The sequence below is a fragment of the Kitasatospora sp. NBC_00374 genome (assembly GCF_041434935.1).
Taxonomy (GTDB): domain Bacteria; phylum Actinomycetota; class Actinomycetes; order Streptomycetales; family Streptomycetaceae; genus Kitasatospora.
In genome coordinates this window covers 3,839,080-3,950,490 of the sequence record NZ_CP107964.1, presented here as the reverse complement: position 1 = coordinate 3,950,490, position 111,411 = coordinate 3,839,080, and the positions used below count along the sequence as shown (strand labels likewise).

Below are 111,411 nucleotides of genomic sequence, written 5' to 3'. Positions count from 1 at the left end.
ACAGGCTGCGGCCGGGGAGGAAGGCGTACTCCAGCGAGGCCCGGGCCGGCCCGGCCCACCCGGTTCAGCCCCGCAGGAAGTCCTCCAGGGCGGTGGCGAAGGCGACCGGGAGCTCGTACATCGGGTAGTGGCCGGAGTTGGCCAGCACCTCCAGCGAGGCGTCCGGGTAGTGGCTCAGCCAGGTGGCCTGCATGACCGGCTCGGTGAGGGCCAGGTCGTGCTCGCCGATGAAGACCCTGACCGGGAGGCGGCTGCCGGCGATCTTGGCGGCGAAGTCCTGGGTGGTCCAGTCGGTCAGGTAGGCCTCGACGGCCTCCGGGCGGGACTGCGCGACGGACTGGGCGGTCATCCGGTCCAGCCAGCCGGCGTTGGCCCGCCGCCCGGTGACCAGGTCGAGGATGGCGCGGCGGTTGGCGGGCCGCTCGGCCGCGCCGTGGAAGAGGGCGTGGGCGTCGGCGTCCAGGGGGTAGGCGGAGGCCGGTACGGGGGCGATCCCGGCGAGCCTGCGGATCCGGTGCGGGGCCTCCGCCAGGACCCGCTGGGCGGCCTTCGCGCCCATCGAGTGGCCGACCAGCGAGAACCGCTCCCAGCCGAGCCGGTCGGCCAGCGCCAGCACGTCCTGGGCGATCTCGGCGAGGGTGTAGTCGCCGGGCACGTCCGCCCGCTCGCCGTAGCCGCGGTAGTCGAGCGTCGCGTAGGTGAAGGTGTCGCCGTCCAGGTAGTCGAGGAACGGCCCCCAGCCGAGCGTGGTGCCGAACCAGTCGTGCAGCACCACGACCCGGTTCCCGCCGGTACCGATGAGTCGGTGACTGATCGTCATATGGTCGTCCTCCGAGCAGAGATGAGGTCCCCGTCCGATGGGAATTCATCCCCGTCCGGATGCCGGTCAACCATCGGGTCCGGGCCCGGTCCCGGCCCGCTCCGCACAATCGGCCCGCACAATCGGGCAGGTGAACGGGCCGGATCGCGTAGCGTGGAGCGTTATGCGACTCGGTGTGCTCGACGTAGGTTCCAACACCGTCCACTTCCTCGTGGTGGACGCCCACCCCGGTGCTGCCCCGCTGCCCGCGTACTCGCACAAGGCCGAGCTGCGGCTGGCCGAGCTGCTGGACGCGGACGGGGCGATCAGCGAGGCCGGCGTCGAGCGCCTGACCTCGATGGTCGCCTCCTCGCTCGCGGTGGCCGAGGACAAGGGCGTGGTGGACCTGCTGCCGTTCGCCACCTCCGCCGTCCGCGAGGCCGCCAACGGCGAGGCCGTGCTGGCCAGGGTCGCCGCGGAGACCGGCGTCGAGCTGCAGGTGCTGTCCGGCCAGGACGAGGCCCGGCTGACCTTCCTGGCGGTCCGCCGCTGGTTCGGCTGGTCCTCCGGCCGGCTGCTCAACCTGGACATCGGCGGCGGCTCGCTGGAGATCGCCTGCGGCATCGACGAGCAGCCCGACGTCGCCTGCTCACTGCCGCTCGGCGCCGGCCGGCTGACCGCCCGGCTGCCCGGGGACGTCGCCGACCCGGACGACCTGCGCGAGCTGCGCCGCCACATCCGTACCGAGATCGCCCGGGTGGTCGGCGAGTTCGCCCGGATCGGCTCGCCGGACCACGCCGTCGCCACCTCCAAGACCTTCAAGCAGCTCGCCCGGATGACCGGCGCCGCCCCCGCGGACGCCGGCGTCCGGGTGCCCCGGCGGCTCACCCGGACCGGCCTGTCGGCCTGGCTGCCCCGGCTCGCCGCCATGACGGTCGCCGAGCGGGCCCAGATCCCCGGCGTCTCCGAGGGCCGGGCGAGACAGCTGCTGGCCGGCGCCCTGGTCGCCGACGCCGCGATGGACCTGTTCGGGCTGGACGCGCTGGACATCTGTCCGTGGGCCCTGCGGGAGGGCATCATCCTGCGCCGTCTGGACGCCATGGACGGCTCCGGCTACCGCAGGGCCGCACTGACGGCGTGACGCCCACCACGGCGTGACCCCGGCACCCCCCATTCCGCCGCCCGGCCGCTTACGCTGTTGCCCGTGGCGGAACCAGCGGACCAGGACGGGGCCCGGCCGGACCGCGCTGCCGGAGAGCGGCAGCCGGGGTCGGGCCGGCCGCGCCGCGCGAGGGCCGCGGCCGAACCGGTCCCCGAACGCCGGCGCACCCCCCGCACCGGCGCCGAACCCGCCACCGGAGCGGCCGGGGACACCCGGGCCAGGGCCGCCCGGGCCGCGAAGGCCGTCAAGGCGGTGAAGGTCGCCAAGGCCGCCCAGGTGGCCAAGGCCACGAAGGCCGTCAAGGCGGCCCGGGCCGCGAAGGCCGCCCGCCGGGCCCCGCTGCTGCGCACCACCGACCGCCTGGTGCTCCCGCCGCACCCGGGCCTGCACATCCCGGACACCAAGGTCGCCCTGTCCACCGCCTCGGTCTACCCGGCCAACACCGTCACCGCCTTCGAACTGGCCGCCAAGCTCGGCTACGACGGGGTCGAGGTGATGGTCTGGAACGACCCGATCAGCCAGGACGTCGAGGCGCTGCGCCGCCTCTCCGACGCCCACCGGATGCCGATCCTGGCCGTGCACGCCCCCTGCCTGCTGATCACCCAGCGGGTGTGGACCTCCGACCCGTGGACCAAGCTGGTGCGGGCCCGCGCGGCCGCCGAGAAGCTCGGCGCGGACACCGTGGTGGTGCACCCGCCGTTCCGCTGGCAGCGGCAGTACGCGCGGGAGTTCGTCGCGGGCATCGACCGGATGGCGGGCGAGACCCACGTCCGGTTCGCCGTCGAGAACATGTACCCGTGGCGCTACCGGGACCGCGAGATGCTCGCCTACGCCCCCGGCTGGGACGTCACCGAGGAGGAGTACCGGCACTTCACCATCGACCTCTCGCACGCCGCCACCTCCAGGATCGACGCCCTGGAGATGTCCGCCCGGATGGGGGACCGCCTGGCCCACGTCCACCTGGCCGACGGCGCCGGCTCCGGCAAGGACGAGCACCTGATCCCCGGCCGGGGCAAGCAGCCCTGCGCCGAGCTGCTGGAACAGCTCGCCCGGACCGGCTTCGACGGCCACGTGGTGCTGGAGGTCAACACCCGCCGCTCCGCCTCCCCGGCCGAGCGCGAGGCCGACCTGGCCGAGGCGCTCGCCTTCACCCGCCTCCACCTGGCCACCCCGGCCCGGCTGCGCTGACCGCGGCATCTCCCCTTCGGCGCGGCGCCGTCCGACGTAGGCTGGTCGCACACGGAGGGGGATGTTCATGACCGATCTTCAACACCGCGACTACGCCATGTCGTTCGGCCCGGTGGCGGCCCAGTACGAGGCCTCCAGGCCCTCGTACCCGCCGGAGCTGTTCGACGAGGTGGAACGGCTGGCCGGGCGCCCGCTCAAGGGCGCCGAGGTACTGGACGTCGGCGCCGGCACGGGGATCGCGACCCGGCTGCTGCGGGCCCGCGGGGCCCGGGTGACGGCCGTCGAACCGAGCGACGGGATGGCCCGCCAGCTGCTCCTCTCCTGCCCGGGCACCACCGTCCTCAAGGCCGGCGGCGAGGAACTGCCGTTCCACGACGCCACCGCGGACCTGGTCACCTACGCGCAGGCCTTCCACTGGACCGATCCCGAGCGCTCCATCCCGGAGGCGATCCGGGTGCTGCGCCCCGGCGGCGCGCTGGCCGTCTGGTGGAACCGCCCGGACAGCGGCGTCCCGTGGCTGGCGGCCTCGCGCGACCGGATGGTGGCCGCGCTGACCCCGTACCACCCGAACGTCCGGTCGGACAGTACCGCCGACTCGCTGGCCGGGTACGGACTGCGGGTGACCGACGTCGAGCTGACCTGGGAGCGGCCGACCACCGTCGACTCCCTGATCGCCGAGCTCGGCTCCCGCTCCTACCTCGCGGTGCTGCCGGCCGGGGTCCGGGACGAGGTGCTGGCCGCCGAGCGGGCGGCGCTGCTCGCCGAGTTCCCGGACGGCTCGCTCCTGCAACCCTGGCGCCTGGACCTCTCCGTGGGCCTGACCGGCGACTGATCCGTGGGCCTGGCCGGCGACTGACCGGATCGCGGACGGTCCGTCCGCCGGCTGGACCAGGGGCGTACGCTCGATAGCTACAGCGGCCCTGCACCCTTCCACCAGACCAGCGGCCGCCAGCAGCCTCCGAAGGAGTGGAGCACAGTGCCCGAGCTGAAGTCCCGTACGGTCACCCACGGTCGCAACATGGCAGGCGCCCGGGCGCTTCTGAGGGCGGCCGGCGTAGCCCGCGAGGACTTCGGGAAGCCGATCATCGCGGTGGCCAACTCCTTCACCGAGTTCGTCCCGGGCCACACCCACCTCCAGCCGGTCGGCCGGATCGTCTCCGAGGCGATCAAGGAGGCCGGCGGCATCCCCCGCGAGTTCAACACCATCGCGGTGGACGACGGCATCGCCATGGGCCACCACGGCATGCTCTACTCGCTGCCCTCGCGCGACCTGATCGCCGACTCGGTCGAGTACATGGTCAGCGCGCACTGCGCCGACGCGCTGATCTGCATCTCCAACTGCGACAAGATCACCCCCGGCATGCTGATGGCCGCGCTGCGCCTCAACATCCCGACGGTCTTCGTCTCCGGCGGCCCGATGGAGGCCGGCCAGGCCGTCCTGGTCGACGGCACGGTGCGCAAGCTCGACCTGGTCAACGCGATCTCGGACGCCGTGAACGAGAACGTCTCGGACGAGGACATCGCGATCATCGAGGAGAACGCCTGCCCGACCTGCGGGTCCTGCTCGGGCATGTTCACCGCCAACTCGATGAACTGCCTCGCCGAGGCGATCGGCCTGGCCCTGCCCGGCAACGGCTCGGTGCTGGCCACCCACACCGCCCGCAAGGCGCTGTACGAGGACGCCGGCCGGACCATCGTCGACATCACCAAGCGGCACTACCACGAGGACGACTACTCCGTCCTGCCGCGCAACATCGCCACCCGCCCCGCGTTCGAGAACGCGATGGCGCTGGACATCGCGATGGGCGGCTCGACCAACACGATCCTGCACCTGCTCGCCGCCGCCCAGGAGGCCGAGCTGGACTTCGACATGCGGGCCATCGACGCGATCTCGCGCCGGGTGCCGTGCCTGTCCAAGGTCGCGCCGAACGGCAACTACTACATGGAGGACGTCCACCGCGCCGGTGGCATCCCCGCCATCCTCGGCGAGCTGTACCGCGGCGGCCTGCTCAACGAGGACGTCCACACCGTGCACTCCGCCTCGCTCGCCGACTGGCTGAAGACCTGGGACATCCGCGGCGGCTCGCCGTCCCCGACCGCGGTCGAGCTGTTCCACGCCGCCCCCGGCTGCGTCCGCTCCGCCACCGCCTTCTCGCAGTCCGAGCGCTGGGACACCCTGGACACCGACGCCGCGGGCGGCTGCATCCGCAGCGTCGAGCACGCCTACTCGGTCGAGGGCGGCCTGGCCGTGCTGTACGGCAACCTCGCCGAGGATGGCTGCATCGTGAAGACCGCCGGCGTCGACGAGTCGATCTGGACCTTCAGCGGGCCGGCCGTCGTGCTGGAGTCGCAGGAGGACGCGGTCGACGCGATCCTCACCAAGCGGGTCAAGGAGGGCGACGTGGTCGTCATCCGCTACGAGGGCCCCAAGGGCGGCCCCGGCATGCAGGAGATGCTCTACCCGACCTCCTTCCTCAAGGGCCGGGGCCTGGGCAAGGCCTGCGCGCTGATCACCGACGGCCGGTTCTCCGGCGGCACCTCGGGTCTGTCCATCGGCCACGCCTCACCCGAGGCGGCCTCCGGCGGCACCATCGCGCTGGTCGAGGACGGCGACGTCATCGCCATCGACATCCCCGGCCGCTCGGTCGAGCTGAAGGTCTCCTTCGAGGAGCTGCACGAGCGCCGGCTCAAGCTGGAGGCCGACGGCGGCTACCGCCCGAAGAACCGGGTCCGCCCGGTCAGCGCCGCCCTCAGGGCGTACGCGGCGATGGCGACCTCGGCCGACAAGGGCGCCGTCCGCGACGTCGGCCGGCTCGGCTGACACCCGCCCGCCGCAGGCCGTGACGGAGCCGTCCCCGCATCGGGGGCGGCTCCGTTCGTGGTCCGGGCCGGTGGTCGGGCCATAATCGGATCCGTGGACGACGAGCAGCGCACCCCAGGCACCGACGGCCCCCGGCCCGAACCGATCCGCTGGTTCGGCACGAGCTGGGTCGAGCGCGGCGCCGGCTACTGGGCACGCCGGGTGCTGGTCCCGCTCGGCGCGCTGGCCGCCGCCGCGGCCGGCGCCCTTCTGCTCCGCTTCGCGGTCGCCGGGGTGACCATGTCCGAGGCCGGCGGCTTCGTGAACATCCTGCTGCTCGGCGCGATCGCGATCTGCTCCTGCCTGGCCGCGGTCCGCACCTGGAAGGTGCTGACCGAGGGCCGCGACTCGCTGACCGGCTGGATGGCCGAGGACAAGTCCCTCGGCGCGGTCTGGATCATCGGCGGCGTCGGCGCGCTGGTCGCGTACTTCTTCCGCAGCCTGGTCGAGGCGCCCGGCGAGGGCGTCCGGCGGGCCGCCCACGACCAGGCCGTCGCGCGGCACCTGCGGCGCCGGGACGGCGGGGCCGGGCGCCCCAGCGGGAAGCCCGGCCGCAAGCGGCGCTGACGGATCAGGTCCGGGAGACCGTCCCGCAGCCCTCGTGCCGCTCCAGGGGCTTGGAACGGTCGTACGGGTCGCTCTCGGGCCCGGTCGGACCCGGCGACTCGCTGCTCGGCGCGGACAGATCGAACGGGGGCTCCAGGAACCCGCTGGTCAGGTCGCAGATGTTGTTGCCGAAGTCGCTGTTGCCCTTGCCCGGCCGGAGCTTGCCCGGCTGCACCTTGAACCTGGCGGGGTTGTAGAAGCGGAAGTCGAGGACACGGCGGATGATCTCCCGCTGGACCTCCGGGCCCGCGCCGCCCTCCGACCAGGCGACCGGCTTGGCGGATCCGGCGGCTCCGGTGGCATCGGGGCGCTTCTTCCCGGCGTCCGGTCCCGGGCGCAGCGCGTACACATAGGTGACGTCGGTGTGCACCACGACGCCCTGCTCACCGTCGCTCTCGAAGCTGAACCGGCCCTGCACCTTGATCTGATCGGTCGCCAGCACGGTCCGCAGGGGGTCGAAGCGGCTCAGGTACGTGGTCGGGTCGTGCTCCGCGTCCGGGTGGGCGACCGAGGCCGCCAGCCAGCTGCCGCTCTCCCGGTCGAGCAGGGAGACCGCCGCGTCCGGACTGCCGCCCCGCACCTGCGCGGGGTCCAGGTTGGCCGCGACCATGAACTGCTTCACCAGGGCGAGCTGCGCCGCCACCTCGTCCGCCCCGAACACCCCGACGGCGGTGGCCTGAGGCAGCACCAGGGCGTCCGGTCCGGCCGGCCACTGCTCGGCGGGGGAGCCCGCCCAGGGCCGGTCCACGGTCGGCGTGTCGGGGTCGGCGGCCGGGGGCGCGGCGGTGGGGGCGGCCGTCTCCGGCGGCAGGGTCGGCAGCGGGGCCCGGTTCGGGGTGCCGGCCGCCGAGCTGTCCTGGCGGTTCTGGTACCACTCGCGCAGCCGGTCGACGTTGAGCGCCGCCAGCGTCACGGCGGCGGCCAGCGCGATGAACAGCGGCGCCTGCCAGGTGCGGGAGCGCCGCTTCGAACGGCCCCAGGAGTCCACCCGGGTGGCCCGGCGGCCGAACCTGCGGCGCCGGATCTGCGGCGTCCGGTCGGCCTCCGCACGCCACGGGACGTCCTGCGGCGGCTGCCGCTTCCACTTCGCGCCGAGCATCCGCGCGCGGCCCGAAGCCTCCTTCACGCTGGCCCCCCTGACGAATTCCTCGTCGAGTACCAGACCGTCGAACGGGTCGTCAGGGGAGTCGTCGGCGGGGCGGGGGCTGGGGTCTTCGGCTATCGGCACGCGGTCAGTATGCCGACGTCCTCGGACACCCGTGCGCGGGGGTGGGGACGATCCTGGGGAGCGGTGATCGTTCGGTGCCGGTTTCCTCCGTTTCGCCCACCCCGACCGCCTCGGCCGGTGTCAGCCCCGCTTGCGGGCCTGCTTCACCGACCCGACCACGCCAGCCACCAGCAACAGCATCCCGGCCGGCAGCAGCGAGGTGAACAGCGCCCCGAACAGGCCCGCACTGCCCAGCAGCATCAGTGCCAGCGTGTTCAGCACCAGCAGCGCGCCCGCCGCCGGCAGCGTCGACCGCCACGGGTGCTCGTCCGCCCAGCGGCGCAGCCGCCGGTCGCCGGTGTCCCGCCGCAGCTTGCCGCCGACGGTGCCGACCAGAAAGAAGAAGAACAGGCCCAGCCCGACCGGACCGGCCAGGATGTCCATCGACCAGCTCCCGGTGATCAGATCCACCGCGAGCGCCCCACCGGCGACCACCACGCCGACGGCCGAGGCCGTCCGCCATGGCCCGAGCGTCGCCGAGGCTACAGCGACCTGGCGGCTCTCCCGCCGCGACAATTCCTCGTGTCCCATAACCCCACGGTGCGCCCGGGACCGCCCGGAAGCCATAGGGGCGGCCCCTGAGTTTCCCCCTACGGGACGCGCCGGCGTCCCTCGTCCGCGAAGCGGAGGACGTACCGCTGCTGCCACGGTGTCTCGACCGCCCGGGCGTCGTAGTGCCGCCGGACGTACGCCACCGCCTCGGCCGGGGGCACCCCGTCGAGGACGGCCAGGCACGCCAGCGCCGTACCCGTCCGGCCGCGGCCGCCGCCGCAGGCCACCTCGACCCGCTCGGCCGCGGCCCGGACCCAGGCCTCGCCGAGGACGGCCCGCGCGGCCGCCCGGTCGGCCGGCAGCCGGAAGTCCGGCCAGCGCAGCCACCGGGCCTCCCAGGGCACGGCCGCCGGCGGCCGGCCGAGCAGGTGGACCGCGAACTCCGGCACCGGGCCCGACGGCACCGGCCGGCGCAGCGCCCGCCCCCGCACCAGCCTCCCAGAGGGCAGCCGCAGGACACCTGCGGCGGTCGGATCCCAGGTCGCGGTCATCCGCCCACGGTAGCCGTCGGCGCGAGCGGCCGCCGTGCGTACCGGCGGGAGGCCCGACACGGCATCAGGTCCCGTGCTCGACCGTGGTGCTGTGGAGGCAGAGTGCCCGAGATGACGACTTCTCTGACCCTGCTGCGCGAGGTGCTCGCCGCCGGTGCCGTCGGGATCAACCTGGAGGACTCGCTCCGCACCGGCCCGGAGCCCCTGCGCACGGCGGCCGGGCGGGCGGCTTCACGGGCGGGCTACACGGCCACGTACTGGGTCAGGACGGCCTGCACCTCGTAGATGTCGACGCCCTTGGTGAAGGTCTTCTGGATCGGCAGCGGGTTGCCGGACACCCAGATCTTCAGCTCGGCGTCGAGGTCGAAGTTGCCGGCCGTCTCGACGGCGAAGTGCGTGATGCTCTTGTACGGGATCGAGTGGTACTCGGTCTTCTTGCCGGTTATGCCCTGCTTGTCGATCAGGATCAGCCGGCGGTCGGTGAACATGAACGTGTCGCGGATCAGCTGGTACGCCGCGTGCACCTGCTCGCCGTTCCCGAACAGCTTGGCGAACTCCTTCTGAGCCGCCGCCGGGTCCACCTTGTGCGCGTTGCCGAAGAGCGCCACGTCTCGTCCTCTCGTCGTGCTCCCGACCCCGGAGGCCGGGAAGCGAAGATCGAGAGTCTGTCACGGGCCCTGCCCCGCTTGGCATGATGGCCCGATGCAGGATCACGAACGCACCCCGCCCCCACTGACCGCCGACGAGCGCGCCACGCTCACCGGCCTGCTCCAGTTCCAGCGCGACACCCTGGCCATGAAGTGCGCCGGGCTGACCGCCGATCAGCTCAGGGAGCAGGCCGTCGCGCCGTCGACGCTGTCGCTGCTGGGCCTGGTCCGGCACCTCGCCACGGTCGAGCGGGGCTGGTTCCGCAACGTGATCGCCGCCGAACGGGCCGCGCTGCTCTGGCCGGGAGCGGCCGCCGGCGAGTCCGCCGAGTGGGAGGTCGGATCGGCCGACCCCGACGAGGCCTTCCGCGTCTGGAACGAGGAGTGCGAGCACTCCCGGGCGATCGTGGACGCGGCCGAGAGCCTCGACCTCACCGGCCGTCACGGCGACGAGGCCTTCTCCCTGCGCTACGTCCTCGGCCACATGGTCGAGGAGTACGCGCGCCACAACGGCCACGCGGACCTGCTGCGGGAGCGCCTCGACGGCGTCACGGGGGAGTAGCGGCCGGTCGCTCGCGGTGCCCCGGCCCCGCCCGGCGCACGAGGCACCGCGCGGAGCCGGGACCGGGACCGCCACGATCAACCGCCGTGATCAACCGCCGTGATCAACCGCCTCGACTACCCGGCGGTCGGCGCCGACCGGGCCTGGACGTCCTGGAGCGCGGCCACCAGGGTGTTCACGTCCTCGACGGTGTTGTACAGGGCGAGTGAGGCCCGCACCGCCGCCTGCAGCCCGAACGCGGCGAGCGCCGGCTGTGCGCAGTGGTGGCCGGCGCGTACGGCGATGCCCTGCTGGTCGAGGGCCCCGGCGAGGGCCATCGGGTCCGCTCCGGCGAGCAGGAAGGTCAGCACTCCGATCTTCCCCGGGGCGGTGCCGATCAGCCGCAGTCCGGGGACGGTGGCCAGCATGCCCATCGCGTACGCGGTGAGCTGTTCCTCGTAGGCGGTGGCGGCCTCGCGGTCCAGCGCCGCGAGGTACTGCAGGGCGGCCCGCAGCCCGGCCACGCCCGCGATGTGGCCGGTGCCGGCTTCGAGCCGGTGCGGGATCGGGGCGTACGTGGTCTCCTCGAACCCGACCGAGTCGATCATGTTGCCGCCGCCCTGCCACGGGGGCATGGCCTCCAGCAGCTCGCGTTTGCCGAAGAGCACGCCGATACCGGTCGGGGCGAAGATCTTGTGCCCCGAGAAGGCGTAGAAGTCGGCGTCCAGCGCGGTGACGTCGACCGGGAAGTGGCTCACCGCCTGCGCGCCGTCCACCATGACCTTCGCGCCGTACCGGTGGGCGAGCGCCGTCATCTCGGCCACCGGCGGGACGGTGCCCAGCACGTTGGAGGCATGGGTCAGCGCGACCATCCTGGTCCGGGAGCCGAGCAGGTCCCGGTAGGCGTCCTGGTCCAGCTGGCCGTCGGGGAGCAGCGGGATCGGACGGATCCTCGCCCGGCGCTCGGCGGCGATCAGCTGCCAGGGCACCAGGTTGGAGTGGTGCTCGGCCGCCGAGACCAGGATCTCGTCGCCGACCCCCAGGTTGGACCGGCCCCAGCTCTGCGCCACCAGGTTGACGGCCTCGGTGGTGCCCCGGACGAAGACGATCTCGCCCTGGTCCGGGGTGCCGAGCAGCTCGGCGGCGGCCTGCCGCCCCTCCTCGTAGACCTGGGTGGCCTGCTTGGCCAGGGTGTGCGCGCCGCGGTGGACGTTGGAGCTGCCCATCGCGTAGTGCTCGCCGACGGCCTCGACCACCTGGCGGGGCTTGAGGGTGGTGGCCCCGTTGTCGAGCCAGACCAGCGGGCGGCCGTTCACCTCCCGGTGCAGCTGCGGGAAGTCCCGCCGGACGGCCTCGACGTCGAAACCGCTCGGCGGCGAGGTCGGCGGGGCCGTCGGGGCAGTCGGAGCAGTCGGCGGCGTGACGGCGGGAGGTGCGGTGGCAGGGGACACGGCCGCGGGGGCCACGGCGGCGGTCGCCTGGTCCGGCTGCTCGGGCAGCCAGTACCGGGGGCCGCCCGCCAGGTGGGCCAGCGCGGCCGGCAGCGGGAGCGTCTCCGGCATCGGGAGCGCGCCCGACTGCGGGAAACCCCAGGGCGGTTGGGCGGTCGCGGCGTCGGCGCCGAAGCCGTCAGGAGTAGTCATAGTAGTTCGACACCTCGACGTTCTGGAGCACCGCGACGGCGTCGTCCACCAGCGCGGCGGTCGAGAAGTAGCTGGTCACCAGGTACGAGGTGATGGCGCGGCGGTCGACGCCCATCGGCCGCACGGACAGCCCCGGCTCCACCTCGTCCGGGACGCTCGACGGCCGCAGGCCCACCACGCCCTGCTCGGCCTCGCCGACCCGCATCAGGAGGATGTTGGTGGTGCCGGGCGCCGAGTTGCTGGAGCCCTTGAGGTCCAGCTTGTCGGAGGGCAGCAGCGGCACCCCGCGCCAGGTCAGGAACGGGCTGCCGAAGAGCTCCACGATCTGCGGCGGCACCCCGCGCCGGGTGCACTCGCGCCCGAACGCGGCGATCGCCCGGGGGTGGGCCAGGAAGAACGCGGGCTGCTTCCAGACCCGGGTGAGCAGCTCGTCCATGTCGTCCGGGGTCGGCGAGCCCTTGCGGGTGTGCACCCGCTGGTTGGGCACGACGTTGTTGAGCAGCCCGTACTCGGGGTGGTTGAGCATCTCCCACTCCTGGCGCTCGCGCAGCGCCTCGGTGGTCAGCCGCAGCTGTGCCTGGACCTGGTCGATCGAGGAGTTGTAGATGTCCGAGACCCGGGTGTGCACCTTCAGCACGGTCTGCGCGATGCTCAGCTCGTACTCGCGGGGGGCCTCCTCGTAGTCCACGAAGGTCTGCGGCAGCTCCGGCTCGCCGCTGTGCCCCGAGGTCAGGTCGATCGGGTGCTCGCGGTCGGCCGAGCCCTGGCCGTTGGCGGTGTACGCGTCCAGCCGGGCCCGCAACGCGGGCTCCCGGTCGGCCAGTTCGGCGAGCATCCGGTGGTCGAGGGAGAGCACGGTGCACGGGGTGAGGGCCCGGACCTGGTACGGCGTCGGCTCGCCGCGCACCCAGGCGCCGTCGTCGAAGTAGTCGCCGTCGCCGAGGACGGAGAGCAGGGCGTCCTCGCCGTACTGGCCGGTGGCGCGCTTCTCGGCGCGGCCGAACGTGATGATGTGCAGCCGCCCCGGCGGGGTCTCGGCGCCGGCGATGATCTCACCGGGCTCGACCTCGTGCTGCACGAAGCCGTTGGCGAGGGTGCTCAGCATCGAGCTGTCCAGCTCGCGGAGGAGGACGATCTCGCGCAGGTCCTCGGCGACCACCCGGGCCCCGCCGCTGCCGTCGGTGTACGTGCCGATCAGCCCGTCGCCGAGGATGAAGCCCCGGCGGCGGTTGACCCGGTAGACGCCGGCCTCCAGATCCACCCAGGGCAGCACCCGCAGCAGGTAGCGCGGGGTGATGCCGAGCATCTGCGGCGCGGTCTTGGTGGTGGTGGCCAGGTTCCTTGCGGCGGAGGTGCTGAGGCTCCGCTGGTTCTGCGGAACGGTCTCGGTGGTCATGGCGCGTCCTTGTCCGTGAGTCAGGGATATCTGATGACACGTCAGATTGCTTGCCGCGAACGTGAGATGTGGTCTCTGTCCGGGCTTCACGGAGATTGTTGCGGGACGATTGCGCCGCTGCGTGCGTGTTCGATCGCACCCGATTGGTTCTGGTACGCAGCAGTGGGCGTGCACTCTGTCAAACTCACTCGAAGGAGTGAACTTGGGCCATAAGGAGCGGTGAGATGTTCGAAAGCACCGCTTGGAAGTGGGTCGTCGGCGGACCGTTCGCCGAGGCCCGGCGGCAGTGCCGGCGCCGCGCCGTCACCGGACGGACGGGGGCGTACGGACGGGGGCGGACGGGCGGGGACGTGGACGGGCGGGCGTGATCTCCTCGACCGCGCCCGCCCGCCCGGGACCCGACCAGCGGGTCGGAACCGTCAGAACAGGCCGTGCCACATCTGGTCGACGATGACGTTCCACCAGGTGGAGTCCTTGTGGAAGGCGTCGGGGTCGATCTCGGCGAGGCCGCTCTGCAGCGCCGTCACGGCGGCGCCGGCGGCCAGGGGGTCCATGCCCGGCATGGCGGCGCGGCTGGTGACGAGCAGCTCCAGGCTGAGCAGGAAGGCCGAGACCGAGCTGTTGACGTACCGTCCGCTGCCGGTGCGCGGGTGGACGGCCCACACCGAGCCGAGGCCGCGTTCGTCGCCGGTGCACTGGACGGCGATCACGCAGAAGCCGTCCGTGCCGATCCTGGTCCAGCCCGCGAGCACGTCGAGGACCGGCTCCTCGATCCCGCTGCCCGCGGCGCGCAGATGGGTGCGCAGGTCGGCGAGGACTCCGCCGGCCGGCGGGGCGTCGGGGCGGTCGGCGGAGAAGAACAGCGGGAGGTCCGCGGGGAGGCCGGCCCAGGTGAGGGTGGACCGGGCGGCATCCGGGAGCGCGCAGGCGGCCAGGTCGTCGGCATCGTGGCGGATCAGCTCGCCGAGGGTCTGCGGCAGCCGGCGGCGACGGCGGCCAGCCGCCCCAGAAGAGGGGCAAGCGCAAGGTCCAGAACGTGCTGGGCGGCGACTTCCGGTGGCACCTGAAGAGAACCGCCTCGCTGTGGATGGACGTCAGCATCGACCGGCAGCAGCACGCTGCGCCGAGAGGTCCCGGGGAGACGAGGTGACGGAGTCGGCGGCATACAGTGAGGCCATGGCCGACCAAGACGTGAGGGACGACCCTGTGATCCTCGACTGCACCGGGCTCAGCCTGGAGGCGGTGTTCGCCACGGCGCTCCGACGGGTCCGCGACGGCGGGGCGGTCAGCGAGGGTGTCGTGCTGGAGGCGGTCGAGTCGGCCGGGCCGTTGATCAGCTCTGACGAGCAGGCCAGGATCGTCGAGTGGGTGCGGTACGACGGCGAGGACGCGTTGGGCGTACCCGTGACGATCCGTCGGGCAGCCGAGCCGCAGCCGGTCGATGTCGATGCCGACGGGGGCGACGCCGTGCTGCTGGCGGCCGCCGGCGCGTTGGAGCTCCGGTGTTCGCCGGTGGTGGTCTGGACGGCGGTCGCACAGGCGCTGACGGGAGTCGGCCCCGATGGCCCGGTGGACCGGCTGTCGGCGCGGCAGTCGGTTCTGGTGCGGGACGGCGACCGGGTCGGCTTCGTCGACGAGCACACCCACCGGGAGGTGCGGCGCCGGTTTCCGCTGTCGCTGGAGCAGCACCGGACGGTGCACGGTGCGCTGTTGTCGTTGCGGGGCCGGGAGGTGCCCGGCGTCGCCGACTACCTGCACTCGGCGTGGCCGGTCCACGCTGCACTCGCGGGAGAGCTGGAGTCGTGCCTGGAGGATCCGGACTTCCTGGTGGAGTGCGGATGGTACGGCGTGGGGCTGGCCCTGACCCTTGCGTATCCCGACGGCGTGCCGCTGGGTGGTGTCGCGGGAGACCTGCACTGCCTGCTGACCCAGGCGTTGGCTGCGCCGGCTAGCCACGAGGAGTGGCTGAGCTGGGTGCACCACTCGCTCGTCGCCCGAGGGCTTGCGGACACGGCGGACGCGGTTGCGTCCCGCGTGCGGCTGCCGTGGCGGACGGTGTGGTCACACTGGCGGTGGCCCGGCGCGGCAGCACCGGCCGCGGCCGGTGCGGCCGGCGTCGGCGGGGAGCTGTACCTTGTGCAGGGGCCGGAGGGCCTGGCGGTCGCCGGCCGCTGCGACGACATCGACCCGGACCGCCCGACGGAGCAGGTCCTGGACTTCACAACGGGTGAACTGCTGGTCGGCGAAGGGCCGGTGCGGCACGAGGTTCTCCCGTTCGACGGCGGCACCTCGGTGGGCCGCCGCGCCACACACAAGGGCGGAACCTGGCAGTCCGCGAACGGTCCCGACGGCCGGGTGACCGGCCTGCCGTGGACCGTCGACGCCGTGCAGCACGCCGTGCAGTGCACGCCGGCGGGTCCCGGAGGAACGTTGTGGGCGTACTCCGGGTGGTGCGGGATGTACGCCGCACTGGTGGACGAGGAGGCGGTGGCCGCGCTGCCCGAGGTGCCGCACGGCCGTCCGTTCTTCCAGATCACGGTGGACGCCCGCTGGTCCCGGCCCGCGCGGGTGCCGCTGTCCGGCGAGGTGGACCGTGAACTGATCGAACAGGACTGGGCGTTCGGCCCTGAGAGCTGCCGGGCACTGGCCCCGGATGCGGTGCCGGCCGGGATCGTGGACGGGCCGGCTCGGCACGTCCTGACGGAGATCGGGTGGCCGGTCGGCCGGACGATCGTCGGCTTCCGCCCGTACGACCTGACCGAGGGCGGTCTCAGCCCGGTAGAGGACCAACCCGGCCTGTACGCAGGGCTGGGCACGCTCGGCGGCCGGCCGCTACTGCTCGACGGCGCCTCGGGCAAGGTGATCCTCGGGAGGCGGAGCCCGTCGTGCGGGCCGCCCGTCCTGGTGGCGAGCAGCCCCGCCCGGCTGCTGCTGCTGGTCCTGCTGCAACACACGGTGCTCTCGGTTCCCATGATCCTCGATGAGGGGAACGCGGAGAACCTTGAGGAGGACGCCGTGGCCTGGGTGCGGGAGCTCGATGCCGAGTCCGCTGAAGCAGAGTTCTGGCCGAGCCGGTACAGCGGACTGTACGAGCAATGGTCCGACTATCCGGACACCGACTTCTGGATCTACTGACCGGCCAGCACCGAGCACACCGGGTGCCGAACCCTGCCCACCATCTCCTTGGAGTTCGAGAAGTGACCGACCGGATCCCCCACCGGCCCCCCCGCACATCGGTGGATGCGGACGCGCCCGGACGCGGTGGCCGGTCAGAAGGCCGACGCCCGCTGGTACATGCGGAACATCGAGGTGCTCTGGATGCGGATGGGAATCCGCGCCGTCGGCCAGGCCGATACCTAGGATGACGACGTGACCAGCGACGAACTGCACCCGGGTGAGCCCTCGATCGTCGTCGACTGCGCGGGCCTGAGCCTGGAGGCGGTGATCGGAGCGGCCGTCCGGGCGGCCGCCACGGCGGCACCCGGACGCGCACCGCTGCTGCTGGACCGGGTCGACCTGGCGGGGCCGCTCGCCAGCTCCACCGACCACGGGCGGATCACGGCGTGGGCGAGTCGCGCCGCCGCCGGGGTGGTCGGCCGGCCGGTGCTGACCCGCACGGCCGCAGCCGCCACCGGCCGGCCCGCCGGCGACCCGCCGGGTGGCCCGGAGCTCCCCGGCCCCCGTGAGGTGCTGTTTCTCGCCGCGGCCGGAGCGCTGGAGCCGGAGCGCTCACCGCTGGAGGTGTGGCGCGCCTTCGCGCAGGCCCTGACGGCGGCGCCGGTGACGGCGGCGGAGTTGACGCGGTTCGCCGGAGCCCGGCCGGACCTCCTGCTCGACGCCGAAGGCCTGGGCTTCGCGAGCCGCGCGGCCCGGCGGGAGGTCAGGGAGCGGTTTCCGCTGACGGCGGGCCAGCAGGTCGCGGTGCACCGGGCGCTGCTGGGGCTGGGAGCGGAGGGCGCGGTGGCGGCCTACCGCCGGGCGGCACGGCCCGTGCACGCCGCCCTCGCGGGCGAGTTGGAGCAGTGGATCGAGGAACCCGGTTTCCTGGTGGAGTCGGACTGGTACGGGCTCGGCGTCGGGCTGGCCCTGGCCTGTCCGGACGGGGTCCCGCTGGGCGGGACGGCCGGCGATCTCCACTGCCTGCTGATGCAGGGCGTGGCAGCGCCGGCCGGCCGGGAGGAGTGGCTGAGCTGGGTGCACCACTCCCTCGTCGGCCGGGGTCTGACGTCGGCGGCGGACGAGGTGGCCGCCCGGGTCCGCCTGCCCTGGCGGACGGTGTGGTCGCGCTGGCAGTGGCCGAGCGGTCTCGCGCCCAGGGCCGCCGAAGAGCTGCTCGGCGAGGACCTGCGTGCCGTGAGGTGGCAGGACACTCTCGCGGTCGCCACCCGCCGGGAGGACGAGGACGACTACGACGTCCTGATCGAGCAGGTCTGGGACGTCGACACGGGCGAACTGCTCAGCGGCGACAGCACGTCGCTCCAGGACGAGGTGTCCGTGACGGCCGACGACTGGACCGGACGGACGGCCAGGCACGTCCAGGGGGCCTGGAGCACCAGCGCGCTGAGCCGCGAGAGCCGGCCCGTGCCCGAACTGCCCTGGGCGGTCGAGGCCGTGGAACGTGCCGTGCAGTGCACGCCGTCGGGCGGCCCGGACGGCACGCTCTGGGTGTTCCACGGCACCTGCGGTCTGTTCGCCGCCGTGGTGGACGACCGCGCGGTGGCGGCGCTGCCGCAGGTGCCGCGCGGGTGGGTCGGCCACGGCGTCACCCCGAAGGCCGAGTGGCCGCCGCCGGCCCTGTCGCTCACCGGCGAGGCCACCCGGGAGGAACTCGAGCAGGACTGGGCGTTCGGCGCCGGGGCGTGCCGTCCGCAGGCTCCCGGGCGTCTTCCCGGCGAGGTGCGGGACCCCGGCCACCCGGGCGTTCCTGGAACAGGTCGGGTGGCCGGTGGCGGAGGACCTCCGGGGGCTCTCGACGGCCGATCTGTCGGTGGAGGGGCTCTCCCCGGCGCCGGGTGGACCAGGTCTGCTGGAAGGCCTCGGCGAGCTCTGGGGCGTGCCGATCCTGCTCGACGGGCGCACCGGTGAGGTCCGGTACGGCGATCCGGGTCCGGACGGCGGGGCCGGCCCGGTGGTGGCGGGCAGCCTGGCGCAGTTCCTGCGGATCGTGCTGCTGCACCACGCCGCGCTGTCCGCGCCGGTGCTGCTCGGGCCGTACGACGCGGATGACCTGGAGAACGACGTCGAACGCTGGCTCACGGCCGTCGACCGGCCGGCCGTCGAGAGCGGCTTCTGGGAACACCGCTTCTTCGTCCCGTCGCTGATCGAGGCCCGGGAGGGCTGGGACGAGTAGCGCCCGTTCCCACGATCCAGCAGCCGACCGTCCAGCGCAAAGGAGCCTTGAGAGATGACATCCCAGCCAGCCCATCAGCCGCACCCCTACCTGGGCGGTCGGACCGACGTCCTCAGGGCCCTGGCCGCATGGCGCTCGGGAGCGGCGGACGCCCCTGGAACAGTGCTCCTGACCGGTCGTCCGGGCAGCGGCCGATCCCATCTGCTCACCGGGTTCCTGATGCTGTGCGACCCGGAGCACCGCGCCCGGATCGATCTCACCGTGCTCGACCCGGCCACCGTGCCGCCCGCCGAGCTGCCGCCCCCACCGGTGTTCGGTGCCGCCGGCCTGACGGCGGCCCAGCTGCTGTGGCTGGTGGCCGACGAGCTGGGGCTGGGGGCCACCCGGTCGCAGGACGTCTACACGCTGCTGGCGCATCCGCAGGAGCAGCCCGTGCCGGTCGTGGTGGCCGATGTGGACCGGGCCGGCGTGCTGCGCTCCCTCGACGAGCGGGCACGGGTGGCGGCGGAGGTGCTGCTGCCGCTCGCCCAGGCACCCGGCATACGGCTGCTGGCCGACGTACCGCAGGAACAGGCCCGGTGGCTGGCCGAGCGGCTGTCCCCCGGCGACGTGCTGATCCTGGACCTCGACCAGGAGCCCTGGGCCGACCCGGCCGCGTTGCTGCTCCAGGCCCGGGCCACCGTCGAGAATCCGGGTCTGGCCGCCGAGACGGCCCGGCGCGCGGACGGCCCGCTGGTGGTGCAGCTCGTCGCCCGGTCGCTGCTGGCCGTACCGGAGGGCGTGTGGGAGCCGGCGCCGACGACCGTCGGCGAGATCCTCGACCTGCACGCCGAACGCTGCGGGGCGGACGAGCTGACGCTGCGCAGGCTCCTGGCGCCGCTCGCCCTCGCGGGGGAGGGCGCCGAGCTGCCGTTCTCCCTCTGGGAACCGCTCGCCTCGGCGATCGCGGGGCGGGACCTGTCCCGGACGTTCGCCCGGGCGCAACACCTGCTGACCCCGTTCTTCGACGTGGTCGAACCGGGCGGGAGCGGTGAGGAACCGGCCGTACGGCTCGCACATCCGGCGATCGCCGACGAGTTGCGCGAACGGTTCGGCGGCGCCGTCCGCGAGACGCAGCGTCGCATCGCCACCGCCCTGACGGCCGGCCTTCCGGCCGCCCCGGACCGCTGGGCGGCCGCCTCCCCGTACACGCGCGCCCAGCTGGTCGGGCACGCGCTGGAGGGCGGGCTGCTCCCGGAGCTGCTGGCGGAGCCGGGCTTCCTGCTGCACGCCGGGCAGGTGCCCCTGCGGGCGGCCGTCGAACACCTGGCCGCCACCGGCACCGACCTGCCGGCACTCGCCCGGACCTGGCTGCGCCTCGCGCCCCTGTTCACCCGCACCGAGGCCGACCCGGTGCTGCGGGCCGCCCTGCTGGAGCACGCCTGCCACCAGGATGCTCTGCCCGCACCAGAGTTCGGCATCGACCTGCCGTGGCAAACGCTCTGGGCGCACCCGCTGCCCGGAGTCGGTTCGGTCGCGGCCGCCGTCGCTCCGGACGGCACCCCGGCACTGGTCGCCCGGATCCAGGAGGAGGATCCACGGCTCGTCGCGTACGACGCCCGCACCGGTGCGCTGCTGGAGGCGGAGGCCGCCGAGTTCCTCCGCCCGTCGCAGGAGCAGCGTGCGGCCTGCCCGCTGCGGCTGAGTGTCGGCGGCGACTACGTGCGGATCTGGGAGGCGGACGGCCGCCAGGCCGCCGTGTTCGTCTCACCCGGGCCGCTCGGCGGCGCCGACACCACCCCGGACGGCCTGGTGCTGCTCGCCGACTCCCACGGCGTCAGCGCCCTGCGGCCGACCGTGACGGCAGCCTGAGGTCAGACGCCGCCGAACTCGCCCCGGGCGGCGGCGGTGACGAAGGCCTGCCAGGCGGCGGGGGCGAAGGCGAGGCGCGGGCCGTCGGGGTCCTTGGAGTCGCGGACGGTACCGGGCGCGGCGTCGTCCACCTCGACGCACTCGCCGCCGTCGGCGTTGCTGTAGCTGCTCCTCCGCCACTCGGCGGGTCGCTCGTCAGGTCGCATGACCGAAGCCCTCCATTGCCGCGTTCATCATCGCCGCAGAGTCTCGGGGCGACAGGGCCTGCGCCCTGAGGAGATCGTAGAGCGCCCGGCGCTTGCTGACGTCCTCCTGAGCCTCGATCAGGGAACCGGATCTGCTGCCCTCCTCATAGGCCACAACGGATTGGCCCGGGAGGGTCAGCAGCGTCAGCGACCCTCCCATCTCGGAGTGCTCCTGGGCCGCATACGGCAGCACCTGAATCGTCACGTGCGGGACCTTGCCGACAGTCAGCAGCACGTTGAGCTGCTCCCGCATGGCACGCGCCCCGCCGACCGGCCGCCGTAGCGCGGATTCGTCCAGGATGAACCAGAAGCGTGGCGGATTGGGACCGTGGAGGCGGTCCTGGCGTCGCAGCCGAGCCGCAACCCTGTGCGCGATCTCGTCCTCCGTCGCGAAGGGATCCCCCGCGCGCAGGACCGCCTCGGCGATCGTCGGCGTCTGGAGCAAGCGAGCCGCACCGCACCGAGCCGCCGCCGGGCGGCTGACGCTGCCCGCACCGTGGACGGGTCCCGCAGGGCCGCCCGGGCCGGTGCGAGGATGGGTCGCAGCACCGTACGAAGGAGCAGCGGCCATGACCAGCAGTGCGACCGGACAGAAGATCGCCTTCCTCGGCACCGGCAAGATCGGAGAGGCTCTGCTCTCCGGCCTGCTGCGGGCCGGCAAGGATCCGGCGGACGTCCTGGTGACCGCCCGCCGCCCGGAGCGCGCGGAGGAGCTGGCCTCGGACTACGGCGTCACCGCCGTCTCCAACGCGGACGCCGCCAAGCTGGCCGACACCCTGATCCTGGCCGTGAAGCCGCAGGACATGGGGGTGCTGCTGCACGAGCTGGCCCCGCACGTCGCCACCGACCGGCTGGTCGTCTCGGCCGCCGCCGGTATCCCGACGACCTGGTTCGAGGACCGGCTGGCCGCCGGTACGCCGGTGGTCCGGGTGATGCCCAACACGCCCGTTCTGGTGGACGAGGGGATGAGCGTGATCTCCGGCGGCTCGCACGCCACCGAGGCGCACCTGGTCCGCACCGAGGAGATCTTCCGCTCGGTCGGCAAGGCGCTGCGCGTGCCGGAGTCCCAGCAGGACGCGGCGACCGCGCTCTCCGGCTCCGGGCCGGCCTACTTCTACTTCCTGGTCGAGGCGATGATCGACGCCGGCATCCTGCTGGGCCTGCCCCGGACGGTGGCGCACGACCTGATCGTGCAGTCCGCGATCGGCGCCTCGATCATGCTGCGGGACTCCGGCGAGCACCCGGTGAAGCTGCGCGAGGCCGTCACCTCCCCGGCGGGTACCACCATCGCCGCCATCCGCGAGCTGGAGAACCACGGGGTGAGGGCCGCCATGCTCGGTGCGCTGGAGGCCGCGCGGGACCGCTCCCGCGAGCTGGCCGGCGGCGGCAAGTAGGGTCGACCGGGTGAGTTACGACCTGGTGATCTTCGACAACGACGGCGTCCTGGTGGACAGCGAGCCGATCTCCAACCGGGTGCTGGCCGAGTTCCTGACCGAACTCGGCTTTCCCACCACGGTCGAGGACTCGTATCGGGACTACATGGGCTGCGCCGCGCACAAGGTGCACGACGTGATCGGCGAGCGCCACGGCGCCTCCCTGCCCGAGGGCTTCGACGACCTGTTCCACGCCCGGGTGTTCGCCGCGTTCGCCGAGGAGCTGGCCCCGGTCCGTGGTGCCGAGCGGCTGCTGAAGTCCCTTCAGCAGCGCGGTGTGCCGTACTGCCTGGCCTCCTCCGCCCACCACTCCTGGATCCGGACCGCGCTCGACCTCACCGGTCTGCGCGGGCTGCACGAGGAGGAGCGGATCTTCAGCGCGCAGGACGTCGGCGTCGGCAAGCCCGCCCCGGACCTCTTCCTGCACGCCGCCCGCACCCTGGGCGTGCCGCCGGACCGCTGCCTGGTGATCGAGGACAGCCCGAACGGCGTGCTCGCCGCCCGCGCGGCCGGTATGGACGTGTACGGCCATGCGGCGCTCACCGACCCCGCCAGGCTCACCGCCGCCGGGGCGACCGGACTGCTCGCCGACCTGGACGAGGTTCTGGACCTCTTGGCCTACTAACCGATCCCTCCGCCCCCCTCCCGCAAAGCCTCCACAGCCCCTACGCTCACGCCAACATCGTCGTACCGGCCGGTAGCGCCGGGGTGAGCGAGGTCGGCAGATGCGGGAAACGGGCACCACCGGACCGGTCGTCACCGAGCGACTGAGGCAGGCCCGTGCGGCCCTCGCCGTCGGCTTCCTCCTGCAGGGCGTGACCTTCGCGCTGCTGGTCACCTGCATCCCGGAGATCCAGGACCGCTACGGGCTGACCGACGGCCTGCTGCCGGTCTTCCTGGCGGCCGTGCCGGTGCTCGCCGGGGTCGGCTCGATCACCTCGGAGCGGCTGGTCAAGCGGACCAGCGCCCGGTCCGTCCTGCGGGTCGTCCAGCCCGCCGTCTGTCTGACCCTCGGCCTGACCGGCTTCGGCGACCGGCTGTGGGAACTCGGCCTCGCGCTCGGCGTGTTCGGCCTGCTGATCGGCGCGCTCGACGCCTCGATGAACATGCTCGGCGTCGGCCTCCAGCGCCGGTACGGCCGCAGCATCATGATCGGCTTCCATGCGGCGTTCAGCCTCGGTGCCATCGTCGGGGCCGCCGTCGCGGCGCTCGGCGCGCACGACGACCTGGGGCTGCCCACCCTGTTCGGTGGCGCGGCCGTCGTCCTGATCCCGCTCGCCCTGCTGGCCGGCACCCGGTTCGCCGGCCGGGCCGAACTCGGCGACGCCGTCCGGGAGGCCGCCGAGGCCGCCGCCCGCTCGATCCCGTGGAAGCCGCTGCTCCCGCTCTGCCTGGCCATGGCGGTCGCGTGCATCGCCGACGCCACGGCCTCCAACTACAGCGTCAAGTACCTCACCGACGGTCTGGACAGCCCGGACGACGTCGCCAAGCTCTCCTACCTCGGCTACATGGTCGCGATGCTGGTCGGCCGCACCCTCGGCGACCGTGCCGTGCAGCACCTGGGCGCCGTCGCCGTGGTCCGGGCGGGGGCCGCGCTGGCCGCGCTTGGGTTCCTGCTGGCCGCCCTGGCGCCCGGGCCGTGGGCCGCGATCGCCGGGTTCACCGTGCTGGGATTCGGCATCTGCGCGATCATCCCGCAGGTCTTCGCGGCCGGCGGCCGGCTCTTCCCGGACGACTCGGCCGCGGGGGTGGCCCGGGTCAACCTGTTCAACTACGTGGGCTTCCTGGTCGGCTCCCCGCTGGTCGGCGCGATCGCCGGCGCCAGTTCGTACCGCTGGGCGCTGCTCGCCCCGACGGCCCTGGTGCTCGTGATCATCCCGCTCTCCGACCACTTCGCCCCGGCGCCGGCCACGACACCGGCACCGGCGCCCGCCACGCCTTAGGCACCCCGCAGTCTCAGGCACCCCGCACCGCACACGCCGCCCCGGGGCCGGTCCGGCCGTCCGGGCCGCACCCACTACCGTGGGAGCCATGCCCGAAGCCGAGCGCGAGAGCCCCTGCGGCCTGCAGTTGTACTGGGACGAGGCCGAGACCGGCTACGACTTCGGCCCCGGACACCCGATGGACCCCACCCGCCTGGCGCTCACCATGCGGCTGGTCGAGGCCTTCGGGCTGACCGCGGGGCCAGGCGTCACCGTCCGCGCCGCCCCGGCCGCCGGGGACTCCACCCTGCGCCTGGTGCACACCGCCGAGTACGTGCAGGCCGTCCGCCGGGTGGCCGCCGACCCGGCGCTGAGCGATGCCCGGCACGGTCTGGGCACCGACGACAACTGGGCCTTCCCCGGCCTGCACTCGGCGTCCGCGCTGATCGCCGGCCAGTCGGTGGCCGCCGCCGAGGCCCTGTGGCGCGGCGAGACCCGGCACGCGGTGAACTTCGCCGGCGGCCTGCACCACGCGATGCCCGCCAAGGCCGCCGGCTTCTGCATCTACAACGACCCGGCCCTCGCCATCGCCCGCCTGCTGGAGCTCGGCGCCGAGCGGGTCGCGTACGTGGACGTGGACGTGCACCACGGCGACGGCGTCCAGGCGGCCTTCTGGAACGACCCGCGGGTGCTCACCGTCTCGCTGCACGAGTCCCCGGCGACGCTCTTCCCGGAGACCGGCTGGTCCACCGAGACCGGCGGCCCCGACGCCCCCGGCTCCGCCGCCAACCTGCCGCTCCCGGCCGGCACCGGCGACGCGGGCTGGCTGCGCGCCTTCCACGCCCTGGTGCCGGAGCTGCTGGCCGCCTTCCGCCCGCAGGTCCTGGTGAGCCAGCACGGCGCGGACACCCACGTCGAGGACCCGCTGGCCCATCTCGCGGTCTCGCTGGACGCCCAGCGGATGGTCACCGAGGCGATGCACGGGCTGGCCCACGAGCACGCCGACGGCCGCTGGCTGGCGCTCGGCGGCGGCGGGTACGCGGTGGTCGACGTGGTGCCGCGGGCCTGGACGCACCTGGTGGCCACCGCCGCCGGCCGCCCGGTCGACCCGGCCGCCGAGACCCCCGCCGACTGGCGCGCCGAGGTCTACCGGCGGACCAGACAGCAGGCCCCGCTGCGGATGACCGACGGCGTCAAGCCCGACTGGCGGGACTTCCACGACCACGGCTACGACCCCGGCGACCGCCTCGACCAGGCGATCCTGGCGGCCCGCCGGGCGGTCTTCCCGCACCACGGACTGCTGCCGTGACCGCCGCCCGGGCCGCCCTGCGCGAGCACCTGGTCCGGCGCCGGCTGGCCGGGCCGGACATCCCGACCACCCGTCAGCGCAACCTCCGCAGCTACCGCCTGTTCGGCCAGGGCGACCCGACGGCCCTGATGGGCCTCGCCCCTGAGGGCCGGTGGGGCCCGGGCGCCGTCCTCGGGCTGATGGCCGACCGGGTCGGCGTCGACCCCGACTTCGGCCGCGGCCAGGGCACCGACACCATCGACCCCGACCGCACGCTGGACGCCCTGGACCGGCTCGCCGACCTGCTGCGCGCCGCCGCCCGCCGACGTGCCACCGTCCTCGCCGGCACCGGGCACCCGACCCGGCTGACGGAGTTTCACACCTCCCTCGCCAGGGCGCTCGAAGCAGCCGGCTGCACCCTGCTCACTCCTGCGCGCGGTACGCGCTTCCGTGAGCCCACCCCCGACGGAGAGCGCAACTGCGCACTCGACTACCGCGGCCCGGTCGCCGTGGTCCGAGCCCTTGACGGGGGAGCGGCGCGTGGTGGCAGACTCGACCGGAGCCAGGGAGGACTGCTGCACACCCACTCCGCGCAGCCGGTCCGCCTGGCCCTGGCCGAGCTCACCCACGCCGGACAGCCCCTGCCGGGCCTGGTGTTGGGCGACCACGGCTGGCTCTGCGGCGCCGGCCGCCTGGGTGTCCCGGCCGGCGGGATCGCCGACTCCAACGACCCGGCGCCGTTCGTCGGGGAGGCGGAGGGCGAGGTCGCCGTCGTGGTCCCGGTGGACGACGGCTCTCCCCCCGAGTGCTACAGACCGCTGAGCGACTACGTACTGCAACGGGCGGATCTCGCACCGTACAAGGAGTGAGCTTCTCCCTCTTCCCACTGGTACCACCCATAACTACTCTGGGGATACACGTGTGCCGGTGGAGTCACCGGAGGGGAAGCCGGTGCCTTGCACACGGGTAAGGGTCGGGTGAGGTCATGAGTTCCGGCGAACGCCCCCTCCAGGATGTCGTCTTCCTGACCGTGGCCGAGGTGGCCTCGGTCATGCGGGTCTCGAAGATGACGGTGTACCGCCTGGTGCACAGTGGAGAACTTCCGGCCATCAGGGTCGGCCGCTCCTTCCGGGTCCCCGAGAAGGAGGTCCACGACTATCTCAAGGAGTCCTACGTGCGGTTGCAGAGCGCGTAGGAAGGACACGGCGCGGCGCCCGATCGGGGCCGATTACGGCTTACGCGAAGCGAGGGGTAGGCTAGGCCCTCCGTCAGTCGTATGGACTCCCGTCTCTCACGGGCGCGGGTCCGAGTGAGCGAGGGTTGTTCCGTGGGCTCTGTCATCAAGAAGCGTCGCAAGCGTATGGCCAAGAAGAAGCACCGCAAGCTTCTGAAGAGGACTCGCGTTCAGCGTCGCAACAAGAAGTAACACCTCGGCTGGCGCTTGCCCCGTTTCGCGCGGGAGTCAGCCCGCCCACGGTCGCTCTCGCGTACCAGGTGTGCGCACTGCCCGCCCCGGCATTCCGCCGGGGCGGGCAGTCGTGTTTCCACCCCTGGGCGTGTTTGCGTCGCGGAAATGCCCGCGCGGTACGGTTCAGGCAGGGATGGGACTGAGGAGGACACGGACACGTGGGCAAGGTCGTGCTCGTCACCGGAGTGGCCCGCCACCTGGGCGCCCGGTTCGCCGCCGAGATCGCCGCGAGGCCCGGCATCGACCGGGTGATCGGGGTCGACGTCCAACCGCCGCCCGGCGAGCTCCCGGCCGATGTCGCCTTCACCCGGGTCGACCTGCGCCGCCCGGCCGTCGCCCGGGTGATCGCCGAGCACGAGGTCGACACGGTGGTCCACCTCAACGTCAGCGCGACCGGCTCCGGCGGCCGCAGCGCCGTCAAGGAGACCAACGTCATCGGCACCATGCAGCTGCTCGGTGCCTGCCAGAAGGCCCCGGGCCTGCGCCGCCTGGTGGTCAAGTCCACCACCGCCGTGTACGGCTCCGCCCCTCGCGACCCCGCCGTCTTCGCCGAGCGGATGCAGCCCAAGGCGCTCCCGCCGGGGGGCTTCGCGAAGGACGCCGCCGAGGTCGAGGGGTACGTCCGGGGCTTCTCGCGGCGCCGCCCCGACGTCGCCGTCACCGTGCTGCGGTTCGCCAACATCGTCGGTCCGGCCGGCGACACCCCGCTCAGCGCCTACTTCGCCCTGCCACTGCTGCCCACCGTGCTCGGCCGCGACCCCCGGCTGCAGTTCGTCCACGAGGACGACGCGGTCGAGGTGCTCCGGCTGGCGGCGGAGGAACCCGCGGCCGGCACCACCAACACCGGCACCTTCAACGTCGCCGGCGACGGCGTGCTGCTGCTCTCCCAGTGCGCCCGCCGGCTCGGCCGGCCGACCGTGCCGCTGCTGCTGCCCGCGCTCAACCTGGTGGCCGGGCTGGTCCGGCAGACCCGGCTGGCCGACATGTCGCCCGAACAGATCCAGCTGCTCAGCCACGGCCGGGTGGTCGACACCTCCCGGCTGCGCGAGACCTTCGGCTTCACCCCCCGGTACACCACCCTGCAGGCCTTCGCCGACTTCGCCGCCGCCCAGTCCGCAGGCCTGCTCCCGCCGGAGCGTCTGACCGCCGTCACCGACCGGCTGGCCGGCCTGCTCGGCCCGGACGGCCACCACCCCACCACCGGTCACCACACCGAGGAGCCGATGCCGCGATGACTGCCGCCAGGGACCATGCCATGGGCGAGGCCAAGGTCATCCCGATCGAGTCCGCCCCCAGCTGGCAGGGCAAGCAGGGCGACCTCGCCGACCGGCTCGCCGAGGCCGTCGGCGGCGCGCTCGCCGGGCGGCTCGGCGACACCGCGACCAGGGTGCTCGGCAAGGGCTGGGAGGCGCGCGCCGCCGACGGCCTCGCCTTCCTGCGCCGCCGGATCACCGGCGACTACGAGGTGGACGACTTCGGCTTCGACCAGGAGCTGACCGAGGAGGTCTTCCTCTCGCTGCTGCGCCCGCTCGCCGAGAAGTACTTCCGGGTCGAGGTGCGGGGCATCGAGAACATCCCGGCCGAGGGCGGCGTCCTGATCGTCGCCAACCACTCGGGGACGGTGCCGCTGGACGCGCTGATGACCCAGGTCGCCGTGCACGACCACCACCCGGCCCGCCGCCACCTGCGGATGCTCGCGGCCGACCTGGTCTTCGTCCTGCCGGTGGTCGGCGAGCTCGCCCGCAAGGCCGGGCACACGCTGGCCTGCAACGAGGACGCCCAGGCACTGCTGGAGCGCGGCGAGGTGGTCGGGGTCTGGCCGGAGGGGTTCAAGGGCATCGGCAAGCCGTTCGCGGACCGGTACAAGCTGCAGCGGTTCGGCCGGGGCGGCTTCGTGGCCTCCGCGCTCCGGGCCCAGGTGCCGATCGTGCCGTGCTCGATCGTCGGGGCGGAGGAGACCTACCCGATGATCGGCAACTTCAAGACGCTGGCGCGGCTGCTCGGCCTGCCGTACCTGCCGGTCACGCCGACCTTCCCCTGGCTCGGCCCGCTCGGCGCCGTCCCGCTGCCGACCAAGTGGACCATCCAGTTCGGTGAGCCGATCCCGACCGACGGCTACCCGAAGGACGCGGCGGACGACCCGATGCTGGTCTTCGACCTCACCGACCGGGTCCGGGAGACCATCCAGCACACCCTGTACAAGCTGCTGGTGCAGCGGCGCTCGGTGTTCTTCTGACCGGTTCCGGGGGAGGACCGCCGATCCCGGCCGGGACCGGCCGGTAGCTCCGGCCACGGCGGAGAGCGTCGCGAGCACGGTGGAATCCGGATCGCAGGACGGCGGCCGCAGGCGAGTGCCTGCGGCCGCCGTCCCGTTGTCGGTCGTACCCGGCCGGTCAGTGCAGGGTGAGACCTGGGAGCAGGCCGGGGAGCAGGGGCGGGATGGTGAGGCCCTGGCCCTCCGGGGTGGGTGTGCCGGACGGCGCGGGGGACGCGCCGGTGCTTCCCTGCTGGCCCGCTGCCGGGGAACTCCCGGGGGCGCCGCCGGTCAGGCCGTTGGTGAGGCCGTTGACCAGGTTGCCGACACCGTTCGGTGCGCTGCTCGGGGTCGTGCCGCCGGTCGCGCCGCCACCCGTGGTGCCGTTCCTGCCGCGCGCGTCGGGCGTGCCGGCCGGTGCCTGCGGCCGGCCGCCGAAGGTGGCGGGCTCGTTGTCGGTCGAGCCCGGGGACTGGTCGCCGTCCGCTCCCGACCCGGGAGCCGAGCCGCCCGCGGCGGTCGGCTGCTCCAGGTGCAGGGGCGCGACGTCCTCGCTTATGTCGTCGAAGAGCCGGTCGACCTTGCCGGCCTGGCTGGTCAGCTGGTCGGGGAGCCGGCTCTGCAGCGTGCTCCAGCGGTCGTCCTCGCCGTCGGCGAAGGTGGCGAGCTTGCGCATCGGCGCGAGCGAGCCGTTGCTGCGGTAGACCGCGCGGAGCAGGTCGCGGCCGCGGACGGCCTCGGTGTGCATGTCGTCCAGCGCGCGCCGGACCTGCTCGACCGTGTCGGGGCTCAGGGTGTCCGGCGAACCGGCCCGCTGCAGCAGCGACTGCGCCTCGTCGAGGCGGGTGGAGGCCTGCTCCAGGAGCAGGGCGCCGCGCTCGGCGTCGGAGTCCGCCCAGTCCAGCTGGAGACCCTCCAGGCCGCGCTTCATGCCGTAGAGCGTGTCCCCCGGGAGCGCGTTGGTGCTGGCCGTGGCCGCACCGGTGAAGCCGCCGACCGCCACTCCGGCGACCAGCCCGCCGATCACCAGCCGCCGGCCCCAGCGGCTGCGCGAGACGGCCCGGACCGCCCGGTGCCTGCGCTGCCTGGGCACCGCGGCCGCGGTCCGGCCACCGGCCCACTCCTGCTCGAACGCGGCCATCAGCTGCGCCCGCTGGACCGCGCGGGCCTGTGCGTCCAGCTCCGGCGCGGGCATCGCGCCCAGGGCACCCGCCATCGCCAGCAGCTCGGCCATCGCGGCCGATCCACCCCCGGCCGGGCCCTCGTGGGCCGCGCCGCCGGTGTCGGCCCTCTCTGTCCGGTGGGCCTCCAGCGCCTCGGCGAAGGCCTTTGCCCGCCGGTGCTCCAGCACGTTTGCCGTCACGGGCCACACCTCCCTTCGTCGTTTTCGACACCCAGGCCGGCCGGACGGTTGCCTCGGCGGGCCGAAACCACACCATCGGGTGACATGCCTGGATCGGGCTTGACTGAAGCCCCGATGACGGATTGCACGCTGGCCAACGAGCGGTGCCGGGAGTCGGTTACGCACGGCTGATCATGTGACCGCCCATTCACCCGCACGTGTGCGGACCGGGGCGGAGCTGACAGGGGGTCGGATATCTCGCCCTGGTCCGGGTCTGCCGCGCCCGGGTCTTCCGCGCCCGGGTCTTCCGCGCCCGGGTCTGCCGCGGTCACCGGGCGTCGGGCGGGAGCAGCCGGGCCAGCGTCCGCACCGCGCGGTACTGGAGGGTCTTGATGGCGCCCTCGTTCTTGCCCATGATCCGAGCCGTCTCGGCCACCGAGAGCCCCTGCAGGAAGCGCAGCGTGACGCACTCCTGCTGCTGCGGGTTGAGCCGCCGCACGGCGTCCAGCAGGGCCGCGTTGGAGAGCGACTCCAGGACCGAGTCCTCGGGGCTGCGCTCGCACTCGTTGGAGTCCAGCATCTCGCCGGTGGTGACCTCCAGCCGGAACCGGCTGGACTTGAAGTGGTCGGCCACCAGGTTGCGCGCGATGGTCACCAGCCAGGCGCCGAAGTCCCGGCCCTGCCAGGTGAAGGTGCCGATCCGGCGCAGCGCGCGCAGGAACGTCTCGCTGGTCAGGTCCTCGGCCGTGGCCCGGCTGCCGACCCGGTAGTAGATGTAGCGGTACACGGTGTCGGCGTAGTGGTCGTAGAGCCGGCCGAACGCCTCGCTCTCGCCGTTCTGGGCGCGTTCGACGAGGTCGACGATCGGGTTGTGCTCGGTCTCGAAGCCGGTGTTCGGGGTGGAGCGGGCCCGGCCGCGGCCGGCGCCGCCGACCGCCGTCCGGCCGCGCGAGCCGGTGCCCGTCCCGCTGCCGGCGCCCGTGCTGGTGCCGGGGCCGCTGGTGGCGGTGGAGCGCAGCAGGGCGCCGACCGGGGGGCGGGGCGGGCGTCCGTGGCCGCCGCTGAGGGTGGCGCCGGCCACGGCGGGCTGCGGCACGAGCAGCTCGAAGTCTCTGATCGCGGCCCACAGCTGGTCCAGGCGCGTACCGGGACGCGGGGCGGTGGTCGACGGGCGGGGGGAGGTAGGCGCGTCGTTCCGGACGGGTGGGTACACGGGACTCCCAGAGGCAGAACTGTGGACGGGTCACCTCCGCCTGCGCGGAGAGCACACTGCCTGACCCCCCGTCACCGGGGACGCGTGGTGGCGTGCATCCCAGAGAGGATAACGCTTTGTGCAATGACAGCTACACCCTGTGGTCGAAGTGGTCGTTTGAGGTCCACTTGTCGCGCATATTCAGCTGGTAATGACCGGAGTTGCCGCCATCCGTCTGGCGCAACGTGAGCGCTCGTAAGCACGGTGTGACCAATTTGAGGGAGAGAGGGGCCGTTTCCCCGTCCTGGGGCCCGGCAACCCCCGACTTTCCCAAGTCGACGAACGATCAGATCTGGTCAGCCGCGATCCCGTTCGGTCGGCCCGCCGGGCGGGTGGCGATTCCCTCGTTAGCGTGAGGCGAAGCCCATCCAAGGAGTGGTCGGTAAAACGCCAGGTTGACGGCCCGTCAAGGGCCGGGCGGGGCTCACTCCGACCGGCTCACGCGGGGCGGCGGCGCCGCCGCATCGCGATCGCGGTGGCCGTCGCCCCGGCCACCACCCCGAGCCCGGCGGCCGCCGGCACCCCGATCCGGGCCGCCTTGCGGCCGGTCCGGAAGTCCCGCACCCGCCACCCCATCGCCCGGGCGTGCCGCCGCAGCGCGGCATCCGGGTTGATCACGTACGGGTGGCCGACCAGGGCCAGCATCGGGATGTCGTTGGCGGAGTCGCTGAACGCCGCGCAGCGGCTGAGGTCCAGGTTCTCCCGGCGGGCCAGCGCCTGGACGGCGGCCGCCTTGGCCTGGCCGTGCAACAGCCCCCCGACCAGCCGGCCGGTGTACTCGCCGTCGACGGTCTCCGCCACGGTGCCCAGGGCTCCGGTCATGCCCAGCTGCCGGGCGATGATCCGGGCCACCTCCTGCGGCGCCGCGGTGACCAGCCAGGTCCGCTGGCCGGCGTCCAGGTGCATCTGGACCAGGGCGCGGGTGCCGGGCCAGATCTTGCGGGTGATGACGTCCTCGAAGATCTCCTCGCAGATCGCCTCCAGCTCGGCCGTCCGCTTCCCGGCGACCAGGCCGAGCGCCCGGTCCTGGACGTCCGCGATGTGCGCCGGGTCCTCCGAGCCGTACAGCCGGAACCAGGCCTGCTGCCAGGCGAACCTGGCCACGTCCCGGCGGGAGAAGAACCGGCGGCGGTACAGCCCGATGCCGAGGTAGAAGATCGCCGCGCCGCGCAGGATGGTGTTGTCGCAGTCGAAGAACGCGGCCGCCCGCGGGTCGTCCGGGGTGGGGGTGTGGTCCTCGGCCGGGGCCTTCGGCGGCTTGGCGGCCGGACGCCCGTCCGGCGCCTGCCCGGTCGCGGCCGGAGTGGCCTCCAGGGCCAGCAGATCCGCCTCGGCGGCCTCGGCGGCGGCCTCGCCCGCCAGGGCGGTCCGCTCGGTCGGGGAACGCCTTGCCTGGGTGAGCCTTCGCAGCGCGACCATGCGACCGAGCATAGCCAGCACCGGTGTCGGATCCCGTGACCGTGATGTGCAGCCACCGTTAACAGCCCGCATCGAGGCTGTGGCGGTGCCCGGACCGGGAGCTGTCCGGCGAGGCACAATGGGCCGGTGAGCCTGCTGCGACGCGACAAGAAGAACCCGGCCGACCGGACCGTCACCCTGGTCGGCAAGCCCGACTGCCACCTGTGCGAGGACGCCCGCGCGGTGATCGTCAGGGTCACCGGGGACCTGGGCGCGGTCTTCGAGGAGAAGGACATCACCCAGGACGAGGAGCTGTACGAGAAGTACTGGGAGCAGATCCCGGTCACCCTGATCGACGGCCGTCAGCACGACTTCTGGCGGGTCGACGAGCGCCGGCTGCGCACCGCGCTGGGCGGCTGAGCGGGGCGCTGCGGCCGCCGCGCACCCCCGCCGATCGGCGGGGGTGGTACGCCGAATCGTTGCCTCCGAGATGAAGATCTCCTTGAAAAAGGGCTCGTTCGTCGGCTTACCATCGTGGGGCTCTGTGTCCGCCGGGGGTTGCCGACAGAAGGAGAGCAGGACGATGCTGCTCGGTCGCCTCCCCGCCCCGTCCGTGCCGGGCGGGTTCGCCGTCGTCGACGTCGAGGCCACCGGCCGGAGCCCGTGGCGGCACCGGGTGGTCGAGGTGGCCGTCGTCCTGCTGGACCGGGGGCTCGCCGTGGAGGGCGAGTTCGCCACCCTGATCGATCCGGCCGGGCCGGTCGGCCCCACTCACGTGCACCGGATAACCCAGGAGCAGGTGGTCGGCGCCCCCCGGTTCCGCGAGGTCGCCCCGGCCCTGCTCGACCTGCTGGCCGGCCGGGTCCTGGTGGGCCACCACGTCAGCTGCGACCGGGCCTTCCTGGAGCGCGAGTTCGCCCGGATCGGAGTGGCCCTGCCGGCCGTCCCGGAGCTCTGCACCATGCGGCTGGCCCGCAGCCGGCTCGCCGAGGCGGGCGGCTACGGGCTGGCGGCCTGCGTGGCCGCGGCCGGCCTCGGCTGGTACCCGGCGCACACCGCGCTCGGCGACGCCCGGGCCGCCGCCGACCTGCTGCGCCACTGCGTTGCCGGCCTCGCGGACGGCGGCGCTGCCGGCGACGGTGCCGCGGGCGACGGTGCTGCGGGCGGCACCGTGGGTGGCCCCGCCGACTGGGTCGTGCCGCCGCACGGGAACGCGTCGGTGCCCTGGCCGCGGCTGCCCCGACCCCGCGGCGGCGAGGCCGGGGAGGGTGTCGCGCTGGTCCGCCGCGAGGTGCCGTTCGGCCCGATGCCACCGGGTACGGACTGTCCGCATGCGGCCCTGTCGGCCTCCGGTGGCGAGTGATGCGCATCACTGTGCGGGGACAAATCGGACACCATCTTTGTGCACACGTTCACAAACGCATAGCCTGGCTGCCTAAGCCCAGCTTCACCTACGGGAGCACCGTGGCAATCGGCCGACCCACCCAGAGCAGTTCGCAGACGCCCGACGCAGGCGCCGCGCGCCGACCCAGCCGTGCCCGGGGCATCCCGGAGGCGACCGTCGCCCGCCTGCCGCTCTACCTGCGCGCGCTCACCGCGCTGTCCGAGCGCTCGGTGCCCACCGTCTCATCCGAGGAACTGGCCACCGCCGCCGGGGTCAACTCCGCCAAGCTGCGCAAGGACTTCTCCTACCTCGGGTCGTACGGCACCCGCGGCGTCGGCTACGACGTCGAGTACCTCGTCTACCAGATCTCCCGCGAGCTGGGCCTCACCCAGGACTGGCCGGTCGTCATCGTCGGCATCGGGAACCTGGGGCACGCCCTCGCCAACTACGGCGGCTTCGCCTCCCGCGGCTTCCGGGTGGCGGCCCTGCTGGACGCCGATCCGACCGTGGTCGGCAGCACCGCGGCCGGCCTGCCGGTGCGGCACATGGACGAGCTGGAGGCCATCGTGGCCGCCCAGCAGGTGTCCATCGGCGTGATCACCACCCCGCCGGTCGCCGCCCAGCAGGTCTGCGACCGCCTGGTCGAGGCCGGCGTCACCAGCATCCTCAACTTCGCGCCGACCGTGCTGACCGTCCCGGACGGCGTCGACGTGCGCAAGGTCGACCTGTCCATAGAGCTGCAGATCCTGGCCTTCCACGAGCAGCGCAAGGCCGGCGAGGAACCCACCCCCGACAACGGCATGCTGGACCGCGCCCCCGGCCCGGTCCGCGCCGCCGCCGCCAAGCTCCGCCGGGCCGCGGGCGGCACCGCCAAGGCCGAACCGGCCAAGGGCAAGCAGGGCAAGGGCACCGACGGCGACCGGTCCGCGGTGATGCCGGCGTGAACAGGAACCACTGTCTGTACGGGGGTCGGGTATGAGCCTGCTCGTGGTCGGCCTGAGCCACCGCACCGCCCCCGTCGGCGTTCTCGAACGCGCCGCGCTGACCGGTGACGTCCCCACCCGGCTGCTGCACGACGCCGCCGCCACGGCGACCGTCGGCGAGGCCGCGCTGGTCAACACCTGCAACCGGATCGAGCTCTACGCGGACGTGGACAAGTTCCACGCCGGCGTCGCCGAGCTGTCGCTGCTGCTGGCCCACCACAGCGGCGTCGACCTGGAGGAGCTCACCTCCCACCTGTACGTCCACTACGAGGACCGCGCCGTCCACCACCTCTTCTCGGTGGCCTGCGGCCTGGACTCGATGGTCGTCGGCGAGGGCCAGATCCTCGGCCAGCTGCGCGACGCGCTGGCCCGCGCCCAGGAGGAGCACACCGCCGGGCGCGGCCTCAACGAGCTCTTCCAGCAGGCCCTGCGGGTCGGCAAGCGGGCCCACAGCGAGACCGGCATCGACAAGGCGGGCCAGTCGCTGGTCACCTTCGGCCTGGAGCAGATCGCCGCGCGGACCGGGGAGATCGCGGGCAAGCGGGCCCTGGTGGTCGGCGCGGGTTCGATGAGCTCGCTGGCCGCCGCCACCCTGGTCCGCTCCGGCGTCACCGACCTGCTGGTCGCCAACCGCACCGCCGCCCGGGCCGAGCGCCTGGTGGAGATCCTCGGCGGCGCCGCCCGGACGGTCGACTTCGCCAAGGTGCCGGAGGCACTGGCCGACGTCGACCTGGTGATCTCCTGCACCGGCGCGGCCGGGGTGGTGATCGGCGCGGCCGAGGTGACCGCCGCGGTCGCCGCCCGGACCTCCCGCACCCCGCTGGCCTTCCTCGACCTCGCCATGCCCCGCGACGTCGACCACGACGTGCACGGCCTGCCCGGCGCCCTACTGGTCGACCTGGAGAGCCTGTCCCACGCGCACGCGGCCACCCCCGGCGCCGGGGACGTCGACGCGGTCACCACGATCGTCGCCGACGAGGTGGCCGCGTTCGCCGCCGCCCAGCGCGCGGCCCGGATCGCGCCCACCGTCGTCGCCCTGCGGTCGATGGCCTCCGACCTGGTGAGCAGCGAGCTCGCCCGGCTGGAGAGCCGCCTGCCCGACCTGGACGACCGCTCCCGGGCCGAGATCACCCAGACCGTCCGGCGGGTCGTCGACAAGCTGCTGCACGCGCCGACCGTGCGGGTGAAGCAGCTCGCGGCCGAACCCGGCGGCGCGTCCTACGCGGACGCGTTGCGCGAACTGTTCGACCTGGACCCGGCGGCAGTGCACGCTGTCTCCGGTACACCGATCGGAGCCCCGATCGGCAGCCAGCCCACGCACCCCGACAGCCAGTCGGCCGGAGCATCCAGATGAACCACCAGTCAGCCACCCAGCACGACCAGGACGAACCCATGCATGGTCAACCGAGCAGCCCCCAGGGCGAGCCGCGACCGCTCCGCCTCGGCACCCGCCGAAGCGCCCTCGCGATGGCCCAGTCGGGCATGATCGCCCGTGAGGTGTCCCGGGTCACCGGTCGCCCCGTCGAGCTGGTGGAGATCACCACCTACGGCGACACCTCCCGCGAGGCACTCGCCCAGATCGGCGGCACCGGAGTCTTCGTCTCCGCCCTGCGCGACGCTCTGCTGGAAGGGCGGATCGACCTCGCCGTGCACTCCCTCAAGGACCTGCCCACCGCGGCACCCGAGGGCCTGCGGCTGGCCGCCGTCCCCGAGCGTGAGGACGCCCGGGACGCCCTGGTCGCCCGCGACGGCCTCGGCCTGGAGCACCTGATCGAGAAGCTGGCCGGGCGCCCGGCCCGGATCGGCACCGGCTCCCCGCGCCGGATGGCCCAGCTCAACGCCTGGGCCGCCGCCCGCGGCGTGAGCCTGGAGACGGTGGCGATCCGCGGCAACGTGGACACCCGGATCGGCTACGTCGGCAAGGGCGAGCTGGATGCCGTGCTGCTGGCCGCCGCCGGCCTCAACCGGCTCGGCCGCGCCGAGGAGATCACCGAGCACCTCGACCCCGAGCTGATGCTGCCGGCCCCCGGCCAGGGCGCACTCGCCGTCGAGTGCGTCGACCCGGACCTGGCCGGGCGGCTGTCCGCGCTGGACCACCTCCCGACCCGGGCCGCCGTCATAGCCGAGCGCGCGCTGCTGGCCGCGCTGGAAGCCGGCTGCTCCGCCCCCGTCGCGGCTCTCGCGACCTGGGAAGGAACCGAACTGCGGCTGGAGGGCGTGGTCGGCACCGTCGACGGCGCCACCCTGCTGAAGATGACCGCCAACGGCCCGATCGTCCTGGACGAGGACGCCGAGCAGCAGGCGGCGGCCCTGGGCCGCGCGCTGGCTGCCCGGCTGCTCGCCGAGGGCGCGGCCGACCTGATGGGGGAGCGAGCCCGATGAGCCCCACCACCACTGCCACCGCTGCCGGACCGGTCCCCACGACCGGCCGCTGCACCTTCCTGGGGGCCGGCCCGGGTGACCCCGGTCTGCTCACCCTGCGCGCCGTCGACGTGCTGGCCTCGGCAGACGTCCTGGTCGCCGATCCGCTCACCGCGGCCGCCGTGCGCACCCACTGCCCGAGCGGCGTCCAGGTGCACAGCCCGGCCGAGGACACCGGCCTCGACGTGGCCAAGCTGGTCGCGGACGCCGTCCGGGCCGGCAAGCACGTGGTCCGCACCGTCGACGGCGACCCCGGCCTCGACGGCTGCGCCGCCGAGGAGATGCTGGTCTGCGCCCGCTCGGCGATCCCCTTCGAGGTGATCCCCGGCGTCGCCCAGTCGGTCGGCGTCCCGGCGTACGCGGGTGTCCCGCTGCGCGGCAGCCACGGCGCCGACGTGCGCTTCGTGGACGGCCCCGCGCTGCTGGCCGGCCACGTGCCGGACCTCGGCGCGCCGGAGACCACCCTGGTGGTCCGCACCACCCTCGGTCAGCTGCCGGCCACCGCCAACGCGCTGGTGGCCAACGGCCGCAAGCCCGAGGCCGCGCTCTGCGCCACGCTCTCCGGCACCACGACCCGCCAGCGCACCTTCACCTCCACGCTGGCCGCGATCGCCGCCGACCTGAAGGCGGCCCGCGTGCTGCCCTCCCCGGTGTCGGCCCCGGTCGACCCGGCCACCTCGGTGATAGCCGTGGTGGGCGAGCAGGTCGCGTACCGCTCGTCCCACTCCTGGTTCGAGACCAAGCCGCTGTTCGGCTGGAACGTGCTGGTGCCGCGCACCAAGGAGCAGGCCCACGGCCTCTCCGACCAGCTGCGCTCGTACGGCGCGGTGCCGCAGGAGGTGCCCACCATCGCGGTGGAGCCGCCGCGCACCCCGCAGCAGATGGAGCGCGCCATCAAGGGCCTGGTGACGGGCCGCTACGAGTGGATCGCCTTCACCTCGGTCAACGCCGTCAAGGCCGTCCGGGAGAAGTTCGAGGAGTACGGGCTGGACGCCCGCGCCTTCGCCGGCATCAAGGTCGCGGCGGTCGGCGAGACCACCGCGCAGGCGCTGGTGGACTTCGGCGTCAAGCCGGATCTCGTCCCCTCCGGCGAGCAGTCGGCGGCCGGGCTGCTGGAGGACTGGCCGCCGTACGACCCGGTCTTCGACCCGATCGACCGGGTGCTGCTGCCGCGTGCCGACATCGCCACCGAGACCCTGGTGGCCGGTCTGGTCGAACTCGGCTGGGAGGTGGACGACGTGACGGCCTACCGCACCGTCCGCGCCTCGCCGCCGCCGGCCGAGACCCGGGAGGCGATCAAGGGCGGCGGCTTCGACGCGGTGCTCTTCACCTCGTCCTCCACCGTGCGCAACCTGGTCGGCATCGCCGGCAAGCCGCACAACGTCACGATCATCGCCTGTATCGGCCCGGCGACCGCCAAGACCGCGGAGGAGCACGGCCTGCGGGTCGACGTGATGGCGCCCGCGCCGTCCGCCGGCGCCCTGGCCCAGGCCCTCGCGGAGTTCGGCGCCAACCGCCGGGACACCGCGACGGCCGCCGGTGAGCCGGTCTACCGGCCCAGCGAGCGCCGTCCCGGCTCGCGCCGCAAGGCCGCGCGCTGACCACCCGCCCGGGGAGGCCCCACCGCCTCCCCGGGCCTGCCACTGTTCGGAGTCGCCCTGTGTCCGCCCAGTTCCCGTCCATCCGCCCGCGCCGACTGCGCACCACGCCGGCGATGCGCCGGCTGGTGGCGCAGACCAGGCTGCATCCGGCCGAGCTGATCCTCCCGGCCTTCGTCCGCGAGGGGATCAGCGAGCCGCGGCCGATCGGCTCGATGCCCGGGGTCGTCCAGCACACCCGGGACACCCTGCGCAGGACGGCCGTCGAGGCGGCCGAGGCGGGTCTGGGCGGCATCATGCTGTTCGGCGTCCCGGAGGTGCAGGACGCGACCGGCAGCGAGGGCACCAACCCGGACGGCATCCTGCAGCAGGCGATCCGGGACGTGGTCGCCGAGGTCGGCGACACCCTGGTGGTGATGTCCGACCTGTGCCTGGACGAGTACACCGACCACGGGCACTGCGGTGTCCTCGCCGAGGACGGCAGCGTCGACAACGACGCCACGCTGGCGCGGTACGCGGACATGGCCGTGGTGCAGGCCGACGCGGGTGTCCACCTGGTCGGTCCGTCCGGGATGATGGACGGTCAGGTCGGCGTGGTCCGGCGGGCCCTGGACGAGGCGGGCCACCAGGAGGTGGGCATCCTCGCCTACACCGCCAAGTACGCCTCGGCGTTCTTCGGCCCGTTCCGCGAGGCCGTCGGCTCCTCGCTCCAGGGCGACCGCAAGAGCTACCAGCAGGACCCGGCCAACGCCCGCGAGTCGCTGCGCGAGCTGGAGCAGGACCTCGCCGAAGGCGCGGACCTGGTGATGGTCAAGCCGGCCATGGCGTACCTGGACGTCCTGCGGCAGATCGCCGACGCCTCGCCGGTGCCGGTGGCGGCGTACCAGGTGTCCGGCGAGTACTCGATGATCGAGGCCGCCGCGGCGAACGGCTGGGTGGACCGGGAGCGGATCATCCTGGAGACGCTCACCTCGATCCGCCGGGCCGGTGCGGAGCAGATCCTGACCTACTGGGCCCTGGAGGCCGCCCGGATGATCCGGTAGCCGGCGCGGGACACCGGGAACGGAAACCCGGAGGCCGGGCCGCGGCGAACCGCGACCCGGCCTCCGTGCGTCCGGCCCCGGTCAGTCGATGACGGCGATGCCGTCCTGGCCGCCGCCGACCGCGGTGTCGGTCGCCCAGCCCCACTGGTACCCGGCCGCGAAGATGTGGCTGGTGACCGCCCAGCCGTGCTGCTCGCCGGCCAGGAAGGGCTCGTGCGCGGACGCCACGAACTCGCTGCCGCCACCGGCGGCGACCTCCGCGTAGGCGGGGGCGGCGACACCGGCGACGGCGACGGCGGCGACCGTGGTCAGCAGCGCCTTGCCCAGCATGCTCTTCATGAGATGTCCTCTCTCTGCGTGCCCTCGGCACCCTGCGGACAGAGCCGACGGAACGTGTGACGGGGGGTCACTACACGTGATCACAATGGTGCGTCGGGCGACAGTCGGTACGCGCCCGAACTGACGCGCTGTCACCCGGACGCACCGCAGCCGAACGGGTGAGCACCGCTGGGGACAAACGGCGACCGCCGGGTCGGGAGAGTGGATCCCCCGGCCCGGCGGTCGCTGTTACCCGACTGATCAGCCGATCAGGTGGCTGACGCCACCGTCGCCGCTGCCCTGGGTGCTCTGGCCCACGGTGCAGGTCTGCTGCGGGTTGTTGTTCAGCGCCTTGACCTCGATCGGCACCGCGACACCGAGCACGCCGGCGGCGATGTTGTGGATCTCCGGCAGGCAGATGTTCGGGTTGTCCAGGGTGTGGAAGTTGGGGCTGTGGTTGCCCTCGGTGCCGGTGTGGTTGGTGCCACCGTTGCCCTGGCCGGAGACGGCGGCGCCGTCCGCGTCGCCGATGGCCATCGCGGGGGCGGTGGCCATGGTGAAGCCGGCGGCGGCGATACCGGCGATGGCGAGAGCCTTCTTGATCATTTCTGAGGTTCCTTTTCGGATCTGATGGAGTGGAGCGGGTGCCCAACCGGTGGCTCAGGTTGGGCCGGTGGAGCGAGCCCGGCCGGGGGAGCGGGCCGGGCCCCGGACCAGTGCGGTACGTACGGGTCCCGGACTGGGGGGTGGTGGTGCCGGGCCGGCGGCGCGGGGGCCGACCGGCCCGGCCTCAGCCGGAGACGGCCTCAGCCCACCAGGTGGGACACACCGCCGTCGCCGTTGCCCTGGGTGGTCTGGCCGACGACGCAGGTCTGCTTCGGCTGGTTGTTCAGCGCGGCGACCTCGACCGGGACCGCGACACCTGCCACACCGACGGCGATGTTGTGGATCTCCGGCAGGCAGATGTTCGGGTTGTCGAGGAAGTGGAAGTTGGGGCTGTGGTTGCCCCAGGTGCCGGTGGAGTTGGTGCCACCGTTGCCCTGGATCGAGGCTGCGGAGCCGTCCGCGTTGCCGATCGCGGCGGCGGGGGAGGCTACGGCGGCCAGCGCGGCGGCAGCCAGGCCGGCGGAGGCGAAGGTCTTCTTGAGCATGAGCTGAGATACCTCTCTGAATGCTTGGGACGGTCGTCTCGGCGGGCTTGACCGCTGATTCGTGCAAAGCGTTCAACGAGCGACCTGGTCTGCGGTTGCTAGCCCGTCAGGGGGATTTCGGAATGCGACCGATCCTCGAAGACCAAGGGCTTCAAGCCGATCCGCGATCCGACTCCTGCCCGCCGTCCTGGCTGCGACAACCAGCTCAAAGAATCAGCGGCGGGAAAGTTACGCAGATTCTGCGGGACGGCCCGGGGATCGCTCGGAGGAGTGTCAGACGGTCGGATTAATAGGCCGTACCGGTTAATCTCGCAATCGCGGGCGGGCGTGGCTCGTTTGGACAGAGTGCTTTCCGCTGCACGGCGGCTATCGATCCGAAGCACATAAAACGATCATGGACAGAACGGTGAACAGCATGAAGCTCTCCAAGCGGGCGACCGGGGCCCTGCTCCTGGCGGTCGGCGCCGGCGTCGTCGCCACCCAGGGCGCGGCCGCGGCAGCCCCCATGTCGTCCCAGGACGTCGCCGCGCTGGAGGACGGCCTGTCCACCGGGACGGTGCCCTTCACCGTCCCGCTGAGCGCCCCGACCAGCCGGCTGCCCGTGCTGGCCGAGGGCGGCGAGATCTCCGGGGCGATCCCGACCTCCCCGCTGATGCCGCCGGTGCCGCAGGACAAGCCCACGCTGCTGCCCGAGCAGGTCGTGCCCGCCCTCTCCTCCGGCAGCGTCGGCCCCGCCCTCAAGACCACCCTGCCGCTGCCCGCCGCCGCCGAGGGGATCACCCCCGGCACCCTCGGCCTGGACGCCCCCTCGGCGCCGCTGCACGCGACCGGCCCGGCCCTCGAACTCGGTCAGCCGGTCAAGTACCTCAACGACCACAGCGGAGAGCTCGCGGACGGCGCGCTGTCCTTCGGGGAGCTCGACCCCCGGGTGGTGAGTGCGGGCGTGCAGGCCGTGCCGGGCGCCAGCGCCTCGCTCGGCGGCGACGACCGGCCGGTGTCCGCGGTCGACACGGTCCGCACCCTCTCCGCCGCGGCGACCACGAGCATCGACGGGGTGCTCAACCACGGCACCGGGGAGTGATCCGGGAGCCGGTCGGCTGACGGCCGGCCCGCGCGCCGGAGAACGGCCGGGAGCCCGGCACCGCCCCGTGGGAGGTGCCGGGCTCCTGCGTGCGTCCGTCGGGCCGGGGCGGTGTCCTCAGCCCGGCAGGACGCCCAGCAGCGGGCCGACGGCGGGCAGGTCCTTGGCACCGCCGCCGGAGGTCAGCGGGCCGGTCAGCGTCCCGGTGCCGACGGCCGGCAGGCCGTTGTCGGGCTGGACGCCCACGCCGTTGTTGAGGAAGTCCGCGGAGGACTGCGCCCAGGGGTCCAGCCGCAGGGTCTTGACCGGCGCGACGGCGTAGCCGAGGCCGGTGGTGGTGCCCTCCATGGCCTGGCCGACGTCGGTCGGCGCGAGCTTGGGCATCGGGATCTCCGGGGCGGGCAGGCCCTGGGCGAGCTGGGCCGGAGCGGCGTGTGCCGCGGGGGCGGCGCCGCCCAGCAGCATCGCCGCGCCGAGTACGGCGAGGGCGCCGGTGCCACTCGTCTTGAGTGCCATGCGGGACCAATCCTTCGGTGTGATCGGGTGGTTGGGCCATCGGGCCGCCCGGTCGGCGGGCCCGATGCGAACTGCCCCCCGGCTCAGGGCCGGGGGGCAGTCGACGCGATGCGGAGCCGGATCAGCGGGTGATCAGCAGTCGTCGTCCACCACGGGGGTCTCGTGCACGTGCGGGGCGTCCACGTTGGCGCAGGAGTTGCCGAACGCCGGGTTCAGCGCGCCGATCACGTTGATCGAGTTGCCGCAGAGGTTGACCGGGACGTGCACCGGGATCTGGATCGAGTTGCCGGACACCACGCCGGGCGAGTTGGTGACGACCGCCTCGGCGCTGGAGCTGGCGGAGGCACCGCCGGCCGCACCGAGCACCAGGCCGGCAGCGGTGGCCGAGAGCAGGGCGGCCTTCTTCACGTTCTGCATGGGAGTTGATCTCCTAGATCACACACGGGGAGGGGTGCGCCGCACCGCCACGGGGCGGTGCGACGCGGTCGACGCGAGTGCAGCCGCGTCAGCGCCGGCTGAGTCAGCCGACGTTGGCGCAGGAGTTGCCGAACGCCGGGTTGAGGATCGAGATGACGCCGATCGAGTTGCCGCAGATGTTGACCGGGATGTGCACCGGGATCTGGATGTTGTTGCCGGAGAGCACGCCGGGGGAGTTGGCGACGACGGCCTCGGCGCTGGAGCTGGCGGAGGCACCGCCGGCCGCACCGAGCACCAGGCCGGCCGCGGCGAGCGAGAGGGCGGCAGCCTTCTTGATGTTGCGCATAGAGTTCTTCCTCCGTTTTCTGCCCGACTGTTGGAGGTCGGGTGCCGGGCGAATCAGCATCATCGCCCGATGGCTTCGGGATGGGCCGTGATTGTCACTCACGCGGCTCAGGGATTGCGTGTCGCCCGTGGCTGGGGCGGGTGCGGCCGCGCTCTCTCAGGTGCACCCGCGGTCATTTCTCGCACGGCCGAGAAACATCCGCACTCCGGTGCGGCCAGGAGAGTGCCTCGAAGAACTGGGGTTCGAGGACAAATTGACGCACCGTCGGGCCGTGCCGTGATTCCGGTCGGCCGGGCGGGCGGTCCGGTGCTCTCCTGGGGGGTCGATCGGCTCCTGGTGGGGCCATGGCTGGAGCCGGCCCGTCCGGTGGGAGCCGAACGGGCCCGTCGGCCTCAGGCGTTGAGGCAGGAGTTGCCGAACGCCGGGTTGAGCAGGCCGATGATGTCGACGGTGTTGCCGCACAGGTTGATCGGCACGTGCACCGGGACCTGGAGCTGGTTGCCCGACAGCACGCCGGGGGAGCCGGCGGTGACACCCTCGGCCGACGCGCCACCGGCGGCGGCGATGCCGGGGGAGCCGGCGGTGACACCCTCGGCCGACGCGCCACCGGCGGCGGCGATGCCGGCGGAGCCGAGCAGCAGGGCCGCGGCCGCGGCAGAACCGAACGCGCCGTAGGCGAGCTTGCGCATGGTGAGGTCTCATTTCTTCGCCCGAGGGCGAGCACCGGGTGGAGCTGGTTTCGCCAGGGAGAACGAGCCGGCACGCGCGGGGAAACGGGTGGGCCACGTGATCACCCGAATGCCTTCATTAATGCAACCGGGTGAATGTCGCCCTGGCGCCGGAACCGCCTTCCCAGGGCTTCGTTGGGGGTGGTGCACGCCCTGTGCGCTTCCGTGCCGAGCCAACGGTGCCTGGCAAACGGAAGATCTGATTTTTCGAGGAGACTCATATGAGCGTCAAGAAGGTTGCCGCTGTCGGCGCCGCCGTCGTCGGCATCGTTGCGGCTGGTGCGGGCTCCGCCATGGCGAGCTCCAGCGCCGAGGGCGTCACGGCGGGCTCCCCCGGCGTGCTGAGCGGCAACCAGGCTCAGGTCCCGGTGCACATCCCGGTCAACGTCTGCGGCAACTCGGTGGACATCATCGGCCTGCTGAACCCGGCCTTCGGCAACTCCTGCGCCAACGTCGGCTGACGCTGACCCACAGGTCCTAGCCGACCTGCTGGTCGATTCCGCCGTATCCGGGCCGCCGCTCCGTCTCTCCCCCTCCTGAGACGCGGAGCGGCGGCCCTGCCGTTTTCGGCGCCGTCCGGACTCTTGTTGCGTTACTGGTCAGTACCTAACATATGAGCCTGACTCATGTTCAGCCCTCGTTCCGGCCCGCAGCGCAACCCCCCACCGGCCGGGACGGTGCCACCGCACGCTCCATGCTCCGCGCCACCCGGCGCACGCCGAGTGGCCCCCACCCCCAGGGAGTCATGCGTGATCAGGTCTCGATTGTCAGGTCCGTACAGGGGCCGGCCGGTGGCCCTGCTGGCCGCCGCCGGACTGTCCCTCGCCCTCGGCCTGGGTGCGATGCCCAGCGCGCTCGCCGCGGACACCGGGCCGTCCGCCGCGGGGCCGGCGGCGAAGGCCCCCGCGATCGTCGCGCTCGGCGACAGCGCCATCTCGGGGGAGGGCGCCGGCACCGACACCGGCGACGACTACACCCCCGGCACCGACACCCCGACCAACTACTGCCACCGCAGCGGCAAGTCGGAGATCTTCGTCACCGGTCTCGGCGGGCTCACCCCGATCGACCTCGCCTGCTCCGGCGCGCAGACCGGCGACCTGGTCAGCGACCCCGAACTGGCGAAGATCACCGGCGGCGGCAGCGGAGACTTCGGCGAGCCCAAGCAGGACGTCCGACTCGCCCAGGTGGCAAGCCAGTACGACGTCAAGATGGTGGTCGTCACGATCGGCGCCAACGACGACTTCGACTTCAGCGGCATCATGCTGAGCTGCCTGGCCCAGTACTTCCCGATCCCCAAGTCCCAGGGCTGCCGCGACACCATCGGCACCCCGGAGATCGCCCGGCGGGCCGAGGGCGTCAAGCCCAAGGTGGTCGCCGCGCTCACCGACATCCGCAACACCATGCGCGGGGCCGGGTACCAGGACTCCTCGTACCAGCTGGTCTACCAGTCGTACTTCACCCCGATCACCCCCGACATCCGGCGCAACGACTACGCCGGCAAGGTCGCCGACGGCTGCCCGGCCTTCCCCGAGGACCTCGCCTGGGGCCACAACCTGGTCGTCCCGATGCTCAGCGACGCGCTGCGGCAGGCCGTCTCCCAGGTGCCCGGGGTGCGCTACCTGGACCAGCGCCGGGTCAGTTTCGGCCACGAGGTCTGCGCCGAGTGGACCAGCTCGCCGTACGAGTACACCAACGGTGACGTCATCGACCTCTCCGAGCGCACCCGCAACGGCTGCGACCAGGAGATCGGCATCCCCGGGGTGTGCATGAACATGGTCCGGCAGTCGTACCACCTGCGGGTCGCGGGCTACCGGGCCGAGGCGGTCTGCCTGGCGCAGTTCTACCGGCAGCCCGCGCTGGAACAGGCGTTCTGCAGCCTCGACCAGCAGAACACCACCTCCATCACCCCGCTCACCCCCGGCCGGCCCTTCCCGGACCACCCCGAGGACGGCTCCTGGTACCAGCTCACCAACGCCGCCACCGGCACGGTGCTGGACCTCGCCGGCGGCGGCACCTACGGCGACTCGACCGACGGCCGCAGCGCCATCGTCTATCCGGCGGCCGGCAGCCTGAACCAGTCCTTCGTCTTCGAGAGCACGTCGGACGGCGGCTACGAGCTGGACTTCAGCGGCAACCGCGCCATGTGCCTGGACGCCAGTGGCGGCTCCACCGCCCCCGGCACCCCGCTGCTGCAGTGGCGGTGTCACGGCGGCGCCAACCAGCACTGGATGCTCACGGCGGTCGGCGACGGCACCTACAAGATCGCTTCCGCCCAGGACCAGGGCAAGGTCGCGGCGGCCGCCACCGCCCGCGACGGCCAGGGCAACCCGCTGGTGCAGCTCGCCGCCGACAGCGGCGCGGCGGACCAGCACTGGCGGCTGGAGAAGCTGGGCATCGTCTACCTGCACGGCTGACGACCCCCGTCGGTGGGGGCCGGGGCACCACCCGGTCCCGCACCGGTGTCGGCGGCCGCGCAGCGCGGCTGGGATAGGGTCGTCCGATGCCCTCCGACCTCGCCGAACTGGCCCGATACGCCGCCGCCCTGGACGCCGGCGAGCTGGCCTGGGCCCACCTCCGCGGCTGCCTGGACGCCGACGACACCCGCTGGCTGGCCTTCCTGCGTCGCTGTGACCTCGACACCCGGGCCGGCGACTTCGCCCGCCTCGAACACCTGGAGGACGACGAGCGGCTGCTCGCCGCCTGCCGGGAACTGGCCGACGGCAGGGACGGCCCCGAGCGGGTCTGGACCTACCTCGACGGCTGTCTGGCGGGCACCCCGTCCGCCGCCGGGCGCCAGGAGTTCCTGCTCGACCGTGCCGCCGCCGGACACGGCATGGACTGGTCCTCGACCTCCGCCCTGATGGGCACCGACCGCCCCGAGGAGGTCGACGCGGCCCTCGACCGCGCGGACCCCAGCGCCGGCGTCGCCCTGATCGGCCTCGCGGTCACCCACCCCGACCCGGCCGTGATCCTCCCGCGGGTCGCCCGCGCGCTGGCCGATCCCGGCTACCGCGACCAGGCCGCCGTGGCCCTCGCCCACACCGCCCGCCTGCACGGCGTCGTCGACGGTGACAGCCTGGCCCTGCTGCGCGAGCTCCCGCGCGGCAACCCGGCCGACGACGACCTGTGGGCCTTCGTCCCCCGCCGCCACCTGCCGGGATGGCTCTGGCGCCACCAGCTCCTGGGCCGCTTCACCCGGCGCTGACCCCGGTCACCGGAGTGACGAGCGGTCAGAATCCGTTGTCCGGCGGCCGGCAGCCGTCCGTCGTCACCCGTTCGCCGATACCGCCAACTGGTCTAGTCCACTCATTGACACCACGCCTCGACCGCCCCAATAGTGGCCACCACCGGACCACGACAAGGAGGCCATCGGTGCCCTCTCCCTCAGCAGCGGACTTCGCGGCCGCGGCCCACGCCGCCATCGACCGCGTCAGCAAGGAGCAGGCCGAAGGGGTCGCGGCGGCAGCCGAGTTGATCGTGGCCGCGCTCGCCGCCGACGGCGTCGTCCAGGCCTTCGGCACCGGACACTCGGAGGCCCTCGCGATGGAGATCGCCGGCCGCGCCGGCGGCCTCGTCCCCACCAACCGGATCGCCCTGCGCGACGTGGTGCTGCGCGGCGGCCGCCCGGTCGAGATCCTCGAAGGCCCCGAACTGGAACGCGGCACCGAGTCCGCCGCCCTCCTCTGGGAGCTCACCGCCCCGCACCCCGCCGACGTCTTCGTGCTGGCCTCCAACTCCGGCGTCAACGGCTGCGTGGTCGAACTCGCCCACCTGGCCAAGCGCCACGGCCATCCCCTGATCGTCATCACCTCCGCCGAACACACCGCCCGGGTCGAGCCCAAGCACCCCTCCGGCCTGCGGCTGCGCGACCTCGCCGACGTCGTCCTCGACAACGGCGCCCCGTACGGCGACGCCGTCCTCCCGATGGCGGGCGGCGCCAGGGCCTGCGGTATCTCCTCCATCACCGCCGCCCTGCTCGCCCAGCAGATCGTCGCCGAGGTGATCCGCCGGATCGAGCAGACCGGCGGCGTTCCACCGGTCTACCTGTCGGCCAACATCCCCGGCGGCGACGAGCACAACCGAGCCCTGGAGGCCCGCTACGTCGGCCGCATCCGGCGCGCCTCGTGACCACGAGCCCCCTCGTCCTCGGCCTGGACGTCGGCGGCTCCACCACCCGCGTCCTGGTCGCCGACCTCACCGGACGGATCCTGGGCGCAGCCCGCGGCCCCGGCGGAAACCCGGTCTCCAACGGTGAACCGGCCGCCGCCCGGGCCATCGCCGACACCCTCGGCGCCGCGCTCGCCGACCTCGACCCGGCCCGGGTCGCCGCCGGCGTGCTCGGCCTGGCCGGCGGCCGGGCGGGCGCCCCGGAGCTGGCCCGGATCTGGGCCGGCGCCGGCCTGCCGCGCGCACCCCGGCTCACCGGTGACGTCGAGCTGGCGTACGCGGCGGGCACCAGCCGCCCGGACGGCACCGCGCTGATCAGCGGCACGGGCGCGGTCGCGGCGCTGTTCCACGACTTCACCATGGTCCGCTGCGCCGACGGCCACGGCTGGCTGCTCGGTGACCGGGGCTCGGGCTTCTGGCTCGGCCGGGCCGCCGTCCGCACCGCGCTCTCCGCCGTCGACCGCGGCGACCTGCCCCTGACCGGCCTCGCGGCCGACGTGCTCGCCGCCCTGCTGCCCGAGCCGCCCGCGGGGCCCGGGTCACCCACCGCCCAGGAGCCGCCGTCACCGCTACGCCTGCGCGCCGCGCTGATCGGCGCCGTCCACGCCGGGCCGCCCGTACGGCTGGCGCGGCTCGCCCCCCTCGTCCTCGACGCGGCCAGGGCCGGTGACCCGGCCGCCCGTGGCCTGGTCGAGCGGGCGGCCGATCACCTGCTGGAGACCCTCGGGACCGTGCGCGAGCCCGGGTCCGCACTCCCGGTGGTGCTGGCCGGCGGTGTCCTCGACGTCTCCTCGCCACTCGCCGAGGCCGTCCGCACCCGGGTGGCCGACCACTGGCCCGAAGCGGGGATCGGTCATGCCGGCAACGGCGCGGGCGCGGCGGCCTGGCTCGCCGCCCGGAGCCTGGACACCGCCGTGGACCTGGCCGAGCTGCACCAGCTGCTGGTCGGCGCGGACTTCGGGCCGCAGCCGGACCTCGCTGCGCACAGCCCCAATCCGCTTCTACCATCAGCTGATTGATCCGATCGGGTATCGACCGGTAGCGACCTGGGGGCGGGCATTGGACACGGCGGAGACCACCACACGGGCAGTCAACTCGCTCACCGCGCGCTGGGCCGGGGAGCTCGACGGACGGACGTCGACCGTCCTCACCGCGGTCGGCGTCTGGCCCCTGCTGGCCTTCCTCGCGGCGGGCGCGGACCGGCCGGTCCGCGCGGAGCTGGCCGAGGCGCTCGGCCTGCCCGCCGAGGGAGCCGCCGAACGGGCCCGCGCCCTCCTCGACACCGTCCGCGGCCTGCCCGGCGCGAGCGCGGCGATCGGGCTCTGGACCCGCAAGGACCTGCACCTGGACGAGGGCTGGCTGGCCGAACTGGGACCCGGCGCCCATGCCCGGCTCACCGGCGACCCCGCCGTGGACCGGGCCCGTCTGAACGCCTGGGCGGACCACCGTACCGGCGGGCTGATCAGGACCATGCCGGTGCAGCCGGACCCCACCCTCCGGCTGGTCCTGGCGAGCGCGCTGATCGTACGCACCGAGTGGCTGCACCCCTTCGGCCCCACCCGGATCCGGCCGGCCGCGGGCCCGTGGGGCGGCCGCGAGCTCGCCGCCCTGCACGTCGACAGTCCGGCGCTGTACGACCGGCTCGCGGTGGCGGACACCGCGGCCGGACCGGTCACCGAGGTACGCCTGCCCGGCACCGGTGACATCGACGTCCACCTGCTGACCGGTACCGCGGACGCGCCGCTCGCCGCCGTGCTCGCCGCCGGACTGGACCTGCTGGACGGCCGCACCCCGCGCAGCCCCGCCCGTGCCGCCACCCGGCCGGACGGCGGCCGGTGGCCCGCTCTGACGGTCCGGGAGGAGGAGAGCGCCCGGCCGGGGAACCGGCTCGCGCTCACCACGGTCCCCTTCACGGTCGACGCCGAGCACGACCTGCTCGCCAGAGCGGGCCTGTTCGGCCTCGCCACGGCCTCCGGCCCGGGGGGATTCCCGGGGATTGCTCCGGCCGAGCCGCTGTTCGTCTCCCAGGCCGGGCAGAGCGCCACCGCCACCTTCGGCCGGCTCGGCTTCGAGGCGGCCGCCGTCACCGCCATGACGATGTCCCGCAGGAGCGTCGGACAGCGCCCGCCGGGCGGGCGGATCACGGTGGCCGAGGTGCTCCTCGACCGGCCCTTCGCCTTCCTCGCGGTCCACCGCCCGTCCGGCCTCGCCCTGGCGGCGGGCTGGGTCACCGAACCGTCGGACGACGCCGGCGGCAGGCGCTGACCGGGCCGTCCCTCGCGGTCGGTGCGGGGTGCTCAGCCCTCCCCGACCTCGTAGATGCGCGACCGCAGCTGCTCCTCCGCCCAGTCGGCGTCGGCCCCCAGGTCGAACCAGACCCGGTCGTGCCGCTGCGGCTGGTCCAGCCCGGCCGCAGCCCAGGTGAACACCCCCCACAACACCTCCCGCCGGTGCCCGGGCGCGGTCACGGACAGCGCGAACGGCACCGCGGCCCCGGCCCGGGTCACCGTGACGCGCTGCGCGTCCGCCGGGTCGGGGCGGCCGCCGGTGAGGAAACGCGGATCCTCCGTGACCTTGAGCCACTCGACCACCGCCCCGGGGGTTTGGTCGCCGAGGATTCCGGCGATCGACCCGCGCACGGCCCCGGCCGGGTCCTTGCCCAGCCAGTCGAGCCAGTGGTCGGGCGAGGTCAGTCTCGCGAAGTCGTCCTGGGGCGGTCCGAAACCCGGGTTGTCGGTGAACTCGCCGGTCAGCGTGCCGTCCTGGCCCACCCGCCAGCCCCGGCGGACGGCCTCAGGCGGCACGTAGCCGTCCGGGTCGTCCACGTACTCGGCGGCGATCTCGTACATCCAGCCGCCAGGGTGGGCCGCCGCCCGGGCCGCCAGCTCCGGCGGTGGTGCCGGGCGCGGCCCCTGACCGCCTGGCTGAGCGCTTGACCGGTCGTTCGACCGATTGCGCGACGAAAAGATCCCCATCGATGCCTCTTTCGGATCCGTCCTGAGCGCCGATTCTGTCGTACCGTCACCGGCCGGGTGGACCGGCCCGCCGCACGGGCGGAGCTGAGCCGGGGTCAGCCGGTCCGCCCGGGTTTCGGACGGTTCCCGGACACGACTGGGCAACTATCGGCGGTCGGATCTTCAGACCGGGCCACTCGATCCCGTACGGTCGGCCGACGCTCCGACCCTTGCGCTCAAGACCTTGCGCTCCGACCGCCGTACCCGGGCCGCCGTGCCCGGACCGATCCCGAGGACCTCCGTTGACAACCCCGTCGACCCCGCAGACCCCGCAGACCCCATCGACCTCGCCGGACTCGCAGGCCGCCGAGGACGAGAACGTCACTCCCCAGCAGGCGTTCCCGCCCGCCTCCACCGAGCCGCCGAGGAGGAGCCGCCTGCGGGCCGCCCTGACGGCGCTCGTCCTCGTGGCGGCCATCGTGGCGGCGCTGTTCGTCGCCGGGTACGTCATGCGGGACGCGCCGACGACCGCCGAGGTCGGCAGCTGCGTCCACAACGCGGGGACCGACGCCAAGCCCGACGTGAGCGTCGTGGACTGCGGCGCGGCCAACGCGGAGTTCAAGGTGCTCAAGGTGGTCCGCACCGCCGACGAGTCGCAGTGCGACACCGTCGACGGGGTGGAGGCCTCCTACTCGGAGGAGCGCAGCAGCAGCATGTTCGTGCTCTGCCTCGGCCGGAACCGCTGAGGCGGTCCCGAAGGACGTGACCCCGGTGCGTGACGGCCGCGAGGCCGGGCCGCAGTCGCGACCGCCCTGGGAGATGGTCGATGAGCAGGGGTTTTGCCCTGTTCTCGGCCGATCTCCGGACACGACTCGGTAACTATCAGTAGTCGTCTCTTCAGCCCGGGACCGGCTGCCCTCTACTGTCGGCCGACACTTCCCAGCCGATGAACGAGGAACCACCGTGACCACTCCGCCTACCCCCGAGGCGCAGGACCAGGCCGCATACCCGCAGGACCCGGCGGCCGTCGCCGAGCCGCCGAAGAAGCGCCGCGCGGGCAAGATCCTGCTGGGGCTGCTCGGTGCCGTCGTCGTCCTGGTCGCGGCCGTGGTGGCCATCGGCTTCGCGGTGAAGGACGACCCGTCGATCGCCGAGGTCGGCAACTGCGTCCACAACGCGGGCAGCGACACCAAGCCGAACGTGAGCATCGTCGACTGCGGCGCCGCCAACGCCGACTTCAAGGTCCTCAAGGTCGTCCAGGGCAAGGACGACAAGGAGTGCGAGGCCGTCGAGGGCTTCGAGGCCGCGTACAGCGAGGAGTCCTCCTCGGACAGCTTCATCCTCTGCCTCGGCAAGAACAGCCACTGACCTGACGGTCCGCCCGCCCCGAGCCTCCCGAGGCCGGGGCGGGCATCGGCGCGCGCCGCGGTCAGGCGCCGCAGACCGCGGCGGCCGGCCCGGCGTACCCGCCACCGAGCGGTAACGCCGCCCGGGCGGCCCGCAGTGCGGCGCGGGCCCGCGCGGCGCCGCCCGGAGTCGCCTCGGCGCCGCCGCCGACCGCGACCGTCCGGGCGCCCAGACCGGCGCAGGCGCGGCAGCCGCCCTGCCGGGGTACGAGGTCGCGGCAAGTGGGGCACTCGGTGTACCTGGCCGCCGGTGGCTCGGGGGCGCGGGCCGGCGGCATCTTGCGCTCCAGGCGGTAGCGGAGCACCGCCAGCGGGGAGTACACCGCCCTGGGCAGGCCGGACAGCAGGGCGTGGGCCAAATCGCCGTGCGTGCTGCCGTGTTCCAGCCACTGGGCAGCCAGCGGTGCCAGCTCCGCCAACTCGGCCTGTCCCAGTCTCAGGCGCGGCTCGGGTCCGATCACCCTGAGCAGGGTCCGCGCGGCCACGCTCAGCCTCTCGTCCGGTACCGCCGGCACATCGTGGCCGGGGCCCGTCTCCCGCCCGTCCGGCCTGTCGCCGAACGACGGGACGGGGAGGGTGGGTTCTTTGTCCGGGTTCTTTACCGGAGGAGCGTCAGGGCGTCCGGCCACTGGTTCACCGGCGACCGGGTGGGGAACACCCGGAGGCTCCGGTCGCTGCGGGGTGTCGAAGACATGGGCCTCGCTGCGGATCGTGCCGTCCGCCCGCCGGACTTTGACGACCCGGTAGTAGCCGGCCTCGGCCAGCTCCTTCAGTGCCCTGCGGACGGCGCCGCGCCCCTGCGGGCTGCTGTCCGCCATCGCCCGTCCGTCCTCGCGCCAGCCGTCGGGGCGCGAGAGGAGGTCGACCAGCAGGCCACGGGCGGTGTAGGTCAGCCGGCGATCCTGCAGCGGGCCGTTCGGCAGCACCGTGAACGAGCGCACCGGGGCGCTACGATGTACATGCATCGGGAGTCGTTTTCCTGTTGCCGGGCCCCGGGGTGTTGGCGCACCGCCGGGGTCACATATGTGCGGTTGGACTACGTGACGTAGTACGCACACTGTGCCACACCGGGAGCTCCGGCGTGTGACGCTCGGTCACATTCCCCTCCTGCCGGGGATTTCCGGACGCACGCGTCACCGATGGCCGAACAGACGTCCGCCCACCCCTCGGGCCCCGGCGGATCCGCAGGTCAGGGCCAGACCAGGCAGTACAGCTGGTGCCCCGCCTCGTGCAGCCGGTTGGCGAAGTCCTGCCACTCGTGCAGCATCTGGTAGATCACGAAGGCGTCCCGGGGCCCACGGCGGTCCGGCACGGTGGACCAGATGAACGCGGCGGCGCCGAGCTCCATCTCGTCGGCCTTGCGGAGCGGCTCGACGACGGTCTGCGGGAGCTGGACGACGGCGTAGTCGGGGTGCAGGACGACCAGCTCCAGCGGCGGGACCTGGTGCAGCGGGACGCCCTGGATGCCGGTGAGGACCATGGCGCTCATGGTCTCCGGTTTGATCTTGGTGGACAGGTGGCCGTTGGGCGAGCCGCTGGTCTCCATCAGGTCGCCGAGCCGTCCGAGCGAGCCGAGCTCGCCCGCGTCCAGCCCCAGGCCGCCCGGTCCGAGGGCGGTGGGAACTCTGGCGGCGGTGGCCCGGTCGGGCGCCCCGAAGTACTTGTAGGTGACCCCCACCCTGCCCTCACCCCGCCTTCCCCTGCCGGCTCCCGAACCCCCGCCTGCGGCCCGAGCGGACCTGCGGGAACCACCCACGGCCTCGTCGGAGCCGTCCTGCGCCTCGGACACTCGGACCATCCTCACCGGAATTCGCCGGACTCGACAGACCCCCACACGCTCGGTGTCCCTCCGAACGTGCCACTTACCCGTCTCGCGCTGCCGTACACAGTCTGACCGCCAGGTCAGCCGGTTCGGTCACCGGGTCCGTTCGCGGGGAAGCCCCGTCGAAGACCCCGATGGCCCCGGTCGGTCCGGCAGCGATAGCCGGTAGTACGGATAACCGTACCTCTGGTCGGCCCCGCCGAACGGCAACAGCACACGGATCATCGTTCCAGATGATCGGCTCCGACATGCAGAGGTGAAGGACACGATTTGAGAGCATGTCCGGGTAACCCGACCCGAGGACGCAGTCGATGAGCGAGCCGATGAACGAACTGAAGAGCTACCCGTACGAAGCACCCCGGTCCCAGTCGCTGTTCGAGCGGGCCACCGTGGTCACGCCGGGCGGCGTGAACTCGCCGGTGCGCGCCTTCAAGGCGGTCGGCGGCACCCCGCGCTTCATGGTGTCCGGCAGCGGGCCGTACCTGACCGACGCGGACGGCCGCGACTACGTCGACCTGGTGTGTTCCTGGGGACCGATGATCCTCGGGCACGCGCACCCGGCCGTCGTGGAGGCCGTCCAGCGGGCGGTCGGCCGCGGCACCTCGTTCGGCACGCCCGGCGAGGGCGAGGTGGAGCTGGCGGAGGAGATCGTCGCCCGGGTCGCCCCGGTCGAGCAGGTCCGGCTGGTGTCGAGCGGCACCGAGGCGACCATGTCGGCGATCCGGCTCGCCCGGGGATTCACCGGCCGCGCCAAGATCGTGAAGTTCGCCGGCTGCTACCACGGTCATGTGGACGCGCTGCTCGCCGCCGCCGGTTCCGGTGTGGCGACATTCGGCCTGCCCGACACGCCCGGCGTCACCGGCGCCCAGGCGGGCGACACGATCGTGCTGCCGTACAACGACCTGGAGGCCGTCCGCCAGGCGTTCGCCGCGCACCCCGGCGAGATCGCCTGCGTGATCACCGAGGCCTCGCCCGGGAACATGGGCGTCGTCCCGCCGCTGCCCGGCTTCAACCGGGGCCTGGCCGAGCTCTGCCGGAGCAACGGCGCGCTGTTCGTGTCGGACGAGGTGATGACCGGCTTCCGCGTCTCCAGGGCCGGCTGGTACGGCCTGGAGGCCGCCCGCGAGGGCTGGGCGCCGGACCTGATCACCTTCGGCAAGGTGATGGGCGGCGGCTTCCCGGCCGCGGCCTTCGGCGGCCGCGCCGACGTGATGGCGTACCTGGCCCCGGCCGGGCCGGTCTACCAGGCGGGCACCCTCTCCGGTAACCCGGTCGCCACCGCCGCCGGCCTGGCCCAGCTGCGGGGCTGCACCGACGAGGTGTACGCCACCGTGGACCGGGTCTCCGCCGAGATCTCCGGCCTGGTGTCCGACGCGCTCACCAAGGAGGGCGTCACCCACCGGCTGCAGACGGCCGGGAACATGTTCTCGGTGTTCTTCACCGACGAGCAGGTCACCAACTACGACGAGGCGAAGCGCCAGCAGGCCTACCGCTTCAACGGCTTCTTCCACGCGATGCTGAGCCGGGGCGTCTACCTGCCGCCGTCGGCCTTCGAGTCGTGGTTCGTCTCGGCCTCCCACGACGCCCGCGCGATCGAGCGGATCGCGGCCGCCCTGCCCGCCGCCGCCCGCGCCGCCGCCGAGGCCCAGCCCGCGTGACCGCCCGTCGCCGGCCCGCCGTCGGCGGTACCGCCCACCGTCGCCAGTACCGAGGAGACCCAGAGCAGTGAGTGCCAAAGAGACCACCGTCGTCCACCTGATGCGGCACGGCGAGGTGCACAACCCGGAGGGCGTGCTGTACGGCCGCCTGCCGGGCTACCACCTGTCCGAGCTGGGCCGGCAGATGGCCGACCGGGTCGCCGAGCACCTGGCGGACCGGGACATCACGCATGTGGTGGCCTCCCCGCTGGAGCGGGCCCAGGAGACCGCCGCCCCGATCGCCAAGCTGCACGGCCTGGACGTGGCCGTCGACGGCGGGCTGATCGAGGCGGACAACATCTTCCAGGGCAAGACCTTCGGCGTCGGCGACGGTTCGCTGCGCAACCCGGCGTACTGGCGGTACCTGACCAACCCGTTCAAGCCGTCCTGGGGCGAGCCGTACATCGAGCAGGTGGTCCGGATGATGGGCGCCCTGGCCAAGGCCCGGGACGCCGCGCGCGGGCACGAGGCGGTCTGCGTCAGCCACCAGCTGCCGATCTGGATCGTCCGCTCCTTCGCGGAGCGCCGCCGGCTGTGGCACGACCCGCGCAACCGGCAGTGCTCACTGGCCTCGCTGACCAGCTTCACCTACGAGGACGACCGGATCGTCTCGATCGGCTACCGCGAGCCGGCCCGTGATCTGCTGCCGGCCCACCTGATCGGCAAGGGCGGCGACAAGCCGGTCGGGAAGAGCTTCGGGGCGTAGCTCACACCCGGCGGCCGAAACCCCGGCCGCTTTGACCGGATTAAGCGGATCATAAGTACAAGAACCGCAGGTCAAGGGGGGTCCGACACGTAACCTCGGGCCCCCCGAAACCTGCCCAAAGTCCCATGCGAAACTTTTCACATGTCTGGGACGCACCCCCGCCGCCTCCGCCTCGCCGCCACTGTCGGCGCGGCCGCCCTGCTCACCCTGGCCGGTTGCAGCTCCTCCGGGAGCGGCAGCGAGGCCCAGGCCGGATTCATCGCCGGCAAGGGCGGGATCGACACCGCCGAGATCAGCGTGCGCAACACCGCCCCGGAGATCTCCGGGGCGAGCCTGAGCGGCGGCGACGTGAAGCTGTCGGACTACCGCGGCAAGGTCGTGGTGCTCAACATCTGGGGCTCCTGGTGCGGCCCCTGCCGGGCCGAGGCGAAGAACCTCCAGGAGGTCTCCCAGGCCCACAAGGACGACGGCGTGCAGTTCCTGGGCATCAACACCCGGGACACCGACCCGGCCAACGCCGTCCGCTTCGAGCAGGAGAAGGGCATCACCTTCCCGAGCATCTTCGACCCGGCCGGCACCGAGATCCTCAAGTTCCCCAAGGGCACCCTCAACCCCTCGGCGATCCCGACCACCATCGTGATCGACCGCCAGGGCCGGCTGGCCGCCCGCTCGCTGCACCCGCTCTCCACCGAGGACCTCGAAGCGATGCTGAAGCCGGTCCTCGCGGAGCAGCAGTGAGCACCGGGCTGCTCGCCGCCGCCTACACCAACGAAACGGTCTCCAGCGGCGCCCTGCTGCTCGCCACCCCGATCGCCCTGGCGGCCGGGCTGGTCTCGTTCTTCTCCCCGTGCGTGCTGCCGCTGCTGCCCGGCTACCTGAGCTACGTCACCGGCTTCTCCGCCGCGGACCTGTCCGCGGCGAGGGGCGGCCGGCGCGGCCGGATGCTGCTCGGGGTCGGCCTGTTCGTGCTCGGCTTCAGCGCGGTGTTCATCTCGATGGGCGCGCTGTTCGGCCACTTCGGCCAGACCATGAAGGACCACCAGACGGTGATCCGGACGGTGCTCGGCGCGCTGACCATCCTGATGGGCCTGGCCTTCATGGGCCTGATGCCCGGCTTCGCCATGCGCGAGCTGCGGCTGCACCGCCGCCCGGCCGTCGGCCTGGCCGGCGCCCCGCTGCTGGGCGTGGTCTTCGGGCTGGGCTGGACGCCGTGCCTCGGCCCGACCCTCTCCTCGATCCAGGGGCTGGCCTTCAACGAGGCCAGCGCCGGGCGCGGAGCCTTCCTGACGGCGGTCTACTGCCTCGGGCTGGGCGTACCGTTCATCCTGGCCGCCCTGGCATTCCGCCGGACGCTGGGGGCGTTCGGCTGGGTCAAGAACCACTACCAGCTGGTCACCCGGATCGGCGGCGGCATGCTCGTCGCGGTCGGCGTCCTGCTGGTGACCGGCGTCTGGGACACCCTGGTGAACCAGCTCCAGTACGCGACCGCCGACTTCTCGATCGGAATCTGACCGTGAGCGACACCCGGACCGGGCCCCCCACGCCCGCCGACGAGACCGCCGAGCGGGACGCCGAGCGCCTCAGCAGCGCCCCGGCCGAGCCCGGCGACCCCGGCACCCCGGACGGCGGCCCGGCCGGCATCGGCGTGGTCGGCTGGGCGCGCTGGATGTGGCGCCAGCTGACCTCGATGCGGGTCGCGCTGGTCCTGCTGTTCATGCTGTCGCTGGCGGCCGTCCCCGGTTCGCTGATCCCGCAGAACAGCCAGAACGCCTTCAAGGTGCAGACCTGGAAGGCCGCGCACCAGGGCGTCGCCCCGCTGTACGAGAAGCTGCAGCTGTTCGACGTCTACAGCTCGGTCTGGTTCTCCTCGATCTACATCCTGCTGTTCGTCTCGCTGGCCGGCTGCATCGTGCCGCGCACCTGGCAGTTCGTCGGTGTGCTGCGTGCCGCGCCGCCGGCCGCGCCGCGCAACCTGACCCGGATGCCGGTGTACGCGGCCTGGCACACCGACGCCGACGCCAAGGCGGTCAACGCCGCCGCGCACCGGCTGCTGAAGCGGCGCCGCTTCCGGGTCCAGCTCGCGGGCGGCGCGGTCGCCTCCGAGAAGGGCTACCTGCGCGAGGTCGGCAACCTGCTGTTCCACTTCTCGCTGTTCGCGCTGCTGGCCGGTTTCGCCTGGGCCAGCCTGGCCAGCGGCCAGGGCGGCAAGCTGCTGGTCGAGGGCCAGGGTTACTCGAACACCACCACCCAGCTGGACGACTTCACCGGCTCGTACTACTACACCGTGGACGACCTGGATGCCTTCGGCTTCAAGCTGGACCGGTTCACCGCCCGCTACCAGACCAGCGGCGACCAGGTCGGCAGCGCGCGCGACTTCACCGCGCACATCCGGTACTGGAAGGGCACCGACAGCACCAGGCTGACCACCGGCACCATCGAGGTCAACCACCCGCTGGAGATCGGCGACAGCAAGGTCTTCCTGATCGGTCACGGCTACGCGCCGGTGGTGACGGTCCGCAACGCGAAGAACGAGATCGTCTACCGCGGGCCGACGCCGTTCCTGCCGCAGGACGCCAACAACACCTCCACCGGTGTGATCAAGGTCAGCGACTACGGCACCGGCCCGTCCGGCGGCAAGACCATGCTGGGCTTCAACGGCTACTTCCTGCCCACCGCCCCGGACAACTTCGAGAAGACCGGGCCGGTCTCGCTCTTCCCGGACGCCGCCGACCCGATGCTGGTGCTCACCGCCTACCAGGGCGACCTGGGGACGGACTCGGGCCTGCCGCAGAACGTGTACCAGCTGGACACCAAGCACATGACCCAGCTGCAGCAGGACGGCGACGTCGCCCGTGCCCGGCTGAAGCCCGGACAGGCCTGGGAGCTCCCGGACGGCTACGGCAGCGTCACCTTCGAGGGCTACCAGCAGTGGGCCAGCTTCAACATCTCGCACCGGCCCGGCAATGCGGTCGCGCTGACCGGCGCGGTCTGCGCGATCCTCGGCCTGGTCGGCTCGCTGTTCGTGCAGCGCCGCCGGATCTGGGTCCGCGCCACCGCCGGCCCGGACGGCCGCACCCTGGTCGAGGTGGCGGGCCTGGGCCGCAGCGAGTCCGCCCGGACGGCGGAGGAGCTGGCCGAGCTCGCCGTCGAGCTCCAGGGCAGCGCCCCTGCGCTCGACGACGGCGCCGATACCGATCACGACGACGACAGCCCGTCGGACCACCCTCCGGGCGGCCCGGCCGACGACACGGCACCCCCCGCAGCCCCTGCCGACCCGGACTCCAAGGAGTAGACGGTGCATCTCGCCTCGGTCGACCCCCAGCTGGCCGACCTCTCCAACAAGCTGATCTACTCGGCCATGGCCGTGTACATGCTGGCCATGTTCGCCCACATCTTCGAGTGGACCTTCGGCAGCAAGGGCGCGGTCGCGGTCCGCTCGGCCGAGCAGTCCAGCCTCGCCGAGACGGTCGCGGCCGCCGAGGAGGGCGCCAAGGGCGTCCGCAAGGTGACGGTCAAGGTCGCCACCGCGAGCGGCGGCACCGCCACCCTCACCCGCACCGCGCTGGCCGACGCCGGCGCGACGGTGGTCACCAGCGGGCGCGGCGACGACGAGGCACCGGACGGCCCCGGCGCGGCGGGCAGCAGCGAGAAGGGCGACCTGGCCGGCCGGATCGCGGTCTCACTGACCGTCCTCGGCGCCCTGATGCACGCGGGCGGGGTGCTCACCCGCGGGCTGTCGGTCATGCGCTGGCCGTGGGGCAACATGTACGAGTTCTCCTGCGCCTTCGCGCTCGCGATGGTGACGGCCTACCTCGTCCTGCTGGGCGCGAGGAAGAACGTCCGCTGGCTCGGCCTGCCGGTGATGGTCGCCGGGCTGCTGACCCTCGGTGTCGCGGTCACCGTGCTCTACACCGACTCCGAGCAGCTCGTCCCGGCCCTGCACTCGTACTGGCTCGCGATCCACGTCTCCACCGCGATCCTGTGCGGCGGCGCCTTCTACGCGGCCTTCGTGCCCACCCTGCTCTACCTGGGCAAGGACGCCTACGAGCGCCGCGCGGCGGCCGGCCTGCCCGGCGGCCCGCTGGGGATCCCGGCCTCGGTCTGGCAGCGGCTGCCCGCCGCCGCCACCCTGGACAAGCTGTCCTACCGGATCAACGCGATCGTCTTCCCGCTCTGGACCTTCACCATCATCGCGGGCGCGATCTGGGCCGAGGCGGCCTGGGGCAAGTACTGGGAGTGGGACCCGAAGGAGACCTGGTCCTTCATCACCTGGGTCGCCTACGCCGCCTACCTGCACGCCCGCGCGACCGCCGGCTGGCGCGGCCGCAAGGCCGCCTACCTGGCGCTGCTGGCCTTCGCCTGCTGGCTGTTCAACTACTACGGCGTCAACATCTTCGTCACCGGCAAGCACTCCTACGCCGGCGTCTGACCGAGTACCCGGGGGACCGCCATGACCGATCCGCAGCCGCCGCCGGCCGCGGCCTGCCCGCAGTGCGGGACGGCCGGGGCGCCGGAGCGCTGGGGGAGGGCTTCGCGGCCTCGCCGCCGGTACCGCTGGAGAGGCTCCCGCTGACGGTGGCGGGCCTGGCCGAACAGCCGCTCGGCGTGCCGACGGCACCGCGGACCTCGTCCGCGAACCAGCTCTGAGGGACCGTCACCTCAGTCGTTATCAGGACGTGCTCCGCCGCCCTGTTTGCCGCCCGCCCCCGGGTGGCAGACCGAGGCGGGGCGAGCACCGGATCGTTCGAGCAGCCGCGAGGAGGGCCGCGCCATGGAGAGCGACGAGGTCATGCTGACCGTACGGATCACCGCCGGGGAGAGAGCTCTGCTGCGCAGACTCGCGCAGGGGCACCGCAGCGACGTGTCCGAGGTGGTCGCGGACGGTCTGCTGGACGTCCTGCCGACCCTGCACTGCGCCGTCGACGCCCACCGGCTGCTGGCCGCGCTGACGTCCCCCGCGCCGTGCGCGCAGACGGTCTGGCTGCCGGCCGCGCTGGCCGACCTGCTGGTCCCGGCCGCGGCCCGGATCGCCCAGGTGACCGGCGTCCCGCTGGGTTCCCCGCCGCCGGCCTGGCGCCTGGGCGGAGCCCCGAGCGCGATGCTGGGCGCCGCCGTCCGGCTCTGGCTGACCCAGGACCCGCAGCGGCTCGCGGAGAACCTCAGCGTGATGCACGAAGGCCGCCCGACCGCCCTCGCGGCGGCCTGAGCGGCCCGTGCCTGCGTCGGTGGCCCGTCAGGCCGCCTGCTGCCAGCTGACGGGGGAGTAGTACGCCGGGCGGCGCTCCAGGCGCTGCCAGTTGGCGATCGGCTCGACGGCGCGCGCGGCCGCCGACTGCTGGGCGACGGCCGCGCGCGCCATCAGCACGGCGGTCAGCGCGGCCAGTTCCTCGTCCGACAGTGAGCCGCGGACGATGCGGACAAGCGGTTCGGCAGAGTTGCTCATGGTCCTGTTTCTTCCCCGGTTCGAAGTCTGACGGACGGTGACGGTGGTCGATCCGTCACATCGGCGGGTTGCCGTGCTTGCGGCTGGGCAGGTCGGCGTGCTTGGTGCGGAGCATGGCGAGCGAGGAGGCGAGCACGGCGCGGGTCTCGGCCGGGTCGATGACGTCGTCCACGAGGCCGCGTTCGGCCGCGTAGTACGGGTGCATCAGCTCGCTCTTGTACTCCTTGATCTTCTGGGCGCGCATCGCGTCGGGGTCCTCGGCGCCGTTGATGTCACGGCGGAAGATGACGTTGGCCGCGCCCTCGGCGCCCATCACGGCGATCTCGTTGGTCGGCCAGGCGAACGACAGGTCCGCGCCGATCGACCGCGAGTCCATCACGATGTACGCGCCGCCGTAGGCCTTGCGCAGGATCAGCTGGATCCGCGGGACGGTGGCGTTGCAGTACGCGTAGAGCAGCTTCGCGCCGTGCCGGATGATCCCGTCGTGCTCCTGGTCGACACCCGGCAGGAAGCCGGGCACGTCCAGCATGGTGATCAGCGGGATGTTGAACGCGTCGCACATCTGCACGAACCGCGCGGACTTCTCACTCGCGTGGATGTCCAGCACACCCGCCAGCGACTGCGGCTGGTTGGCGATGATGCCCACCACGTGACCGTCGATCCGCGCCAGCGCGCACAGCACGTTGGTGGCCCACCGCTCGTGGACCTCCAGGTACTCGCCGTGGTCGACGATCTCCTCGATCACCTTGCGCATGTCGTACGGACGGTTCCCGTCCGCCGGCACCAGGTCCAGCAGCGAGTCGTTGCGCCGCTCCACCGGGTCGTCGTTCGGCTGCGCCGGCGGCATCTCGCGGTTGTTCTGCGGCAGCAGCGACAGCAGGAAGCGGACCTCCTCGATGCACGACTGCTCGTCGTCGTAGACGAAGTGCGAGACACCCGAGACGGTGGAGTGCACGTCCGCGCCGCCCAGACCGTTCTGGGAGATCTTCTCGCCGGTCACCGCCTGCACCACGTCCGGGCCGGTGATGAACATCTGCGAGGTCTCACGGACCATGAACACGAAGTCCGTCAGCGCCGGCGAGTACGCCGCGCCACCCGCGCACGGGCCGAGCATCACCGAGATCTGCGGGATCACCCCGGAGGCCCGGGTGTTGCGCTGGAAGATGCCGCCGTACCCGGCCAGGGCGGTGACACCCTCCTGGATGCGGGCGCCGGCACCGTCGTTCAGCGACACCAGCGGCGCACCCGCCGCGATGGCCATGTCCATGATCTTGTGGATCTTCTGCGCGTGCGCCTCGCCCAGCGCGCCGCCGAAGATCCGGAAGTCGTGCGCGTAGGTGAAGACCGTCCGCCCGTGGACGGTGCCCCAGCCGACGATCACCCCGTCGGTGTGCGGCTTCTTCGCCTCCAGGCCGAAACCCTGCGCCCGGTGCCGACGGAACGGCTCCACCTCGCGGAACGAACCCTCGTCCAGCAGCAGAGCGATCCGCTCACGCGCCGTCAGCTTGCCCTTGGCGTGCTGCGCCTCGGTGGCCTTCTCGCTGGGGCCCCGGCGGACCTGCTCCCGGAGCTCGTGCAGCTCGGCCACCCGCCCGCGCGCGTCGGCCGGGATCCCGGGGACCTCGTCGCCGATCGGCGCCTCGTGCAGAACCGTCATCTCGAAACCACTCCAAGTCGCGGGAACTGTCCGACAGCCGGACCTGCTGTGGGCGGCTGCTGCTGCGAACACTTCTTCACTTACGACAGTACGAGGCGGAGCGGTCGCGTTTCGGCGTCGATTCCGTACAAGGTCGAGAGCCATTAGATGTACAGGCTGAACAGAACGGGGATCCGCGGCCCGGCTGCGGGCCGATGGCCCGCACCGGCGCCCGGGCCCGCCCCCGAGGGGCGCCGTGGAGGGTGAATGTGCTGGTCAGCGGCCCAGCCGGTCCGGCCGGCGAGCGCCCGGCCCCCGGCCGGGAACGGGGGAGCCGGGGTGACGGTACCGCCCGCCGACGGGACGGCAAGCGGAGGATGTCTCGTAGGGAAGCGCCAAAATTACCCGGTTCAGGCCTTCGGACCCTGGTCGGGTTCGTCCTTGCCGCGCAGGTCCTCCTCGCGTCGGCGCAGGTCGGCCTCCCACTGCTTGAGCATGTCCTCGTGCCGCTGGTTGTCCTTCTTCAGCGAGGCCAGGAACTCCGGGTCGTCGTCCGGCGCGAGCTGCCGGCCGGCCGGCCGCTCGTACTCGGGGTAGCCCGCGGTCGGCCCGGACGGCCACGGCACCGCGCGGGAGCGGGCCGAACGGCGGTCCTTGCCCACCACCAGCCAGGCGATCGAGCCGACCAGCGGGAAGAGCAGCACGATGATCACCCACACGACCTTCGGGAGGTAGCGGACCTCGTCCTCCGGTGTGGTCAGGCAGTCGATGAAGGCCCACACCCAGAAGGCGAGTGCGAGCAGGAAGGGCAGGTTCCTCAGCACGGCGGTGATCTCCCCCGGAAGACTCGGCAGACGGGTCCGGACGCGTGAACCGGACCCTCTTGGCGGGGCCAGGTTAGTCCGTACCGGATACTGGCACGCATGGCATACGACGATCTCCGTTCGTTTCTGAGGGCCTTGGAGCGAGAGGGCGACCTCAAGCGGATCAAGGTAGAGGTGGACCCGTACCTGGAGGTCGGGGAGATCGTCGACCGGGTGCAGAAGGCCAAGGGCCCGGCCCTGCTGTTCGAGAACGTCAAGGGCTCCACGATGCCGCTGGCGATGAACGTCTTCGGCACCGAACGGCGGCTCGCCAAGGCGCTCGGCCTCAAGTCCCCGGACGACATCTCCCACAAGATCGCAGGCCTGCTCAAGCCCGAGCTGCCGAACGGCTTCACCGGCGTCCGGGAGGCCTTCGGCAAGCTGGCCTCGATGACGCACGTGCCGCCGAAGAAGGTGAAGTCCGGCGAGGCCCCCGTCCAGGAGGTCGTGCTCACCGGCGACGACGTCAACCTGGACGACCTGCCGGCCCTGTTCACCTGGCCGCAGGACGGCGGCTCCTTCTTCAACCTGGGCCTGACCCACACCAAGGACCCGGACACCGGCGTCCGCAACCTCGGTCTCTACCGCCTGCAGCGGCACGACCGGCGCACCATCGGCATGCACTGGCAGATCCACAAGGACAGCCGCAACCACGCCGCGGTCGCCGCCAGGCGCGGCGAGCGGCTGCCGGTCGCGATCGCCTTCGGCTGCCCGCCCGCCGTCACCTACGCGGCCACCGCGCCGCTGCCCGGGGACATCGACGAGTACCTGTTCGCCGGTTTCGTGGCCGGCTACCGGACCAGGATGGTCGACTGCAAGACCGTCCCGCTGCAGGTGCCCGCCGACGCCGAGGTGGTCCTGGAGGGCTGGCTGGAGCCCGACAAGCTGCTGCCCGAGGGCCCGTTCGGCGACCACACCGGCTTCTACACCCCGCAGGAGCCGTTCCCGGCGCTCACCATCGACTGCGTGACGATGCGGCGGCGCCCGCTGCTCCAGTCGATCGTGGTCGGCCGCCCGCCGACCGAGGACGGGCCGCTGGGCAAGTTCACCGAGCGGTTCTTCGTGCCGCTGCTGAAGGTGATCATCCCGGACATCGTCGACTACGACCTGCCCGAGGCCGGCGGCTTCCACAACTGCGTGATCGTCTCGATCGACAAGAAGTACCCCAAGCACGCCCAGAAGGTCATGCACGCCATCTGGGGCGCCCACATGATGTCGCTGACCAAGCTGATCATCGTGGTGGACTCCGACTGCGACGTGCACGACTACCACGAGGTCGCCTGGCGGGCGCTCGGCAACGTCGACTACAGCCGCGACCTCTCCGTCGTCGAGGGCCCGGTCGACCACCTGGACCACGCCTCGTACCAGCAGTTCTGGGGCGGCAAGGCCGGCATCGACGCCACCCGCAAGCTGCCCGAGGAGGGCTACACCCGGGACGGCGGCTGGCCCGAGATGGTCACCTCCGACCCGGACACCGCCGAGCGCGTGACCCGCCGCTGGAAGGAGTACGGGCTGTGACCACCGCCGCCTTCGAAGCCCCTCCGAACAAGGCCAAGGCCTTCCTGCGCCTGGTGATGATCGAGCACTCGGTCTTCGCCCTCCCGTTCGCCTACACCGCCGCGCTGACGGCGATGTTCGTGAAGTACGGCGAGGTGCGCTGGGGCGTTCTGCTGCTGGTCACCGTCTGCATGGTCGGCCTGCGGACCTTCGCGATGGCCGCCAACCGGATCATCGATCGGGAGATCGACTCCCGGAACCCGCGCACCGCCGGCCGCGAGCTGGTCACCGGCGCGGTCTCGATGCGGACGGCGTACACCGGCTCGGCGATCGCGCTGGTGGTCTTCCTCGGCGCCGCCGCGCTGCTCAATCCGCTCTGCCTGGTGCTGGCACCGCTCGCCGTGGTGCCGATGGTGGTCTACCCGTACGGCAAGCGGTTCACCGACTTCCCGCACGCCATCCTCGGCCTGGCCCAGGCGATGGGGCCGATCGGCGCCTGGCTGGCCGTCACCGGCTCCTGGTCCTGGGACGCCGTGGTGCTCGGCCTCGCGGTCGGCGTCTGGATCGGCGGCTTCGACCTGATCTTCGGCTGCCAGGACGTCGCCGCGGACCGCGCCGAGGGCGTCCGCTCGGTGCCCGCCCGCTTCGGCATCCCGGCGGCCCTGTACGGCGCCCGCGCCTGTCACGTCGTCACCACCGGCCTGCTGGTCTGGTACGGCCTGCTCACCGGCGTCGGCCCGGCCTTCTGGGTCGGCCTGGCCGTCGTCGCCGGCGCCTTCGTCTACGAGCACTCCATCGTCAAGCCCGGCGACCTGTCCCGCCTCAACCGGGCCTTCTTCACCACCAACGGCTTCGTCGGCATCTCGCTGTTCGCCTTCGCCCTGGTGGACCTGGTCATCCGGGGCCTGGGTCTCTGACCACCCCGTGCAGCGGCGGTCCCGGCCCGCACCCGTGGGCCGGGACAGGGGGCGAACCCCGCCCCGGTGGACACACGCGGGTGGTGGTCCGGCCGCATCGGGCCGGTGCGGGGGATCATGGGGCCGGGGTCCGGTGTCCGGGCCCGTCCCCGGTCGCAGAGAGGTGGACCCGATGATCGGCAAGCTGCAGTGCGTGGTGCTGGACTGTCACTACCCGGCGGGGCTGGCGCACTTCTACGCCGAGCTGCTGGGCGGCGAGGTGGACCGTCCGGATCCGCGCTGGTCGCTGGACGAGGAGTGGTCGACCGTCCACGTGCCCGGCGGGATGGTGCTGGCGTTCCAGCGGGTGGAGGACTTCCGGCCGCCGAACTGGCCGGACCCGGCGCACCCGCAGCAGCTGCACCTGGACATCGAGGTCGAGGACCTGGACGAGGGCGAGGCGACGGTGCTGGCGCTCGGCGGGGTGCTCAAGCTCGGTGAGCCGTCCTGGCGGGTCTACACGGACCCGGCGGGGCATCCGTTCTGCCTGGTCCGGCACGGGGCCTGAGCTCGGGCCCGGGCTCGCTCCGGGTTCGATCCGGGGATCCGGCGCGGGCCGGCGCAGCAGCCGCCGGAGCGGGCTCAGGCCAGGGCGAGGGTGTCGCCGACCCGGATCCGGCCCGGCCGGGCGACGGTGGCCAGTGCGTCCAGCCGGGTGTCGTGCTCCTGGGCGACCGCCTTGAGGATCTCCGGGGCGTGCGGCAGGCCGGGCTGGGCCGTCCCGGTCATGGCGCACCGCTCGCTGGAGCGGACGAAGTCCAGCCGGACGCCGCCGCGCACCCGGCCCTGGCGGCCGAACCAGCTGTCCTCGACGAAGGCGGGGGTGCCGGGAGGCGTGCGCAGCAGGACGTTGGGGCGAAACCGCCGCTCGTCCACGACGGCCGAGGGCACGGCCGCGCGGACCCAGTCCAGGGTGGCGGTGGTGAGGACGCTGACCGGCAGTTGGTCGAAGTGCGAGACGGCGTCCTCGCGGGCCAGCTCGACGTCCTCGCGTTCCAGGTAGGCGCGCAGGAAGGCGTTCGGGTCGGCGATCGGGCTGCCGAGCGGGTCGAGCAGTTCGGGGGCGTCGATCCGGCTGCCGAGCCGGGAGCCGAGCCGCAGCAGCCCGTCCATCCGGCGGAACCGCCGGGTGTTCTTGCCCGAGCCGAGCTTCCCGGAGCCGTCCCGGACGGCGTAGAGGCGGTCCCCGGCGAGGCCGCGTCCGTCGACCTCGACGGCGTCGAGCAGTTCGCCGCAGGTGGACTTCACCGGGTACCGCCAGAGCCGCTCCACGACTCCGATGATCTCTGCCATGGCGCGAGCCTAGCGGCGCCACCCTAGGATGGTCTAGACCTATGGGTCGAGCGGGGCGGGGCCCAGCCGGGCCACCGCGCGGACCGGGGCGCCGTCGGCGGCCACCAGCCGCAGCGGGAAGAGCGAGACCTCCACCGGCCGGCCGGCGGACTGGGCGATCAGCAGCGGGGTCAGGTCGGTCAGGTTCTCCGCGATCACCGCGCCGCCGTCCGGCCCGAGCAGGATCCGGTGGGCCGCCAGGGTCGGCTCGTCCGGCGCCGGGTCGTGCTCGTCCGTCAACTGCGCCAGCAGCGCGGCCACCTCCGGGTCGGCCGGCCCCGGGTCCGGCGTCGGGTCGACGGACAGCGCGTCCACCCCCACCGTGCGGATGCCGGCGGCGACGATCGCCTCGGCGGCCCCCGCGCTCAGGTACGGGTGCGCCAGGTACAGATCGGTGCCCCAGTGCCGGGGCCAGCCGGTCGCCAGCAGCAGCACCGAACCCGGGACGGCCGCGGCCAGCGCCGGCGCCAGCCGCTCCGCCGTCACCGCCGCCCGCGGCGCCAGCCCCCGCAGGTCGGCGACCACCGCCGGGCCGGTGAACAGCTCCAGCGGCAGCCCGTCCAGGGTCGGCCAGGTCACGTCCACGTGGTACGGCGCGTCCACGTGCGTCCCCGACTGCGAACCCAGGTGCAGGCCGAGCACGTTGACCCCGGCGGTCACCGAGGTGAGCGCGGGCCGCAGCACCACCTCCGGGTCGCCCGGATAGACGGGCATCCCCGTGGTGACCGGATGCGTGAGATCGATCAGCGTCGACGCCATGGTCCCATCCTCCCCCGCCGCAGCCGTCCCAGGAACACCCGCCCGCCCCCGGGGCGCGGGTGCCGTCGGCGAACGCGGCGCCGTCTAGGGTGCGGGGTATGAGTGATCAGCAGGTGCGGCAGCCGTGGGTGGTCGGCGTCTCGGGGGCCTCGGGCACCCCGTACGCGGCGTCGGTGATCCGGGGGCTGCTGGCCGCCGGCGAGGCGGTCGACCTGGTGGTCAGCCGCGCCGCGCGTCTGACGATCCTGGACGAGACCGGCATCTCCTTCCGCGACGCGCACTGGCGCGAGGACCTCGCCGAGTGGACCGGCGTCGACGCCCTGGACGGCGTCCGTTACTGGGCGGCCGGGGACTTCGCGGCAGGCCCGTCCAGCGGCTCGTACCCGGCCAAGGGCATGCTGGTCGTCCCCGCGACCACCGGCGCGGTGGCCGGCATCGCGCTCGGCCTGTCCAAGGACCTGCTCCAGCGCGCGGCGAGCGTGACCCTCAAGGAGCGCCGGCCGCTGGTGGTGTGCGTCCGCGAGACCCCCCTCAACGGGGTGACGCTGCGCCACCTGGTCGAGCTGGACGCCCAGGGCGCGGTGGTGCTCCCGGCCTCGCCGGGCTTCTACGCGGGCGGCTCCACCGCCCGTGAGCTGGTCGACTTCGTGGCCGGCCGGGTGCTCGACGCGGTGGGTGTGCGGCACACGCTGTACCGCCGCTGGGAGGGCGAACTGGGCGGGGCGGTGAAGGCCCCGGGCCGGGCTGAGTGAGCGGCCGGTGAACGGGAGAGTATGTTCTTTGCGATATCCGGGTCGATCCGCGTGTAGCGCCTTTGATTTCGGATAATGATCAGTGGGTCTGGAGAGGTTCGGAAGGACGCGGGCAGGCATATGGACTCAGTGGACAGACAGCTCATCCAGGCGCTCCGGGAGAACGGTCGCGCGTCGTACGCCGAGTTGGGCCGGTTGGTCGGCCTGTCGGGCCCCAGCGTGACCGACCGGATCAACCGGCTGGAGCAGGCGGGCGTCATCACCGGCTACCGGGCGACCGTCAACCCGGCCTCGCTCGGCTACGGCGTGACCGCCCTGATCGGTCTTCAACTGACCGACGCCGCCGACCACGAGGACGTGGCGCACCGGCTCAAGGACCTCCCCGAGGTGGAGGACTGCTGGTTCATCGCGGGCGACGACTCCTACATGCTCAAGGTCCGGGTCCCGGACGTCGAGGGCCTGGAGTCGGTGGTCAAGCGGATCTCCGGTACGAAGGGTGTGGCCCGGACCAGGACCACGGTGGTGCTCTCCACCAAGTGGGAGAACCGGGTGAGTGAACTGCCGTTGACCGATCTGGGGGAGTGAGCAGGGATGTCGCTGGTCGGACTGGAGGAGCTGCGCGCCGCGCAGCAGCGGATCGCCGGGGTCGCGGTACGCACCCCGCTGCTGCCGTGCCCGTGGGCGGCGGAGGGTACCCGGGCGCTCTGGCTGAAGCCGGAGAGCCTCCAGCCCACCGGGGCGTTCAAGATCCGCGGTGCCTACAACCGCCTCGCCGCGCTGAGCGGGTCGGACCGGGCCCGCGGGGTGGTCGCCCAGTCCAGCGGCAACCACGCCCAGGCGGTCGCGTACGCGGCCCGGCTGCTCGGCATCAAGGCCGTGATCGTGATGCCGGACACCTCGCCGGCGGTCAAGGTCGAGAACACCCGCTCGTTCGGCGCCGAGGTGGTGCTGGTCGCGCCGGACGACCGGGACACCCTGCCCGCCGAACTGGTCGCCGAGCACGGCTACGTCTGGGTGCCGCCCTACGACGACCCGTACGTCATCGCGGGTCAGGGCACGGTCGGCCTGGAGATCGCCGAGGACGCCCCCGACGAGCTGGACACGGTACTGGTGCCGGTCAGCGGCGGCGGCCTGATCTCCGGGACGGCGGCCGCCCTCAAGCTGGCCTGCCCGGGCGTCCGGGTGATCGGCGTCGAGCCCGAGCTGGCCGCCGACGCGCAGCAGAGCCTGCGCACCGGCCGGCACGCCGTGTGGCCGGTCGCCGACACCTACCGGACGATCGCGGACGGCCTGCGCACGCCCTCGGTCGGCGTCCTGCCGTTCGAACACCTGCAGGCTTACGTGGACGACATCGTGACGGTCAGCGAGGCGGAGATCCGGGACACGGTCGCCCTGCTGGCCCGTCGCGGCCGGCTGGTCGCCGAGCCCTCGGGCGCGGTCGCTCCGGCGGCCTACTTCCACCGCGCGGACCAGCTGGAGGGCCGGGTCTTCGCCGCCGTCCTGAGCGGCGGCAACCTCGAACCGGCGCTCCTCGCCGAACTCCTCGGCACCTGACGCGCCCCTGCGGTCGCCCCCGGGGTCGTGGGGCGTAGGCTCAGTGACGGCATGGAATCGAAGTCGAGGAGGCGAAGCGCCGCATGGACGCAGGGCTCAAGCGCGAGCTGGAGGCGAAGGTCTACGCGGGTGAGCGGCTGACCCGCGAGGACGGCATCGCACTCTACGAGAGCGACGACCTGGCCTGGCTGGGCGGCCTCGCGCACCACGTGCGGACGCAGAAGAACGGCGACCTCGTCCACTTCAACGTCAACCGCCACCTCAACATGACCAACGTGTGCTCCGCGTCCTGCGCGTACTGCTCGTTCCAGCGCAAGCCGGGCGAGAAGGACGCGTACACCATGCGGATCGAGGAGGCCGTCCGGCTCGCCAAGGCGATGGAGGTCGACTCGCTCACCGAGCTGCACATCGTCAACGGCCTGCACCCGACCCTGCCGTGGCGCTACTACCCGCGTTCGCTGCGGGAGCTGAAGGCCGCGCTGCCGAACGTCTCGCTGAAGGCCTTCACCGCCACCGAGATCCACTGGTTCGAGCGGATCAGCGGGCTGTCGGCGAGCGAGATCCTGGACGAGCTGATCGACGCCGGGCTGGAGTCGCTGACCGGCGGCGGCGCGGAGATCTTCGACTGGGAGGTCCGCCAGCACATCGTCGACCACGAGACCCACTGGGAGGACTGGTCGCGGATCCACCGCCTGGCGCACGAGAAGGGCCTCAAGACCCCGTGCACCATGCTGTACGGGCACATCGAGGAGCCCCGACACCGGGTCGACCACGTGCTGCGGCTGCGTGAACTGCAGGACGAGACCGGCGGTTTCCAGGTCTTCATCCCGCTGCGCTACCAGCACGACTTCCACGACTCCAAGGACGGCGTGGTCCGCAACAAGCTGCAGGCCCGGACCGAGATGGCCACCGGCGCCGAGGCGCTGAAGACCTTCGCCGTCTCCCGGCTGCTCTTCGACAACGTGCCGCACGTCAAGGTCTTCTGGGTGATGCACGGCGTCACCACCGCCCAGCTGGCGCTCAGCCACGGCGCGGACGACATGGACGGCTCGGTGGTCGAGTACAAGATCACTCATGACGCGGACAACTTCGGCACGCCGAACAAGCTCGGCCGTGACGACCTGCTCGACCTGATCCGCGACGCGGGTTTCCGCCCGGTCGAGCGGAACACCCGCTACGAGATCATCCGCGAGTACGAGGGTCCGGACCTGCGGCGTCGCGAGACCCCGCAGGCGATGCGCCTCTGATCCGAGCGTTCAGGCCTCCCGACCGGTCCGGTCGGGAGGCCTGCCGCGTTCCCGGGCGGTGCCGGTACAGCCGGCCCGTCCATCAAAGGGAGCGCGTATGCTCACAGGCTCACCACACGCCACGGGTTTCGCTCCCGCCCGCGGCTTTGGAAGGATCGTCAGCATGTCCGGTACCCGCCGTGCCACCTCTCACCGCCGTTCGGCCGCCGTGCCCCAGCCGCGTCAGGGCGAGCCGCCCGCGGGCCGCGGGGCCGAGGAACCGGGGCCCAGGTCCCGCGGCCACCGTCGCCGGGCGAAGACCAAGCGCCGGGGCGGCAAGCTGACGGTCGGGGCGGCGATGCTGCTGGCGGCCGCCGCCGGCTGGTTCGCGATCGGTCCCGGCCGGGACTTCCCGGCCTCGATCGCCGCCGGGGCGCCCGACCGCCCGGAACCGGACTCCTCCTCGCCGCACGCCGACGACCCGGCCGCCGCGCCGGCCGCCGGCCGGACCGAGGCACCCGCCGCCGACCGCTCCTCGCGCAACGACGGCAGCCTGGCCGCGATCGCCGGTCTCGGCCCGTCCTGGACGGCCAGGATCCCGGCCGAGACCACCCAGCTGGTGCTGGTCTCGGGGCAGGGCAAGGACTCCTCCGACTCCACCGTGACGGTCTGGACCCGCACGGCCGACGGCCGCTGGAAGCCGGCCCAGAGCTGGCCGGCCCACAACGCGCTCAAGGGGTGGACGGTCAAGCACGCCGAGGGGGACCTGCGCAGCCCGATCGGGATGTTCTCGCTCAGCGACGCCGGCGGCCGCAAGCCGAACCCGGGCGGGAAGCTCCCGTACAGCGAGGACGACAAGTTCGTGATGGGCGGCACCGGCTTCAACGGCGAGCAGCTGGCCGGCTCCTTCGACTACGTGGTGGCGATCGACTACAACCGGGTCACCGGCCGCTCACCGCTCGACACGGCGAAGCCCGAGGGCAAGGCCAAGGGCGGCGGAATCTGGCTGCACCTGGACCACGGCGGGCCGACCCACGGCTGCATCTCGCTGGCCGAGGACCACATGGTCGAGTTGATCAAGGCGCTGGATCCGGCCGCCCATCCGATGATCGCCATGGGCGACGCCGACTCACTGGCGGTCTGACCTGCCCCGTCGGGCCTGATGCCGCAAGGGGTGTTGTCCGGCCCCTACAGCTTCCGCCATCGGATCCTGTCTGAGGGCGTTACCGCCCGACCGGCCGGTAACCGGGTTGAGTTGCGGTATGACCGCCTCCCGTATCGTGTCGCTCGGCCACTACCAGCCGCCCAAGGTCCTCACCAACGACGACCTGGCGAAGCTGGTCGACACCGACGACGAGTGGATCCGCTCCCGGGTGGGAATCCGCACCCGGCACATCGCGGTCGACGAGACCCTGGTCGACCTGGCCACCGAGGCCGCCCAGAAGGCGCTGGCCGGCAGCGGCTACCACGCCGGGGACATCGACCTGGTGGTGGTCGCCACCTGCACCGCCGTCGAGCGCAGCCCCAACACCGCCGCCGCCGTCGCCGCCCGGCTCGGCGTCGCCTCCCCGGCCGCCTACGACATCAACACCGTCTGCTCGGGCTTCTCCTACGCCCTGGCCACCGCCGACCACGCGATCCGGGCCGGTTCGGCCACCAAGGCCCTGGTGATCGGGGCCGAACGGATGTCCGACACCCTGGACTGGACGGACCGCACCACCTGCGTGATCTTCGGTGACGGTGCCGGCGCGGCCGTGGTCGAGGCGGTGCCGGACGAGCAGGGCGGGATCGGCCCGGTGGTCTGGGGCTCGACCCCGGAGAAGGGCGACGCCGTGGTGATCACCGGCTGGGACCCGACCATCAGCCAGCAGGGCCAGTCCGTGTTCCGCTGGGCGACCACCGCGATCGCCCCGCTGGCCCGGGAGGCCTGCCACAAGGCCGGGCTGGAGCCGTCCGACCTCAAGGGCTTCGTCCCCCACCAGGCCAACCTGCGGATCATCGACGCGATCGCCGCCAAGCTCGGCGCGCCGGACGCCGTGGTGGCCCGGGACGTGGTGGACTCGGGTAACACCTCCGCCGCCTCGATCCCGCTGGCGCTGTCCAAGCTGGTCGAGCGGGGCGAGCTCAGCTCCGGCGACCCGGTGCTGCTCTTCGGCTTCGGCGGCGGCCTCGCCTACGCCGGCCAGGTGGTGCGCTGCCCGTAGGCGGCCGCCCGTACGTACGCCCGTGGGGCGGCCGGAATCAGCTGATTCCGGCCGCCCCACAGTGGTGTCACGGCTCGTTCTCGCGCGTCACGGTACGTCGGCGGACCTCCCCCGAGGACACGGCCGCCGTCCGACACACCCCGGACAGGAGGCCGGGAGCTGCGCGCGGGATGGACGGGTGGGTGGTGGGGTGGCGGACCTACTTGGGCGGCTTCTTCCCGGCCACGCCCAGGTAGACCTGGAGGGCCAGGTTGGGCTTCAGGTCCTTGACCTTGACGCCCCAGGAGGTGAACGCCTTCTGGTGCTCGGCCGCCGCGGCCAGGAGCGAGATCAGCGCGCCGGCGACCGCCGCCGGATCGATCGACTTGTCGGTCTTGCCCTGATTTGCCTTCACCGCCTCGGCGAGCGGACCGGCCACCGAGTTGAGGACCTTCATGCGGATCTTGAAGAACCGCTTGTCCCCCTCGGCTGCACCGAGAGTGACGACGCGCAGAATGGCGTCGTTCTTGCGCCAGAAGGCGAGGAATCCGTCCACCAGATCTTCCGAAGTGGTGAAGCCGGTCTTTCCCGCCCAGGACTTTCCATCGACGAGCTCTTTGAGCCCGACGCTGTCCTCGGCCATTTCCTCTGCGATCTCGAGGACAGCGCCCTCGACATCCGGGAAGTACTGGTAGAAGGTCGCGGGGGAGGTACCCGCCATACGGGCGACGTCGATGACCTTGACGTCCCGATAGGGCGACGTGCTGAGCATCTCGCGGAGGCAGTCGAGCAGCTTCTGCCGCGTCTCCTGTCCGCGTCGCCCGGCGACGCGACCGTCGACGGTGCGAACTTGTCCTGTCATGCCGTCAGCTTACCGTGGCGAGATCTTGGCGCGATTCGGTGATGCGACTATTACGCCGCCCGGGGGTGGTATAGGGAGTGCCCGTGCGGAAATTCAGAGGGGATCATCGGCGCTGTTGAAGCCCCCCCGTGCACTGATGACCCCACAGCGTGACGAAGGGTCGGCTGAGGCTCGGTCGGATGACCGGCTGTGACCGTCGGCGGCCCGTCAGGTCGACCCGGGACGGGCCCCGGGCGGCCCGCCGACGGGGGCCGCGGGCAACCGGTGACGCGTTGCGGGCGGGGGAGATTGGATCCGGGGCGTCGGGCATTGGACAATCGGTGCGACACCCCGACGGGTGGCGGCAGAAGGGGAGGTGGCAACGGAGTGGACCAGCTGACGGCGCACGACCCGAGACGGATCGGGCCCTTCGAGGTGCTCGGGCGACTCGGCGCGGGCGGGATGGGCCTGGTCTACCTGGCACGGTCGGCCTCCGGCCGGCGGGTCGCCATCAAGACCGTGCGCAGCGAACTGGCCGAGGACGACCTGTTCCGGGTGCGGTTCGCCCGGGAGATCGCCGCGGCCAAGACGGTCGGCGGCTTCTACACCGCGGCCGTGGTCGACGCGGACGCGGACGCGGCGGTGCCGTGGCTGGCGACCGCCTATGTGCCCGCGCCCTCGCTGGAGGACCTGGTCAACGAGTGCGGACCGCTGCCGGTGGACGCGGTGCGCTGGCTCACCGCCGGGATCGCCGAGGCGCTGCAGTCGATCCACCACGCCGGGCTGGTGCACCGGGACCTCAAGCCGTCCAACGTGCTGGTGGTCGAGGACGGCCCGCGGGTGATCGACTTCGGGATCGCGGCCGGGGTCTCCAACACCCGGCTGACCATGACCAACGTCGCGGTCGGCACCCCCGCGTACATGTCGCCCGAGCAGGCCAGGGACAGCCGTAGCGTCAAGGGCGCCAGCGACATCTTCTCGCTCGGCTCGCTGATCGTCTTCTGCGCCACCGGCCACGCGCCCTACCGGGGTGCCAACCCGGTGGAGACGGTGTTCCAGCTGCTGCGGGACCAGCCCGACCTGTCCGGGCTGCCGCTGGACCTGGTCGACCTGGTCCGGGCCTGTATGCGGCCGGCCCCCGAGCACCGGCCGACGCCCGCCCAGCTGCAGGCCGAGCTGGCCCCGCACCTGTTCTCCCGGGACGACGCCTCCGGCGAGGCCGGGGACTGGCTGCCGCCGGCCGCGCTCGACCTGATCGAGCGCAAGCGCGGCCGCCGGCCGATCCCGCCGGTCCCCGTGCAGCCCCAGCCGGTCCACCCCGTCCCGCCCCAGCCGGTCCACCCCGTCCCGCCCCAGCCGGTCCGGCTGCCGCCGCCCGCCCACCCGCCGGCCCCGCCGGTGCGCACGGCGGACCCGCGGACGGACGGCGGCTCGCTGGGCGCCGACGCGGCCACCGAGAAGATCCGCGGCAACCGGGCCCCGGGCGGATCGGAGGCGCAGGTACGGCTGTCCGGCGCCTCGGTACGGATAGGGCCCGGGCCGCGCGCCGACCAGACCGGCAGCGTCGCCCCGGCCGTCCCGCCGACCGGCACCGACTGGGTCCGCCGGACGGGCACGCCCCCGAACCAGCAGCACCCCGGCCAGCCGTCCCAGGCGGCGCCGGTGGCCCGCTGGCGGCCCTGGCGGTTCCGGATGTCGAACGACGTCTGGGGCACCCCGGTGGTCGCCGACGGCACGCTGTTCGTCTCCAGCTTCGAGGTGCACGCACTCGACATCGCCTCCGGCGAGCGGCGCTACAAGACCAGGGACGTGGCCTGGGCGCTGGCCGTGGACGCCGGGCGGGTGCACGCCGCCGACGGCCCGCACCTGTACACCGTGGACGTCGCCGACGGGACGGAGCGCTGGCGCAGCTCGCTGGACGGCTGGATCTTCTCGCTGGACGCCGCCGACGGGGTGCTCTGCTGCGGAATCAGGGGCGGCGGGGTCCAGCTGCGTTCGGCCGCCAGCGGCGCCGAGCTGTGGCGCGCCGACGACGCCCAGCAGGACTACGAGAACCCGCAGTCCGGGCCGGCCCTGCTCGGCGGCGCCGCGTACTACTACGGCGGCGGGCGGCTGCGCTGCGTCGACCCGCGCGGTGGCGGGCTGCGCTGGTCCTTCCAGCTGGGCGAGGAGGTTCCGTCCCGGCCGGTCGAGCGGTCCGGGGTGGTGTACGTGACGGCGGGGACCAGGGTGCACGCGCTGGATGCCGCGACCGGCGCGGAGCGGTGGCGCTTCGACGCCCCGGTGGTGCTGTTCACCCCGCCCGCGGTGGACTCGGCGGCGGTCTACGTCGCGGACTACCTCGGCACCCTGTACGCCCTGGACGCCGGCACCGGGCGGGAGCGCTGGCGCGGCCGGACGGCCGGCCGCCAGGGGGCCGAGCCGGTGGTGCTGGCGGACGGCGCGGTGCTGCTGGGCTCGGGGGACACCCTGTTCGCCTTCGACAGCGCCTCCGGGCGGGAGCGCTGGCGCTACACCACCCGCGGCGAGATCGTCGGCCTGCCGGCCGTCGCCGAGGGGCTGGTGCACGTCGGCAGCAAGGACCACTCGCTGCACACCGTTGACCTGGCCACCGGCCGGCTCCGCTGGGAGCTGGGGACCAAGGGCGAGCTGACCGGTTCGCCGGTCGCCGTCGGCGGGCGGGTCTTCGTCGGCAGCAAGGACCGCTGCGTCTACGCGCTGGACTCCTACTACGGCACGGCCGTGCCGTAACCCGTCGGACCCGTCGGACCCGTCGGACCCGTCGGACCCGTCAGCGCCGGCGGGCCTGCGGGCGGCGGGCGCACCAGCCCTCCCAGGCGGAGGCGACCATCGTCTCGACGTCGTACGCGGCCGACCAGTCCAGCTCCCGGTGGATCAGGTCGGCGGAGGCGACCACCCGGGCCGGGTCGCCCGGGCGGCGCGGGGTGATCTCCGGGGTGGTGTCGTGGCCGGTGACCTTGGCGATCACGGCGAGCATCTCGTGCACCGAGACCCCTTCGCCGCGGCCGATGTTCAGGGTCAGCCCGACCTGCCCGGTGGCCGCGTCGAGCTTCTTGACGGCCGCGACGTGGGCCGAGGCGATGTCGGCGACGTGGATGAAGTCGCGGACGCAGGTGCCGTCGGGGGTCGGGTAGTCGGCGCCGAAGACCCGCGGGGGCAGGCCGGCCGTCAACCGCTCGAACACCATCGGGACGAGGTTGGTGACGCCCTCGTCGGCGAGCTCGGGCGAGGCGGCGCCGGCCACGTTGAAGTAGCGCAGCGAGACGGTGGACAGCCCGTACGCCCGGGCGGCGGCCTTCAGCAGCCACTCGCCGACCAGCTTGGTCTCGCCGTACGGGTTCATCGGCTCGCAGGGCGTGTGCTCGGTGACCAGGTCGACGTCCGGCATGCCGTAGACGGCGGCGGAGGAGGAGAACAGCACCCGGGGCACGCCCGCCGCGACCACGGCCTCCAGGACCATCCGCAGGCCCTCGACGTTCTCCTCGTAGTACCGCAGCGGCTCGGCGACGGACTCGCCGACCTGCTTCTTGCCGGCGATGTGCAGCACGCCGGTGACGCCGTGCTCCGCGATGGCGCGGTCGACGACGCCCCGCTGGAGTGTCGAGCCGACCACCAGCGGTACGCCGGCCGGCAGCCGGCCGGCCGCGCCGCTGCTCAGGTCGTCGAGCACCACCACCCGCTCGCCGGCCTCGACCAGCTGCTGCGTGACGTGCCCGCCGATGTAGCCGGCTCCACCCGTGATCAGCCAAGTCATAGCCGCATCCTATGCCGGGTCCGGACCGCCGGGGCGTGGGCGGGCGCGGGCGGCGCGTCTTCCCCGGGGGCCGGACATAAAGGTGAAATGCTGACAAAGTTCGGCCTGTTGCGGTGCTCTGAGACGCCGAAACCCCCGCCTGCCGACCGCGGTACACACGAACCGGAGGAAGCTCAGGTGCGCCCCAAGAAGGAACCGACCCGCCCGATCCCGGCCGGACCCCGACCGACCGGGCCCAAGGCCGTGCTCGGCGCCGGCGCCGTGATCGCCCTGGTCGGCCTGGCGCTCACCGGGTGCTCCGGCGGCGCGTCCTCCTCGTCGGCCGCCGCCTCGTCCTCCGGCTCCTCGGCGAGCGCCTCCGCCGCGCCCTCCGGCACCCACCAGCTCCAGGAGGACTACCAGCGGGTGATCGCCGACGTGCTGCCCTCGGTGGTCCAGATCACCGCCGGCGACAGTCTCGGCTCCGGGATCGTCTACGACAACAAGGGCGACATCGTCACCAACGCGCACGTGGTCGGCAGCGCCACCACCTTCACCGTCACCCTGGCCAACAGCAGCAAGGCCTTCGACGCCACCCTGGTCGGCACCTTCCCGGAGTCCGACCTGGCGGTGATCCGGCTCTCCGACGTGCCGAACGGCCTCAAACCGGCCGCCTTCGGGGACAGCGGCAAGGTCGAGGTCGGCCAGATCACGCTGGCCATGGGCAGCCCGCTCGGCCTGTCCAGCAGCGTCACCCAGGGCATCGTCTCGGCCACCGGGCGGACCGTCACCGAGCCGCAGAGCCCGAACTCGCCCGGCGCCACCATCGGCAACATGGTGCAGACCTCGGCCGCCATCAACCCCGGCAACAGCGGTGGCGCCCTGGTCAACCTCGACAGCCGGGTGATCGGCATCAACACCCTGGCCGCCGTCGACCAGGAGCTGAACGGGAACGCGGCGGCCGGGATCGGTTTCGCCATCCCGGCCGCCACCGTCACCAACATCGCCGACCAGCTGATCAAGAGCGGCACGGTGACCAACTCCGGCCGGGCCGCGCTCGGGATCACCGCCCGGACGTACTTCGACAGCGACTTCCAGCCCGCCGGCGCCGCGATCGTCAGCGTCGTCTCCGGCGGCGCCGCCGAGGCGGCCGGTCTCGCGGCCGGCGACGTGATCACCAAGCTGGGCGACACCCCGATCACCACCATCGGCTCGCTCACCACGGTGCTGGCCACCTTGCAGCCCGGCGCCAAGGAGGCCGTCACCTATCAGCGGGACGGGCAGACGAAGACCGTCGACGTCACCCTCGGCACCCTGTAGCGGCGAGGGCGCACAGGAACTCGGGCCCGGCGAACCGCACCGCGCAAGGGAGGCGGACCGCCGGGCCCGAACGGGCTCCGCGCCGGTGCCGGAGCAGGCCGGGTCAGGAGCGGGCGGCCCTGGTCCGCCAGGGCAGCTCCACGGTGACCCCGGTCGGGCCGCCGGCCGGGCTCTCCACCAGGAACACCCCGTCCACCGCGCCGATCCGCTCGGCCAGCCCGGCCAGCCCGCTGCCCGGATGGGCCGCCGCACCACCCTGGCCGTCGTCCTGCACCAGCAGCATCAGCCGGTCCTCCGCCCGCCAGACGTCCACCGTCGCGGAGCCCGCCCGGGCGTGCTTGGAGATGTTGGTGAGCAACTCGCTGACGGTGAAGTAGGCGATCCCCTCCACCGCCGAGTCCGGCCGCTCGGCGCCCCTGAGATCGACGTGCACCTTGACCCCGCCGGGGACGGTGCAGCGGGCGGCCACCGCCGACAGCGCCGCGTCCAGGCCGCGGTCGGTCAGCACCGCCGGGTGGATGCCGCGGGCCAGGTCGCGCAGCTCCTGCAGGGCCAGCTTCACCTCGCCGTGCGCCGCGCCCACCATCTTCGCGGCGGCGGCCACCCCCTCGGGGGTGTCGGTCTCGGCCAGCTTCTCCTTGGCCAGGCCCAGGTCCATCGCCAGGGCGACCAGCCGGGCCTGCGCCCCGTCGTGCAGGTCGCGCTCGATCCGGCGCAGGTCGGCGGCGGCGGTGTCCACCACGGCCCCGCGGTCCTCCTCCAGCTCGTGCACCCGCCGGGCCAGCGCGTTCTGCGCGAGCAGGCTGTCCACCAGCATCCGTTCCAGCGCGGACATCCAGCGCGTCACCCAGGGCAGCACCGGCCAGCCGACCACCAGCAGGACCAGCGTCACCGTGAAGCTGAGGAGCCCCCAGACCAGCAGCAGGACGTTGAAGAGCGCCGACCGCCAGCAGAGCCCGTCCGTCAGCGCCGCGATCACCCAGCCGGAGATCCCGTTGCGGCGCTGCAGCAGCGGCGCGGGCTCCGGCACCGTGGCGCCGAGCGCGACCCGCGCCCTGGTCCGCTCCAGCGCGCCCAGCCGGCGGCAGCCGGCCAGCCCGAGTGCCAGCAGCGGCAGCCCGAGCACGGTCACCGACAGGGCCAGGCCCACGCTCAGGGTGACCACGGTGAAGACGAAACCGACGATGCCGACCGGCAGGTTCAGCAGCAGATGCTGGACCTGGCCCCACAACTGCGCCCCGTACAACGACGGGCGGCGAGGCTCCGCCGACCGGTGCTCCGCGGTGTCCATCCGACTCCCACCCTCTCGCTCGACCAGGTGCCACCAGCATCCCGGTAGGCCCGGGCGCCGGACCATGGGGGTGATCTCCGTCCCCGCCCTGGGGATAACCCCACCCCCATCGGGCCTGGCCAGGACCGGTGGTGTGTCCACCGGCCGTCTTGCGGGTCGGGCAGGTGGTGGAGCGGCCGGGCCGTGCACTTAGACTCACGCCTGAGCGATGGTTATGGGTGTGTAAAGAAGAGCGGTGATCCGCCGGGCCGTGGGCCCGGCCGGGCCGCCCGATGTGGAGGCGAACGCATGGAGGGGCAGCTGGTCGCTGCCGACCCTGCCGTGGGCAGTGGCTACTTCGACGCGTATGCGGCGGTAGGCCTGCTGGCGGTCATCGGCGTGCTCTTCGTCGCGGTGGCGTTCACCGCCAACCGCCTGCTCCGGCCGGTCGTGTACTCGCCGGAGAAGATGCTGACCTACGAGTGCGGCGTCGACCCCGTCGGCGAGGGCTGGGCGCACACCCAGGTCCGCTACTACGTCTATGCGTTCCTGTACGTGATCTTCGCGGTCGACGCGATCTACCTGTTCCCGTGGGCGACGGTCTTCGCCGCCGCGGGATACGGCGTGGCCACGCTGGTGGAGATGTTCGTCTTCATCGGCTTCCTCGCGGTCGGGCTGCTCTACGCCTGGAGGAAGGGCGTTCTGGAATGGACGTGACCCACTCGCACGGTGCCGACGGGCCCGTTCCGCTGGGGATCCCCGACCCGTCGCGCCCCGGCGCGGCCGTCGAGCAGCGCCGCCTCGGCCCGCTGGCCCGGCTCGCTCCGGACCCGGTCAAGGTGGTGCTCAACTGGGGCCGCCGCTACAGCCTCTGGTGCTTCAACTTCGGCCTGGCCTGCTGCGCGATCGAGTTCATCGCCGCCTCGATGGCCAAGCACGACTTCATCCGGATGGGCGTCATCCCGTTCGCGCCCGGCCCCCGCCAGGCCGACCTGATGATCGTCTCGGGCACCGTCACGGACAAGATGGCCCCGGCCGTCAAGCGCCTGTACGAGCAGATGCCCGAGCCCAAGTACGTGATCTCCTTCGGCGCCTGCTCCAACTCCGGCGGTCCCTACTGGGACTCCTACTCCGTCACCAAGGGCGTCGACCAGATCATCCCGGTCGACGTCTACGTGCCCGGCTGCCCGCCGCGGCCCGAGGCGCTGCTCCAGGGCATCCTCAAGCTCCAGGAGAAGATCGCCGCGGAGTCGCTGCCGGAGCGCTACGCCGCCCCCGCGGCAGCCCTGCGCCGCCCGCTGGTGGCCGGCCCCGGGGAGGCGGCCCAGTGACCCGCACCCCCGAGGAGACCGCCGCCGCGATCGGCCCGTGGGCGACCGCCACCGAGGCGTACCAACTGCTGACCGTCGACGTGCCGGCCGAGCACTGGATCGAGGCGCTCACCGAGGCCCGGGACACCCTGGGCCTGAGCTACTTCGACTGGCTGAGCGCCGTCGACGAGCTCGCCGAGGGCTACTCCGTGTCGGCGCACCTGGCCGCGCTCGGCGAGCCGACCGTCCGCCACCTGCTGCTGCGCACCCGGATCCCGCGCGACAAGGCCGTCCTGCCGACCGCCGTCGAGGTCTTCGCGGGCGCCGGCTGGCACGAGCGCGAGACCCACGAGATGTTCGGCATCGGGTTCGCCGGACACCCGCACCTGATCACCCTGCTGCTCCCGGACGGCTTCGAGGGCCACCCGCTGCGCAAGGACTTCGTCCTGGCGGCCCGGGTCGCCAAGGCCTGGCCCGGCGCCAAGGAGCCCGGCGAGTCCGAGGGCGACGGGCCCGCCCGCCGCAAGATGCAGCCGCCGGGCGTCCCCGACCCGAACGAGTGGGGGCCGCTCAAGGGCACCCTGCCGCCGGTCGCCGAGCGCCCGGCCCGCGGTGCCCGTGCGGGCGCCGCCGCCCGTACCCCGCGTGCCGCCGCGGCGGGAGCCGAGGCGGGCGAGGTCCGGCCGCGCCGGGCCCGCAGCGTCGACGCGGGCTCGGTCAGCCAGACGCAGGCCCCCGCCGCCGAGGCTCCCGAGGCGGCCCCGGCCGCCCCGGAGGTCCGGGCCGACCGGCCGCGCCGCACCAGGAGTGTGAGCGAGGGCTCCACCAGCCAGGCCGCGGACGGCGGCGCGCCGGGCGCCGAGGCCGCGCCGGCCGCGGACCGCCCGGCGGGGACCGCCCGCACCCAGTCCTCCGACGCCCCCTGGCACTCGCCCGTCCCGGCCCACGGGCCGGCCGAGCCGGAGCCGGCACCGGAGCCCGGGAGCGCGCCGAAGCCGTCACCGGAACCGGAGCCGAAAGCCGAGCCCGAGGCCGGGCCCGAGGCGCCGCAGACACCCGCAACCCCCGAGACGCCGGACCGGAACGGAGACAGCGCGTGAGCCTGATCGACACGCTGCTGCGCTGCCTCGGCACCCTGGTGGCCTTCCTTACCATCCCGCTGGTGATCGGCCAGACCGAGCACAAGGCGATGGCGCACATGCAGGGCCGCCTCGGCCCGATGTACGCCGGTGGCTTCCACGGCTGGGCGCAGCTGGTCGCCGACGGTGTGAAGTTCGCGCAGAAGGAGGACATCGTCCCGGCCGGCGCGGACCGCAAGGTCTTCCAGCTGGCCCCGGCCGTCGCGCTGCTGCCGTACCTGGTGGTGCTGCTGGCGATCCCGATCGGCCCCGACGGGCTGGTCGGCCAGGCCGTGGACGCCGGGCTGTTCTTCGTCCTGGCCGTGATGGGGATCGGCGTGCTCGGCTCGCTGATGGCCGGATGGGCCTCGGCGAACAAGTTCTCGCTGCTCGGCGGCCTGCGCACGGCGGCCCAGCTGATGTCGTACGAGCTGCCGATGCTGCTGGCCGCGGCCTCGGTGGCGATGGCGGCGGGCACGGTCTCGCTCACCGGCATCGTGGACGAGTTCCACTGGTGGTGGCTGCCGTGGCAGGCGATCGGCGCCTTCGTGTTCTTCACGGCCGGCCTGGCCGAGCTGCAGCGACCGCCGTTCGACATGCCGGTGGCCGACTCCGAGATCATCTTCGGCGCGTACACCGAGTACACCGGCCTGCGCTTCGCGCTCTTCCTGCTCGCCGAGTACGCGGGCATCCTGGTGGTCTCCGCGCTGACGGCCGTGCTCTTCCTCGGCGGCTGGCACGGCCCGTGGTCCGACAGCCTGGGCTGGCTGTGGACGCTGCTCAAGACCTTCGCGCTGGCCTTCGTGGTGATCTGGCTCCGGGTCACCTACCCCCGGCTGCGCGAGGACCAGCTGATGAAGTTCGCGTGGACCGGGCTGATCCCGCTCGCGCTCCTCCAGCTGGCCCTCACCGGCATCATCAAGGTGGCGATCTCCTGATGCGGATTCCAGGAAGTGGCCTGGCCAAGGGCCTGGCCGTGACACTGCGGACGATGACGAAGAAGACCGTCACCGCGCAGTACCCCGACGTGCAGCCCGACCTGCCGCCGCGCACCCGCGGCGTCATCGCGCTGCTGGAGGAGAACTGCACCGTCTGCATGCTCTGCGCCCGTGAGTGCCCCGACTGGTGCATCTACATCGACTCCCACAAGGAGACGCTGCCGGCCGCCGACCCGAACGCCCGGGCCCGGACCCGCAACGTGCTCGACCGGTTCGCGATCGACTTCTCGCTCTGCATGTACTGCGGGATCTGCATCGAGGTGTGCCCGTTCGACGCGCTGTTCTGGTCGCCGGAGTTCGAGTACGCGGAGACCGACATCCTGGAACTGACCCACGAGCGGGACCGGCTCCGCGAGTGGATGTGGACCGTCCCGCCGCCGCCCGCGCACGACCCGGGGGCCGAGGAGCCCAAGGAGATCGGCATGGCGCACAAGGCCGCCGACAAGCTCGCCGCCGCCGCCGCTGCGGCCGCCGAGCCCGAGGCCGAGGCGGGCGCGTCGGAAGGGGACCAGCAGTGACCGGCCGTCTGCTCGCCGCCGCCGGATCGCTGGATCCGGCCGCGCGCTCCTTCCTCTCCCCGACCGGTGTCGAGATCGTCTTCCTGCTGGTCGGGCTGGTGGTGCTCGGCGCCGCGGTGATCTCGGTGACCACCCGGCAGCTGGTGCACGCCGCGCTGTGGCTGGTGGTGGCGCTCGGCGGGCTGGCGATCGAGTTCCTGCTGCTGACCGCCGAGTTCATCGCCTGGGTCCAGGTGCTGATCTACCTCGGCTCGGTCGTGGTGCTGGTGCTCTTCGGCCTGATGCTGACCAGGGCGCCGATCGGCCGCTCGCCGGACGCCGACTCGGGCAACCGCTGGGTCGCCCTCGGGGTCGCGCTCGCCGCGGCCGCCACCCTGGTCACCCTGGTGACGGACGCCTTCCGCTCCGCCTGGGTCGACCTCTCGACGGGCGGCGGCTCCACCCGGGCCACCGGCGAGAGCCTGTTCCGGCACTGGGTGCTGCCCTTCGAGGCGCTCTCCGTCCTGCTGCTGGCCGCCCTGGTCGGCGCGATCGTGCTGTCCCGGACCGGTAAGGGCCGAGTGCCCAAGCCCCGCGACGGCAGGCTCCGGGCCGGCAAGGCCGTGGGCCGCCCCGCCTCGTCCACCGCCCCGACGCAGGAGCGCTGACCACCGATGCATCTCGCCTACCCTGCCGTCCTCGCCGCGCTGCTGTTCAGCGTCGGCGTGTACGGCGTGCTCGCCCGGCGGAACGTCGTCCTGGTGCTGATGTCGGTGGAGCTGATGCTCAACGCCGTCAACCTCAACCTGGTCGCCTTCGACGCCTGGCTGCGCGACACCCTGCACGCCGGACAGGCGCTGACCCTGTTCACCATCACCATCGCCGCCGCCGAGATCGGCCTGGGCCTGGCCATCGTGCTGCTGGTCTTCCGGACCAGGGGCACCGCCGACGTCGACCGGATCACCGCGCTCGGCGACCCGGCCGAGGACGCCGCACAGCCCGCCGGAGCCGAGCTGAAGGGCCAGCCCGCCGCATGAACCTCGCGCTGCCCGTCCTCGTCCCCGTGCTGCCCGCGCTCGGCGCGGTCGCGACCCTCGCCACCGGCCGCCGCGCCCCCGGCTTCGCCCGGCCGCTGGCGATCCTGCCGGTCGCCGCGTCCGCCGTGCTCGCCCTGGTGGTCGCACTCCAGCTGGGCACCGGCCAGAGCCTCGACGTCGCCACCCGGCTCACCCCGACCGGCGGCCCGGACATCTGGCTCGCCTTCCACCTGGACGGCTACAGCTCGCTGATCTCCGTCCTGGTCGGCCTGGTCGCCACCTGCGTGCAGGTCTACTCGACCGCCTACCTCAAGGACGACCCGCGCTACCCCTCGTACGCGGCGCTGGTCTCGCTGTTCACCGCCGCGATGTTCCTGGTGGTGTACTCCGGCGACCTGATCGTGCTGCTGGTCGGCTGGGAGATCATGGGCATCTGCTCGTACTTCCTGATCGGCCACCACTGGGAGACCGCGGACGCCCGCTCCGCCTCGCTGAAGGCCTTCCTGGTCACCAAGCTCGGCGACGTGCCGTTCCTGTTCGGCATCTTCCTGCTGGGCGCCGACGCCGGGACCTTCCGGATCGACGGGGTGCTGACCGCCGCCGGCGAGGGCCGGCTCGGCCACCCCACCCTGACCGCCCTGCTGCTGCTCGCCGGGGTGGCCGGCAAGAGCGCGCAGTTCCCGTTGCACACCTGGCTCCCGGACGCGATGGCCGGCCCGACGCCGGTCTCCGCGCTGATCCACGCGGCGACCATGGTCGCCGCCGGCATCTACCTGGTGGCCCGGCTGATGCCGGTCTTCCTGCTCTCCGGCGCCGCCCTCGTGGTGCTGTCGGTGATGGCGGCCGTCACCATGGTCGGCTCGGCGCTGTGCGCCCTGGCCCAGGACGACCTCAAGCGGGTGCTCGCCTACTCCACCGTCGGCCAGCTCGGCTACATGGCCGGCGCGCTGGCCTCCGGCGACCGTGAGGCCGCCGTCTTCCACCTGGTCAGCCACGGCGCCTTCAAGGCGCTGCTGTTCCTGGCCGCCGGTGTGGTGATCCACGCCGCGCACACCAACTCCATCTCCGCGATGTCCCGGATGTCCGGCCTGCGCGCCCGCGTCCCGGACGCCTACTGGACGATGGGCATCGCCCTGGTCGCCCTGGTCGGCCTGCCGCCGTTCTCCGGCTTCTTCAGCAAGGAGGCGGTGTTCACCGCCGCCGAGCACGCCGCCACCGGCGAGGCGCTCACCAACGGCCTGGCCCCCGCCTCGGCGGTGCCCGCGGCGGCCGGCTGGATCGTGCTGCTCTCGGCCGGACTCACCGCGGTGCTCACCGCCGCCTACGCCACCCGGATGTGGCTGGTCGCCTTCCACGGCAAGGACGTCCCCGGCGCGGCCACGGCCCCCGAGCCCGGCGCGCCGTACTCGCCCGAGCCGGACGAGGCCGACCCGGGCCAGGCCGAGCCGCCCGCGATGCGCTGGCCGCTGTGGGTGCTGGCCGTCCCGACCATGGCCTTCGGCATCACGAGCCTGCGCACCGACTGGCTGCCCGAACTGCTGGACGGCGGCTCGCTGCGGCCCTCCACCGCCACCGCCGTGATCGGCACCGGCCTGGCCGTCGCGGGCATCCTGATCGCGTACGCCGCCTGGCGCTCCGCCACCGCCCGCGCGGCCGTCCGCCCGGCGGGCGCCGAACGGGTGCCCGAGCAGGCCGGCCCGCCGGCCGTCGAGGCCCTGCCCGCCGACCCCGGGCGCATCCTGCTCGGCCCGCTCCACGGGCCCGCGCAGCACGGCTTCGGCGTCGACCGGCTGTACAGCGCGCTGTTCGTCCGCCCGACGGCCGCCGCCGCCCGGCTCGTCCGCTTCCTGGACCGCGAGGTCGTCGAGACCTACGTCCGGGGTGCGGGAAACGGCGCCAACCTGCTCGGGTGGCTGGTCCGCCGGACCCAGACGGGCAACGCCCAGACCTACCTGAGCGCCCTGCTCGCCGGGGCCGTCCTGCTCGCCGTCCTGGTGGCGGTCGGCTCATGACCCCTCACCGCACACCCCGCCGGCCCGCAGGACGAATCTGGAGCACCCGATGAACGCAGTCCTCATCGCCCTCCTGGTGCTGCCGCTGCTCGGCGCCGCCGCCACCCTGGCCCCGCTCGGCCGCGACCCGCGGACCGCCGACCGGCGCGCGCTGTGGCTCGGCGTCGGCGTCACCGGCGCGGTGCTGGCCCTCACCGTCGCCCTGGCGGCCGGCTTCGACCACGACGAGCCGGGCCGGATGCAGGCCGTCACCGACGTCGCCTGGATCCCCGCCATCGGCGTCCGCCTCCACCTCGGCGTCGACGGCATCTCACTGCCGCTGATCGTGCTCACCGCGCTGCTCACCCTGCTCTGCGCGGTGTACTCCACCAAGCGGCTGCCGAGCGGCGACGGCGTCCCGAGCGCCCGCGCCTTCACCGGGCTGCTGCTCCTGCTGGAGGTCGGCATGCTCGCCACCTTCGCGGTGCTGGACCTGGTGCTGTTCTTCCTGGCCTTCGAGATCGTGCTGATCCCGATGTACTTCCTGATCGCCCGCTGGGGCAGCGGACGCAAGGTGCCGGCGGCCAACCGCTTCATCCTCTACACCCTGCTCGGCTCGGCCGTGATGCTGCTCGGCTTCCTGCTGATCGGTCTCGACGCCGGGACCTTCGACATGACCGCGCTCGCCGAGGCGCACGGCCGCGGCCTCAGCCACACCACCCAGGTGGTCGCCGCGCTCGCCGTCCTGGTCGGCCTGGCCGTCAAGGCGCCCGCCTGGCCGCTGCACAGCTGGCTGCCGGACGCGCACACGGCCGCGCCCACGGTCGGCTCGGTGCTGCTCGCCGGCGTGCTGCTCAAGATGGGCACCTACGGCCTGGTCCGGGTCCTGCTGCCGATCGTGCCGGAGGGCGCGACCACCTTCGCCCCGTACCTGGGGGCGTTCGCCGCCGTCGGCATCGTCTACGGCTCGCTGGCCTGCCTCGCGCTGGCCCGCCCGGGCGCCAAGGGCGACCTCAAGCGGCTGATCGCCTTCTCCTCGGTCGGCCACATGGGCTTCGTCCTGCTGGGCATCGCCTCGCTCACCCCGGCCGGCGTCAACGGCGCGCTGTTCGCCAACATCGCCCACGGCCTCATCACCGGCCTGCTGTTCTTCCTGGTCGGCGCGGTCAAGGACCGCTACGGCACGGCCGACCTCGACACCCTGGCCGGGGCCACCGGCGCGGCGCTGTACGGGCGGGCACCGCGGATCGGCGCCCTGCTCGCCTTCGCCGCCGTCGCCAGCCTGGGCCTGCCGGGACTGGCCGGCTTCTGGGGCGAACTGCTCGCCATGTTCGGCGCCTTCGACCCGGCCGCCGGGCTGTCCCGCCCCGCCTTCCTGACCTACCTGGTGCTGGCCGGCCTCGGCACCCTGCTCACCGCCGCCTACCTGCTGGTCGTGGTCAAGCGGGTCTGCATGGGCGACCCGAAGCAGCCGGCCCTCGTCGCCGACCTGCCCGACCTGCAGCGCTACGAGGCCGTCAGCTGGACGCCGCTGGCCGCGCTCACCGTGGTCGCGGGCCTGTGGCCCGCCCTGCTGCTCAGCCTGTCCGACCCGGCCGTCAAGAACCTCCTCGGGGGTGGCTGACCCGTGCTCAGCACCCCGCCCGGCACTCATCTCCTGGGGCAGCCCGCCATGAGCTCACTCGCCGTCACCGACCCGGGCCGCCTGATCCAGTCCGTCGACTGGGTGGCCGTCGCGCCCCCGCTGGTCGCGGCCCTGGCAGCGCTGGCCGTGCTGCTGGCCGACCTCCTGCTGCCCGAGCGCAGCAGGAAGGCCCTCGGCTGGGCCTCCGTCGGCGGGCTGGTGCTGGCGCTCGCCGCGCTGCTCCCGCTGACCCGGGGAGAGACCCGGTCGACCTTCTGCCTGCAGGGCGCGGGCGCCTGCTCCTACGTGGCCGACCACTTCGCGCTGGCCTTCCAGCTGCTCGCGCTCGGCGGCGCGCTGATCGCCGCGCTGCTGTCGCTGCACACCGTGGACGAGGAGAAGCTGCCCGGCGGCGAGTACTGGTTCCTGCTGCTGTCCAGCGCGAGCGGCGCCGCCCTGCTGCCCGCCTCCCGCGACCTGGCGACGCTGATCATCGCCCTGGAGGTGGCCTCGCTGCCCGCCTTCGCCCTGGTCGGCCTGCGCCGCGACGGCCGCGGCGCCGAGAGCGCGCTCAAGTTCTTCCTGTCCTCGGTCACCGCCACCGCCGTGATGCTGCTCGGCGTCAGCTTCGTCTACGCCGCGACCGGCTCCGTCCACCTCGCCACGATCGCGGACGGCCTGCTGCACGCGCCCGCACAGCTCAAGCCGCTGGCCGAGGCCGGTGCCGTGCTCACCCTGGTCGGTTTCGTGTTCAAGGTCGCCGCCGTCCCGTTCCACTTCTGGGTGCCCGACACCTACACCGGCGCCCCGCTGCCGGTGGCCGGCTACCTCTCGGTGGTCGGCAAGGCCTCCGGTCTGTCCGGCCTCGCGCTGGTCACCACCGTGGCGTTCCGCCCGTACGGGCACACCTGGGGGCTGGCCCTCGCCGTGCTCGCCGCGCTGACCATGACGGTCGGCAACGCCGGCGCGCTGCGCCAGCGCTCCGGCACCGAGCACAGCGCGGTACGGCTGCTCGCCTGGTCCTCGGTCGGTCAGGCCGGCTACCTGCTCGTCCCGGTGGCCGCCGCCGGCTACGCGGGTTCGGGCGAGCCGCTCGGCGCGACCGTCGCGTACGCGCTGATCTACGGCCTGGTCAATCTGGGCGCCTTCGGCGTGGTCGCGGTCGTCCAGCGCTCCGGCGCCACCCGGCTGGACGACCATCGCGGCCTGTTCACCCGGCACCGCTGGAGCGCCCTCGCGCTGGCCTTCTTCCTGCTCTGCCTGGCGGGCCTGCCGCCGGGCGTGATCGGCCTGTTCGGCAAGGTGGTGGTCTTCCGGGCCGCCGTCGACGCCGGGCTCGGCTGGCTGGCCGTGGTGATGGCCGCCAACGTGGCGATCGCGCTCTACTACTACCTGCTGTGGACGGCGAAGCTGTTCGCCCCCGCCGAGGGGTCGCCCGCGGCGCCCCGGGTGCCCGGCCCGCTGGCCGCCACCCTCGGCCTGACCGCCGTCGGCGCGGCCGTGCTGTCCCTCGCCCCGCAGCTCGTCCTCCAGGTGGTCTCCGGCAGCCTGTTCTGACCTGCCGGGCCGCACGGCGGCCGGTAGCGTCCGGTGCACAAGGGAACGAACCCGGCCCGCCCTGCCGTTGAGCTGGGCAGAGGGATGGACGGACGGCTCCCTCGCGCACCATTTGGAGGGTCTGGCGTGCACCGCGGGCACAACGGGTTGAGGACGGCTGTACTACTCGGCGGGCTGTCGGCGCTGATCCTGGTGATCGGCAGCTTCTTCGGCCGTACCGGCCTCCTGGTGGCCCTGCTGGTCGCGATCGGCACCAACGCGTACGCCTACTGGAACAGCGACCGACTCGCCCTGCGGGCCATGCGGGCCCGTCCGGTGAGCGAGATCGAGGCTCCGCAGCTGTACCGGATCGTCCGCGAGCTCTCCACCGCGGCCCGCCAGCCGATGCCCCGGCTGTACATCTCGCCCACCCCGGCGCCGAACGCCTTCGCGACCGGCCGCAACCCGCGCAACGCGGCGGTCTGCTGCACCGACGGCATCCTGCAGCTGCTGGACGACCGCGAGCTGCGCGGGGTGCTCGGGCACGAGCTGAGCCACGTCTACAACCGCGACATCCTGATCTCCTCGGTGGCGGGCGCGCTCGCCTCGGTGGTGATGTTCCTGGTCAACTTCGCCTGGCTGATCCCGTTCGGCCGCAGCGAGGACGACGACGGGCCCGGCCTGTTCGGGATGCTGCTGATCATGATCCTCGGGCCGCTCGCGGCCGGGCTGATCCAGCTGGCCGTCAGCCGCTCCCGCGAGTACCAGGCCGATGCCGACGGTGCCCGGATCACCGGGGATCCGCTGGCCCTCGCCAGCGCCCTGCGCAAGCTCGACGCCGGCACCCGGCGGCTCCCGCTGCCGCCCGAGCCGCAGATCCAGACGGCCAGTCACATGATGATCGCCAACCCGTTCCGGCCCGGGGAGTTCGGGGCCCGGCTGTTCTCCACCCACCCGCCGATGCGGGAGCGGATCGCCCGGCTGGAGAAGCTGGCGGGGCGTTAGGCCCTCGCCGGACGAGGCCCGGTCCGGCGATCCCCGGGGCACGCCCGACGGCCGGTTGCGCTTCCCGGGGTACCGGACGGGGCGGGCCCGGCGCGTCCCGGGCATCCCCGTACGGCGGCTGGTAGTGCTTGCGGGATCAGCCGTCGAGCACCCCGGCCCGGGCCGGGCGCGGAAGGTGCGCCGCCGTGACGTTTCTGCCCCAGGAGGACCTGAGCTCCCCGTCCCGCCCTCCGACCCAGCGCGCCCGCCGGCGCGCCGTCCGCAGGGCCCGCCGGGGCCGGGCCCTCGCCGTCTGGCTGACCACGACCGATCACAAGCAGATCGGCACCCTGTACATGGTCACCTCGTTCGCGTTCTTCCTGGTCGGCGGGGTGCTGGCGATGGTGATGCGGGCCGAACTGGCCCGGCCGGGCACCCAGATCGTCACGAACGAGCAGTTCAACCAGGCGTTCACGATGCACGGCACGATCATGCTGCTGATGTTCGCGACGCCGCTGTTCGCGGGCTTCGCCAACTGGTTCATGCCGCTGCAGATCGGCGCGCCCGACGTGGCCTTCCCCCGGCTGAACGCGCTGGCGTACTGGTTCTACCTGTTCGGCTCGCTGATCGCCGTCGGCGGCTTCCTGACCCCGGACGGCGCCGCGGACTTCGGCTGGTTCGCCTACACCCCGCTGTCCGGTGCCCTGCACTCGCCCGGCGTCGGCGGCGACATGTGGATCATGGGGCTGGCGTTCTCCGGCTTCGGGACGATCCTCGGCTCGGTCAACTTCATCACCACCATCGTCTGCCTGCGGGCGCCCGGCATGACGATGTTCCGGATGTCGATCTTCGTCTGGAACATCCTCTTCACCAGCATCCTGGTGCTCTTCGCCTTCCCCGTCCTGGCCGCCGCGCTGCTCGCCCTGGAGGCGGACCGGAAGTTCGGCGCGCACGTCTTCGACCCGGTCAACGGCGGGACGATGCTCTGGCAGCACCTGTTCTGGTTCTTCGGCCACCCCGAGGTCTACATCATCGCGCTGCCGTTCTTCGGCATCATCACCGAGATCATCCCGGTCTTCAGCCGCAAACCGATCTTCGGCTACACCGGCCTGATCGCCGCCACCATCGCGATCACCGGGCTCTCGGTGACGGTCTGGGCGCACCACATGTTCGTCACCGGGCAGGTGCTGCTGCCGTTCTTCTCGATCATGACGCTGCTCATCGCCGTCCCGACCGGGGTGAAGTTCTTCAACTGGATCGGCACCATGTGGCGCGGCTCGCTCAGCTTCGAGACGCCGATGCTGTGGAGCATCGGCTTCCTGGTCACCTTCCTCTTCGGCGGGCTCACCGGGGTGCTGCTGGCCTCGCCGCCGATCGACTTCCACGTCTCGGACAGCTACTTCGTGGTGGCCCACTTCCACTACGTGGTGTTCGGCACGGTGGTCTTCGCGATGTTCGCCGGCTTCTACTTCTGGTGGCCCAAGATGACCGGCCGGATGCTGGACGAGCGCGTCGGCGCGATCCACTTCTGGACGCTCTTCGTCGGCTTCCACCTCACGTTCCTGGTCCAGCACTGGCTCGGTGCCGAGGGCATGCCCCGCCGCTACGCCGACTACCTGGCCTCGGACGGCTTCACCACGCTCAACACGGTCTCCACCATCGGCTCGTTCCTGCTGGGCCTGTCCACCCTCCCGTTCCTGTACAACGTCTGGCTGACCCGCCGCAGCGGCGCCAGGGTCGAGGGCGACGACCCCTGGGGCTACGGCCGCTCGCTGGAGTGGGCGACCTCCTGCCCGCCGCCCCGGCACAACTTCGTCACCCTGCCGCGGATCCGCTCGGAGTGCCCGGCCTTCGACCTCCACCACCCGGCGATCGCGGAGCTCGACCGGCTGCAGAACACGGGCGAGCCGGCGGCGCCGGAGCAGAAGTAGGCGCCGGGGAGGACCTGGGAAAAATCTTCGACCGCCTGTCGAACCGGCCACCGCCCGTTCGACGTACGGGGTGAAGGCACCGAGCGGGCCCACCGGGCCCAGGACGAGGGAGCAGACGATGCGATTCATGATGCTGGTCAAGGCCAACGCCGACTCCGAGGCCGGCGTGCTGCCGACCTCCGAGGAGATCGCCGAGATGGGCCGGTACAACGAGGAACTGATCAAGGCGGGCGTCATGCTCGCCGGCGACGGCCTGCACCCCAGCTCCAAGGGCGTGCGGCTGACGTTCTCCGGCAGCGGCAAGCCCACCGTCACCGACGGCCCGTTCGCCGAGACCAAGGAACTGCTGGCCGGCTACTGGGTGATCGAGGTCAGTTCGCGCGAGGAGGCCATCGAGTGGGCCTCCCGGGTGCCGTTCCGCGACGGCGAGACGCTGGAGGTCCGGCCGATCTTCGAGGCCTCCGACTTCCCGGCCGACGCCGTCTCCGCCGAAACGCTGGAGAAGGAGCAGGCCTGGCGCGAGGCCAACCAGCGGCCGATCCGGGGCTGACCGCGTTTCCACGGGTGTCCGGGGCCGGAAACTGCTCTGATGAGGGGCTGTGACAGCCTCGGACACCCCCGCAGCCGACCGCCCCGCATCCGGTCCCCCCGCATCCGGTCCCCCCGCACCGCCTGCCGACCGCAGCGCCGCCGACCGGGCGGTCGACGCCATCTGGCGCATCGAGTCCGCCCGCATCACGGCCGCGCTCACCCGCCTGGTCGGCGACTTCGGCACCGCCGAGGAACTCGCCCAGGACGCCCTGGTCGCCGCCCTGGAGCAGTGGCCCGAGGCCGGCGTCCCGGCCAACCCGGGCGCCTGGCTGACGGCCACCGCCAAGCACCGGGCGATCGACCTGATCCGCCGCGAGCGGAGCTACGCGCGCAAGCTCGCCCAGGTCGGCCAGGAACTGGAGACCGGGCAGCAGACGGGCACCGAGGATCCGGCCGCGGCGCTCGGCGAAGCCATCGAGGACGACCTGCTGCGGCTGGTCTTCACCGCCTGCCACCCGGTGCTCTCCACCGAGGCCCGCACCGCGCTGACCCTCCGGGTGATCGGCGGCCTGCGGACGGACGAGATCGCCCGCGCCTTCCTCACCTCCGAGGCCACCGTCGCGCAGCGCATCGTCCGGGCGAAGCGCACGCTGGCCCGGGCCGAGGTGCCGTACGAGGTCCCGGAGGGCGCCGAACTGGCCGTCCGGCTCGCCTCCGTCCTGGAGGTGATCTACCTGGTCTTCAACGAGGGCTACGCGGCCACCGCCGGCGACGACTGGATGCGGCCGGCGCTCTGCGAGGAGGCGATGCGGCTCGGCCGGGTGCTTGCCGGCCTGATGGGCGACTCGGCCGAGGTGCACGGCCTGGTCGGCCTGATGGAACTCCAGGCCTCCCGCTCGGCGGCCCGGACCGGCCCGGACGGCGCACCCGTCCTGCTGCTCGACCAGGACCGGCGGCGCTGGGACCAACTGCTCATCCACCGCGGCCTGGCCGCCCTCGACCGGGCCTGGGGACTGGCCACCCCGCCCGGCCCGTACACCCTGCAGGCCGCCATCGCCGCCTGCCACGCCCGGGCCCGCACCCCCGAGGACACCGACTGGGTCCGGATCTCCGCGCTCTACACCGCGCTCGCCGAGCGCGCACCCTCCCCGGTGGTGGAGCTGAACCGCGCGGTGGCGCTGGGGATGGCCTTCGGCCCCGCCACCGGCCTTGAACTGGCCGACCGGCTCGTCGGCGAACCCTCGCTGCAGGGCTACCACCTGCTGCCCGGCGTCCGCGGCGACCTGCTGGCCCGGCTCGGTCGGCACGCCGAGGCCGTCGCCGAGTTCGAACGGGCCGCCGCGCTCACCCGCAACGCCCGCGAGCGCGCCGTCCTGCTCGAACGGGCCGCCGCCAGCGCCCGCGAGGCGACGGACGGGAAATAGCCGTCACCCGTACGCTGGCGGGAACGGAGGGTCGGACGGGGGGAGTGGCCATGGGCGTGCGCGACACGGCGCAGGAGCTCGGGCGGAAGGCGACGGGGGTGTTCGGCAGCGCCGCACAGGCGGGGCGGAGCGTCCGGGCCAAGGCGGGGGAGGGCGACTGGGCCCGGCGGGCGCTGGCCGCGGTGCCGCCACCGCAGGCGCCGGCCGTCGAGCCGTGGGAGGTCTCGATCGCCGCGCTGATCGGCAGCCACCCGAAGGTCCCCTCGCCCGCCGTCCGGCTGCTGCACCTGCTGGACGACCTCGGCCAGGTGGTGATCGGCCCGGAGACGGTCGGCTTCGACGGTTCGGAGGTCGCCTGGGACAAGGTGCTGGAGCTCCGGCTGCACAGCACCGCAGACCTGCTGCCGGACGTCGTGGTCGACAAGGAGGTCGACCGGATCCTGGACCTCCTGCCGCCGGTTCCCGGCCGCAAGTGGGTGGTGACCAGGCTGGCGGAGGGCCTGCTCACCCTGGTCCAGGCCGCGATCGAGGCGGCCGAGCGGGAGGACCGCGGCCTGCCCTGCGAGCTCGTCCACAAGAACCTGCTGGGCCGTCCGAAGCAGCTCTCCGGCGGGCTGTTCGCCGCCGCCGCCCTGGCCGCGGCCCCGCAGGCCGCCGAGAGCCTGATCGCGACGGCCAAGGCGCACGGCGTGCCGGTGGTGGAGGTGGCCCCGGCGGACCTCGGCGTCCGGGCCGACCGCGCGCAGCGGCTGCGGGACACCTCGATCCGGCTCCAGGAACGGATCCGCGGCCTGCGCGCCGGCCCCGCCGACGAGCCGCCCGCGATCAGCCTGGAGAAGGCGCCCGCGCCCTGAACCGCGGCGCCGTCCGCCCGCCGGCCGTGCGGCCGCGCCCGCTCGGCACACCGTCCGGCGCGGAGGGCGGCGGATGCGGTCGTCGTCATTGGCCGCGGCCGTCGAGGGGAACACTCCCGGGGAGCGCTTGCCCGTGCGGCCGCCGCGCACCTCGCCGTCCCACGTGGACGGCGGCCCGGCCGGGCGTGGTCGCGGGCGAGCGGCCGCTACTGGTGGGAGGCTGTTCTCATGACGGTGATCCAAGGCATCCTGAACGTCCTGTGGCTGATCTTCTGCGGTATCTGGATGGCCATCGCGTATGCAATTGCCGGAATTATCTGCTTCATTCTAATTATTACAATTCCATTTGGAATTGCTTCTTTTCGCATCGCCGGGTACGTCCTGTGGCCGTTCGGCCGGACGACGGTGGTGCGGGCGGACGCCGGGGCGGCATCCTGCATCGGCAACGTGATCTGGCTGGTGTTCGCCGGCTGGTGGCTGGCGCTCGCGCACATCGCGACCAGCATCCCGCTGTTCGTCTCGATCATCGGGATCCCGTTCGGCTGGGCGAACCTCAAGATGATCCCGATCTCGCTGATGCCGCTCGGGCGTGAGGTGGTCGACTCGGACCAGCGCTTCGCCGGCTGGTGAGGCGCGGGCCCCACGGGCCGGCGGCCGGACGGGAAGGCGTGACGCCGGGTCAGCCCGGCTCGTCGGACCGGAGTTCGGCCCAGGTGCCGGCGGTCGCGGTGCGGGCGGCCGCCCGCAGCCGCGGGTCCGCCGAGTTCTCGGCGGCCTCCAGGGCGATGTCCCAGCCGTAGCCGGCCGGGTCGCTCTCGGCGAGGAGCCGCAGCAGCGGGGCCACCGCGCGCGGGTCGCCGCGGCGGGCCAGGCCGCGGGCGGCCTCGGCGACGACGGGGTCGGCCGGGTCGTCGAGCAGCCCGGCCAGGGCCTCCCGGACGGCCGGGGTGTCGCCCTCGACCGAGGCCAGCGCGTAGGCGGCCCAGTCGCGGACACCCTCGTCCGGGTCGGCGAGCAGCACCGTCACCGGGTCCATCGCCCCGGGATGGTCGAGGTCGAGCAGCCCGACCAGAGCGAAGGCGAGGGTGTGCCGCACCCGCGGGTCGGGGTGGTGGACGTGCCGGGCCAGTTCCGGCAGCGCCGCCGGGTTCCGCTGGTGGCCGAGCCCGGCCAGCACCGACTGCAGCACGTCCGGATCCCGCTCCTCGGCCGCCATCCGCCGCAGCAGCGCCAGCACCTGCGCGGCGTGCGGTCGCTCCCGGGACTCGTACTCGAACTGGGCGAGGACGTCCGCCCCGAACTCCCGCTCCCGGGCACTGCCCCCGCACAGCCGCTCCGCGCCCCGGAACGCCGGCTCCCCGCCCCTGGTGTGCAGCATCCGTACGGGCTCCCACCAGCCGGGGTGCTCGGTGCCGGGGCAGGCCAGGGCGCGGGCCGCGAGCTCCTCGAACGGCGGCTCGACGCCCAGTGCGCCCTCCAGCAGGCAGGCGACCGCCGCGTGGCCGTCCTGCACCTCGGCCGCCGCCAGGAGCTCGGTGCCCCGGACGAGCTCCGCCGTCAGCAGGGTGGTCCCGTCCGGCTGCTCCTCGCGGCGCACCGTCACCGTGCCGGGTGCCGCCGCCGCGAGCCGTCGGCGCAGTTCCTCCGCCGGGTCGCGGCCCAGCCACCGGCGGGCGTGCTCCAGCGGTGTCCGGCCGTCGGCGTCGGGCACCGCCGGGTCGGCCCCGGCCTTGAGCAGGGCCTGCACCACCCCGTAGGCACCGCGCTCCGCCGCCCGGGCGAGAGCCGGCGACCGGTCGGGATCGGCGCCGTACTCCACCAGCAGGGCGGCCATCGGGCCGTCGCCCGCGGCGGCCGCGACGACCAGCGGGTCGGTCTCGGCGGCGTCGGCGGGCTCGGCGGGCACGCCTGCCGCCAGCAGTTCGCGGGCCCTCGGCAGATCGCCGGCCCGCACGGCCGTCAGCAGGGCGTGGGCGTCGTCCTCACTCATGGGTTCAGCTTCCCGCACCGGGCGACGGTCGGACGGGTCCGCACCGCCGGGCGACCCGTCAGACGTTCGCGTGCTCTCCCGCTCCCCGGTAGGTGAACGGCCCACCGGCGCCGGGCCATGACGTTGCCGCGGCCCGGTGTCGGCCGGGCCGGGCCGGGCCGGACAGGATGTCGACCCGGTTGGGTACGGTGGGCGGGCATCAGACGCCCCTCGAAGGAGACCCGGCCACCGTGCCCAGCTGGCAGAACACCCTGACCGCCGCCGGGATAGCCGGGAGCGCGCGGCGGGCGGACTACACGGCCGCCGCCCGGCGGGTGCTGCGGCGCGAGCAGGCGCCGTACCTGGCGCTCAGGCTGCTGGCGGCCCCGCCGCTGGTGCCGTACCTGGCGAGCGGCCTGGCCTTCATGAACCTGGTGGACGACGTTGCCGAGACCGGTTCGCCGGAGCAACGGGTCACCGGACTGCGGGAGTTGACCGTCAGGGTCGAGGAGGCGCTGGAGTCGGGGCACAGCGGTGACCCCGTCCTGCGGGCGTACGCGCACGCCGTGCGGGCCCGCGGGCTGCCGACGCACTGGGTGTCCGACTTCCTGGCCGGTGCGGCCACCGCCGAGGCGCAGTTCGCCGGATTCGGCACCGAACGGGACTACGAGACCTATCTGGACACGTACGCCTGGCCGGGGGTGACGGTCTTCACCGGCCTCCAGTACCGGGGCGGACCGGACGCGGCTCAGGCCGCCGGCTGGCGCCGGTTCGTGGACGCCGCGCAGCGGGTGGACTTCCTCGCCGACCTGGCCGGGGACCTGGCCGCGGGGCGCCTGTGCATCCCGCTCGAACGGCTCACGGAGCACGGCGTGACCCGGGCCGAACTGGAGCGGGGCCGCGACGGGGCCGCGGTGCGGGCCCTGCTGTCCGACCAGTGCGCCCGGGCCCGGGCCGCGCTCGACGCCGCGGCCGACGTGGTCGAGCTGGCCGATCCGGGCCTGCGGCGGGTGGGCCGGACGATGACCGACCTGATGGCGCACCAGCTGACGGCGGTGGAGCGGGCCGGGGTACGGGCGCTGCGCCGGGACGTCGGCTACGGGCTGCTGGCGCCGCTGCGGATCCTGGACCGGGCCCGCCGTACGCGCTGACGGACTCCGGGGCGTCGGGGCGCCGCGGGCCGGCGGTCAGCCCGGGAGCCGGAGGTGGGCGGGCAGCACGCAGATCTCCTGGGCGAGCAGTTCGGCGAAGGCCGTGGTCAGCCTGTCCGGCCGGGTGCGGGTGTACGCGGTGAGGGTGCGCCGGACGGGCGGGTCGGGGCGCGCCACCAGGCCGTCGAAGCCCGGCGGGAGGACGTTGGCCGGAACCAGCGCGGGCCCCAGGCCGGCCGCGGCGAGCAGCGGTGCGGCGGCGGTCTGTTCGGTCCGCACGGCGACCCGGGGCTGGAACCCCGCCCGGGCGCAGGCCTGGTCCAGGACCTCGGCGAGCCCGTTGTCGGGCGCGTAGTGCACCCAGTCCCGGTCGGCGAGCGCCGCGAACGGCACGGGTCCGGCCGGCGGCTCGCCCGGCGGCAGCACGAGCACGAACTCCTCGACGCCCAGATCCCGGACCGGGCCCTCCCAGCCCGCCGGGGCGGGGCCGACGGCCAGGTCGGCGCGGCCGGCCGCCATCGCGGCCTGCAGCCGGGCGGCGTGCGGGTACTCGCGCAGCCGGATCCGCACCCCGGGGTGCCGCTCGCGCCAGCTGCGCAGTACCGCGGGCAGCGGGCCGAGGCTGACCGAGTAGACGGTGGCGAGTTCGAGTTCGCCCTCGTCCAGGCCGGCGGCCCGCGCGGCGGCGGAGTGCATCCGTTCGGCGTCGGAGAGGGCGGCGCGCGCGTACGGGAGGACGGCCCGCCCGGTGGGGGTGAGCCGGATCGAGCGTGGCAGGCGCTCCAGCAGGGGGCCGCCGACGCTGCGTTCGAGGGCGCGGATCTGGTGCGAGAGGGCGGGCTGGGTGACGTGCAGCTGCTCGGCCGCCCGGGTGAAGGAGCCGGTGTCCACCACGGTCACCAGGTATTCGAGCTGTCGCAGGGTGGCCATGCACAGATGTTATGGCAGTGGGAGAAAACAAGCCTTGGACGCATGGGTGCTGGTGGGCGGAGGGTCGGGGTGACCGATCCGCTCGCCTTCGAGGAGTCGATTCCCATGAGCACGTCCCCCTCCCGACCGCTGGCCCCGCCGTCCCTGGAGGGCCGCCGGGTCGTGGTGGTCGGCGCCGGTTCGCACACCGGCCGCCGACTGGCCATGACGGCCTCGGCGGCCGGCGCCGACCTGGTACTGGCCGGCCCCGACCCGCGGAAGCTGGAGTGGACCGCGGGGGAGCTGGCCGGCCGGGGCGAGGTGGTCCCGGTGGACCTCGCGGACGAGGCGTCGATCGCCGCGCTGGCCGCGGCGGTCGGCGGCTTCGACCACCTGGTCTCCACCGCCGCGATGCCGGCCAACGGCCCGCTGGCCGAGCTCGACCCGGAGGCCGTCCGGCGGGCCTTCGCCGCGAAGGTGATCGGCCCGCTGCTGCTGGCCAAGCACCTCGCCGGGCGGGCGGCCGACGGCGGCTCGTTCACCTTCTTCTCCGGGGTCGCGGCCTGGCGCCCGGCGCCCGGCCGGACGGTGATGGCGACCACCAACGGCGCGCTGGCGTTCCTGGTGCAGGCGCTGGCCGTGGAGATCGCGCCGGTCCGGGTGAACGCCGTCTCCCCGGGCATCGTCGACACCGGCAGCTGGGACGGCCTGGGTGCGGAGAAGGACGCCTTCCTGCGCGGCGTCGCCGAGCGCAACCCGGCCCGCCGGGTCGGCACCGTGGACGACCTGGTCCAGGCGGTGCTGTTCGCGATGGCCAGTCCGTACGTCACCGGGACCGTGCTGCACGTGGACGGCGGCGGCCGCCTCGTCTGACGGGCCGCCGGGCCGGCCGGCGGGCCCCGTGCTTCCGGGGCCTACGCGTCGCCCGGTTCGGAGAGCGTCGCGCGCAGGGCCCGGAACTCGGCGGCGATCCCGTCCAGGGTGTAGTGCGCGTTGAGTCCGCTCGGGTTGGGCAGCACCCAGACCCGGGTGTCGCCGATGGTGTGCCGCTGCGGCCCGACGGTCGCCTTCGGGCGGCCGAACGCGGCCCGGTACGCCCCGATGCCGAGCACCGCCAGCACCTGGGGCCTCAGCCGCTCGACCCGTTCGACCAGCGCCGCGCCGCCGGTCCGGTACTCCTCGGGCGTCAGCTCGGCGGCCTTGGCGGTGGTCCGGGCCACCACGTTGGTGATGCCGAGGCCGAAGGCCGGCAGCTCCTGCTGCTCGTCCGGCCCGAGCTGCCGGGGGGTGAAGCCCGACCGGTACAGGGCGGGCCAGAACCGGTTGCCCGGCCGGGCGAAGTGCCGGCCGGTCGCGCCGGACCAGAGCCCGGGGTTGATCCCGCAGAACAGCACCCGCAGCCCCGGCGCGGCCACGTCCGCGATGGTGGTGTCCTGCGCGGCGGCCAGTTCCTCGGGGGTGGGGCGGTGTGCGGTCCTCGTCATCCGCCCCACTCTGCCGCATCGGCGGGCGGCCCGTCGTGGGCCCGCCCGGACCCGGCCGCCCGCCGTGTGCGCTTCGCCACGCCGGCGCGGGGCCGTGCGGCTGCCGGGCCGGGTGGCGCCGCCGGCGCAGATCGGTGGATAGCCAGTTCGATTAATCTCCTGACCCGGACGCCCCTGATGCGCAGAATGATGAGATGTCATACGAACTGAACGCGCTGGCCGCAACCGCCGAACTGCTCAACGTGGTGGCTGCGGAGGTACCGGTCGCGCGGGTCGTGCGACTGGAACAGGGGCTGGCACTGATCCCGATGACGGACCGGCTGCACGCGGCCCTGCACCAGCCCGCCGGCGCCCAGCAGACAGGGTTCGCCTACTTCCCCGGCGGCCTCGCCCGACGGCTGGAGGCGTGGTCCCAGTCCGCTCCGATCGCCTATCTGGAGGCCGCCTACTTCGGCGGCGAGGGCAGCCAGAGCGCGGCGGTGTGGGTGGACGGCCGGCTCACCCTCGGGCCCCTGCACCTCGGCGAGGACGACCCCGACCCGGCCGAGGGCACGCCGATCTCGCAGGCGCTGCGCCGGCTCGGTGCCCGCGGCGGCGCCGGGGCGGACGAGTTCGAGACCGTTGGCCTGGGGCGGCACCGGCACCTGGAGGACTGGATCGCCGGCTGAGCGGCGCCGGGGCGGGCGCGGTCACGGCAGCGGCGGCAGCGATGCCCCCTGGCGGTCAGCCGCGCGGTTTGAGCCGGTGCAGGGTGTAGCCGTGGCCCGCCGGGTCCAGGGACTTGGTGGCCTGCTTGAAGAGGTATTCGGCCCGCCCGTAGGACAGCCGGCTGCGGCCGGTGTCCGGGCACAGGTCGGCCTCCGCCGGACGTCGGGCCGGACCGGGCCGCCGATCGGCGAGGAAGACCGGGCCGCGGGTGCGGCCGGCCAGCAGTCCGGGCAGCAGACGGGCCGTCCCGGAGCGCCAGTTCACCCAGGCGCCGCCCGCGCGGGCCCGGCGGTCGTCCAGGTCCAGATCCTCGACGTTCAGCGACAGGACGGTCGTCACCGGGGCCGCCGACTCGTGCAGGAGCCGCCACAGCACCCGCTCGCGCAGCGCCACGTCGCTCCGCCCGCAGAGCGCTTCGAGCTGGGACGCCGCCATGGCGGGCGGCCCGGTCCGGGTCTCGGCGCGCCGGTCGATGCCCGCCGCCAGGTCGTTCAGGTCGGCCAGACCGCTCCCGTCGCCCCCGTCGCCCCCGTCGCCCCCGTCGCCCCCGTCGTTCCCGCCGTCCAGGGCGTCCAGGGCGTCCAGGGCGTCCGGGGCGTCCAGGGCGGCCCAGGCGGCGAACGACCGGACGGCCGCCCGGTGCCGGTTCCAGGTCCTGGCCGCCGCCGTCCCCCACGCCGTCGCGAACACCCGCGCCACCTGCTCCGGGCTCACCGAGGCCAACGGCACCAGGTCGCCGAGGGTCAGACACAGGCGCCGCAGCGTCTGCCCGTACGAGCGGACCGTCGCGGAGTCCAGATCGTCGCGGGCGAGGAACTCCCGGACCGCCGCTCCGAGGGTGACACCTGACGGTCCGGGGCCGGCGAGCTCCTCCGCCCGGCGTTCCAGGAAGGCGCGCTCGGCGGCGTTGCGGGTGAGCGCGGCGGCCCGCAGGAACTCCACCCGGGCCTCCTCGGCGCGGCCCAGCCGGGCCAGCAGGTCTCCCCGGACGCTCGGGAGCAGGTGGTAGTCGCGCAGCGCCGGGTCGTGGAGCAGACCGTCGATCAGGCCGAGCCCCGCCTGCGGACCGTCCGCCATGGCGACCGCGACCGCGCGGTTCAGCCGGACGACCGGTGTCGGCAGCAGGTGCGCGAGGGCCCGGTAGAGGGTCGCGATCTGCGCCCAGTCGGTGTCCTCGGCGGTGCGCGCCTGGGCGTGGCAGACGGCGATCGCCGCCTGCAGCACGTACGGGCCGGGCGTGCCGCCGGCCTGGCGGGCGCGCAGCATGGCGGTGAAGCCGCGGCGGATGAGCAGTTGGTCCCAGCGGCCCCGGTTCTGTTCGTGCAGCTGGACGGGTTCGCCGGCCGGCCCGGTCCGCGCGGCCGACCGCGAGGCCTGGATCTCCATCAGCGCCACCAGCCCGTGCACCTCGGCCTCCTGCGGTGCCAGTTCGGCGAGCAGCCGGCCCAGGCGCAGGGCCTCGTGGCAGAGGCCGGGCCGCATCAGGTCGTCGCCGGAGGTCGCCGAGTACCCCTCGTTGAAGATCAGATAGAGGACCTCCAGCACGGAGGAGAGCCGCTCGGCCAGCTCCTTCCCGTCCGGCAGCTCGAACGGCACCCGACGCTCGGCCAGCGTTCGCTTGGCGGCGGCGATCCGCTGGGTGACGGTCGCGGTGCCGACCAGGAACGCCCGGCCGATCTCCTCGGCCGTCAGCCCGCCGAGCAGCCGGAGCGTCAGCGCGACCCGCGCCTCGGTCGGCAGCACGGGATGGCAGGACAGGAGCATCAGTCGCAGGACGTCGTCGTGCTGGGGCTCCGGCTCCTGCCCGCCCTGCCCCCGGTCCAGCCCGTGGGCGATCTCCTGCTGTTTGCGTTCGAGGCGCTGCGAGCGCCGGAGGTGGTCGACGGCGCGGCGTTTGGCGATCGCGGTCAGCCAGGCGCCGGGGTTGGCGGGGACGCCCTCGGCGGGCCACTGTTCGAGGGCGGCGACCAGGGCGTCCTGGGCCAGCTCCTCGGCGAGGCCGACGTCGTGGACCATCCGCACGAGGGCCGCGACGATCCTGGCCGCCTCGAGTTTCCAGACCGCGTCGATCGTGCGGTGGGCATCCAGCACGGTCATGATCACAGCACCCGCCCCGGCCGGCTCGCAAGCCGGGGGCGGGGCGGGTGGTGGGGTGCCGATGGTGGCGGCGGCGGAGCCGTGCGGCTCAGGGGCCGAAGACCTGCTGGATCACGCTCTCGCCGTCGCCGACGATCCGGCGGAAGCGGCGGGCCAGCTCGACGGCCTCCTCCTTCGAACGGACCTCCACCAGCGCGAAGCCGGCCACCGCCTCCTTGGCCTCGGCGAACGGTCCGTCCGTCACGGTGATCTCGTCGCCTGCGGACGTCACCCGGATTCCCCCCGGCTCCAGGCCTCCGGTCGCCAACAGGACGCCGGACGCGGTCAGTTCCTCCACGAACCTGGCCATCTCGACGTAGAGGTTCTCGTCCGGGGCGACGTCGGAGGGCTTGGTCGTCATCAGGTAGCGCATGGTCTCTGTCTTCTCTCTTCCCGCTTCTCGTGCGGCGGTGTACCGCGCTTCTGCCAGTACGTCGAACGGCACTCTGTGGCAGGGAACAGAGGCATTCCCTGCCACATCTCCCGCTCGACGTGTCAGCGAGAACCGAAACCGACGACCCGGCAGACCGCCGAATCGCCGAACCGACGAACCCGCGAAGGACACCCGTCACCATGACCACCGCCCAGTTCCCCGCCGCAGCCTCCGCCACGATCACCACACGCGCGCTGCTCGGCTGCGCCTCCGTCGCGGCACCCCTGTGGGCGACCGTCGCCCTGATCCAGGCCGCCACCCGGGACGGCTTCGACCTGACCCGCCATCCGCTGAGCGCACTCGCCAACGGCTCGCTCGGCTGGATCCAGATCAGCAACTTCCTGCTCGCCGGACTGCTCACCACCGTTGGTGCGAGCGGCCTGCGCCGGGTGATGCGCGGTACCCCCGGCGGCACCTGGGTGCCACGGCTGGTCCGGATCAACGGCCTCGGCATGATCGCCGCAGGCACGTTCGTGATGGACCCGGCCGACGGATTCCCGCTCGGTACGCCGGACGGGATGCCCGCGGCGCTCAGTTGGCACAGCTACGGCCACTTCGCGGCCGGCTCGATCGCGTTCGCCGCCCTGATCGCCGCCTGCTACGTCCTGGGGCGGCACTTCGCCCGGTCCGGGCAACGGCGGAACGCGGTCGCCTCCCGGGTGGCCGGCAGCGCCCTGCTGCTCGGCAACGGCTGGGCGATGAGCGGCGGCCGGGGCGGTTCGCTGACGCTCGCCGTGGGCGCGATCGCCGCGATGCTCTGGATCTCCGTGGTCGCCGCCCGGTACCGCCGCCGCAGCCGGTAATGCCCGGGCACGAGAGGCCCCCAGCCCAGCCCTTCCGTTCCGCCACCCGCAGCCATCCCGTTCAGGACAAGGACGCCCCCACCATGGCCAAGTTCGCCACCCTCGACGAGTACCTCACCGCCCTGCCCGCCGCCCAGCGCCGGATCACGGACAGCCTCCTGCCGCTGATCGACTCCGCCCTCCCGGGCGCCGGCGCGCTGTGGCACGGCCACCCCGTGTGGAGCCTGGGCGCGGCGCCGGGCAAGAACCCCGTCTGCTACCTCAAGGCGTACGCCAACCACGTCGCCTTCGGCTTCTGGCGCGGCCAGGAGCTCTCCGACCCGTCCGGCCGGTTGGAGCACGGCGCCCGGCAGATGGCCGGGCTGAAGCTCCGCGACCCGGCGGACATCGACGCAGACCTCGTCACCGACTGGCTGAACCAGGCCCACGCGCTGGAACAGGCCACCGCCGACACCGCCCGGTGACCACCGGGCCGCAGGCCGGCGCAGGCCGGAACGGAGAAGGGCGCACCGCGGGCGGCGACCGAAGCGGGCTTCGGGCCGGTGCCCCGCGATGCGCCCTTCCGGGCCGGAGGGCTGATGCTCCGGCAGGTCGGGTCCGCGTGTCAGCGGTAGTTCACGAACTGGATCGCGAACTCCAGGTCCTTGCCCTTGAGCAGAGCCTGGATGGACTGCAGGTCGTCCCGGGACTTGGAGCTGACCCGCAGCTCGTCGCCCTGGACCTGGGCCTTGACGCCCTTGGGGCCCTCGTCACGGATGATCTTCGCGACCTTCTTGGCATCGTCCTGCGTGATGCCTTCCTTGATGTCCACGGAGATCTTGTACTCCTTGCCGGACAGCTGCGGGTCGCCCGCGTCCATCGCCTTCAGCGACAGACCGCGCTTGATGAACTTGTCCTTCAGCACGTCCAGGATCGCCTTCACGCGCTCCTCGCCGTTGGCCTTCATCTCGATCTTCTCGCCCGACCGCTTGATCTCGGCGCCGACGTTCTTGAAGTCGAAGCGGGTGGAGATCTCGCGGGAGGTCTGGTTGATCGCGTTGTCGACCTCCTGCCACTCGACCTTCGAGACGATGTCGAAACTGGAGTCGGCCATGGGTGTTGGTCTCCTTGCGGTACTGGCTTCACGGTCTGGGGCCACCCGCCCGGGCAGCCGCCACCCCAGCCTATCCAGCCCTGCCCCCGGCCCGCGGCAGACAGCCGCGACCCGCCCTTGATCATCACGTGACCAATCGAGTGGCGAACCACCCCCGTCCATCAGGTATCGTTTACGACGTCGAACGGGGCGTGCCCCGCAAGACACCATCCCTGGCTGGTTGCCCGAGCGGCCAAAGGGAGCAGACTGTAAATCTGTCGCGCAAGCTACGCAGGTTCGAACCCTGCACCAGCCACCGGATAGCAAGACCGGCCCTGAACTGCGGAAACGCAGTTCAGGGCCGGTCTTTTTGCGCTGCAAGTGGCCTTGCTCCATGAGGGTCAAAATTAGCCCTATGTGCCGGTTTGTCTCACCTGTGTACCGCTCCTGACCAGCGCGTGTGGGACATGTGTGGGACCGCTCTGGCCCGGTCTTGTGATCAGTCCCACTCGCTGAGGGCTTCGGCGATTCGGCGGTTCGCAGCGTCTGTCGCACCGTCGAGGCACTTCGCGTAGACCCTCAGCAGAACAGCGATGCTGTGCCCGGCCCGGCGGGCGCACTCGGCGGGGTCGACCCCCGAGTTCAGCCAAAGCGAGATCCCCGCATGCCGTAGGTCGTACGGACGGGTGGCCAAGGGGGATGCGGCCTGCTCGGGCGTGAGTGCCTTCTCCCGGGCCTTCTTCCAGACCACGCCGTAGCCGCTCTCTTGAACGAGGCCGCCTCGCGACGTACGAAACAGCCGCCCGTCCGGAGCAACGCCGTGCGCGTCGATGTGCTCGCGCAGCGCGGTCACCAACTCGGGCGGGATCGGGATCGGTCTGGTCTCCTTGGCCGGTCGCCATTTGAGACCCCGAGTGTCATGCGGCGTGCCGCTATCCGTCCATGAGCTGCCCACCCGCGGCCGAGATCCGTCGATGGACAGGAGACCGAAGCCGCTGACGGGCAGGTGGCAGTTCGCCTTACGCAACCAGACAGCCTCAGCCGGCCGCATGCCGGCGTGGTAGAGACAGCCGAAGAACGCCTTCAGATGCTCTCCGCGCTTCCCCTGCTCCTGTACTTTGCCGAGCAGCCTGCGAACCTGCTTCGGGTTCGCGACGACGGCGGGGTCCACCGCCTCTGTGGTCGCGGGCGGAGTCCACTGCACCTGATGCAGAGGGTTGTGGGGGAGTCGCCGTGCCTCGACCGCATAGCCCAAGGCGTTGTGAAAGATCGCTCGCTTGCGGCGGACGGTGTGCGGCGAGGACTTCGACCCGTCGAGGTTGAGCGTGAAGGCGGTCAGCACTTTCCGCATCAGCAGCGGTTCATCCAGATGGCTCATCGGGATGGACTGCCGCTCTACCCACTCCAAGACCTTCTGCACCTTGGCAGGTGGTGCGTCCCGCCATCGGTTGACGTTGAACGCCCAGCTGTAGAGCGCCGTCCGCACGTCCTCGGTGGACGGCATGCCGAGGCGGGACGTCACCAGGACGGGCGTGGCGGTGGCCAGCATGTCAGCGATAGTGGTCCGTGTTTTGGCCGGTGCGCCCGCCCACTTCATCTCTGTGAAGTCGCGCGCATGGATGTACCAACTGACGTCGTCTTTCGCCCGAACCTCCGTCATCGGCAGGCCGGTGATCTCATCGAACGGCACACCGTCGTTGATGGCAGTGAGCAGTTTCGCCCGCCTGCCGTCCGCCTGCGTCTTGCTCTTGAATGTGCTGGAGAACGGAGTGTCCCCCACCCTCCAGCGCAGTTCGTAGGTGTTCTGGCCGGCTCGAACCTTCTCGCGAATA

114 protein-coding genes and 1 tRNA gene (1 of these 115 only partly in view) are annotated in these 111,411 nt (G+C 73.1%); 77 read left to right on the top strand and 38 right to left on the bottom strand.

Annotated elements, in window-relative coordinates:
• Positions 1 to 64: 64 nt before the first annotated feature.
• Positions 65 to 820, bottom strand: a complete 756-nt coding sequence (locus OG871_RS17695; RefSeq protein WP_371497778.1) for an alpha/beta fold hydrolase — start codon at positions 818 to 820, stop codon at positions 65 to 67.
• Between the two features lie 163 nt (positions 821 to 983).
• Between OG871_RS17695 and OG871_RS17690 the strand changes: the two genes are divergently transcribed.
• From OG871_RS17690 to OG871_RS17670, 5 genes are all read left to right on the top strand, one after another.
• A complete protein-coding gene (locus OG871_RS17690; RefSeq protein WP_371497777.1) occupies positions 984 to 1,940 on the top strand; it encodes a Ppx/GppA family phosphatase in 957 nt (318 codons plus the stop codon).
• A gap of 405 nt (positions 1,941 to 2,345) precedes the next feature.
• On the top strand, positions 2,346 to 3,149 hold the full coding sequence (locus tag OG871_RS17685; RefSeq protein WP_371503344.1) for a sugar phosphate isomerase/epimerase family protein: 804 nt from the start codon (positions 2,346 to 2,348) through the stop codon (positions 3,147 to 3,149).
• A 67-nt stretch (positions 3,150 to 3,216) separates the two neighbouring features.
• Positions 3,217 to 3,981 carry a class I SAM-dependent methyltransferase gene (locus tag OG871_RS17680; protein WP_371497775.1) on the top strand — a complete coding sequence of 255 codons (765 nt, stop codon included), beginning with the start codon at positions 3,217 to 3,219 and terminating at the stop codon, positions 3,979 to 3,981.
• 144 nt (positions 3,982 to 4,125) lie between these two features.
• Complete coding sequence (ilvD, locus tag OG871_RS17675) at positions 4,126 to 5,970, top strand: dihydroxy-acid dehydratase (RefSeq protein ID WP_371497774.1); 1,845 nt, start codon at positions 4,126 to 4,128, stop codon at positions 5,968 to 5,970.
• Positions 5,971 to 6,063: 93 nt separating this feature from the next.
• Positions 6,064 to 6,576 carry a hypothetical protein gene (locus OG871_RS17670; protein WP_371497773.1) on the top strand — a complete coding sequence of 171 codons (513 nt, stop codon included), beginning with the start codon at positions 6,064 to 6,066 and terminating at the stop codon, positions 6,574 to 6,576.
• Between the two features lie 4 nt (positions 6,577 to 6,580).
• On the opposite strand, the gene OG871_RS17665 is transcribed toward OG871_RS17670, so the two are convergent.
• The 3 genes from OG871_RS17665 to OG871_RS17655 all read right to left on the bottom strand — a co-directional run bounded on the left by OG871_RS17665 (position 6,581) and on the right by OG871_RS17655 (position 8,925).
• Entirely contained in the window at positions 6,581 to 7,843 is a 1,263-nt protein-coding gene (locus OG871_RS17665; RefSeq protein WP_371497772.1) for a hypothetical protein, read from the bottom strand.
• Positions 7,844 to 7,963: 120 nt separating this feature from the next.
• A complete protein-coding gene (locus OG871_RS17660) occupies positions 7,964 to 8,413 on the bottom strand; it encodes a hypothetical protein (RefSeq protein WP_371497771.1) in 450 nt (149 codons plus the stop codon).
• A gap of 59 nt (positions 8,414 to 8,472) precedes the next feature.
• On the bottom strand, positions 8,473 to 8,925 hold the full coding sequence (locus OG871_RS17655) for a protein phosphatase (RefSeq protein WP_371497770.1): 453 nt from the start codon (positions 8,923 to 8,925) through the stop codon (positions 8,473 to 8,475).
• A gap of 111 nt (positions 8,926 to 9,036) precedes the next feature.
• On the opposite strand from OG871_RS17655, the gene OG871_RS17650 reads away from it, so the two are divergent.
• The gene (locus OG871_RS17650) at positions 9,037 to 9,210 is read left to right on the top strand and encodes a hypothetical protein (protein WP_371497769.1); all 174 of its coding nucleotides are present in this window, start codon (positions 9,037 to 9,039) and stop codon (positions 9,208 to 9,210) included.
• On the opposite strand, the gene OG871_RS17645 is transcribed toward OG871_RS17650, so the two are convergent.
• Entirely contained in the window at positions 9,168 to 9,533 is a 366-nt protein-coding gene (locus tag OG871_RS17645) for a PH domain-containing protein (protein ID WP_371497768.1), read from the bottom strand. The genes OG871_RS17650 and OG871_RS17645 overlap by 43 nt on opposite strands.
• Positions 9,534 to 9,627: 94 nt before the next feature.
• Between OG871_RS17645 and OG871_RS17640 the strand changes: the two genes are divergently transcribed.
• Positions 9,628 to 10,134: a DinB family protein gene (locus OG871_RS17640; RefSeq protein ID WP_371497767.1), complete on the top strand. Its 507-nt coding sequence runs from the start codon at positions 9,628 to 9,630 to the stop codon at positions 10,132 to 10,134.
• 116 nt (positions 10,135 to 10,250) lie between these two features.
• Here the strand turns inward: OG871_RS17640 and OG871_RS17635 are convergent, their stop codons facing one another.
• On the bottom strand, positions 10,251 to 11,756 hold the full coding sequence (locus tag OG871_RS17635) for a SufS family cysteine desulfurase (RefSeq protein WP_371497766.1): 1,506 nt from the start codon (positions 11,754 to 11,756) through the stop codon (positions 10,251 to 10,253).
• Positions 11,743 to 13,152 carry a family 2B encapsulin nanocompartment shell protein gene (locus OG871_RS17630; protein WP_371497765.1) on the bottom strand — a complete coding sequence of 470 codons (1,410 nt, stop codon included), beginning with the start codon at positions 13,150 to 13,152 and terminating at the stop codon, positions 11,743 to 11,745. Before OG871_RS17630 ends, OG871_RS17635 begins: the two co-directional genes overlap by 14 nt.
• A gap of 224 nt (positions 13,153 to 13,376) precedes the next feature.
• Here OG871_RS17630 and OG871_RS17625 point away from each other — a divergent pair, with 224 nt between their 5' ends.
• Complete coding sequence (locus OG871_RS17625) at positions 13,377 to 13,520, top strand: hypothetical protein (protein WP_371497764.1); 144 nt, start codon at positions 13,377 to 13,379, stop codon at positions 13,518 to 13,520.
• Between the two features lie 51 nt (positions 13,521 to 13,571).
• Here OG871_RS17625 and OG871_RS17620 read toward each other — a convergent pair whose 3' ends face one another.
• Positions 13,572 to 14,132 carry an SUKH-4 family immunity protein gene (locus OG871_RS17620; RefSeq protein ID WP_371503343.1) on the bottom strand — a complete coding sequence of 187 codons (561 nt, stop codon included), beginning with the start codon at positions 14,130 to 14,132 and terminating at the stop codon, positions 13,572 to 13,574.
• A gap of 196 nt (positions 14,133 to 14,328) precedes the next feature.
• On the opposite strand from OG871_RS17620, the gene OG871_RS17615 reads away from it, so the two are divergent.
• From OG871_RS17615 to OG871_RS17605, 3 genes are all read left to right on the top strand, one after another.
• The gene (locus OG871_RS17615; protein ID WP_371497763.1) at positions 14,329 to 16,287 is read left to right on the top strand and encodes an SUKH-4 family immunity protein; all 1,959 of its coding nucleotides are present in this window, start codon (positions 14,329 to 14,331) and stop codon (positions 16,285 to 16,287) included.
• A 1,483-nt stretch (positions 16,288 to 17,770) separates the two neighbouring features.
• Positions 17,771 to 18,502, top strand: coding sequence for an SUKH-4 family immunity protein (locus OG871_RS17610; RefSeq protein ID WP_371503342.1), 732 nt, complete (start codon positions 17,771 to 17,773; stop codon positions 18,500 to 18,502).
• Positions 18,503 to 18,556: 54 nt separating this feature from the next.
• On the top strand, positions 18,557 to 20,353 hold the full coding sequence (locus tag OG871_RS17605; RefSeq protein ID WP_371497762.1) for an ATP-binding protein: 1,797 nt from the start codon (positions 18,557 to 18,559) through the stop codon (positions 20,351 to 20,353).
• Positions 20,354 to 20,355: 2 nt separating this feature from the next.
• Here OG871_RS17605 and OG871_RS17600 read toward each other — a convergent pair whose 3' ends face one another.
• Positions 20,356 to 20,559 (bottom strand): DUF397 domain-containing protein, encoded by a 204-nt coding sequence (locus OG871_RS17600; protein ID WP_371497761.1) that lies wholly within the window; start codon positions 20,557 to 20,559, stop codon positions 20,356 to 20,358.
• A complete protein-coding gene (locus OG871_RS17595; protein ID WP_371497760.1) occupies positions 20,549 to 21,043 on the bottom strand; it encodes a DUF5753 domain-containing protein in 495 nt (164 codons plus the stop codon). The genes OG871_RS17600 and OG871_RS17595 overlap by 11 nt, the downstream gene beginning before the upstream one ends.
• A gap of 124 nt (positions 21,044 to 21,167) precedes the next feature.
• Between OG871_RS17595 and proC the strand changes: the two genes are divergently transcribed.
• The 9 genes from proC (at position 21,168) to OG871_RS17550 (ending at position 28,945) form a co-directional block, all read left to right on the top strand.
• Positions 21,168 to 21,992, top strand: a complete 825-nt coding sequence (gene proC / locus OG871_RS17590; RefSeq protein ID WP_371497759.1) for a pyrroline-5-carboxylate reductase — start codon at positions 21,168 to 21,170, stop codon at positions 21,990 to 21,992.
• Between the two features lie 10 nt (positions 21,993 to 22,002).
• Positions 22,003 to 22,656, top strand: coding sequence for an HAD family hydrolase (locus tag OG871_RS17585; protein ID WP_371497758.1), 654 nt, complete (start codon positions 22,003 to 22,005; stop codon positions 22,654 to 22,656).
• A gap of 100 nt (positions 22,657 to 22,756) precedes the next feature.
• A complete protein-coding gene (locus OG871_RS17580) occupies positions 22,757 to 23,974 on the top strand; it encodes an MFS transporter (RefSeq protein WP_371497757.1) in 1,218 nt (405 codons plus the stop codon).
• A gap of 88 nt (positions 23,975 to 24,062) precedes the next feature.
• Positions 24,063 to 25,262 (top strand): acetoin utilization protein AcuC, encoded by a 1,200-nt coding sequence (locus OG871_RS17575; RefSeq protein ID WP_371497756.1) that lies wholly within the window; start codon positions 24,063 to 24,065, stop codon positions 25,260 to 25,262.
• Positions 25,259 to 26,110, top strand: coding sequence for a phosphatase (locus tag OG871_RS17570; RefSeq protein ID WP_371497755.1), 852 nt, complete (start codon positions 25,259 to 25,261; stop codon positions 26,108 to 26,110). The genes OG871_RS17575 and OG871_RS17570 overlap by 4 nt, the downstream gene beginning before the upstream one ends.
• Positions 26,111 to 26,226: 116 nt before the next feature.
• The gene (locus tag OG871_RS17565; protein ID WP_371497754.1) at positions 26,227 to 26,436 is read left to right on the top strand and encodes a helix-turn-helix domain-containing protein; all 210 of its coding nucleotides are present in this window, start codon (positions 26,227 to 26,229) and stop codon (positions 26,434 to 26,436) included.
• 132 nt (positions 26,437 to 26,568) lie between these two features.
• Positions 26,569 to 26,667 (top strand): 30S ribosomal protein bS22, encoded by a 99-nt coding sequence (locus OG871_RS17560; protein WP_003948845.1) that lies wholly within the window; start codon positions 26,569 to 26,571, stop codon positions 26,665 to 26,667.
• A 200-nt stretch (positions 26,668 to 26,867) separates the two neighbouring features.
• Entirely contained in the window at positions 26,868 to 27,944 is a 1,077-nt protein-coding gene (locus OG871_RS17555; RefSeq protein ID WP_371497753.1) for an NAD-dependent epimerase/dehydratase family protein, read from the top strand.
• Positions 27,941 to 28,945, top strand: a complete 1,005-nt coding sequence (locus OG871_RS17550; RefSeq protein WP_371497752.1) for a lysophospholipid acyltransferase family protein — start codon at positions 27,941 to 27,943, stop codon at positions 28,943 to 28,945. The genes OG871_RS17555 and OG871_RS17550 overlap by 4 nt, the downstream gene beginning before the upstream one ends.
• A 157-nt stretch (positions 28,946 to 29,102) precedes the next feature.
• Here OG871_RS17550 and OG871_RS17545 read toward each other — a convergent pair whose 3' ends face one another.
• The 3 genes from OG871_RS17545 to OG871_RS17535 all read right to left on the bottom strand — a co-directional run bounded on the left by OG871_RS17545 (position 29,103) and on the right by OG871_RS17535 (position 32,976).
• Positions 29,103 to 30,326 carry a DUF5667 domain-containing protein gene (locus OG871_RS17545; RefSeq protein ID WP_371497751.1) on the bottom strand — a complete coding sequence of 408 codons (1,224 nt, stop codon included), beginning with the start codon at positions 30,324 to 30,326 and terminating at the stop codon, positions 29,103 to 29,105.
• A 307-nt stretch (positions 30,327 to 30,633) separates the two neighbouring features.
• A complete protein-coding gene (locus OG871_RS17540) occupies positions 30,634 to 31,518 on the bottom strand; it encodes an ECF subfamily RNA polymerase sigma factor, BldN family (protein WP_371497750.1) in 885 nt (294 codons plus the stop codon).
• A gap of 477 nt (positions 31,519 to 31,995) precedes the next feature.
• Positions 31,996 to 32,976, bottom strand: coding sequence for an HAD family hydrolase (locus OG871_RS17535; RefSeq protein ID WP_371497749.1), 981 nt, complete (start codon positions 32,974 to 32,976; stop codon positions 31,996 to 31,998).
• 126 nt (positions 32,977 to 33,102) lie between these two features.
• Between OG871_RS17535 and OG871_RS17530 the strand changes: the two genes are divergently transcribed.
• The 7 genes from OG871_RS17530 (at position 33,103) to hemB (ending at position 40,384) form a co-directional block, all read left to right on the top strand.
• Positions 33,103 to 33,375: a glutaredoxin family protein gene (locus OG871_RS17530; RefSeq protein ID WP_371497748.1), complete on the top strand. Its 273-nt coding sequence runs from the start codon at positions 33,103 to 33,105 to the stop codon at positions 33,373 to 33,375.
• A gap of 163 nt (positions 33,376 to 33,538) precedes the next feature.
• Positions 33,539 to 34,318 (top strand): exonuclease domain-containing protein, encoded by a 780-nt coding sequence (locus OG871_RS17525; RefSeq protein WP_371497747.1) that lies wholly within the window; start codon positions 33,539 to 33,541, stop codon positions 34,316 to 34,318.
• Between the two features lie 101 nt (positions 34,319 to 34,419).
• Positions 34,420 to 35,283, top strand: a complete 864-nt coding sequence (locus tag OG871_RS17520) for a redox-sensing transcriptional repressor Rex (RefSeq protein ID WP_371497746.1) — start codon at positions 34,420 to 34,422, stop codon at positions 35,281 to 35,283.
• Positions 35,284 to 35,314: 31 nt separating this feature from the next.
• Positions 35,315 to 36,676, top strand: coding sequence for a glutamyl-tRNA reductase (locus OG871_RS17515; RefSeq protein ID WP_371497744.1), 1,362 nt, complete (start codon positions 35,315 to 35,317; stop codon positions 36,674 to 36,676).
• Positions 36,677 to 36,714: 38 nt separating this feature from the next.
• Positions 36,715 to 37,704, top strand: coding sequence for a hydroxymethylbilane synthase (hemC, locus tag OG871_RS17510; protein ID WP_371503341.1), 990 nt, complete (start codon positions 36,715 to 36,717; stop codon positions 37,702 to 37,704).
• Positions 37,701 to 39,344, top strand: coding sequence for a uroporphyrinogen-III synthase (locus tag OG871_RS17505; protein WP_371497743.1), 1,644 nt, complete (start codon positions 37,701 to 37,703; stop codon positions 39,342 to 39,344). The genes hemC and OG871_RS17505 overlap by 4 nt, the downstream gene beginning before the upstream one ends.
• Before the next feature lie 59 nt (positions 39,345 to 39,403).
• Positions 39,404 to 40,384, top strand: a complete 981-nt coding sequence (hemB, locus tag OG871_RS17500; RefSeq protein WP_371497741.1) for a porphobilinogen synthase — start codon at positions 39,404 to 39,406, stop codon at positions 40,382 to 40,384.
• An 81-nt stretch (positions 40,385 to 40,465) separates the two neighbouring features.
• On the opposite strand, the gene OG871_RS17495 is transcribed toward hemB, so the two are convergent.
• The 3 genes from OG871_RS17495 to OG871_RS17485 all read right to left on the bottom strand — a co-directional run bounded on the left by OG871_RS17495 (position 40,466) and on the right by OG871_RS17485 (position 41,853).
• Entirely contained in the window at positions 40,466 to 40,723 is a 258-nt protein-coding gene (locus OG871_RS17495) for a hypothetical protein (RefSeq protein WP_371497740.1), read from the bottom strand.
• Positions 40,724 to 40,963: 240 nt separating this feature from the next.
• Positions 40,964 to 41,308, bottom strand: coding sequence for a rodlet layer protein (locus OG871_RS17490; protein WP_371497738.1), 345 nt, complete (start codon positions 41,306 to 41,308; stop codon positions 40,964 to 40,966).
• A 200-nt stretch (positions 41,309 to 41,508) separates the two neighbouring features.
• Positions 41,509 to 41,853 (bottom strand): rodlet layer protein, encoded by a 345-nt coding sequence (locus OG871_RS17485; protein ID WP_371497737.1) that lies wholly within the window; start codon positions 41,851 to 41,853, stop codon positions 41,509 to 41,511.
• Between the two features lie 394 nt (positions 41,854 to 42,247).
• Here OG871_RS17485 and OG871_RS17480 point away from each other — a divergent pair, with 394 nt between their 5' ends.
• On the top strand, positions 42,248 to 42,934 hold the full coding sequence (locus OG871_RS17480) for a hypothetical protein (RefSeq protein WP_371497736.1): 687 nt from the start codon (positions 42,248 to 42,250) through the stop codon (positions 42,932 to 42,934).
• Between the two features lie 117 nt (positions 42,935 to 43,051).
• On the opposite strand, the gene OG871_RS17475 is transcribed toward OG871_RS17480, so the two are convergent.
• The 4 genes from OG871_RS17475 to OG871_RS17460 form a co-directional block, all read right to left on the bottom strand.
• On the bottom strand, positions 43,052 to 43,450 hold the full coding sequence (locus tag OG871_RS17475) for a hypothetical protein (RefSeq protein ID WP_371497735.1): 399 nt from the start codon (positions 43,448 to 43,450) through the stop codon (positions 43,052 to 43,054).
• 132 nt (positions 43,451 to 43,582) lie between these two features.
• Positions 43,583 to 43,867 carry a chaplin gene (locus OG871_RS17470; RefSeq protein ID WP_371497734.1) on the bottom strand — a complete coding sequence of 95 codons (285 nt, stop codon included), beginning with the start codon at positions 43,865 to 43,867 and terminating at the stop codon, positions 43,583 to 43,585.
• A gap of 103 nt (positions 43,868 to 43,970) precedes the next feature.
• Positions 43,971 to 44,213: a chaplin gene (locus OG871_RS17465; RefSeq protein ID WP_371497732.1), complete on the bottom strand. Its 243-nt coding sequence runs from the start codon at positions 44,211 to 44,213 to the stop codon at positions 43,971 to 43,973.
• 392 nt (positions 44,214 to 44,605) lie between these two features.
• Positions 44,606 to 44,902 carry a chaplin gene (locus OG871_RS17460; protein ID WP_371497731.1) on the bottom strand — a complete coding sequence of 99 codons (297 nt, stop codon included), beginning with the start codon at positions 44,900 to 44,902 and terminating at the stop codon, positions 44,606 to 44,608.
• A 260-nt stretch (positions 44,903 to 45,162) separates the two neighbouring features.
• Here OG871_RS17460 and OG871_RS17455 point away from each other — a divergent pair, with 260 nt between their 5' ends.
• The 6 genes from OG871_RS17455 to OG871_RS17430 all read left to right on the top strand — a co-directional run bounded on the left by OG871_RS17455 (position 45,163) and on the right by OG871_RS17430 (position 51,373).
• Positions 45,163 to 45,402 carry a chaplin gene (locus OG871_RS17455; protein WP_371497730.1) on the top strand — a complete coding sequence of 80 codons (240 nt, stop codon included), beginning with the start codon at positions 45,163 to 45,165 and terminating at the stop codon, positions 45,400 to 45,402.
• 330 nt (positions 45,403 to 45,732) lie between these two features.
• Entirely contained in the window at positions 45,733 to 47,355 is a 1,623-nt protein-coding gene (locus OG871_RS17450) for an RICIN domain-containing protein (RefSeq protein WP_371497729.1), read from the top strand.
• An 86-nt stretch (positions 47,356 to 47,441) separates the two neighbouring features.
• Complete coding sequence (locus OG871_RS17445; protein ID WP_371497728.1) at positions 47,442 to 48,146, top strand: hypothetical protein; 705 nt, start codon at positions 47,442 to 47,444, stop codon at positions 48,144 to 48,146.
• Positions 48,147 to 48,313: 167 nt separating this feature from the next.
• A complete protein-coding gene (locus OG871_RS17440) occupies positions 48,314 to 49,069 on the top strand; it encodes a sugar isomerase domain-containing protein (RefSeq protein WP_371497727.1) in 756 nt (251 codons plus the stop codon).
• A complete protein-coding gene (locus OG871_RS17435) occupies positions 49,066 to 50,127 on the top strand; it encodes an N-acetylglucosamine kinase (protein ID WP_371497725.1) in 1,062 nt (353 codons plus the stop codon). Before OG871_RS17440 ends, OG871_RS17435 begins: the two co-directional genes overlap by 4 nt.
• Before the next feature lie 40 nt (positions 50,128 to 50,167).
• Positions 50,168 to 51,373: a serpin family protein gene (locus tag OG871_RS17430; protein ID WP_371497724.1), complete on the top strand. Its 1,206-nt coding sequence runs from the start codon at positions 50,168 to 50,170 to the stop codon at positions 51,371 to 51,373.
• Between the two features lie 32 nt (positions 51,374 to 51,405).
• Here OG871_RS17430 and OG871_RS17425 read toward each other — a convergent pair whose 3' ends face one another.
• A complete protein-coding gene (locus OG871_RS17425; RefSeq protein WP_371497723.1) occupies positions 51,406 to 51,957 on the bottom strand; it encodes a hypothetical protein in 552 nt (183 codons plus the stop codon).
• 407 nt (positions 51,958 to 52,364) lie between these two features.
• On the opposite strand from OG871_RS17425, the gene OG871_RS17420 reads away from it, so the two are divergent.
• A complete protein-coding gene (locus OG871_RS17420) occupies positions 52,365 to 52,808 on the top strand; it encodes a hypothetical protein (RefSeq protein WP_371497721.1) in 444 nt (147 codons plus the stop codon).
• A 217-nt stretch (positions 52,809 to 53,025) separates the two neighbouring features.
• Positions 53,026 to 53,430: a hypothetical protein gene (locus tag OG871_RS17415; protein ID WP_371497720.1), complete on the top strand. Its 405-nt coding sequence runs from the start codon at positions 53,026 to 53,028 to the stop codon at positions 53,428 to 53,430.
• 61 nt (positions 53,431 to 53,491) lie between these two features.
• Here the strand turns inward: OG871_RS17415 and OG871_RS17410 are convergent, their stop codons facing one another.
• Both OG871_RS17410 and OG871_RS17405 read right to left on the bottom strand, forming a co-directional pair.
• Positions 53,492 to 54,433, bottom strand: coding sequence for a hypothetical protein (locus OG871_RS17410; protein WP_371497718.1), 942 nt, complete (start codon positions 54,431 to 54,433; stop codon positions 53,492 to 53,494).
• A 224-nt stretch (positions 54,434 to 54,657) separates the two neighbouring features.
• Positions 54,658 to 55,266: a hypothetical protein gene (locus OG871_RS17405; RefSeq protein ID WP_371497716.1), complete on the bottom strand. Its 609-nt coding sequence runs from the start codon at positions 55,264 to 55,266 to the stop codon at positions 54,658 to 54,660.
• 335 nt (positions 55,267 to 55,601) lie between these two features.
• Here OG871_RS17405 and hemL point away from each other — a divergent pair, with 335 nt between their 5' ends.
• The 8 genes from hemL (at position 55,602) to OG871_RS17365 (ending at position 62,899) form a co-directional block, all read left to right on the top strand.
• A complete protein-coding gene (hemL, locus tag OG871_RS17400; protein ID WP_371497715.1) occupies positions 55,602 to 56,948 on the top strand; it encodes a glutamate-1-semialdehyde 2,1-aminomutase in 1,347 nt (448 codons plus the stop codon).
• Positions 56,949 to 57,048: 100 nt separating this feature from the next.
• Entirely contained in the window at positions 57,049 to 57,693 is a 645-nt protein-coding gene (locus tag OG871_RS17395; RefSeq protein WP_371503340.1) for a histidine phosphatase family protein, read from the top strand.
• A gap of 141 nt (positions 57,694 to 57,834) precedes the next feature.
• Positions 57,835 to 58,431, top strand: coding sequence for a TlpA family protein disulfide reductase (locus OG871_RS17390; RefSeq protein WP_371497714.1), 597 nt, complete (start codon positions 57,835 to 57,837; stop codon positions 58,429 to 58,431).
• On the top strand, positions 58,428 to 59,204 hold the full coding sequence (locus tag OG871_RS17385) for a cytochrome c biogenesis CcdA family protein (RefSeq protein ID WP_371497713.1): 777 nt from the start codon (positions 58,428 to 58,430) through the stop codon (positions 59,202 to 59,204). The genes OG871_RS17390 and OG871_RS17385 overlap by 4 nt, the downstream gene beginning before the upstream one ends.
• Positions 59,205 to 59,206: 2 nt before the next feature.
• A complete protein-coding gene (locus OG871_RS17380) occupies positions 59,207 to 60,985 on the top strand; it encodes a cytochrome c biogenesis protein ResB (protein WP_371497711.1) in 1,779 nt (592 codons plus the stop codon).
• 66 nt (positions 60,986 to 61,051) lie between these two features.
• Positions 61,052 to 62,122, top strand: a complete 1,071-nt coding sequence (gene ccsB / locus OG871_RS17375) for a c-type cytochrome biogenesis protein CcsB (protein WP_371503339.1) — start codon at positions 61,052 to 61,054, stop codon at positions 62,120 to 62,122.
• A gap of 62 nt (positions 62,123 to 62,184) precedes the next feature.
• Complete coding sequence (locus OG871_RS17370; RefSeq protein WP_371497710.1) at positions 62,185 to 62,340, top strand: hypothetical protein; 156 nt, start codon at positions 62,185 to 62,187, stop codon at positions 62,338 to 62,340.
• Between the two features lie 124 nt (positions 62,341 to 62,464).
• Positions 62,465 to 62,899, top strand: a complete 435-nt coding sequence (locus OG871_RS17365; protein WP_371497709.1) for a hypothetical protein — start codon at positions 62,465 to 62,467, stop codon at positions 62,897 to 62,899.
• Between the two features lie 27 nt (positions 62,900 to 62,926).
• Here the strand turns inward: OG871_RS17365 and OG871_RS17360 are convergent, their stop codons facing one another.
• The 3 genes from OG871_RS17360 to OG871_RS17350 form a co-directional block, all read right to left on the bottom strand.
• Positions 62,927 to 63,136 carry an acyl-CoA carboxylase subunit epsilon gene (locus OG871_RS17360; RefSeq protein WP_371497708.1) on the bottom strand — a complete coding sequence of 70 codons (210 nt, stop codon included), beginning with the start codon at positions 63,134 to 63,136 and terminating at the stop codon, positions 62,927 to 62,929.
• Positions 63,137 to 63,191: 55 nt separating this feature from the next.
• Positions 63,192 to 64,793, bottom strand: coding sequence for an acyl-CoA carboxylase subunit beta (locus tag OG871_RS17355; RefSeq protein WP_371497707.1), 1,602 nt, complete (start codon positions 64,791 to 64,793; stop codon positions 63,192 to 63,194).
• 389 nt (positions 64,794 to 65,182) lie between these two features.
• Positions 65,183 to 65,596 carry a PLD nuclease N-terminal domain-containing protein gene (locus OG871_RS17350; protein WP_371497706.1) on the bottom strand — a complete coding sequence of 138 codons (414 nt, stop codon included), beginning with the start codon at positions 65,594 to 65,596 and terminating at the stop codon, positions 65,183 to 65,185.
• Between the two features lie 99 nt (positions 65,597 to 65,695).
• Here OG871_RS17350 and OG871_RS17345 point away from each other — a divergent pair, with 99 nt between their 5' ends.
• The 3 genes from OG871_RS17345 to OG871_RS17335 all read left to right on the top strand — a co-directional run bounded on the left by OG871_RS17345 (position 65,696) and on the right by OG871_RS17335 (position 68,596).
• On the top strand, positions 65,696 to 67,153 hold the full coding sequence (locus OG871_RS17345; RefSeq protein WP_371497705.1) for a menaquinone biosynthesis decarboxylase: 1,458 nt from the start codon (positions 65,696 to 65,698) through the stop codon (positions 67,151 to 67,153).
• The gene (mqnP, locus tag OG871_RS17340) at positions 67,150 to 68,049 is read left to right on the top strand and encodes a menaquinone biosynthesis prenyltransferase MqnP (RefSeq protein WP_371497704.1); all 900 of its coding nucleotides are present in this window, start codon (positions 67,150 to 67,152) and stop codon (positions 68,047 to 68,049) included. Before OG871_RS17345 ends, mqnP begins: the two co-directional genes overlap by 4 nt.
• A 172-nt stretch (positions 68,050 to 68,221) precedes the next feature.
• Entirely contained in the window at positions 68,222 to 68,596 is a 375-nt protein-coding gene (locus OG871_RS17335; protein WP_371497703.1) for a VOC family protein, read from the top strand.
• 74 nt (positions 68,597 to 68,670) lie between these two features.
• Here the strand turns inward: OG871_RS17335 and OG871_RS17330 are convergent, their stop codons facing one another.
• Together OG871_RS17330 and OG871_RS17325 are read right to left on the bottom strand one after the other, a co-directional pair.
• Positions 68,671 to 69,381, bottom strand: a complete 711-nt coding sequence (locus OG871_RS17330; protein WP_371497702.1) for an MOSC domain-containing protein — start codon at positions 69,379 to 69,381, stop codon at positions 68,671 to 68,673.
• Positions 69,382 to 69,420: 39 nt separating this feature from the next.
• Complete coding sequence (locus OG871_RS17325) at positions 69,421 to 70,179, bottom strand: cyclase family protein (protein WP_371497701.1); 759 nt, start codon at positions 70,177 to 70,179, stop codon at positions 69,421 to 69,423.
• 98 nt (positions 70,180 to 70,277) lie between these two features.
• Here OG871_RS17325 and OG871_RS17320 point away from each other — a divergent pair, with 98 nt between their 5' ends.
• The 6 genes from OG871_RS17320 (at position 70,278) to OG871_RS17295 (ending at position 75,915) form a co-directional block, all read left to right on the top strand.
• Positions 70,278 to 70,931, top strand: a complete 654-nt coding sequence (locus OG871_RS17320) for a UbiX family flavin prenyltransferase (RefSeq protein ID WP_371497700.1) — start codon at positions 70,278 to 70,280, stop codon at positions 70,929 to 70,931.
• Positions 70,932 to 71,051: 120 nt separating this feature from the next.
• Positions 71,052 to 71,516 carry an Lrp/AsnC family transcriptional regulator gene (locus tag OG871_RS17315; RefSeq protein ID WP_371497699.1) on the top strand — a complete coding sequence of 155 codons (465 nt, stop codon included), beginning with the start codon at positions 71,052 to 71,054 and terminating at the stop codon, positions 71,514 to 71,516.
• Positions 71,517 to 71,522: 6 nt separating this feature from the next.
• Positions 71,523 to 72,485, top strand: coding sequence for a threonine/serine dehydratase (locus OG871_RS17310; protein ID WP_371497698.1), 963 nt, complete (start codon positions 71,523 to 71,525; stop codon positions 72,483 to 72,485).
• A gap of 83 nt (positions 72,486 to 72,568) precedes the next feature.
• Complete coding sequence (gene mqnE / locus OG871_RS17305; RefSeq protein ID WP_371497697.1) at positions 72,569 to 73,732, top strand: aminofutalosine synthase MqnE; 1,164 nt, start codon at positions 72,569 to 72,571, stop codon at positions 73,730 to 73,732.
• A gap of 163 nt (positions 73,733 to 73,895) precedes the next feature.
• Entirely contained in the window at positions 73,896 to 74,855 is a 960-nt protein-coding gene (locus OG871_RS17300) for a L,D-transpeptidase family protein (protein WP_371497696.1), read from the top strand.
• A 118-nt stretch (positions 74,856 to 74,973) separates the two neighbouring features.
• Positions 74,974 to 75,915, top strand: coding sequence for a beta-ketoacyl-ACP synthase III (locus tag OG871_RS17295; protein ID WP_371497695.1), 942 nt, complete (start codon positions 74,974 to 74,976; stop codon positions 75,913 to 75,915).
• Positions 75,916 to 76,114: 199 nt separating this feature from the next.
• Here OG871_RS17295 and OG871_RS17290 read toward each other — a convergent pair whose 3' ends face one another.
• Positions 76,115 to 76,756: a TetR family transcriptional regulator gene (locus tag OG871_RS17290; RefSeq protein WP_371497693.1), complete on the bottom strand. Its 642-nt coding sequence runs from the start codon at positions 76,754 to 76,756 to the stop codon at positions 76,115 to 76,117.
• A 366-nt stretch (positions 76,757 to 77,122) separates the two neighbouring features.
• On the opposite strand from OG871_RS17290, the gene OG871_RS17285 reads away from it, so the two are divergent.
• A complete protein-coding gene (locus OG871_RS17285) occupies positions 77,123 to 79,486 on the top strand; it encodes a serine/threonine-protein kinase (protein WP_371497692.1) in 2,364 nt (787 codons plus the stop codon).
• Between the two features lie 40 nt (positions 79,487 to 79,526).
• On the opposite strand, the gene galE is transcribed toward OG871_RS17285, so the two are convergent.
• Entirely contained in the window at positions 79,527 to 80,510 is a 984-nt protein-coding gene (galE, locus tag OG871_RS17280; RefSeq protein WP_371497690.1) for a UDP-glucose 4-epimerase GalE, read from the bottom strand.
• 243 nt (positions 80,511 to 80,753) lie between these two features.
• Here galE and OG871_RS17275 point away from each other — a divergent pair, with 243 nt between their 5' ends.
• Complete coding sequence (locus OG871_RS17275; RefSeq protein WP_371503338.1) at positions 80,754 to 81,809, top strand: S1C family serine protease; 1,056 nt, start codon at positions 80,754 to 80,756, stop codon at positions 81,807 to 81,809.
• 103 nt (positions 81,810 to 81,912) lie between these two features.
• Here the strand turns inward: OG871_RS17275 and OG871_RS17270 are convergent, their stop codons facing one another.
• Positions 81,913 to 83,100, bottom strand: coding sequence for a sensor histidine kinase (locus tag OG871_RS17270; protein ID WP_371497688.1), 1,188 nt, complete (start codon positions 83,098 to 83,100; stop codon positions 81,913 to 81,915).
• Between the two features lie 288 nt (positions 83,101 to 83,388).
• Between OG871_RS17270 and OG871_RS17265 the strand changes: the two genes are divergently transcribed.
• The 16 genes from OG871_RS17265 to OG871_RS17190 all read left to right on the top strand — a co-directional run bounded on the left by OG871_RS17265 (position 83,389) and on the right by OG871_RS17190 (position 99,544).
• Entirely contained in the window at positions 83,389 to 83,796 is a 408-nt protein-coding gene (locus tag OG871_RS17265; protein WP_371497687.1) for an NADH-quinone oxidoreductase subunit A, read from the top strand.
• On the top strand, positions 83,787 to 84,410 hold the full coding sequence (locus OG871_RS17260; protein ID WP_371497686.1) for an NADH-quinone oxidoreductase subunit B: 624 nt from the start codon (positions 83,787 to 83,789) through the stop codon (positions 84,408 to 84,410). Before OG871_RS17265 ends, OG871_RS17260 begins: the two co-directional genes overlap by 10 nt.
• Positions 84,407 to 85,489 carry an NADH-quinone oxidoreductase subunit C gene (locus OG871_RS17255; RefSeq protein ID WP_371497684.1) on the top strand — a complete coding sequence of 361 codons (1,083 nt, stop codon included), beginning with the start codon at positions 84,407 to 84,409 and terminating at the stop codon, positions 85,487 to 85,489. The genes OG871_RS17260 and OG871_RS17255 overlap by 4 nt, the downstream gene beginning before the upstream one ends.
• A 2-nt stretch (positions 85,490 to 85,491) precedes the next feature.
• A complete protein-coding gene (gene nuoH / locus OG871_RS17250; RefSeq protein WP_371503337.1) occupies positions 85,492 to 86,445 on the top strand; it encodes an NADH-quinone oxidoreductase subunit NuoH in 954 nt (317 codons plus the stop codon).
• Positions 86,445 to 87,023, top strand: coding sequence for an NADH-quinone oxidoreductase subunit I (locus tag OG871_RS17245; RefSeq protein WP_371497683.1), 579 nt, complete (start codon positions 86,445 to 86,447; stop codon positions 87,021 to 87,023). The genes nuoH and OG871_RS17245 overlap by 1 nt, the downstream gene beginning before the upstream one ends.
• On the top strand, positions 87,020 to 87,670 hold the full coding sequence (locus tag OG871_RS17240) for an NADH-quinone oxidoreductase subunit J (RefSeq protein ID WP_371497682.1): 651 nt from the start codon (positions 87,020 to 87,022) through the stop codon (positions 87,668 to 87,670). Before OG871_RS17245 ends, OG871_RS17240 begins: the two co-directional genes overlap by 4 nt.
• A gap of 6 nt (positions 87,671 to 87,676) precedes the next feature.
• Positions 87,677 to 88,039 (top strand): NADH-quinone oxidoreductase subunit NuoK, encoded by a 363-nt coding sequence (nuoK, locus tag OG871_RS17235; protein ID WP_371497681.1) that lies wholly within the window; start codon positions 87,677 to 87,679, stop codon positions 88,037 to 88,039.
• Complete coding sequence (locus OG871_RS17230; RefSeq protein WP_371497680.1) at positions 88,036 to 90,051, top strand: NADH-quinone oxidoreductase subunit L; 2,016 nt, start codon at positions 88,036 to 88,038, stop codon at positions 90,049 to 90,051. Before nuoK ends, OG871_RS17230 begins: the two co-directional genes overlap by 4 nt.
• A gap of 49 nt (positions 90,052 to 90,100) precedes the next feature.
• Positions 90,101 to 91,654: a NuoM family protein gene (locus OG871_RS17225; protein ID WP_371497679.1), complete on the top strand. Its 1,554-nt coding sequence runs from the start codon at positions 90,101 to 90,103 to the stop codon at positions 91,652 to 91,654.
• 48 nt (positions 91,655 to 91,702) lie between these two features.
• The gene (locus OG871_RS17220; RefSeq protein WP_371497678.1) at positions 91,703 to 93,211 is read left to right on the top strand and encodes an NADH-quinone oxidoreductase subunit N; all 1,509 of its coding nucleotides are present in this window, start codon (positions 91,703 to 91,705) and stop codon (positions 93,209 to 93,211) included.
• Positions 93,212 to 93,337: 126 nt separating this feature from the next.
• Positions 93,338 to 94,195: a zinc metalloprotease HtpX gene (gene htpX / locus OG871_RS17215; RefSeq protein ID WP_371497677.1), complete on the top strand. Its 858-nt coding sequence runs from the start codon at positions 93,338 to 93,340 to the stop codon at positions 94,193 to 94,195.
• Positions 94,196 to 94,404: 209 nt separating this feature from the next.
• Positions 94,405 to 96,105: a cytochrome c oxidase subunit I gene (ctaD, locus tag OG871_RS17210; protein WP_371503336.1), complete on the top strand. Its 1,701-nt coding sequence runs from the start codon at positions 94,405 to 94,407 to the stop codon at positions 96,103 to 96,105.
• A gap of 118 nt (positions 96,106 to 96,223) precedes the next feature.
• Positions 96,224 to 96,655, top strand: coding sequence for a YciI family protein (locus OG871_RS17205; protein ID WP_371497676.1), 432 nt, complete (start codon positions 96,224 to 96,226; stop codon positions 96,653 to 96,655).
• A 49-nt stretch (positions 96,656 to 96,704) separates the two neighbouring features.
• Entirely contained in the window at positions 96,705 to 98,060 is a 1,356-nt protein-coding gene (locus OG871_RS17200) for an RNA polymerase sigma factor (protein WP_371497675.1), read from the top strand.
• Positions 98,061 to 98,110: 50 nt separating this feature from the next.
• On the top strand, positions 98,111 to 98,914 hold the full coding sequence (locus OG871_RS17195) for a hypothetical protein (protein WP_371497674.1): 804 nt from the start codon (positions 98,111 to 98,113) through the stop codon (positions 98,912 to 98,914).
• 228 nt (positions 98,915 to 99,142) lie between these two features.
• Positions 99,143 to 99,544 carry a YccF domain-containing protein gene (locus OG871_RS17190; protein ID WP_371497673.1) on the top strand — a complete coding sequence of 134 codons (402 nt, stop codon included), beginning with the start codon at positions 99,143 to 99,145 and terminating at the stop codon, positions 99,542 to 99,544.
• Between the two features lie 49 nt (positions 99,545 to 99,593).
• Here OG871_RS17190 and OG871_RS17185 read toward each other — a convergent pair whose 3' ends face one another.
• On the bottom strand, positions 99,594 to 100,904 hold the full coding sequence (locus tag OG871_RS17185) for a HEAT repeat domain-containing protein (RefSeq protein ID WP_371497672.1): 1,311 nt from the start codon (positions 100,902 to 100,904) through the stop codon (positions 99,594 to 99,596).
• A gap of 230 nt (positions 100,905 to 101,134) precedes the next feature.
• On the opposite strand from OG871_RS17185, the gene OG871_RS17180 reads away from it, so the two are divergent.
• Entirely contained in the window at positions 101,135 to 102,034 is a 900-nt protein-coding gene (locus OG871_RS17180; protein WP_371497670.1) for a squalene/phytoene synthase family protein, read from the top strand.
• Positions 102,035 to 102,070: 36 nt separating this feature from the next.
• On the opposite strand, the gene OG871_RS17175 is transcribed toward OG871_RS17180, so the two are convergent.
• On the bottom strand, positions 102,071 to 102,964 hold the full coding sequence (locus OG871_RS17175) for a LysR substrate-binding domain-containing protein (RefSeq protein ID WP_371497669.1): 894 nt from the start codon (positions 102,962 to 102,964) through the stop codon (positions 102,071 to 102,073).
• A gap of 105 nt (positions 102,965 to 103,069) precedes the next feature.
• Between OG871_RS17175 and OG871_RS17170 the strand changes: the two genes are divergently transcribed.
• Entirely contained in the window at positions 103,070 to 103,816 is a 747-nt protein-coding gene (locus OG871_RS17170) for an SDR family oxidoreductase (protein WP_371497668.1), read from the top strand.
• 41 nt (positions 103,817 to 103,857) lie between these two features.
• Here the strand turns inward: OG871_RS17170 and mug are convergent, their stop codons facing one another.
• On the bottom strand, positions 103,858 to 104,427 hold the full coding sequence (mug, locus tag OG871_RS17165) for a G/U mismatch-specific DNA glycosylase (RefSeq protein ID WP_371497667.1): 570 nt from the start codon (positions 104,425 to 104,427) through the stop codon (positions 103,858 to 103,860).
• A gap of 194 nt (positions 104,428 to 104,621) precedes the next feature.
• Between mug and OG871_RS17160 the strand changes: the two genes are divergently transcribed.
• Positions 104,622 to 105,095, top strand: coding sequence for a hypothetical protein (locus tag OG871_RS17160; protein ID WP_371497666.1), 474 nt, complete (start codon positions 104,622 to 104,624; stop codon positions 105,093 to 105,095).
• A gap of 55 nt (positions 105,096 to 105,150) precedes the next feature.
• On the opposite strand, the gene OG871_RS17155 is transcribed toward OG871_RS17160, so the two are convergent.
• Together OG871_RS17155 and OG871_RS17150 are read right to left on the bottom strand one after the other, a co-directional pair.
• A complete protein-coding gene (locus OG871_RS17155; RefSeq protein ID WP_371497664.1) occupies positions 105,151 to 107,232 on the bottom strand; it encodes a DUF6596 domain-containing protein in 2,082 nt (693 codons plus the stop codon).
• 88 nt (positions 107,233 to 107,320) lie between these two features.
• Positions 107,321 to 107,644: a YciI family protein gene (locus OG871_RS17150; protein ID WP_371497663.1), complete on the bottom strand. Its 324-nt coding sequence runs from the start codon at positions 107,642 to 107,644 to the stop codon at positions 107,321 to 107,323.
• Positions 107,645 to 107,844: 200 nt separating this feature from the next.
• On the opposite strand from OG871_RS17150, the gene OG871_RS17145 reads away from it, so the two are divergent.
• Positions 107,845 to 108,507 (top strand): DUF998 domain-containing protein, encoded by a 663-nt coding sequence (locus OG871_RS17145; protein ID WP_371497662.1) that lies wholly within the window; start codon positions 107,845 to 107,847, stop codon positions 108,505 to 108,507.
• An 83-nt stretch (positions 108,508 to 108,590) separates the two neighbouring features.
• The gene (locus OG871_RS17140; protein WP_371497661.1) at positions 108,591 to 108,971 is read left to right on the top strand and encodes a DUF1801 domain-containing protein; all 381 of its coding nucleotides are present in this window, start codon (positions 108,591 to 108,593) and stop codon (positions 108,969 to 108,971) included.
• 140 nt (positions 108,972 to 109,111) lie between these two features.
• Here OG871_RS17140 and OG871_RS17135 read toward each other — a convergent pair whose 3' ends face one another.
• Positions 109,112 to 109,600, bottom strand: coding sequence for a YajQ family cyclic di-GMP-binding protein (locus tag OG871_RS17135; RefSeq protein ID WP_371497660.1), 489 nt, complete (start codon positions 109,598 to 109,600; stop codon positions 109,112 to 109,114).
• A gap of 214 nt (positions 109,601 to 109,814) precedes the next feature.
• Between OG871_RS17135 and OG871_RS17130 the strand changes: the two genes are divergently transcribed.
• Positions 109,815 to 109,895 (top strand) — tRNA-Tyr (locus OG871_RS17130).
• 183 nt (positions 109,896 to 110,078) lie between these two features.
• Here the strand turns inward: OG871_RS17130 and OG871_RS17125 are convergent.
• Positions 110,079 to 111,411 carry the 3' portion of a tyrosine-type recombinase/integrase gene (locus OG871_RS17125; RefSeq protein WP_371497659.1) on the bottom strand. Its footprint extends 35 nt past the window's final position, so the window shows 1,333 of its 1,368 coding nt (coding positions 36-1,368); the start codon falls outside the window, past its right edge; the stop codon is at positions 110,079 to 110,081.

Bases quoted from the DNA above. Each gene is read 5' to 3' on its own strand.
- OG871_RS17655 (WP_371497770.1), bottom strand. From the start codon at position 8,925: ATGACCGCGACCTGGGATCCGACCGCCGCAGGTGTCCTGCGGCTGCCC.
- OG871_RS17335 (WP_371497703.1), top strand. From the start codon at position 68,222: ATGATCGGCAAGCTGCAGTGCGTGGTGCTGGACTGTCACTACCCGGCG.
- OG871_RS17525 (WP_371497747.1), top strand. From the start codon at position 33,539: ATGCTGCTCGGTCGCCTCCCCGCCCCGTCCGTGCCGGGCGGGTTCGCC.
- OG871_RS17475 (WP_371497735.1), bottom strand. From the start codon at position 43,450: ATGGCACTCAAGACGAGTGGCACCGGCGCCCTCGCCGTACTCGGCGCG.
- OG871_RS17220 (WP_371497678.1), top strand. From the start codon at position 91,703: ATGAGCTCACTCGCCGTCACCGACCCGGGCCGCCTGATCCAGTCCGTC.
- OG871_RS17480 (WP_371497736.1), top strand. From the start codon at position 42,248: ATGGACAGAACGGTGAACAGCATGAAGCTCTCCAAGCGGGCGACCGGG.
- OG871_RS17295 (WP_371497695.1), top strand. From the start codon at position 74,974: ATGACCGCCTCCCGTATCGTGTCGCTCGGCCACTACCAGCCGCCCAAG.
- OG871_RS17195 (WP_371497674.1), top strand. From the start codon at position 98,111: ATGGGCGTGCGCGACACGGCGCAGGAGCTCGGGCGGAAGGCGACGGGG.
- OG871_RS17405 (WP_371497716.1), bottom strand. From the start codon at position 55,266: ATGGTCCGAGTGTCCGAGGCGCAGGACGGCTCCGACGAGGCCGTGGGT.
- OG871_RS17690 (WP_371497777.1), top strand. From the start codon at position 984: ATGCGACTCGGTGTGCTCGACGTAGGTTCCAACACCGTCCACTTCCTC.
- OG871_RS17365 (WP_371497709.1), top strand. From the start codon at position 62,465: ATGGAGAGCGACGAGGTCATGCTGACCGTACGGATCACCGCCGGGGAG.
- hemC (WP_371503341.1), top strand. From the start codon at position 36,715: ATGCATGGTCAACCGAGCAGCCCCCAGGGCGAGCCGCGACCGCTCCGC.
- OG871_RS17460 (WP_371497731.1), bottom strand. From the start codon at position 44,902: ATGCGCAAGCTCGCCTACGGCGCGTTCGGTTCTGCCGCGGCCGCGGCC.
- OG871_RS17490 (WP_371497738.1), bottom strand. From the start codon at position 41,308: ATGATCAAGAAGGCTCTCGCCATCGCCGGTATCGCCGCCGCCGGCTTC.
- OG871_RS17575 (WP_371497756.1), top strand. From the start codon at position 24,063: ATGCCCGAAGCCGAGCGCGAGAGCCCCTGCGGCCTGCAGTTGTACTGG.
- OG871_RS17270 (WP_371497688.1), bottom strand. From the start codon at position 83,100: ATGGACACCGCGGAGCACCGGTCGGCGGAGCCTCGCCGCCCGTCGTTG.
- OG871_RS17330 (WP_371497702.1), bottom strand. From the start codon at position 69,381: ATGGCAGAGATCATCGGAGTCGTGGAGCGGCTCTGGCGGTACCCGGTG.
- galE (WP_371497690.1), bottom strand. From the start codon at position 80,510: ATGACTTGGCTGATCACGGGTGGAGCCGGCTACATCGGCGGGCACGTC.
- OG871_RS17410 (WP_371497718.1), bottom strand. From the start codon at position 54,433: ATGCATGTACATCGTAGCGCCCCGGTGCGCTCGTTCACGGTGCTGCCG.
- OG871_RS17260 (WP_371497686.1), top strand. From the start codon at position 83,787: ATGGACGTGACCCACTCGCACGGTGCCGACGGGCCCGTTCCGCTGGGG.
- OG871_RS17300 (WP_371497696.1), top strand. From the start codon at position 73,896: ATGTCCGGTACCCGCCGTGCCACCTCTCACCGCCGTTCGGCCGCCGTG.
- OG871_RS17625 (WP_371497764.1), top strand. From the start codon at position 13,377: ATGTTCGAAAGCACCGCTTGGAAGTGGGTCGTCGGCGGACCGTTCGCC.
- OG871_RS17395 (WP_371503340.1), top strand. From the start codon at position 57,049: ATGCGGCACGGCGAGGTGCACAACCCGGAGGGCGTGCTGTACGGCCGC.
- OG871_RS17390 (WP_371497714.1), top strand. From the start codon at position 57,835: ATGTCTGGGACGCACCCCCGCCGCCTCCGCCTCGCCGCCACTGTCGGC.
- OG871_RS17580 (WP_371497757.1), top strand. From the start codon at position 22,757: ATGCGGGAAACGGGCACCACCGGACCGGTCGTCACCGAGCGACTGAGG.
- OG871_RS17680 (WP_371497775.1), top strand. From the start codon at position 3,217: ATGACCGATCTTCAACACCGCGACTACGCCATGTCGTTCGGCCCGGTG.
- OG871_RS17265 (WP_371497687.1), top strand. From the start codon at position 83,389: ATGGAGGGGCAGCTGGTCGCTGCCGACCCTGCCGTGGGCAGTGGCTAC.
- OG871_RS17485 (WP_371497737.1), bottom strand. From the start codon at position 41,853: ATGCTCAAGAAGACCTTCGCCTCCGCCGGCCTGGCTGCCGCCGCGCTG.
- OG871_RS17600 (WP_371497761.1), bottom strand. From the start codon at position 20,559: ATGCGACCTGACGAGCGACCCGCCGAGTGGCGGAGGAGCAGCTACAGC.
- OG871_RS17310 (WP_371497698.1), top strand. From the start codon at position 71,523: ATGTCGCTGGTCGGACTGGAGGAGCTGCGCGCCGCGCAGCAGCGGATC.
- OG871_RS17650 (WP_371497769.1), top strand. From the start codon at position 9,037: ATGACGACTTCTCTGACCCTGCTGCGCGAGGTGCTCGCCGCCGGTGCC.
- OG871_RS17245 (WP_371497683.1), top strand. From the start codon at position 86,445: ATGCGGATTCCAGGAAGTGGCCTGGCCAAGGGCCTGGCCGTGACACTG.
- OG871_RS17535 (WP_371497749.1), bottom strand. From the start codon at position 32,976: ATGGTCGCGCTGCGAAGGCTCACCCAGGCAAGGCGTTCCCCGACCGAG.
- OG871_RS17515 (WP_371497744.1), top strand. From the start codon at position 35,315: ATGAGCCTGCTCGTGGTCGGCCTGAGCCACCGCACCGCCCCCGTCGGC.
- OG871_RS17170 (WP_371497668.1), top strand. From the start codon at position 103,070: ATGAGCACGTCCCCCTCCCGACCGCTGGCCCCGCCGTCCCTGGAGGGC.
- ccsB (WP_371503339.1), top strand. From the start codon at position 61,052: ATGGCCGTGTACATGCTGGCCATGTTCGCCCACATCTTCGAGTGGACC.
- OG871_RS17565 (WP_371497754.1), top strand. From the start codon at position 26,227: ATGAGTTCCGGCGAACGCCCCCTCCAGGATGTCGTCTTCCTGACCGTG.
- OG871_RS17315 (WP_371497699.1), top strand. From the start codon at position 71,052: ATGGACTCAGTGGACAGACAGCTCATCCAGGCGCTCCGGGAGAACGGT.
- OG871_RS17615 (WP_371497763.1), top strand. From the start codon at position 14,329: ATGGCCGACCAAGACGTGAGGGACGACCCTGTGATCCTCGACTGCACC.
- OG871_RS17360 (WP_371497708.1), bottom strand. From the start codon at position 63,136: ATGAGCAACTCTGCCGAACCGCTTGTCCGCATCGTCCGCGGCTCACTG.
- OG871_RS17455 (WP_371497730.1), top strand. From the start codon at position 45,163: ATGAGCGTCAAGAAGGTTGCCGCTGTCGGCGCCGCCGTCGTCGGCATC.
- OG871_RS17190 (WP_371497673.1), top strand. From the start codon at position 99,143: ATGACGGTGATCCAAGGCATCCTGAACGTCCTGTGGCTGATCTTCTGC.
- proC (WP_371497759.1), top strand. From the start codon at position 21,168: ATGACCAGCAGTGCGACCGGACAGAAGATCGCCTTCCTCGGCACCGGC.
- OG871_RS17505 (WP_371497743.1), top strand. From the start codon at position 37,701: ATGAGCCCCACCACCACTGCCACCGCTGCCGGACCGGTCCCCACGACC.
- OG871_RS17630 (WP_371497765.1), bottom strand. From the start codon at position 13,152: ATGACCACCGAGACCGTTCCGCAGAACCAGCGGAGCCTCAGCACCTCC.
- OG871_RS17635 (WP_371497766.1), bottom strand. From the start codon at position 11,756: ATGACTACTCCTGACGGCTTCGGCGCCGACGCCGCGACCGCCCAACCG.
- mug (WP_371497667.1), bottom strand. From the start codon at position 104,427: ATGACGAGGACCGCACACCGCCCCACCCCCGAGGAACTGGCCGCCGCG.
- OG871_RS17495 (WP_371497740.1), bottom strand. From the start codon at position 40,723: ATGAAGAGCATGCTGGGCAAGGCGCTGCTGACCACGGTCGCCGCCGTC.
- OG871_RS17290 (WP_371497693.1), bottom strand. From the start codon at position 76,756: ATGACAGGACAAGTTCGCACCGTCGACGGTCGCGTCGCCGGGCGACGC.
- OG871_RS17640 (WP_371497767.1), top strand. From the start codon at position 9,628: ATGCAGGATCACGAACGCACCCCGCCCCCACTGACCGCCGACGAGCGC.
- OG871_RS17155 (WP_371497664.1), bottom strand. From the start codon at position 107,232: ATGACCGTGCTGGATGCCCACCGCACGATCGACGCGGTCTGGAAACTC.
- nuoK (WP_371497681.1), top strand. From the start codon at position 87,677: ATGCATCTCGCCTACCCTGCCGTCCTCGCCGCGCTGCTGTTCAGCGTC.
- OG871_RS17355 (WP_371497707.1), bottom strand. From the start codon at position 64,793: ATGACGGTTCTGCACGAGGCGCCGATCGGCGACGAGGTCCCCGGGATC.
- OG871_RS17345 (WP_371497705.1), top strand. From the start codon at position 65,696: ATGGCATACGACGATCTCCGTTCGTTTCTGAGGGCCTTGGAGCGAGAG.
- OG871_RS17175 (WP_371497669.1), bottom strand. From the start codon at position 102,964: ATGGCCACCCTGCGACAGCTCGAATACCTGGTGACCGTGGTGGACACC.
- OG871_RS17470 (WP_371497734.1), bottom strand. From the start codon at position 43,867: ATGCAGAACGTGAAGAAGGCCGCCCTGCTCTCGGCCACCGCTGCCGGC.
- OG871_RS17465 (WP_371497732.1), bottom strand. From the start codon at position 44,213: ATGCGCAACATCAAGAAGGCTGCCGCCCTCTCGCTCGCCGCGGCCGGC.
- mqnE (WP_371497697.1), top strand. From the start codon at position 72,569: ATGGACGCAGGGCTCAAGCGCGAGCTGGAGGCGAAGGTCTACGCGGGT.
- OG871_RS17230 (WP_371497680.1), top strand. From the start codon at position 88,036: ATGAACCTCGCGCTGCCCGTCCTCGTCCCCGTGCTGCCCGCGCTCGGC.
- OG871_RS17135 (WP_371497660.1), bottom strand. From the start codon at position 109,600: ATGGCCGACTCCAGTTTCGACATCGTCTCGAAGGTCGAGTGGCAGGAG.
- OG871_RS17205 (WP_371497676.1), top strand. From the start codon at position 96,224: ATGCGATTCATGATGCTGGTCAAGGCCAACGCCGACTCCGAGGCCGGC.
- OG871_RS17445 (WP_371497728.1), top strand. From the start codon at position 47,442: ATGCCCTCCGACCTCGCCGAACTGGCCCGATACGCCGCCGCCCTGGAC.
- OG871_RS17550 (WP_371497752.1), top strand. From the start codon at position 27,941: ATGACTGCCGCCAGGGACCATGCCATGGGCGAGGCCAAGGTCATCCCG.
- hemL (WP_371497715.1), top strand. From the start codon at position 55,602: ATGAGCGAGCCGATGAACGAACTGAAGAGCTACCCGTACGAAGCACCC.
- OG871_RS17320 (WP_371497700.1), top strand. From the start codon at position 70,278: ATGAGTGATCAGCAGGTGCGGCAGCCGTGGGTGGTCGGCGTCTCGGGG.
- OG871_RS17695 (WP_371497778.1), bottom strand. From the start codon at position 820: ATGACGATCAGTCACCGACTCATCGGTACCGGCGGGAACCGGGTCGTG.
- OG871_RS17160 (WP_371497666.1), top strand. From the start codon at position 104,622: ATGTCATACGAACTGAACGCGCTGGCCGCAACCGCCGAACTGCTCAAC.
- OG871_RS17150 (WP_371497663.1), bottom strand. From the start codon at position 107,644: ATGCGCTACCTGATGACGACCAAGCCCTCCGACGTCGCCCCGGACGAG.
- OG871_RS17225 (WP_371497679.1), top strand. From the start codon at position 90,101: ATGAACGCAGTCCTCATCGCCCTCCTGGTGCTGCCGCTGCTCGGCGCC.
- OG871_RS17605 (WP_371497762.1), top strand. From the start codon at position 18,557: ATGACATCCCAGCCAGCCCATCAGCCGCACCCCTACCTGGGCGGTCGG.
- OG871_RS17185 (WP_371497672.1), bottom strand. From the start codon at position 100,904: ATGAGTGAGGACGACGCCCACGCCCTGCTGACGGCCGTGCGGGCCGGC.
- OG871_RS17660 (WP_371497771.1), bottom strand. From the start codon at position 8,413: ATGGGACACGAGGAATTGTCGCGGCGGGAGAGCCGCCAGGTCGCTGTA.
- OG871_RS17325 (WP_371497701.1), bottom strand. From the start codon at position 70,179: ATGGCGTCGACGCTGATCGATCTCACGCATCCGGTCACCACGGGGATG.
- OG871_RS17140 (WP_371497661.1), top strand. From the start codon at position 108,591: ATGGCCAAGTTCGCCACCCTCGACGAGTACCTCACCGCCCTGCCCGCC.
- OG871_RS17425 (WP_371497723.1), bottom strand. From the start codon at position 51,957: ATGTACGAGATCGCCGCCGAGTACGTGGACGACCCGGACGGCTACGTG.
- OG871_RS17145 (WP_371497662.1), top strand. From the start codon at position 107,845: ATGACCACCGCCCAGTTCCCCGCCGCAGCCTCCGCCACGATCACCACA.